The following is a 113,447-nucleotide window of genomic DNA, read 5'->3' on the forward strand; positions in this document are numbered from 1 at the left end:
CGATCAGCCTCGTCTCGGCCAAGCCCCGCGCGGGCTTCTCGGGCGAGATCCGCGGCGGCTACGGCAATTTCAACCAGACGCTGCTTGGCGGCCACATCAATGCGGGCTCGGACGTGCTCGCGGGCCGCATCGCCTTCGAATGGCGCACGCGTGACGGCTACGTCACCAATCTCAGCGCGAACCAGGAAGAAGACCTCTACGCGCAGGACCAGCTCGGCGTGCGCGGCTCGCTGCGCTACACGCCGAATGCCGACGTGACGGTGGACCTCATCGCCACCTACGACCAGCAGCGTAACGGCGGCACGCCCTTCATCTCGGGCACCTTCCCCGCCTTCCTCGGCGCGCCGGGCGGCGCGGCCAATGCCTTCGAGGACGCCAATCTCGGCGGCAACCCGGCAGGCGCGGCGGCGCTGGGCGACGACCAGCTCGGCCTCAACCGCGAAGTCTACGACGTCAACCTCACCGCCGAATACGCCTTTTCGGACGACTGGACCTTCACCACGGTCAACGGCTACCGCGAATTCGACAGCCGCGAAGTGTTCGACGCCGACGGCTCGGCCGCGCCCTTCCTCGAATTCACCGAGAACGCCGAGGGCTGGCAGGTCAGCCACGAAGGCCGCTTCACCTATTCGGGCAGCGAGCTCAGGGCGAGCATGGGCTGGAACCTGTTCATCGAGGACGGCCTCCAGAACGTGCCTTTCGCGACCGAGGAAGGCACCTATCTCCAGTGCCTCACCACGCTGTTCGGTGCGCCGCTGATCCCCGGCATCCCCTGCGTCGCGCCCGACGGCACCGTGCCCGCTGCGGCGGTGACGGGCCTCGCCACCGGCGGCGCGTTCCAGGCGATCCCTTACAGCTCCGTGTTCGAGAACCAGGGCCGCAACGAAGCCTATTCGATCTTCGCCGACGCGACCTGGATCGCGACCGACAGGCTCGAACTGACCGCGGGCGTGCGCTTCCTGCAGGAATACCGCCGCTCGGGCTTCCGCGCGGACATCCCGAACTCGGTGCTCTCCGGCGCGCCGCTGATCCCCGGGCAGGTCGACACCAACGGCCAGACCATCACCGCCGAGGAGAAATTCCAGGCCGTCCTGCCGCGCTTCAACGCGCTCTACCGCATCAGCGACGACGTCAACGTCTTCGCCACCGTGTCGAAGGGCCGCCGCTCGCCGGTGGTGCAGGTCAACGCCGCGGGCGCGACGACCATCCCCGAGGAAGTCGTGTGGAACTACGAAGGCGGGGTGAAGCTCGCCGCCGGGCCGGTCTCGGGCTCGCTCGGGGTCTATTACCAGGTCTATGACGACTTCCAGGTCTCGATCGCGGAGCTCGACGCGCAGGGCAATCCGACCGGCGCCTTCGTCACCGCGAGCGCGGGGAGCGCGAAGAATCTCGGGGTCGAGGCGGAAGTCGCGATCGACGTCGCCGACTGGCTGCAGGTGTTCGGCAATGTCGGCTTCATCGACGGCGGCATCGACGAGGACGGGGCGTTCTCTCCGGCGTTCTCGGGCGCGCGCTTCCGCCTGCAGCCGGAATGGCAGGCTTCGGGCGGTCTGACGATCGATTACCCGATCAGCGACGGGGTGCGCTTCTTCGCGACGCCCAGCGTGACGCATCGCAGCCGGATCTTCTTCGAAGTGCCGAACAACCCGCTGATCTCGCAGGGGCCGGTGACGCTGGTCAACGCGCGCGCCGGGGTCAGCTTCGCCGACGAGCGGTTCGAGGTCGCGGGCTTCATCCGCAACGCCTTCGATGAAGACTACCTGCTCGACGCGGGCAACACCGGCGGGGCGTTCACCATCCCGACCTTCATCCCGGCCGAGCCGCGCTTCTACGGCATCCAGCTGACCGCACGCTTCGGCAACTGAACTGGCACGAGCGGATACGAAGGGGCGGGGGCCGCGAGGCTCCCGCCCCTATTCGTCTGGGGCGGGCTCTTCCATGATCGGCGGGGCGGTGGGTTCGATGCCCTCGCGATCTGCGCCGCCTTCGCGCTCGGCGCGCTCTTCGGGCGTGAGCGGGCGGAAGCGGATGTCCTGCAAGGTAAAGGTCCCGTCCTCGCGCTGGCGGAAGCGGACGACCCCGCGCATATCGCGCTGCGCCAGCTGCTCCTCGATTTCCCGTGCGCGCTCCTGCCCGACATAGAGGCGTCCGCGCACGAGGCTGTCGTTGCCGTAGACCCCGCCGCTGTCGGCGAGCAACGGGTGCGCGCAGGCCGCGAGCGCCGCCTCGTCATAAGGGTCGAACGGCACGGCCTCGGCGATGGTCGGCGGATGACCGGACAGGCACAGGCCCCACGGCGACGGGGCGAAGTCCCAGTTGGCAGCAGCTTCGTCCTCGCGAATCGGCCAGTCATAGGTGAATTCGACATAGTGCCCGCGCAGCAGGTCGCGCGGGTCGTAGCCCTCGACCGGGACCTCCCAGTCGGTTCCCTGACGCGAGGCATAGTCGCTCCACGCCCACAGCGCCGCAAGCCCGGCGAGCGGCAAGGCGAGCGCGGCGAGCCGGGCGAGCCTCATCCCTCCGCCTCCGCCTCGGGGGCGAAGCTGCGGCTGACTCGCCACGCCGCCCACGCAATGCCGAGCACCAGCACACCCGACAGGATCAGCCCGAAACCGCTCAGGAGGAGGTCGCTCGCCAGCTCGAAACTGAGCACGATCAGCCGCAGCACGATCACTCCGACCGCGAGCTGGAACACCCCGCGCCACCCCGCGACCAGCGCGGCGGCGGCGATGCCCACCCACAGCGCCATGAACAGCGCGGCGGCGAGCACGGTGACATCATTCGCCCCGAAGACGACCGCCGTGACCAGCCCGGCGAGCGCGATGATCCCGCCCGCCATCCGGCCCGAGAGGGTCGGGCGCGCCGCCGCCACCAGCGCCCCGGCCACGAGGGCCACGGCGGCGCGCACCAGCTGGCTCGCGGGGTCGAGCGCGCCGGGCTCGCTCTCGAACGCGCCGACGCTGGCGAGCGCGGCGAAGATGGATGCCCCCGCGATCGTGTAGGCAAGCCCGCATTGCTCCACCCGCCGCCAGAAATCGGCGCGGGCGCTGCGCGAACGCAGGGCGGCCCCCAGCGGAGCGAACAGGACCGGCAGCGCCGTCATCAGCGCGAGCCACGGCCAGGCCGGCTCCTCGGTGCGCCGGACTAGAAAGCCTCCGAGCGCGGAATGGTATTCCCACGCGCACCAGATCGCCCCGCCGACCAGCGCCGCCGCGACCGGCCAGCCGCGCCCCGTCGCCAGCATCAGCGGGCCGAACAGCGCCAGCCACACCGCCAGCGGCTCCCACAGCGGCGCGCTCGTCTGGTAGACCTGCCCGAGATGCCCGAAGAAGGTGAGGCCCAATGCGGCGGTGACGAAGACCAGCGCCTCCACCGCCCAGGGCGAGGCCGCCGCCAGCCGCTCCTCGCGCAGCAGCAGCGCGGCGAACGCCCCCGCGATCAGCGCCAGATGCACCGCGAGGCGGACCTGCCCCGGCACCTCCTCCCAGTTCGCCGCGACCAGCGAGACGAGGCCGAGCCCGATCGCCAGCGCCCCGATGCCGAACACCGCCCACAGCGCGAAAGGGCGCGAATGCTCTTCCTCATAGGCGACAAGCCGGTCGCGCGTCTCCGCGTCGATCAGCCCGGCCTCGTGCCAGCGCGCGATCCTTCCCGTCACCATCCCCACAGGATTAGGACGGGGAAGGGGGACCGCCAAGCCTGTTCTATTCGAGATCCTCGCCCGTCATCGCCGGAAGCGCTTCGACCGCCGCCGCGCTCTCGGCGCGCGCCTCCTCGGTCGCGGGAACGAGGCCGATATTGGCGAGCGGCCCGCCTTCGCCCCAGCTTGCGGCCCATTGCGCAAGGTAGTCCTCTAGCCCCGGCGTGACGCCGACATGGGCTTTCTTGACGTAGATGTAGAGCGGGCGCGCGGCGGGATAGGAGCCGTCCGCGATCGTCTCCGACGTCGGCACGACCCCCTTCAGCGGCAGCGCCTTCACCAGATCCTCGTTCTCTTCGAGATAGGAATAGCCGAAAATGCCGACCGCGCGCGGATTGCCCGCGACCTTGCGCACGATGAGGTCGTCCTTTTCGCCTTGTTCGCTATAGGCGCCGTCGCCGCGCAGCGCGTCGCAATTGCGCAGGAAGGCGGCTGCGTCGCTCTCCTCGAGCGCGGCCATGTCGGCGTTCGACGTGCAGGCCGGCTCCATCACCAGCTTCTGCATCGCCTCGCGCGTGCCCGAGCTTGCGGGCGGGCCGTAAACGATGACCGGCGCATCGGGCAGCGAGGCATCGACATCCGACCAGTTTTCGCTTGCCTGCTCCTCGCCGAACGGGTTGTCGGCGAGCGCGCGGTAGACGATTTCCGGGGTCAGTTCGAGTTCGACCCCCTCGTCGACCGCCGAGACGAAGGCGATGCCGTCGCGCCCGACCTTGATCTCGACGATTTCCTCGACGCCGTTGGTGAGGCAGCGGTTGAATTCAGCCGCGTGCATCCGGCGCGAGGCGTTGACGATGTCGGGCGTGTCGGGGCCGGTCCCGGAGCAGAACGCCTCGATCCCCTCGCCGGTCCCGGTCGATTCGATCACCGGCATGGCCGCCCCTTCATTGGCAGCGGTATAGTCCTCGGCGACCTTCTGGGCGAAGGGATAGACTGTCGAGGAGCCGACGATGGCAATCGCCTCTGGCCCGGTGTCCTCTTCCCCGCCTCCGCAGGCGGCGAGCAGGGCGAGCGAAGCGCCCGCGAGGAGGGCGCGGCTGCGAAGGAGCGTGGCGGTCATGGGGAACTCCGAGAGCGGTTTGGGGGGTGGAAAGGCGTTATTCGTCCCCGGCGGGCGCGGGGGTTTCCTCAGCCACTGCTTCACCCGTCAGGTCGGCGCGGGTCAGGGTGATGAGCTGGTCGATCTTGCGCTCGTTCTCGGCGCGCACCTCTGGCGAAGAGGCGACCAGCCCGGTGCGGGCGAGCGGGCCGTCCTCGTCCCACATCTTGACCCATTCCTGCAGGAATTCCTTGAGCCCCGGGATCGCGCGAGTGTGCGCCTTCTTGACGTAAACGTAGAGTGGGCGCGCGCCGGGATAGTCGAAGCTCGCGATGTTCTCGTAGGTCGGCTCGACCCCGTTCATCGTCAGGCCGTCGACCTTGTCGAGGTTCTCCTCGAGATAGGAATAGCCGAAAATGCCGACCGAGCGCGGGTTGGCCTCGATCTTCTGGACGATCAGGTTGTCCTGTTCGCCCTGGTCCGAATAGGCCCCGTCGGAGCGGACCTCGGTGCAGATCTGCTGGTGGCGGTCGGGATCGCTCTTCTTGAGCGCTTCCATCTCGGGATTGGTGTCGCAACCGGCCTCGAGCACGAGCTCCTTGAGCGCGTCGCGCGTGCCGCTGGTGCTGGGCGGGCCGTAGACGAGGATCGGCGTGTCGGGCAGCGTGGGATCGACATCGGCCCATGTCTCGGCGGTCTGCTCGCGCCCATAGGGATTCGCGGCGAGCGCCTCGTAGACGATGCGCGGGGAGAGATCGAGGTCGATGCCGCCTTTCGCCGCGGCGAAGGCGATCCCGTCGAGCCCGACCTGGATTTCGATGATGTCCTCGACCCCGTTGGCCTGGCACTTGTCGAATTCGGCCGGCTTCATCCGGCGCGAGGCGTTCGCCATGTCGGGCGTGTCCGCGCCGACGCCCGAACAGAACAGCTGGATGCCGCCGCCCGTGCCGGTCGATTCGACCAGCGGCGACTTGTATTCGGGGTAGGAGCGGCTGAAGCTTTCGGCGACCTGCTTGGCAAAGGGCAGGACGGTCGAGGAGCCGACCGCGCGGATCGAATCGCGCGAGCCGCCGCCCGCGCCGCCGTCGCATCCGGCAAGGACGAGGAGGCCGCCGAAAAGGGCGGGAGCGATGAGGCCACGCAAGGGACGGCGCACGGAATCGGGCAGGGTCATCATGTTCACGATTTTCGTTTCCTGAAAGGGCAAGGCAGGCGCTAGGAGCGACTTGTGACAGACCCGTGACGGGCGGCCCGGCGGGCGGGCACGGCGCGCCCTAACCGCTCGCCGGACGGTTTTCCACCCGCTGCGGCGAGCCGCTCCGGGGAAATGCGCAGGGCATTCTTCACCTGCGATAAACCCCTGTCATGCCTGATGAAACATCTCCCCATTGGCGGGCCGGGTTTAAGGGCATCGTAAGAGCTTGCGGGTTATGTTTCGCCCATGGGACGTCCGTTCATCCTGCACGACTTGGCCGCGAAGGCGGTTGGGCTGGCGACGCGGCTTGCGCTGGCGCTCGCCGCGTGCCTGATCGTCCCGCTCGCCCCGGCCGAGGCGGACCCGGGCCTCTCCGCCCACCCCGCCTTTGTCGCGCGCTGCCACGCCGCGAGCGATGCCGACACGACCATCCGCGCGATGGCCCGGCGCGAAGCATGGGCCTGCGGCGAGGCCGCGCCGCGCGCCGATCGCCCCGTGGCATGGCTGCGCTTCGAAGCGGACAGCTGGGCCGGGGAGGAACGCCCGCGCCAATTCGTCACCCGCATCGCGCGCCACCGCACGATCAGCCTCGCCGCGCTCGACGCCGACGGGACGCTGCGCATCCGCTCCTATGGCGAAGACGAGGCGCGCCCGCTCGCCGCGGGGCCGGTGTTCACGCTGCCCCTGCCCGAAATCCGCGAGGAAACCCGCGCGCTGATCGTACGGGTCGAACGGCCCCATTCGGTCCCGCTGCTGGCCGAGGCGCGGCTGGTCTACGATGCCGGGGACGCGGGCTGGTCGGGCCACGAGATGATGCTGCTCGCCATGGTCATAGGGATGCTCGTCCTGCCGCTGTTCTTCGATGTCAGCTTCTTCGTGGTGCTGCGCGAACGCTTCGTCGCGCTGCACGCGGCCATGGTCGTGGCGATGATGACCTATGTCCTGTTCGCGGGCGGGCTCGTCAGTGTGTTCTGGACCGTGCCTGTCGCGCTCTCGGCAGTGATCGCGCCGCTGTCCTGGGCGGTGGGATGCGGACTGTCGGCGCTGTTCCTTGCCGAATTTCTCGAACGCGGCGCACAGACGCCTGCCATGCGCCGCCTGATGATCGCGGTGGGGGCCTGGACCATCCTCGTGCCCGGGTTCTTCTCCTTGCAGTTCCACTGGACCCAGCCGGTCGACGACCGGGGCTATTTCCTCGCCATGCTGCCGACGGCGGTCTTCACGACCGTCGCGATCGTGCGCGCGGCGATGCGCGGCAGCCGGTCGGCGCGCTATCTCGCGCTCGCCTGGGCGCCGGCGATTTTCGCCTCGATCGAGCGGGCGCTGCGCGGCCTGGGGCTCTATGTCGGCCCCTCGAGCCTCGACCAGATGCTCTATGTCGCGACCGCCGTGGAGGTGATCGTGATGAGCCTCGCCATCGCCGACCGCTTCCTCGCGATACGGCGCGAGCGCGACGCCGCGCTGACCGAGGCGCGGATGCTCGAACAGCTCTCCTCGCGCGATCCGCTGACGGGGCTGATGAACCGCCGCGCGCTCGAGAGCCGCTTTGCCGACCTGCTCGAACAGGGCTTCGACACCTTCGCGCTGGTCGATCTCGACCGCTTCAAGCACGTCAACGACCGCCACGGCCACCAGGTCGGCGACGGGGCGCTGATCGCCTGCGCGGCGGCCCTGTCGGGGCCGGGCGACCGGGATTCGGTCGCGGCGCGGCTGGGGGGCGAGGAATTCGTCGTGCTGCTGCGCGGCAAGCGCACGCTCGAACGGGCGGAGAACCTGCGCCGCGCGATCCCGCTGCGCATCGCCTCGGAAGTGCCGGGGCTTAGCGAGCCCGTCACCGCGAGCATGGGCGTGATCGAACTGCCGCGCGCTTCGGCCCACGCGCTGACCTTCGAGGATTTCTACGCCCGCGCCGACACTCTGATGTACGAGGCCAAGGCTTCGGGCCGCAACCGGATGAGCTATGAAAAGCTCACCATGTTCGATGCGCCCCCGCCGAGCCGCGCCGAGGCACTGGCGAAACGGTCTATCGGGACCGAGGCGGCCTAGGCCCCGTCGGCCTGAAAGGGCGCGATCACCTCGGGCCGAACCCGCGCGAGGCGGCCCGTCTCGCGGTCGAGCATGGCCCAGGTCGTCGCTGCGCTGACCAGCCGCTTGCCCGCCTCATCGGTGAATTCGACGCGGCGGACCGATTTCGCGCCCTGCGGTTCGCCCTCGATCCAGGTTTCGCCATGCGCGACCTCGCCCTCGGCGATGTTGCCGCGGTAGTCGATCTCGTGCCGGATCACGACCCAGAAGAAGGCGGCGACGTGTTCCGGGTCCGCCGCCGCTTCCCAATGTGCGGTGGCGAGGTCCTGGATCCACTGCACCCAGACCGAATTGTTGACGTGGCCGAGCTCGTCGATGTGTTCGGGGCGGGCGGTGAAGCTGCGGGTGAAGCGGGCGGGCTCGCTCATCCGCCCTTCCCGTCTCCCGCCATCCCCATCTGCCACAGGATGAAGGCGTATTCCTCCGCCGTTTCGTAGAGCGAGTTCCAGCGCCCCGACTTGCCGCCGTGGCCTGCGCCCATGTTGGTCTTCAAAAGCAGGATGTTGTCGTCGGTCTTGGTGTCGCGCAGCTTGGCGACCCACTTGGCCGGCTCCCAGTAGGTCACGCGCGGGTCGTTCAGCCCGGCCCTCACCAGCATCGGCGGGTATTCCTGCGCGCTCACCTGGTCATAGGGCGAATAGGACAGGATATAGGCGAAAGCCTGCTTGCTCTCGATCGGGTTGCCCCATTCGGGCCATTCGCCCGGCGTGAGCGGCAGGTCCTTGTTGAGCATGGTGTTGAGCACGTCGACAAAGGGCACGTGCGCGACGACCGCGCCGTATTGCTTGGGGTCCATGTTGACGACCGCGCCCATCAGCTCGCCGCCCGCCGAACCGCCACTGGCCGTGACCATGCCCTCGGCAGTGTAGCCTTTCTCGATCAGGCCGCGCCCGGCGTCGACGAAATCGTTGAAGGTGTTGGTCCGCTCGAACATCTTGCCGGCGAGATACCAGCGCCGCCCGAGATCGTCGCCGCCGCGGATATGGGCGATGGCATAGGCGAAGCCGCGATCGACGAGGCTGAGCCGCGTGGTCGAAAAGCCCGGCGGGATGGCGAACCCGTAGGCACCATAGGCGTAGAGGTGGAGCGGCCCCGGCCCTTCGATGCCCTGTTCCTTGAGGATTTCCGCGCGGTCCTTCCTCATCACCACGCTGACCGGAACCATGGTCCCGTCGCGCGCCTCGATCGTCAGGCGCTCGGTGGTGTAGAGCGAGGCGTCGTAGCCGCTCGGGATTTCCTGCTGCTTGAGCTGCTGAAGGCTCGCGCTCGCCTCGTCGTAGTCATAGACCGTCGCGGGCGTGACCATGCTTTCATAGGACAGGCGCAGCTTTGCCATGTCGTATTCGGGATTGTTGGTGAGCCCGGCGACATAACTCGCCTCGCCGAAAGCGATCGGGCGCGCCTCGGTCGGTGCATCGTAGGAGCGCAGCTGGATCTGGTCGAGCCCGGCAAGGCGGCCTTCGGTCACGAAGAAGTCCTTGAACAGCTCGAAATCGGTCAGGTAGAATTCGTCCGACCCCGCCAGCACGGTTTCCCACTCGCCGGGCTTCTCCAGCGTCGCTTTCGCCAGCCGGAAATTGACGTGGGTGTCGTTGGTGAGGACGAAGAGTTCCCCGTCGCGCACGTCGACTTCGTATTCGACGCCCTTCTCGCGCGGGCGCACGAGGATCGGCTCGGCGGTGGGATCGTCGGCGGGGACGAGGCGCACCTCGCTCGTCTCGTTGTCGCCGGTGGCGATGATCAGCCAGTCCTCCTGCGCGGTCAGCCCGGTGCCGACGCGGAAGCTCTGGTCCTCCTCCTCGTAAAGGATCACGTCGTCCTCGACCGGGGTTCCGATCACGTGCATCCGCGCATCGAGCACGCGCCATTCCGGCGTCGCCACGCCATAGACGAGCGCGCTGTCGCCCTTGACCCAGGTGAGGCCCGACAGCGTGCCGGGAATGACATCGGGGAGGAGCTCGCCGGTCGACAAGTCCTTGATCCGCACCTCGAAACGTTCCGACCCGTTGGTGTCGGTCGAATAAGCGAGAAAGCGTCCGTCCTTGCTCACCGAGAACGCGCCGAGACGGAAATATTCGAGCCCCTCGGCAAGCGCGTTCTCGTCGAGGATGAGCTGCGGTTCGCCGCCCGCGACGGGCTTCCTGTAATGCTTGCGATACTGCGCGCCTTCCTCGAATTCGGACCAGTAGAGCCAGTCGCCGTCCTTCTGCGGAACCGTGCTGTCGTCCTCCTTGATCCGCGCGCGCATCTCGGTGAACAGCGCCTCGGTAAAGTCCTTCTGCCCGGCCATGTTGGCCTCGAACCAGGCGTTCTCCGCCTCGAGATATTCGAGCACGTCGGTGTCGTCGACCTCTGGATAGCTCTTGTCGTAGAGCCAGTCGTAGGGGTCCGAAATCGTGATCCCGTGGCGGGTGTAGCTGTGCTCGCGCTTTTCGGCGATGGGAGGGGAAGTCGGCGCGGGCTTGTCTGCTTTCACTTGGGTCGTGTCCTTGCTGTCCTGGGCGGCCTCGCGGGCGCTTGCGGGCGAAAATGGGGAGGGCGCGGCGAGCATCGCGGCGCCGGCCGTGAACATCGCGGCAATCAGGGCGAGGCGGGAAATCGTCATGGGTTGCGTATCCCTCTTTCGGGCCTCCCGGTCGGGGGCACGGGTGGAAAGCCGCGGTTACGCGGTCTATGTTGCTAGATAGCCGAACTCAACCGCGCGGCAAGGGAGTGCGCGCGCTCACACGAACAGGAATTCGCCCATGCTGATGCAGACACACGAAGCGCGCCTCAAGGCGCTGCGCGAGGAATTGAAGCGCCGCGATCTCGCGGGCTTCATCGTGCCCATTTCCGACGAACACATGAGCGAATATGTCGGCGACTACGCGCAGCGTCTCGCCTGGCTGACCGGCTTCGGCGGCTCGGCGGGATTTGCCGCAGTGACGCTGACCAATGCCGCGATCTTCGTCGACGGGCGCTACACCGTGCAGGTCAAGGGGCAGGTCGACGGCTCGCTGTTCGAATATCGCAACATCCCGAAGGACAGCCTTGCCGAATGGCTGAAAGGCGCGGCCGAAAAGGGCCAGCGCATCGCCTACGACCCGTGGCTCCATACGCAAGGCTGGGTCGACCGGTTGGAGCGCGAACTCGATGGCAGCGAGGTCGCACTGGTCCCGGCGGACGGCAACCCGATCGACGCGGTGTGGGCCGACCAGCCCGAACCCTCGCCCGCCGAGGCGATCGTCCACGAGGAAAGCCTCGCGGGCCGCTCCTCCGCCGACAAGCGGGGCGAGGTCGCCGACTGGCTGGCTCGCCAAGACCTCGACGCGGTCGTCGTCCCGGCGCTCGATTCGGTCGCGTGGCTGCTCAACATCCGGGGTTCCGACGTGTCGCACACGCCGGTCGCCCACGCCTATGTGATTGCGCACAGGGATGGGCACGCCGAGCTCTTCATCGCACCGGGCAAGGTCACGAGCGAACTCGCCAAGCATCTCGGCAACGCCGTGACGGTTCGGGGCCGCGACGAATTCGAGGGCGCTCTCTCGCAGATGAAGGGCAAGCGCGTGAGCGTCGATCCCGATTTCGGCGTTGCCGGCATCGCGCAGGCGCTGCGCGCGGGCGGGGCAACGGTCGCCTTCCGGCAGGATCCCACGATCCTCGCCAAGGCGATCAAGAACCCTGCCGAACAGCAGGGCCACCGCGACGCGCAGGCCGCGGACGGCGCGGCGGTGTCGCGCTTCCTGCGCTGGATCGAGGAGAACGCGCCGAAGGGCGAGGTCGACGAACTTTCCGCCGCCGCCAAGCTCGAAGCCTTCCGCCGCGAACACGGCGACCTGCGCGATACCAGCTTCGACACGATCTCGGCGGCCGCGGGCCATGCCGCGCTGCCGCATTACCGCGTGGACGAGGACAGCAACATCACGATCCCGCCCGGCTCGATCTTCCTGTGCGATTCGGGCGGACAGTATCCGGCGGGCACGACCGACATCACCCGCACCGTCTGGGTCGGACCGGGCGAGCCGACGGCGGAAATGAAGGACCGCTTCACCCGCGTGCTGAAAGGCCACATCCAGATCGACCGCGCGATCTTCCCGCAGGGCACCAGCGGCGGCCAGCTCGACAGTTTCGCCCGGCAATACCTGTGGGAAGCCGGCGTCGATTACGCCCACGGCACCGGCCACGGGGTCGGCAGCTTCCTCGGCGTCCACGAAGGCCCGCAGCGCATCGCCAAGCATTCGGGCGGTCAGGCGGGCACGGGGCAGGAACTCTTCGCCGGCATGATCTGCTCGAACGAGCCGGGCTATTACAAGGCGGACGCGTTCGGCATCCGGATCGAGAACCTCGTCCTCGTCGTGCCCAAGCATATCGACGGCGCGGAAGGCGAATGGCTCGGCTTCGAGACACTCACCTTCGTCCCCATCGACCGCCGCCTGATCGAGCCCGCGCTGCTGACCGACACCGAGATCGACTGGCTCGACGCCTATCACGCCAAGGTGCGCGAAATCGTCGCCCCGCGCCTGTCGGGCGAAGACCTGGCCTGGCTCGAGAAGGAGACAGCGCCGCTTCGCGGGTGATTGCCGCAAGCCCGATGTTCTAGTAATGTTCCGCGTGAAACACGAGTCGCGGGGCGTCCCGCTCCGCGGCGTTTCACGGGAGGATACGGACAATGATCGGCTACGTGACACTCGGCACCAACGACCTCGAACGCGCGGCGCAGTTCTACGACGCGCTCGCCAAGCACTGGGGCTTCGGGCGGATGATGGAATTCGACCAGTTCATCGCCTGGGGCGATATGGATTCGCCCATGCCCGGCCTCGCCGCGACCAAGCCGTTCGACGGCAAGGCCGCCACCGTCGGCAACGGCACGATGGTCGCGCTGATGGTCGACAGCCCGGAAAAGGTGCACGCGGTCTACGACACCGCGATTGCCCATGGCGGCAGCGACGAGGGCGCGCCCGGCCCGCGCGGGGACGACGGCTTCTACGCGGGCTATTTCCGCGACCCGGACGGGAACAAGCTCAACGTCTTCTGCATGACCGAACCGACCGGCTGAGGCTTTCGCCCGGGTGAACGCGGGGCCGCGCGCGATACAAGCCGCGACATTTTCGCGCGGGCCCGGCAAACTCCTGCGACACGGGCGCTCTATAAGGGGAGGCATCGAAGCCCCCTTTCGGAGAAGCATGATGAAACGCATCACCCTTGCCCTTTCGACCGCCGCCCTCGCGCTTGGCGCGGGCGGCATCGCTTTCGCTGCGCAGGACGGTCCGCCTCGCGGCGGCGGCGGCGACAGCGACGGCGACGGCCTCGTAACGCTTGCCGAGGCCAAGGCCCATGCGGCGCAGCGCTTCGAGCGGATGGACGCGAACGGCGACGGCGTGATCGACGCCGAAGACCGCGCCGCGCGGCAGGCCCGGATGGTCGAACGCTTCGACGCGGACGGCTCGGGCGCGCTCTCGCAGGACGAACTCACCGCCATGCGCGAAGCGCGCGAGCAGATGCGCGGCGAACGCCGGGGCCGCGGGATGCAGCACGGCCGCCGCGGGGGCGGGCGCGGCATGAAAATGCTAGCCCGCGCCGATGCAAACGGTGACGGCGCGGTCAGCCGGGCGGAATTCGATGCGATGGTCGAAGCCCGCTTCGCCGCGCACGACACCGACGGCTCGGGCACGATCAACGCCGCCGAACGCGCCGCCGCCCATGCCGAGCGCAAGGCGCGGATGATGCAGCGCCGTGCCGCCCCGCCTGCCGAATAATCCCGCCTGCCGAATAAGGCGCCTTCCCGGCCCGGCGCGCTTGCGCGCCGGGCCTCCTCCCCGCATGAACGAGAGCCGATGAACGCTCCGTCCGAAAGTCCGCACATCCTGCTCGTCGATGACGAGCAGAGCCTGCGCGAACCGCTCGCCGAATACCTCGCGGGCCAGGGCTTCGCCGTGACCGAGGCCGAAAGCGCCGCCGCCGCGCGCGCCCGGATCGCCGAAAGCGCGCCCGACCTTGTCCTCCTCGACATCATGATGCCGGGCGAGGACGGGCTTTCCCTGTGCCGCCACCTCGTCGAGGCGCGCCGCATCCCCGTCATATTCCTCACCGCCCGGACCGAGGCGACCGACCGCATCGTCGGGCTCGAACTGGGCGCGGACGACTATGTCGTCAAACCCTTCGAGCCGCGCGAGCTTGTCGCGCGCATCCGCACCGTGCTGCGGCGCGTGGCGCGCGGGGCCTCCCCGCAGGAACAGGCCGAGGACTGGCACTACCTGTTCGAAGGCTGGCGGCTCGACCCGCTCAAGCGCAAGCTGACCGATCCCGAAGGCATCTCCGTCCCCCTCTCCACCGCCGAATTCCGCCTGTTGCGCGCCCTGCTCGATCACCCGCGCGCCGTGCTCGACCGCGACCGCCTGCTCGACATGGTACAGGGCCGCACCGCCCACCTGTTCGACCGCGCGGTCGACAACCAGGTGAGCCGCCTGCGCCGCAAGATCGAGGCCGACAGCCGCAATCCCACGCTCATCCTGACCGTGCGCGGCGGCGGCTACCGCCTCGCCGCCGAGGTCCGCCGCGCGCCGCCGGACGGGACGCCGTGAAGCGCCTCCTCCCGCGGAGCCTGTTGGGACAGGTCATGGCAGTGCTCGCGCTCGGCCTGCTGGTCGCGCAGGCGATCTCCGCGACGCTGCTCTACCGCGCCTCCGAGGAGCGGCGCGAGGCGGCGATCGTCAGTTCGCTCGCCTACCGCCTGATCGCCGAGGCGGGGCGTTCCGAGGGAGAGCTTGCCGAGCGCGCCGAGCGCCGGACCGCGCGCGCTGCCCGCCGCGCCGAATTGCGCGGCGAACGGCGCGGCCCGCCCGGCCTTGGCCCCGGCGCGGGCAGGCGCGAAAGCCGGCGGATGCGGATCGGGGCGGAGCGCAGCAGTTCCCCGCCGCTCGGCCCCGGCGAAGCGCGCGAGGCGTCCTACGAAGCTTCGCTGCGCGACGTGCTCGCCATGCAGGACATCGCCGCCGGGCGCATTCTCGTCGCCGAACGGCGCGCGGGCGAGGACCCCTTCATCCGCACCCTCGTCGAACGGCGCCCGCGCCTGCGCTCGCCGGGATGGGAGGACCGCACCATCGTCCTCGCCTCGGTGGAACGACCGGGCGGCGAATGGATCACCGTGCGCCTGCCCGTGCCCGAGCGTCCGCGCGGCGGCCTTGCGACGATCCTGTTCCAGACCGCGGTCATCTTCGCCGTGCTCGTGCTGCTGCTCTACCTCGTGCTGCGGCGGCTCACCCGCCCGCTCGCCGCGCTGACCGCGCGCCTTGCGGATTTCTCGCGCGCACCGGGCCGGGCCGAGCCGCTCCCCGAAAGCGGCCCCGCCGACACGCGCCGGCTGATCGCGGCCTACAACGCGATGGAAGCGCGCATCGCGGCGCTGATCGATGAAAAGGACGTGATGCTCGGCGCGATCGGGCACGACCTCAAGACCCCGCTCGCCGCGCTGCGCGTGCGGATCGAGAGCGTGGCCGACGAGGTGCAGCGCGAACGCATGGCGGCGAGCATCGAGGACATCACGGCAACGCTCGACGACATCCTCGCGCTCGCCCGGATCGGCCATGCGGACGGGGCGGCGGAGCCGGTCGACCTCGCTGCGCTGGCGGGCGCGGTGGTCGAGGAATTCGAGGATCTCGGCGCACCGGTCGAACTCGCGGAGCCCGAGGGCGCGCCCCGGATCGTCGCGCGCCTGCGCGAGACTTGGGCGAAGCGCGCGCTCAGGAACCTCGTCTCCAACGCCGTGCGCTACGGCGGCGGGGCGAAAGTGACGCTGCGGCGCGAAGGCGGCGCGGCGGTCATCGCGGTCGAGGACGAGGGGCCGGGCATCCCGGCCGACAGGATCGAGGCGATGATGGAGCCCTTCGCCCGCGGCGAAGCCTCGCGCAATCGCGCGACCGGCGGGGCGGGGCTCGGCCTGACGCTTGCCCGCTCTATTGCCGAAGCGGAGGGCGGCTCGCTCTCGCTCGCCAACCGCGCCGAAGGCGGCCTCGTCGCCGAACTGCGCTTCCCGCTCGCCTGAGCTTGCGGGGCGTGAGCTTGCGGGGCGTGAGCTTGCGGGGTTGGGCGGGCTTGCTAAGTCACCTTTCATGAAGGCGGCCCTGTCCTGGCTGGCGCGCACCGCCGTGCTCTATGTCCTGCTCGCGCTGGCGATCGGGCTTGCGCTGCTGGTCCCGTCCGACCTTGCGGGCGATCTCGCGCGCGAGACGGCGAGCGGGGAGGAAGTGGCCGCCGAAATCGCGCAGGCCCGCGAGGACGCGCAGGCCCGGCTCGAAGCCAGCGCGGATGCCATCGCCGCGCTGCCGCTCGACGCGCTGGACGCCCGCGCGGGCGCACTGGTCGCGCGGCGCGAGGAACTGCGCCGGGAAATCGACCGGCTCGATGGCGGCTTCCTGTCCACCTACCGCCCCTCGCGCGTGGTCGCGCGCAAGCGCGCGGAACTCGAACTCGCGCTGGTGGTGGGCGAACTCGATCTGATCGAAGCCGCGCGCGAGCCACGGGCGGCCTTCGAGGAGGCGCGTCGCTATCTCGAGGCCAACCCGCGAATGCCGACCGAGGCGGCGATCGCCGCCGCGCGGACCCGCTGTGCGCGAAACCGCCGGGCGCTCGCCGAATTCGAGGCCCGCTGGGAAATCGAGCAGCGCGCACGCGAAGCCCTGCGCTCGGAAGAGAGCACCTTGAGGGACGCGGTGCGCGATGCCTGCAAGACCGCGGACCGCCTCGCCGCGCGGCGCGCCCGCGCGCTGGACGCGGCGCAAAAGGCGCGCGCGGCGCGCGATGCGCTGGCCGGGCTGGCCGCCCCCGTGCTGCCCGAAGAGGAGCCGGGCGCGATGACGCGGACCCTGCTGCGAGACATCCTCTTCAAAGCCTTTTACGCGCTGCTCGCGATCCTGCTCGTGCCGCCCGCGATCCGGGTCGTGCTCTACCACGTCCTCGCCCCGTGGGCCGCGCGCCGCCCCCCGATGCGCTTCCGCAAGCCGGAGGGCGCGCCCGCCTTCCCGCCTGCCGAGCCGAGCCGCGTGAGCCTCGCGCTGACGCTCGGCGAAGGCGAGGAGGCGCTGGTTCGGCAGGACTACCTGCAGTCCTCCTCGCTGAGGGGCGAAAAGCGCACCCGCTGGCTGCTCGACACCGGCCATCCCATCGCCAGTTTCGTCAGCGGGATGCGCTTCCTCACCGCCGTCAGCGGGGCGGGCGAGGAGGTGCTCGTGTCGGCGGTGAAGGATCCGCTTGCCGAACTCGCCCTGCTAGAGATTCCGTCGGGCGGCGCGGCGGTCGTGCGCCCCAGCGCGCTCGCTGGCCTCGTCCAGCGGCAGGGCGAACCGGTCCGCATCACGACCCGCTGGCGATTGTTCTCGCTTCCCGCATGGCTGACCTTCCAGCTGCGCTATCTCGTCTTCCACGGCCCGGCGAAGCTGGTGCTGAAAGGCGGGCGCGGCGTGCGCATCGAACCGGCGGCGCGCGGGCGGATCGTCGGGCAGGGCCAGCTCATCGGCTTCTCGACCGACTGCGCCTATTCGGTCATCCGCACCGAGACGTTCTGGCCCTATTTCTTCGGGATCGAGCCGCTGCTCAAGGACCGGGTCGAGGAGGGCCACGGCGTGCTGCTGGTCGAGGAAGCCCCGCTCGCCGGGCGCAGCGGCATCAGGCGCTCCTTCGAGGGCGCTTTCGACGCGGCGCTCAAGCTGTTCGGGATCTAGCGCCCTAGCGCATCAGCCCGCCGATGAGGTTACGCACGAAGCGCCCGGCGATGGGTCCGGCAAGATCGGTCGCGATCGAGCCCGCCGCCGAGGTAATGCCCGAGGCGACCGGGTTCGCGCGGCTCTTCTTGCCCAGCACTTTCGAGGCCGCCATGCCCGCAAGCCCGCCTGCGGCGACCTTGGTCCCGCGCGAAATCGCCTTTTCCCAGATCGAAGGGCTCTTGCGCGCGCGCTTCCTCACTTCCTCCTCGCCCTGTTCGGCGACTTCCTCGGCAGTGGCGGCGGCATCCTCTGCCTTCGCGAGCAGGACTTCCTCGGCGCTTTCCCGGTCCACCGCCTCGTCGTATTTCCCGGCAAGCGGGCTGACCGACTGGATGATCGCGCGCTCCTTGTCGCTTACGGGGCCGAGGCGCGAGCGCGGCGGCTTGATGAGAGTGCGCTGGACCACGCTGGGCGCGCCGTCCTCGTCGAGCGTCGAGACGAGCGCTTCGCCCACCTTCAGCTCGGTGATGACCTGTTCGGTGTCGAGTTCCTCGTTGATGCGGAACGTCTCCGCCGCCGCGCGAATCGCGCGCTGGTCGCGCTTGGTAAAGGCGCGCAGAGCGTGCTGGACGCGGTTGCCCAATTGCCCTGCGACCTCCTCGGGAATGTCGATCGGGTTCTGCGTCACGAAGAACACGCCCACGCCCTTGGACCGGATCAGGCGCACGACCTGCTCGATCTTGTCCTGCAGCGCGTCGGGTGCGTCGTCGAACAGCAGGTGCGCCTCGTCGAAGAAGAACACGAGGCTGGGCTTTTCGGGATCGCCGACTTCGGGCAGGCTCTCGAACAGTTCGGCGAGCAGCCAGAGCAGGAAGGTCGCGTAGAGTTTCGGGCTGCGCATCAGCCGGTCGGCGGCAAGCACGTTGACGAAGCCGCGCCCGTTCTCGTCGAGCTTCAGGAAATCGTCGATTTCGAGCGCCGGCTCGCCGAAGAAATGGTCCGCCCCCTGCGCCTCGAAACTCAGCAATTGCCGCTGGATCGCCCCGACCGACTGGCGCGAGACATTGCCGTACTTGCCCGACAGTTCGGAGGCGTTCTCGTTCGCCCATTGCAGCAGCGCGGTGAGGTCGCCGAAATCGAGCAGCAGCAGCCCGTTCTCGTCGGCATGGCGAAAGACGATCTGCAGGACGCCTTCCTGCGTGTCGTTGAGGTCCAGCAGCCGCGCGAGCAACAGCGGGCCCATCTCGGAAATCGTCGTGCGGATGGGGTGGCCCTGTTCGCCGTAAAGATCCCAGAAGATCACCGGGTTGTCGGAATAGGCATAGTCGTCCATGCCCAGCTCCTTCGCCCGGCCCTCCAGCTTGTCGGCGTGCTTGAAGGTGGGCGAGCCCGGCATGGCGATGCCCGACAAATCGCCCTTCACGTCGGCGACGAAGACCGGGACGCCTTCCTTGGAAAAGCTTTCGGCAAGCCCCTGCAGCGTCACCGTCTTGCCCGTGCCGGTCGCCCCGGCGATCAGGCCGTGCCGGTTGGCCCGCGACAGCGCGAGGTGCTGGTCCTCGCCATTGCCGCCCAGTCCCAGGAAAATCTCGCCCATCGCGCGCCCGTGCCCCCTTGCCGCCATTCGCCTCGTCGCTTCCGGTTTGGAAGCCCGGCGCGCGCCGGTCAAGCATTGGGGGGCAGGCTTCCCGCCGCAAGCACTCGACTTGGGCCGCGTATCGGTTAAGGCAGGAGGCAATGGGAGAGCCCACGCCATATGTCCTGCTCGACGACGCGCGCGATCCCGCCGGGGACGGCGCGCGCGCCCCGGCCGACGCGCTGCTCTACGAGGCTCCGCGCGCGGTCTTTCGCGCGATGCGGCCCGAGGACGTCGGGGCGACGCTCGAGGCCGCCGATGCCGCGCGGCGTGAGGAGGGCGGGACGCTCGCCGGATACATTGCTTACGAGGCGGGCCTCGCGCTCGAGCCGAAGCTGGCGGAGCTCGCCGCCGCGCGCAGCGGGGCCGCCGGGCCGCTCGTCTGGCTCGGCCTGTTCGATGCGCCGCAGCGGATCGCCGCCGCCGACGTGCCCGGCTGGCTCGAAGCGCGGCGCGAGGGGGGCGAGGCGCGGATCGGCCCGCTCGACCCGCAAGTGTCCCCCGGCGGTTACGCAGCCGCCTTCGCCGCGCTGCAGGAAAAAATCGCCGCGGGCGACATCTACCAGGCGAACCTCACCTACCCGCTCGCGGGCTCCTTTCGCGGCGACCCGGTCGCGCTCTACGCCGCGCTCCGCCCGGCGGCGGCGGCGGGCTATGGCGGGCTGGTGTTCGACGGCTCGCACTGGCTTTTGAGCTTCTCGCCCGAACTCTTCGTCGCGCTCGACGGGCGGAGCGCGAAGGTCAAGCCGATGAAAGGCACGCGCCCGCGCTCCGCCGACCCCGCCGAAGACGCGGCGCTGGCGGGCGAACTCGCGCAATCGGTCAAGGACCGCGCGGAAAACCTGATGATCGTCGACCTGATGCGAAACGACTTGTCGCGCGTTGCCGTGCCGGGAAGCGTGCGGGTCGATGCGCCCTTCACGGTCGAAAGCTATCCGACGGTGCACCAGATGGTCTCCGGCGTGCGTGCGGAGCTTGCCGAGGGCAAGGGCGCGATGGACCTCGTGCGGGCGCTGTTCCCCTGCGGCTCGATCACCGGCGCGCCCAAGATCCGGGCGATGGAACTGCTGGGTGAAGTCGAGCGCGACGCGCGCGGACCCTATTGCGGGGCCGTCGGGCGGATCGATGCGGACGGCAGCGCCGCCTTCAACGTCGCGATCCGCACGCTGCGTCTGACCCCGGTCGAGAACGGGCAGGGCGACGCGGTGCTTGGCGTCGGCTCTGCCATCGTCGCCGACAGCGAGGCGCTTGCCGAACGCCGCGAATGCGAGATCAAGGCGGGCTTCGCGCGCCGCGCTGCGCCGGGCCTGACGGGGCCTTCCTGCGACCTCATAGAGACGATGCGATTCGAGCCCGAAAGCGGCATCGCCCTCCTCGAAAAGCACCTCGCCCGGATGAAACGGAGCGCGGGAGAACTGGGCTTTTCCTTCGACCGCCACGCAGCGCGCAACCAGATCCAGGCGCTGTGCTTCGAACTGGAGGAGCCGGCCAAACTGCGCCTGCTCGCCTCGCGCTCCGGGGCGATCGCGCTCGAAACCGCACCCCTGCCCGAAGAGCGCACCGAGCCGCTGGACGCTGTCGCCCTGCCGCTGCCGGTCGATCCATCGGACTGGCGGCTGCGGCACAAGACCTCGGACCGCGGCTTCTACGAGGAAGGGCTGGAGGCGGCGCGCGCAATGGGCGCGGGCGAATGCCTCTTCGTGCGCGAGGACGGCCTTGTGACCGAGGGCTGCTTCACCAATGTCTTTCTCGAACGCGGCGGAGTGCTCCTCACTCCGCCCGCCTCGCTGGGCCTGCTGCCGGGCGTGCTGCGCGAACAATTGATCGAGGAAAGCCGCGCGCGCGAGGCGGAGGTGACGCTGGACGATCTTGCCGACGGTTTCTTCCTCGGCAACGCGGTGCGCGGGCTTTTCCCGGCGAAGTTCACGTGAATATCCCGATCCTCTACGAAGACGCCGAGGCGCTGGTGATCGACAAGCCCGCTGGGCTGCCGGTCGACCGGCCCAAGCGCGGCGGGCCGTGCCTCGAGGATCGGCTGGACGAATTGAAACTCGGCTTCCAGCGCCCGCCCGTGCCGGTTCACCGGCTCGATACCGACACTTCGGGCTGCCTGCTGCTCGCGCGCAATCCCAAGGCATTGAAACGCTTCAACCGCGCCTTCGAGGAGCGGCTGGTCGAAAAGACCTATCTCGCCGTGCTCGCCGGGCACCCGCCGGGCGAAGCGGGAACGGTGGAGCTGGCGCTTTCCAAGATCAGCTCGGCCGAAAAGGGCTGGCGGATGATCGCCGCGAAGAAGGGCAAGAGCGCGATCTCGCACTGGGAGCTGGTCATGGCGCTGGGCGATAACAGCCTCATCCGCTTCCGCCCCGAAACCGGGCGCACCCATCAGCTGCGGGTCCATGCGCTGAAGGGCCTCGGCGCAGCCCTGCTGGGCGATCCTGTCTATGGCGGCGGGCCTGTGCCGGGCGCGGGCCGGACGATGCTCCACGCGGCCAGCATCACCGTCCCGCGCGAGGGCAAGCCGCCGATCGAGGCGAGAGCACCGCTCCCGGCCGATTTCGCCGCACTGGGCGCGCGCGATGGATGAGGGCTTGCTGGACCGCGCCCATGCGCTTGCCGAGGAGACGTTCCTCGCGGGCTCCGGGCCGGGCGGGCAGAACGTCAACAAGGTCGCGACCACCGTCCAGCTGCGCGTCAACGTCTACGCCCTGCGCCTGCCCCCGCCGGTCTTCGCGCGGCTGCGCGAGCTTGCGGGGTCGAAGCTCACGGCCTCGGGCGACCTCCTCATCACCGCGCGCGAGCACCGCACGCAGGAAGCGAACCGGGCCGAGGCGCGCGACAAGCTCGGCGCCCTGCTCGCAGCGGCGCATCGCCGGCCCAAACGCCGCGCGAAGACCCGGGTAAACCGTGTCGGCAAGGTCCAGAGGCTCAAGCAGAAGAAGGCGCGCGGGGCGGTCAAGGCGAAGCGCGGCAGGGTCGACCGCTCGGACTGGTGAGGCGGCGGGTGCTCGCTTGACTTTTCCCCGGGAATCGCCCAATGGCGCGCGTCTGTGAGGCGGCGATCCCCGGTTCGGGCACGCGTCGCCCTTTGTTTTTGGGCCGGTCCGGCGATTCGGGCAGGTCCCCACCCATCGACAGGATACCGCCATGGCGAAGCCCGCAACCGTCAAGATCAAGCTCGTCTCGACCGAGGGCACGGGCTTCTACTACGTGACGAAGAAGAACCCGCGCAACATCACCGAGAAGATGACCTTCCGCAAATACGACCCCGTCGTGCGCAAGCACGTCGAGTTCAAGGAAGCGAAGATCAAGTAAGCGCGGGCCGGCGATCATCGCCCGCCTCTTGCGTCCTTGCGCAGTTCACGCCCGGTTCAATGCCCCGGCCCTAGTCCGCGAGGCATGATGGACTTCTCTCCGACCCGTTTTCCCATGCGCGCCCGGCTGATGGCCGGCGCGTTCGCGCTCGGCCTGGCCGGGACGCTGCCCCTTGCCGCACCGCTCACGCCGCCGGCGCAGGCACAGGAAGCCACCGGGAGCATCGACGCGGCGGTGCGCGCGCTGCGCGGCATTTCGACCATGCGCGCCGACTTCACCCAGATCGACCGCGAAGGCCGCCGGGTGGCGGGCACGATGACCCTGAAGCGCCCCGGCAAGATCCGGTTCGATTACGGCGAGGATTCCGATTTCCTCGTCGTGTCGAACGGCAAGTCGCTCTACGTCGTCGATTACGAGGTCAACCAGGTCGAACGCTACCCGATCAAGCGTTCGCCATTGGGCGCCCTGCTCGATCCCTCGCGCGACGTTGCGAAATACGGCAAGCTCGTCCCCACGATGCGCGACGACGTGCTGAGCATCGAGGTGCGCGATCCCTCGCGCCCAGAATTCGGCGTCATCACCATGATCTTCGTGAAGAACGGCCGCGCGCCGGCCGGGTGGGAACTGAACAGCTGGGTCGCGCTCGACGCGCAGAACCATCGCACGACGGTGCGCCTGTCGAATCATCGCTATGGCCTGTCGGTCGCGGAAAGCACCTTCGATTTCGACGATCCGCGCCGGACAAGTCGTCGCCCACGCTGAACGGGTGGTCGGCGCGCGGTTGTAGAAATGCGACAAACCTAGGCGCTCGTTCATTTACCCGAAAGCCATCCTGGCGTATTCGGGTTCTCGACAAGACGGCTGAAGGCGGGTTTCCCCCCTGTTGCCCTCCCTTCGCGAAGGCCGGCTTGCACAAGCGTGACGAACGCTCACAAGGAACCCTCGACCCATCGCCCCCGGGTCGGGGGTTTTTGTGTTTTGTTTGCGCAGCGCATCCGCGCTGCGATTTCCTCGGCCCTTACGGGCCTGCGGGCGGGCGGTCGCCCTTGCGGCCCTTCGGGCCGGATCAGCGCAACTCGCTAACGGCGAGCGAGTGGTCCGTGCGCCTTAATCCCACCCCAGCGCCTTGCGGATGATCTCGTAGATCACGTTCTGCTCGATCACGCCGCGCGCGCGGGTCGCGCCGGGGCCGGTGGCGTAGAGCGCGACGTCCTCGCCCGCGTGGGTCTCGCTGCCGAGCGGGATAGTCGCCTGCTGCTGCGCCTCCAGCCCCGTTTCGGGCATCGGGCGTTCGGCCATGCCCGCAATCGCACCCGGGCCGTTGCCATATCCGAGCGTCGTGTAGGGCTTGCCGTCCGAGGCGATGATCGGCTCCTCCTCGCTGCCCGTCTCGCCTGCGGGCGGGACGACGAGGCCGAGGATGTCGTTCCCGCGCCGGGGATAGCCCGCGATGGTGAAGACGTGGCTGTGATCGGCGGTGACGAGGATCAGGGTTTCTTCCGGGTCGGTGTGCTCGACGGCATAGCGGATCGCGCGGGCGAACTCGACCGCTTCCTCGAGCGCATAGCCCGCCTTGCCCGCGTGGTGGGCGTGGTCGATCCGGCCGCTTTCGACCATCAGGTAGAACCCGTCGGGATCGCGCTCCAGCCGCTCGATCGCCTGCGCGGTCATGCCGGTGAGCGTCGGTTCGGTGGAGCCTTCGCGGCGCTCGGCCTCGTAGGTCATGTGGCTCGGCGAGAAGAGGCCCAGCACCGGCCTGCCCGCGGGCGCGGCGGTCAGTTCGGCGGCGGTGCGGGCGATGGTCCCGCCGGTCCGCGCGGCCCATGCGGCGGGCAGGTCCGCTCCCGCATCGGCCCGCGCCCCGCCCTTGTCGCGCCCGAAGAACACGGCCGAGCCGCCGCCCAGCGCCACGTCCCAGTCAGCCTCGACGAGCTGGGTCGCGATGTCCTTGCAGCCGTATTGCGCTTCGGCCTCGGGCACGGCGGCTTCCCAGTCGCGGTCGGCGCTCCTCGCATAGACGCTGGCAGGCGTCGCATGGGTGATCCGCGCGGTCGAGACGATGCCCAATGCAAGCCCCTTCTCCTTCGCCTCCTCGCCCAGCAGCGGGAGCGGGTGGGCGAGCGCATCGCGGCACGATCCGCGCACCGCGTCCGGCCCGATGCCGAGCACGCCCATGCGGGTCTTCTTGCCCGAATGCATCGCCGTCGCGGTCCCGGCGCTGTCGGGAACCTGCGCATTGGTGTTGTAGGTCTTAACCAGCGCGACATTGGGGAAGGTCTCGAACACGAGCGCATTGTCCTCGCCCGGCTCCCCGCGCTTCTGGCCTTCGTAGATGCGCGCGGCGGTGACGGTCGAGATGCCCATCCCGTCGCCGATGAAGAGGATGACGTTCTTCGCGCGCGCCTCGGCGATGCCGCCCTCGGTCGTCACGGTTCCGGGATCGCCCTCGGCGTAGTTGTAGTTGTTCGTCGTCGTGCACGCAGCCAGCGGCAGGGCGGCGGCGGCAAGAGCGATCAGCGGGCGAAGCTTTCTCATGGGGTCGTCTCCTTGTCGCCCCGCGCTATCGGCAAGCAATGTGACCGTAAAGGGACGCTTGCCGGGAGAGCGGCGCCGCGCGCGCTGGATTTTGCCCGCGCCCCCGCCTAAGTCCGCCCCATGCTGTCTGTCGCCACCTGGAACATCAACTCGGTCCGCCTGCGCCTGCCGCTCGTGCAGCGCTATCTCGAGGAACACTCGCCCGACATCCTGTGCCTGCAGGAGATCAAGTGCCAGGAGGACCAGTTCCCTGCCGCCGCATTGGCCGAAATGGGCTATGAGCACCAGGCGATCTGCGGACAGAAGGGCTATCACGGCGTCGCCACCGTCTCCCGCGTGCCGATCCGCGAGGTCACGCGCCACGACTGGCAGGACAATGGCGAAGCGCGCCATGTCGGGGTCGAGGTGTTGGGGCGCGACGTCTTTCTCGAGAACGTCTACGTCCCCGCCGGCGGCGACGTGCCCGACCGCGAAGTGAACGCCAAATTCGGGCAGAAGCTCGATTTTCTCGAACGCATGGCGCGCTGGGCGGACGCTCTCGACAAGCCCACGCTGATCGTCGGCGATTTCAACATCGCCCCGCTCGAATCCGACGTGTGGAGCCACAAGCAATTGCTCAAGGTCGTGAGCCACACGCCCATCGAGGTCGAGGCATTGGACCGTTTCCGCGAGGCCCACGGCTGGGTCGATATCGGGCGCGAGCACGTGCCGCACCCCGAACGCTATTACAGCTGGTGGTCCTACCGGAATCCCAACTGGAAGACCAACGACAAGGGGCGACGGCTCGACCACGTATGGGCCTCGCCCGCCCTTGCCGCGCAGGCCCGGCGCCACGCGGTGCTGGAGGAGGCGCGCGACTGGGAAAAGCCGTCGGACCACGTGCCGATCCTCACCGGGTTCGACGTGTGAGCCAGCCGGGCGCACCGTCCCCGGAACGCCGCGCGGCGCAGGCGGTCGATGCGCTGCGCCACGGCTGGCCGCTCGTATTCGGGGAAGGGCCGGACGCGGTGACGCTGCTGCCGATCGAAACCGCCATCGCGAGCGGGGCGACTTCGGGGCGGCTGCTCATCTCCGCCGCGCGCGCTGCGACCCTGAAACTCGCCAACCAGCGCGAGGCCGCCGTGCCCCATGCACCCGTCCTCATCCACGGGGGCGAGCCCTTCACGCTGGCCGACGCGACCCCCATCGCCGACCCCGCGCTCGACCTCGCCAATCCGCTCAAGGGCCCGTTCCGCGCCGAGCCGCTGGCGTGGGAGGAAACCGCGCGCACCGCGATGGAACTCGCCCGGATCGCAGGCATCCTGCCGGCCTTCATGGTCGATCCGGAGGACGCGGGCGAGCCGCATCCGCTGCTCGCCGAAGACCTCGCCGCCTACAGCGAAGCGGCGCGGCTGCGCATCGTCACCCGCGCGCGGCTTCCCATCGCGGCGAGCGAGACCTGCGAGATCGTCGCCTTCCGCTCCCCCGCCGACACGCGCGAACACGTCGCGCTCATCGTGGGCAAGCAATCGGGCGAGACGGCGCCGTTGGTTAGGCTCCATTCGGAATGCCTCACCGGCGACATCCTCGGCAGCCTGAAATGCGATTGCGGGCCGCAGCTCGACGCGGCGCTCCACGCGATGGCCAAGGAAGCGCGCGAGAAGGACGGGTGGGGCATCCTGCTCTATCTCAGGCAGGAGGGGCGCGGGATCGGGCTGGTCAACAAGCTGCGCGCCTACCGGCTGCAGGACCAGGGCTTCGACACGGTCGAGGCCAACCAGCGGCTCGGCCTGCCCGACGAGGCGCGCGACTTCCCCACCGCCGCGCGGATGCTCGACCTGCTCGGCGCGGGCGCGATCCGGCTGCTCACCAACAACCCGGCCAAGGTCGAGGCGCTGGAGGCGGCGGGAATCGCGGTCGCGGAAAGGGTCGCGCACCAGCTGCCCGAAAACCCCCACAACGCGCGCTATCTTGCGACCAAGCGCGACCGGTCGGGGCACCTCCTCACATGAGCGACATCACGATCCGCCCCGAACGCGCGGGCGAGGAAGCCGCGATCCGCGCGATGGTGAGGCGCGCCTTCGTCGGCCACGCCTATTCCGACGGCGACGAGCAGGACGTGATCGATCGCCTGCGCGCCGACGGCGACCTCTTGCTCTCGCTCGTCGCGGTGGAGGACGGCGCGATCATCGGGCAGGCGACCTATTCCCCCGCGCTGCTGGAGAACGGCGAGGAAGGCTGGGTCGTGCTCGGCCCGGTCGCGGTCGATCCGGCCCACCAGGGCAAGGGGCTGGGCCGCCGCCTGATCGAGGCTGGCGAGGCGATCATGCGCGAGCGAGGCGCGAGGGGCATCACCGTGCTCGGCGATCCCGAACTCTACACGCATTTCGGCTTCAGGCAGGACACGCCGATGTGGCTCGCGGGCGAACTCGGCTGGGCGTTCCAGGTGAAAAGCCTCGGCCCGCCGATCCCCGCGACCGAGCAGCGCTACGTGCGCGCCTTCGACCCGCCCGAAAGCGAGAGCGCGTCCTAGCGCTCGCTCTGCCTCCGCAAGCCCACGGCGGTCTTTCGCGCGCCGCCGCCTTCGGCTAGCGTCGCGACGGAAGAACGGGGGGAAATCAATGCGACACATCATCCTTGCGCTCGCGCTCGTGTTCGGGCTCGGCAACGCGCAGGCTTCGATCGAGGATCTGTATCAGGCCGAGGACTACGACGCGGCACTGGCGCAGGCCCGGCAAGAGGCGGCTGCAGGCGATCCAAAGGCGCATGACTGGCTCGGCTGGATGATCGAGCAGGGCCGCGGCACCGAGCCCGACCCGCAGGCCGCTGCCGAACATTACCGCGTCGCCGCCGCCGCCGGGCGCAACCATGCGCGCTGGCGGCTGGGCGTGCTGATGGACGAAGGCAGGATCGCCGGCGGCTCCGGGCAGGCGGTGGCGCTGTTCAGGCTGGCCGCGGCGGAGAATTACGCCAACGCGCTCGTCAGCCTCGGCGTGATGCACGCGACCGGGCGCGGGACGCCGAAGGATTTCGATGCGGCCTATGCCAGCTACGAACGCGCCGCGCGGCTCGGCGATGCGGGCGGGATGCGCGGGGTCGCGGTGATGCATTACCTCGGCGAGGGCCGTCCGGTCGACAAGGCGGAGGCCGCCGCGTGGTTCCTGCTTTCCGCCGCGCTCGGCAACGAGGAAGCGCGGAGCAATGCCGAACAGGTGGCGGGCGAACTGGGCGCAGCCGATCTCGAAGGGGTCGAGGACCGCGCCTTCGCCATCGCGGCCGAGCTCGGCCTCGACATGGGAGAGTGAGTCCGGCCTGTGCGGTTCAGCGCGCTTCGTAGTCCCTGATCCCCTCGGCAAGGCGGTTGCCCGACAGCGCCACCCGCTCGCCCGTCCAGTCGGCGAGGAAGGCGCTCGACCGCCTCAGACCGGGCACGAAGCGCGCCTCGTTGCCGGTGATCGAAAGCCCGTCGGAAGGATGCAGCCGGTCCTCCGCGCCCAGCGCGATGAAGGCCGAATAATTCTCCTTGTCGCGCCCCTGCACGAACCAGTTGCCCGCGATCCGCCCGCGCGTGCCGGCGGGAAGGTCGATCATGTAATTCGTGGCGCTCCCGGCCGAATCGTCGAAGGAATTGCCCTCGATCACGTTCACCGCCGCGCGCGATTTGAGGTAGTGCCCGCCCGTGCCCTTTTCGAAACGGCTTTCGCGCACCGTGAGCTCGGGCACGTCCCCGACATAGATCGAATGCGCGCAGCCGGCGGAATTCTCGCACGTGCCGAGCCGGGTGAAGGTCGAACGCGTGATGTAGATCCGCGCATTGGGAACCACGCCCGTGAGCAGCCCCTGCTGGCTGTCGTCGAAGGTCGTGAAGGCGACGTTGAGCGCGCCATTCTCAAGCCGAATGCCCGCCCCGTTGCCGTCGCCCACGTATATGCCGCGCAGCACCAGTCCCTTCACCTCGGCGCCGTCTCCGCGCAGGACCAGCGCCGCCTTGCCCTCGCACGCACGCCCTTCGAGCACGGCGCTGCCGTATTCCCGCGCCTCGTAGGTGACGATCCCCGCCCTTTGCACCGCGCACTGGCGATAGCGCCCCGGCGCGATGACGACCGTGCCGCGCGCGCGCCCGATCGCGTCCACCGCCTGCTGCAGGCTCGCAAAAGAGCGCCCCGTCTCCTTCACCGTAAAGGGCCGGTCCGCCTCCTGCGCGAACAGCGCGGCGAAGGGGATCGCAAGCACCGCCAGCGCCGCGGTGGCGGCAATGGCGAGGGCGGAGGGCCGGCGGGGCGGCGACAAGGCGTGGGTGCGGGTCATGCGCGCGATTCTACGAGCGACAGGTTAATCGCCGTCTAACCAAGCGCGCGCCCCTCACATTCGCACTTGGCCTTTGCGCCCCGCCTTGGCTACACCCGCTCGCGCAATTCACCCGGAGGAGGATGACCAGATGAAAAAGACCATGGCCGCCGCCGCGCTCGGCGGTTTCGCGCTGACGCTCGCGGCCTGCGGCGGGACCGACAACGCGGCCGAGGACGCAGGGGCCGAAACCGTCGAAGCCCCGGCCGAGGAAGCCCTGTCGGACGTGACCGAGGAACCGGTCGCGGACCCGGACCTCGCCGAGCCGGTCGAGGCCGAAACGCCCGCTCCGGTGAGCGAGGAGACCGCGAACGAAGCCGCCGACAACGCCGCCGCCGACGCGGCCGAGATCGAAGCGATGCTCGGCGATGTCGAAGCGACCGCCGAGGCCGCGCGCAGCGAGCTCGAAGGCGAGTAAGCCCGCCATCACCCGCCCCGCCTGCCTCGCCCTTCTCGCCTCCCTCGCGCTCGCCGCCTGCGACGAGGCGCAAGGGCCGCCGACCGGCGTGAGCGAGGGCGAGGCCAAGGCGCTCGAGGACGCCGCCGAAATGCTCGAGGCCGAGCGCCTGCCCGAAGGCGTCGTCCCCGGGACCGAGGCGGCGCCCCCTGCACCCGAAATGCCCGAAGCCTCGCCCGAAGACTGACCCGAATACCAGCAACCGAGACCCATTTATGAACGCCCCCATCGCAAACCCCGCCCGCACCAATCCCGGAATGGACGAGGAAACCTTCGAGCAGTTCGCCGAGCAGCTCCAGCGCTATGTCCGCGAACGGCTGATCCCCGCGGAAAAGGACGTGATCGAAAACGACCGCGTGCCCGAGGATATCCTCAATGAAATGCGCGAGATGGGCCTGTTCGGCATTTCCGTGCCCGAGGAATACGGCGGCGCGGGGCTCAACACCCGGCAATATGCGCGCGTCGTCAACATCATGAGCTATGCCGCGCCCGCGTTTCGCTCGATCTTCTCGATCAATATCGGGATGTTCGCGAGCGCGCTGAAGAACGGCGGGACCGAGGCGCAGCGGCAGGAATGGTATCCCAAGCTGATCGAGGGCAAGATCGCCTGCTTCGGCCTGACCGAGCCGGGTTCGGGCAGCGACAGCGCGGCGATGCAGACCACCGCCGTGCCGGATCCGGACGGCAATGGCTGGATTTTGAACGGCTCGAAACGCTACATCACCAACGCCCCTCATGCCGACGTCGCGCTGATCATGGCGCGCACCGAAAAGGAGGCGCTGCCCAAGAACGCGCACGTCTCGGCCTTCATCGTGCCGATGTCGACGCCGGGCATTTCGACCGGCTCGCCCGACAAGAAGATGGGGCAGGCCGGCTCGCACATTTCCGACATCATGCTCGACGACGTGAAGGTGCCGGGCGATGCGCTGCTCGGCGGGGAGACGGGACAGGGCTTCCGCTTCGCCATGCAGAGCCTCGACAACGGTCGCATTTCGGTCGGCGCGGCGGCGACCGCCTATGCCCGCCGCGCGCTCGATTCGGCGCTGCGCTATGCCAATGAGCGCAAGGCTTTCGGCGAGCCGATCGCGCGCTTCCAGCTGATCCAGGCGATGCTCGCCGACAGCGAGACCGAGATCTACGCCGCCGAATGCATGATGAAGGATGTGACCGAGCGCGTCGACCGGGGTGAGAACACCATCGCCAAGGCCGCCGCCTTCAAGGTCTTCGCCTCCGAGATGTGCGGCCGCGTGGTCGACCGCGTGGTGCAGATCTACGGCGGGGCGGGGTATCTGGCCGAATACGACGCCGAGCGTTTCTATCGCGATGCGCGCATCTACCGCATTTACGAGGGCACGACGCAGATCCTCCAGCTCCAGATCGCCAAGCATATGCTGCGCGAATGGGAGGCGGTGCATGGCTGACACGCCGACGACATCCGTCGTCGGCTAGTGCCGCGCCGCCCTCTCCCCACCCTTGCGCCCTTGAGGATACCATTCCGGGTGAAAGGGCGAGGGAGAGGGCGGCCCGGCATCGAGGATCGGCCGGATGCCCGATCCGCTCGCAACAGGGACTCCAATGTATAATCTGCTAAGCGACCTTTCGATCATCGAAGTCTCGAGCTTCGTCGCCAGCCCCACCGCGGGGCTCTACTGCGCACAGCTCGGCGCGGAGGTGATCCGTGTCGATCACAAGGCGGGCGGGCTCGATTACGACCGCTATATGCTGACGAAGGAAGGCCGCTCGCTCAGCTGGGAGAATCTCAACCGGGCGAAGAAATCGGTCGCGCTGGACCTGCGTTCGCCTGAGGGGCGCGAGCTGTGCGCCGAACTCGCCGCGCGGACCGGGCAGATGATCACCAACCTGCCGGAGAAGAGCTTTCTCGAGCACGATGCCGTCAAGGCGAAGCAGCCTGAGGGCGCGCCCGATCTCGTCTCGGTCCGCATCATGGGCTGGCACGACGGGCGGCAGGCGATGGATTTCACCGTCAACGCCGCGAGCGGCTATCCGCTGATGTGCGGACCCGAAGAGTGGGAGATGGAAACCGCCCCGCCGGTGAACCAGGTGCTTCCGGCATGGGACTTCATCACCGGCGCCTATTCCGCCTTCGCGCTGATGGCCGCGCTGCGCCACCGCGACGCCACCGGCGAAGGGAGCGAGGTGCGCATCCCGCTGGGCGACGTCGCCATCGGGACGCTCGCCAATTCGGGGACGATGGCGGAAATGCTCTATCGCGGGGCCGACCGCGAACGGCTCGGCAATGCGATCTGGGGCGCGTTCGGGCGCGATTTCCGCTCCAAGGACGGCAAGCGCTTCATGGTCGCCGCGCTGACGCCGAAACAGTGGAACGGCCTCGTCGAAGCATTCGGCCTCGAAACCCCCATCGCCCAGCTCGAAGCCGAAGTCGGGGTGAAATTCGCCGACGGCGACCGCCCCCGTTTCGAGCATCGCCACCGGTTGTTCGAGCTGTTCCAGAACGTCGCCGGCAGCCATGATTACGCCGCGCTGGAGGCGCGCATGGCCGCGCACGGCTGCACATTCGAGCGCTACCGCACCGCGCACGAGGCGGCGAACGACCCGGTGCTGGTGGCGGACAACCCGCTGTTCGGCCCCTCGCCCGCCAACCCGTCGGGCTTCGAATATCCCGCCACCCGCAGCTTCGCCAACCTTCCGGCGAAGGAGCCGGGCAGCCCCGCCCCCGCGCCTTACCTCGGCCAGCATTCCGAAGAGGTGCTCGCCGAAAGGCTCGGGCTGTCCTCGGGCGCAATCGGCAAGCTCGTCGATGCCGGGACCGTAGCCCTTTCCGACAAGGACCGCTGAAATGACCAGACGCGCCGCCATTGTTTCGCCCCTCCGCACCCCCGTCGGCAAGTTCCTCGGCGGGCTTTCCAGCCTCGACGCCGGACAACTGGGCGCGGTCATCCTCAAGGCGCTGGTCGAACGCTCGGGCATCGACCCGGCGCGGGTCGACGACGTGGTGTTCAGCCAAGGCTACGGCAATGGCGAGGCGCCGGCGATCGGGCACTGGTCGTGGCTCGCCGCCGACCTTCCGCTGGAGGTGCCGGGCTTCCAGCTCGACCGGCGCTGCGGATCGGGCGTGCAGGCGGTCGCAACGGCGGCGATGATGGTCGAGACAGGCATGGCCGACATGGTCGTGGCGGGCGGCGTCGAGTCCATGTCGAATGTCGAGCATTATACCCTGCAGGGCCGCGGCGGCGCGCGGATGGGCGACATCACGCTGCACGACCGCCTCAGTCGGGGCCGGGTGCGCAGCCAGCCGATCGAGCGGTTCGGCGTCATCACCGGCATGATCGAAACGGCGGAGAACCTCGCCAAGGATTATGCGATCACCCGCGAGGAGGCGGACGAATACGCCGTGCGCTCGCATCTCAACGCGGCGAGCGCGTGGGACGAAGGGAAATTCGACGCGCAGCTCGTGCCCGTAGAGGTTCCGCAGCGCAAGGGCGATCCCGTGCTCTTCGCGAAGGACGAGGGTTTCCGCCCCGACGCCTCGATGGAGACACTGGGCGCGCTTCGCCCGATCGACGGGAAGCGCGACCCCGATGCCATCGTGACGGCGGGCAATGCCAGCCAGCAGAACGACGCGGCCGCCGCGTGTCTCGTCGTGGCGGAAGACAAGCTCGCCGAATTCGGCCTCGAGCCGATGCTGTGGTTCGGCGGCTGGGCGGCGGCGGGCTGCGACCCGTCGCGCATGGGTATCGGCCCGGTCCCGGCGACCCAGCGCCTGTTCGAGCGGCGCAGGCTTTCCTGGGACGACATCGGCCTCGTCGAACTCAACGAAGCCTTCGCCCCGCAGGTGCTCGCCGTGCTCAAGGGCTGGGGCTGGAGCGAGGACGACAGCCGCCGCGAGATCCTCAACGTCAACGGATCGGGCATCAGCCTCGGCCATCCGATCGGCGCGACGGGCGGGCGCATTCTCGCCGACATGGCGCACGAGATGAAGCGCCGCGACGTGCGCTACGGGCTTGAAACAATGTGCATCGGCGGCGGACAGGGCATCGCGGCGGTGTTCGAGCTGGCCCGATGAATTACGACGACTGGATCGGGCGCGAGGCGCGGGCGCGCGACACGCTGACCCCGGCGTTGGCGGCGCGTTTCTTCGCGACCTTCGATCTCGATGCGCCCGAAAAGCCGATCATGCCGCAGGGCATCCACTTCTGCCTGTGCACTCCCGAAGCGCCGACAGCGCAGCTGGGTAAGGACGGCCACCCGGCGCGCGACGACAGCCCGGCAAGCTTCCTCCCGCCTTTCCCGATGGAGCGGCGGATGTGGGCCTCGAGTGCAATCGAATTCCGCGCCCCGCTCGCGGTCGGCGCCGTGATCGAACGCATCAGCCGGGTCGTCTCGATCAAGCAGAAGGAGGGTTCGTCCGGCCCGCTCGCCTTCGTCGACGTCGCGCACGAGACGCACGCCAACGGGACGCTCTCGGTGCTGGAGACGCAGACGCTGGTCTATCGCGAGGCCGCCGCGCCGGACGCGCCGCTTGCGCCGCCGGAAGCCGGAGACGCGCGCTTCGACAAGTCGGCGTGGGATGCGCACACCGCGCTCACGCCCGATCCGCGTCTGCTGTTCCGCTATTCCGCGCTGACCTTCAACACGCACCGCATCCATTACGACGCGCCCTATGCGCGCGGGGTCGAGCGCTATCGCGGGCTGGTGGTGCATGGCCCGCTGACGGCGAGCCTGCTGCTGCAGTTGGCCGCGCGCGAGCTGGGCGAGAACCGGGTGCGCACCTTCACCTTCCGGGGAATGTCGCCGGCCATTGCGGGCGATCTCCTGCATCTCGCCATGCGCGGCGGCGAAGACGGATACGAGCTCGGCGCCTTTGCGGCGGACGGACGGCAGGTCATGGGCGCTACGGCGGCGCTCTGACGTCAATCCTGCTTGGGTGGGCGCCCCCGGCGCGGCGGCGGGGTGCGCTTGACCTCGATCCCGCGCGCGGCAAGCGCCTCGCGCAGCAGGATCTCGATCTCGGCATTGGCCGATCTGAGTTCCGCCGCGGCGAGGCGCTCGATCGCCTTATGCACCTCCGGGTCGAGCCGGAGGGCGAAGGCTTTTTTCGCTGAGGGTGCAGCCATGGCTGCCTCCTGATAGTCGCCTTACTGGTAAAGCGTGCCCGAATTGACCACCGGCTGCGCTTCGCGCTCGCCGCACAGGACGACGAGCAGGTTCGACACCATCGCTGCGCGCCGTTCGTCATCGAGTTCGACGATGCCGTCGTGAGAGAGTTTCTGGAGCGCATCCTCGACCATGCCGACCGCGCCGATCACGACCTTGCGCCGGGCGGAGATGACCGCATCGGCCTGCTGGCGGCGCAGCATGGCCCCGGCGATCTCGGGCGCATAGGCCAGGTGAGTCAGGCCCGCTTCGTCCACCGTGATCCCGGCGACCGCCAGCCTTTCATTGAGTTCGACGATCAGTTCGTGGTTCACCACGTCGCCGCTGCCGCGCAGGGTCGTCTCGTCCTCGTCGGACATATCGTCATAGGGATGGCGCGATCCGACCGTGCGAAGCCCCGCCTCGATCTGGATGTTCACGAATTCCTTGTAGTCGTCGACATCGAACACCGCCTGCGCCGTGTCGGCAACGCGCCAGACCACGTTGCAGGCGATCTCGATCGGGTTGCCGCGCAGGTCGTTTATCTTGACCCTTTCGGAATGCATATTGTGGGCGCGCACGGAAACCTTCTCCTTGCCGAACCACGGCCACACCCAGTGCAGGCCGTCCTTGCGGACCGTCCCGCGGTATTCGCCGAACAGGGTGAGCACGACCGCCTGGTTGGGCTGGATCATGAAGAAGCCGGTCGCGATGAAGAGGATCGCCACCGCGCCCACGATCGCCGAGACGACGACCGCGCCCGGCGCGCTCTGCAGGACAAGCTGCGAGAGCGGCAGAAGCAGGAAGACGAGGATGAGGGCGAGCATCGCATAGCCGTTATAGGCGCTGCCCTTGCGTTCGCTGCTGGCCGCCATCGAATTCACACGTTCCACCATGTCGCTTCCCCTGTTTGATATAAATGCAATATCATATTTATATCAAACGGTCCGCCTTGTCAATCGCCCGGCTCGTCGTCCAGCGGATAGGGCGCGATGGGTTCGAGCATCGCGTAGCTTTCCGCCTTGGGTTCGCGTCCGAGCTCGGGAAAATCGATCGCGGGCGGCTCGACATGGGTGTCGGGCAGGCGGTCGAGCAGGTCGCGGATCAGCGTCAGCCGCCCGCGCTTCTGGTCGTTGAAATCGACCAGCGTCCACGGCGCGTGGCGCGTATGCGTGGCGCGCAGCATGGCCTCGCGCGCTTCGGTGTAGGCGTCGTATTTCTCCCGCGCGGCGAGGTCGACCGGCGACAGCTTCCAGCGTTTCAAGGGATCCTCGAGCCGTTCGCGCAGGCGCTCTTCCTGGCGCTCCTGGTCGGTCGCGAGCCAGTATTTGAACAGCAGGATGCCGTCATCGACCAGAAGCTGCTCGAACACGGGAACCTGCTTCAGGAAATGGACGACCTGCTCCTCGCTCGCATAGCCCATCACCCGCTCGACCCCGGCGCGGTTGTACCAGCTCCGGTCGAACAGCACGATCTCGCCCGCGCTCGGCAGGTGCGGGACGTAGCGCTGGAAATACCACTGGGTAAGCTCGTCCTCGCTCGGTTTCGAAAGCGCCACGGTGCGGCACTGGCGCGGGTCGAGCCGGTCGCGGAACGCACGGATCGCGCCCCCCTTGCCCGCCGTGTCGCGCCCTTCGAACAGGACCACGATCCGCGCCCCCGTCGCCCGCGCCCAGCGCGCCATGCCGACCAGTTCGCGCGTCAGCGGTTCCAGCGCCTTCCTGTATTCCTTGCCCTTCAACCTCGCCGCCATAAGCGCCCCTTTCGTCCGATTACCCTTGCGTGAGGGGCGATTTGGTATCAGATGCAACCACATGGCCACGCTCTCCGAAACCGCCCCGGATTTCACCAAGCTGCCCGAAATGTCGCGCGATGTCTTCACCGCGCCGCTCGCCCGGCCCGCCCATGTCGGCGAGGACTGGCTGGAAAAGGAGCAGACCGCCTACGACAGCGAGGACAACGCGGTCTGGAACGACCTGTTCGCGCGGCAGATGGAAATCCTCCCCGGACGCGCCTGCACGGCCTTCATGCAAGGGCTCGACAAGCTCGACCTCGGCCGTGGCGGCGTGCCCGAATTCGCCCGGCTGTCGGAGGAACTGGGCCAGCTCACCGGGTGGAGCGTCGTGCCCGTGCCGATGCTCATTCCCGACCACGTGTTCTTCTGGCATCTCGCCAATCGCCGCTTTCCGGCGGGCAATTTCATCCGCACGCGCGAGACCTTCGACTATATCCAGGAGCCCGACGTCTTCCACGACGTCTTCGGCCACGTGCCGATGCTGACCGATCCGGTCTATGCCGATTACATGCAGGAATATGGCCGCGCCGGGTGGAAGGCGATGCGCTACAACCGGTTGAAGGCGCTGGGCGCGCTCTACTGGTACACGGTCGAATTCGGGCTGATCGAGGAAGAGGCGGGCATCCGCGCCTATGGCGCGGGCATCCTGTCCGGGCCGACCGAGGCGCGCTTCGCGGTGGAGGCGGAAAGCCCCAACCGCATCATGCTCAACGTCGATAGGGTGATGCGCACCGATTACGTCATCAGCGACCTGCAGCCGACCTACTTCGTGATCGAAAGTTTCGAGGATCTCTACCGCCAGACGGTCGAGCGCGATTTCGACCGGCTCTATCGCAGCCTTGCGCCGGGCTTCACCTACGCCAACAGCGCGGTGATCGATGTCGACAACGTGGTGAACCGCGGCACGCTCGAATATCACCTGCGCGGCGGGCGCGGGAGCGGGGCGAAGCCGGTCTGAAGCGCTAGATCTCGATCTGCTTGCGGATCACGGCATGGTAAAGCACCAGCGCGCCCACCGTCGCGGCGAGCGCCACGCCGAGCGCGACCAGCGACAGCCCGCCCAGCACGACCCCGCCATTGACCAGCACACCCGCGACCAGCGCGACCAGCAGTCCGGCGGCGACCTGGCGCAGGATCTCGCCCGGTTCCTCGGTGCGGGCGATGATCGACGAAAGCCAGCCGAGCGTCGTTCCCAACACGATCAGAACCAGTAATGCCATTGCGCTATTGTGCCTCTTGGTGGGTTGTTCCGTGCGACCCTTTGCGGGCGGTGTTGGTTGCAAAACACGCATAAAGCGCGCTTGGTTCCGGGGAAAGCCGCCGCGTCAGAAGAAATAGAGCAGGGCTGTGCCCATCAGGACACGGTAGACGACGAAGACCATCATCGAGGCGCGCTTCAGGAAATTCATCAGGAAGGCCATCGTCGCGAAGGCCGCGAGGAAGGTCAGCACGCCGGTGATGATCGCATCGGTGAGCAGCGCGCCGTCGGCCTCGAGCAGGTCGGGCACGATCAGCACCCCCGCCCCCGCGACTGCCGGGATCGACAGCAGGAAGGAAAACCGCGCCGCCTCGAACCGGCCATAGCCGAGCAGCCGCGCCGCCGTCATGGTGACGCCCGAACGGCTCGTCCCCGGGATCAGCGCGAGCGCCTGCGCGCAGCCGACGATCAGCCCGTCGCGCCAGGTCATCTGCTCGAAGGTCTTGTCCTGCCGCCCGAAGCGATCCGCGAGGCCGAGGAGGATGCCGTAACCGATCAGGTTGACCGCGATGAGGTCGGTGAAGCGGATCGAGGCGAGCAGGTCGTCCTCGATGATGGGAATCCCAAAGGTCGCGCTCACCACGCCGTTCAGGAACCCGAGCTTGATCGCGAGCCCGAAGACCACGGCGGGAATGGTGCCGAGCACGATCCACCAGAACAGACGGCGCTGCTCGGGCGCGTGCCCGATCCCGATGCTCGCGAACCCGCCCCGCGCAAGGCCCGCCACGTCGCGAAAGAAATAGACGATGATCGCAAGCAGCGAGCCGACATGGACCGCGATGTCGATCATCGGCCCCTGGTCGGGAAAATCCGTCAGGAACGGGATCAGGATGAGGTGCCCCGACGAGGAGATCGGCAGGAACTCGGTGATCCCCTGCACCACCGCGATCAGAAGCATCTGGAAAAACGTCATGGCCCGCGCCTTGGCACCTGGCGGTGCCAAGTCAATTCTTTTTGCGCGCGCCCATCCGGGCGCGCGATATCCTCGCCCCTTCGGGGCTGCGGGCGCGCGGTCGCGCTTGCGACGCCTGCGGCGTCGGACCAGCGCGGTAAGGCCGGGGTCGTCGCGATGTCCGGTCGCGCCAGCGACCGCAAGGCCGACTGGCCGCCCGCAGCGACGCGACCTTCAGGTCGCGTGAGCGAGGATATGGCAGCCCGGATGGGCTGCCGCATCAAGGACTCCTTACCAGATTCTCACGCGCTCTTCGGGCGGGATGTACATGGCATGGTCCTCGGTCACGCCGAAGGCTTCGTACCATTCATCGAGATTCCGCACGACGCCGTTGACCCGGTATTCCTCGGGGCTGTGCGGGTCGGTGCGAAGGCGCTGGCGGTAGTTCTCCTCGCGCTGCATCGAACGCCACACTTGCGCCCAGGCGAGGAAGAAGCGCTGGTCGCCGGTCAGCCCGTCGATCACCGGCACCTCCTTGCCCTCGGTCGCGATCTTGTAGGCGCGGTAGGCGAGGCTGAGCCCGCCGAGGTCGCCGATGTTCTCGCCCAGCGTGAAGCGCCCGTTGACGCAGGTCTCGCCCTCGTCGAACGGGCAGAAGGCGTCGTATTGCGCGACCAGCGCGTCGGTCTTGGCGTCGAAGGCGGCGCGGTCCTCGTCGGTCCACCAGTTGCGAAGCTTTCCGGTGGCATCGTATTTCGAGCCCTGGTCGTCGAAGCCGTGGCCGATCTCGTGGCCGATCACCCCGCCGATCGCGCCGTAGTTCACCGCCGGGTCCGCGCTCATCCCGAAGAAGGGCTGCTGCAGGATGGCGGCGGGGAAGACGATCTCGTTCTTGGTCGGGTTGTAATAGGCATTGACCGTCTGGGGCAGCATGAACCACTCGGTCCGGTCGATCGGCTGGCCGAGCTTCGCGACATTGTCCGCCCGCGCCCATTCGGCCGCGGCCATCGCGTTGGCGATCGCATTGCCGCGGGTGATTTCGAGACCCTCATAGGTTTCGAGATTGTCGCGGTAACCGATCTTGGGATCGAAGCTGGCGAGCTTTTCAAGCGCTTGGCCCTTCGTCTCCTCACCCATCCAGTCGATCTCGGCGATGCTTTCGGCGACCGCCTTACGCAGGTTGGCGACCAGTTCCTCCATCGCCGCCTTGTTTTCGGGCGGGAAGTAGCGCTCGACATAGGACGCGCCGATCAGTTCGCCGAGCATCCCCTCGGCCGCCGCGATCGAGCGCTTCCAGCGCGGGCGCTGTTCGGGCGTGCCGCGCAGGGTCTTGCCGTAGAATTCGAACGCCGCCTCGTCGAAGCGGGTCGGCAGGATCGAGGCGTTGTCGGACAGCATTTCCTTGACCGTCCACGCCTGCAGCGTTGCGACGGGGGTCTGGCCAAGAACGTCGAACATCCCCGGCAGGCCCGTCCCGATCTTCGCCAGCGCCTCTGCATCGAGGCCGAGTTCCTCGACCTCTTCCTCGCTCGGCGGCATCATGCTGACGACATAGGTGGGCGAAGCCGACAGGCCCATCGCCTCCATCATCGCGGTCACGGGGAGCGGGCCGGACATCGCCGCCATCTCGTCCGCCGACACGCGGTTATAGGTGAGGTCGCGGTTGCGCCGCATGGTGCGGTCCCACATCACCTCGCGCGCCAGCCGGTCCTCGAAGGCGTAGATCGCGGCCGCGGCGGTTTCAGGGTCTTCATAGCCCGCCTCGCCCAGCAGGAAGGCGATGTATTCGCGGTATTTCGCCTGGACCTCGCGCCCTTCCTCGCTATCGTCGAGGTAGTAGTCGCGGTCGGGCAGGCCGAGCCCGCCGATGCCGACCTGCGCGACATAGCGGTCGGGCTGCTTGGCATCCACGCCGACATAGCCGCCGAGGGGACTCGCGAAACCGGGCTTTGCCCAGAGCATCGCCAGCCTCTCGAGCGAGGTCGCGGCAAAGATTTCATTGAGATAGGGCTGCGCAGGCGCAAGGCCCGCAGCGTCGATCGCGGCGGTGTCGAGATGGGTTTCGTAGGCATCGACGATGCGCCGCTCGTCGGCTGAAAGCGCCTCGCGCGGCTTGGCGGTCAGCTCGTCCATCAGCGCCTTGACGTCGGTCGTCGACTTCTCGCGCAGCAGGTTGAACGCGCCGAAACGGCTGTATTCCGCCGGCAGCGGGTTCGCGTCGAGCCATTCCTGGTTGACGTATGCGAAGAAGTCATCACCCGGCTCGATCTCGTCCGAAAGCAGTTCGGGGTCGACGCCCCATTCGCCGAAGCTCATCGTCGGCGTGGCGCTCTCGGCGCTCTCTTCCGCCGCGTCGTCGGCGAGCGTTTCGATGGCCTCGCCGCCTTCATGCGCCGCAGCGGGCAGGACGATGGTCAGGGCAAGGGCGATGGCGCTGGCGCCGGACAGCGCGGTGCGAGTGATCATGGTGCGAATTCCCGATTTGGTGTTTGACCGCGCCTTAGGCTCCCCCGCCTTGCGGTGCGGCGTATGCGGCGGGAGATACGCGCCCGCCGGGCGAAAGGGTGCGCGCTCGTCCGAGCGGAACCGCGTTTCATCGAAAAGAGAGGGCTCAGGCCGCTTCGGTGTCGGCGAATTGCAGCCGCGCGAGCCGGGCGTAGAGCCCGCCTGCGGCGGCGAGCTGTTCGTGCGTGCCCTGTTCGACGACCTCGCCGTGCTCCAGCACAACGATCCGGTCCGCCGCGCGCACGGTCGCCAGCCTGTGAGCGATCACAAGGGTAGTGCGCTCGGCCATGAGCTTTTCCAGCGCCTCCTGCACCAGCCGCTCGCTTTCGGCATCGAGCGCGCTCGTCGCCTCGTCGAGCAGCAGGATCGGCGCGTCGCGCAGCAGGGCGCGGGCGATCGCGACGCGCTGCTGCTGGCCGCCCGAAAGCTGTGTCCCGCCCTCGCCGAGATAGGTGTCGAGCCCGTCCGGCAATTCGCGCAGGAAGCCCTCGGCATTGGCCGCGCGCGCCGCTTCCCAGATTTCCTCGTCGCTCGCGTCCCACTTGCCGTAGCGCAGGTTGTCGCGCGCGTCGGCGCTGAACAGCACCCCGTCCTGCGGGACCAGCGCGAGGCGGTCGCGGATCGCCGCCGGGTCGGCCTTGGTCAGCGGCACGCCGTCCAGCCGGATCGTGCCCGCCTGCGGATCGTAAAAACGCTCGACCAGCTGGAAGATCGTCGACTTGCCCGCGCCAGACGGCCCGACGATGGCGACGGTCTCGCCCGGCTCGATTTCAAGCGTGAAGTCCTTCAGCGCCGCCGTTTCGGGCCGCGCGGGATAGCGGAAAGTGACATTGCGGAACGACAGGCTGCCGCGCGGCGGCTCAGGCAGGCGCTCGGGCCGCTCGGGCGCGGCGATGGCGGGCTTCGCCTCGAGCAGTTCGGCGAGCCGGCTCGCCGCCCCCGCCCCGCGCAGCAATTCGCCGTATACTTCCGTCAGCGCGGCGAAGGAGCCCGCGACGATCCCCGCGCCGAAGACGAAGGAGAGGATCGTGCCGCCCGTGATCTCTCCGGCGGCGACGCCTTCCGCCCCGCGCCACAGCAGCAGCACGATCGAGCCGAAGATCGCAAGGATGATGAGCGCGGTCATAGCCGAGCGCAGCACGATACGGCGTTTCGCGGTGTCGAAAGTCCGCTCGACCGCGCCGCCGAAACGGTCCGCCTCGCGGGTCTGCTGGTTGAAGCTCTGCACGATCTTCATCGCGCCCAGCACTTCCGTCACCATCGCGCCGACATCGGCCACGCGGTCCTGGCTGTCGCGCGAGATCGTGCGGATGCGGCGGGCGAAGAAGACGATAGGCAGGATCACCGCCGGGATGCCGAGCGCGAGCCAGATGGTAAGCTCGGGCAGGAGCCAGAACAGGTAGACGGTCCCGCCGATGCCGAGAAAGGCGTTGCGCAAGGCGACCGAGACGGTCGTGCCGACCACGGTCTCGATGATCGCGGTGTCGGCGGTCATCCGGCTGGAGATTTCCTTGGGACTGTTGGCTTCGTAGAAACTGGGCGACAGGCGCATCAGGTTGCCGTGGACCTTGCGGCGGATGTCGGCGACCACCCGTTCGCCGAGCCAGCTGACATAGTAGAACCGCACCGCCGTGCCGATCGCGATGACGACGACGATCACCAGCAGGTAGCGGAACCAGCGCCCGATGTCCCCGGCGCCCTCTGCGCCGCCGCCGGCGAAACCGCGGTCGACGATCAGCTGCAGCGCCGCCGGGATCGCCAGAGTGCCTGCCGCGGTGACGGTCAGCGCAACCAGCGCGAGCAGGACTTCGCGGGGGTATTTCGCCGCCTCGCGGTAGACCATGCGCAGCGGAGCGAGCGAACGCGGCTTCTTGGCTTCGCCTTCGGACAGGGTGTCGAGCTCGGCCTCCTCGGCGATCTCGCGGGCCTCATCGACCTCGCTCTCGATCTCGTCCCCGGGCGCGATGCGTGCTGTGGTATCCCCGTCCATGATGGAGCGACTTAATGGCAGGCCGGGCGGATTTCACGTGTAAAAAGTGCACTGCAAGCGCGCAAAGCCCGGTTTCTCCCCATATTGTGCATTGCACAACGCCCGGCGAGGGGCCATCTAGCGCCCGCAGGGCGCGCATCCGCGCCGCACGATTCATCGCCCGCGCGCCGGGGATCCGCGCGGCAAGGAAAGACGGGAGCGCAATGCTTTACCAAGCCTATGAACTCCAGCGCAGCTGGCTCAACGGTGCGAGCCTGTGGGCCACCATGAGCATGGAAGCCCTCACCAACCCGGCCAACCCGCTGGGCTACACCCCCTTCGCCGGCGTAGCCGCGAACGCCCTCGATGTCTTCGCCCACGCGACCGCGACCTATGGCAAACCGGCTTTCGGCATCACCGAGGTCGAATCCGGCGGCAAGACCTGGCCCGTGATCGAGGCGACCGTGGTGAACAAGCCCTTCGGCGACCTCAAGCGCTTCCGCCTCGACGGGATCGAGGAGCATGAAGGCAAGCCGCGCCAGAAACTGCTGATCGTCGCGCCGATGAGCGGGCATTTCGCCACCCTGCTGCGCGGCACGGTGCGGCGGATGCTGGAAGCTTACGAGGTCTACATCACCGACTGGGCCGATGCGAAGCTGGTACCGCTGCACGAAGGGAGCTTCGACCTCGACGACTACATCGATTACCTGATCGAATTCCTCGAATATATCGAGAGCGTCGAGCCCGGCCAGCGTCCGCACATGATGGCGGTGTGCCAGCCCTCGGTCCCCGCCTTCGCCGCGACCGCGCTGATGAACCTCCACAAGTCGCCCGCGACGCCTGCGACCCTGACCATGATGGGCGGGCCCATCGACACGCGCGAAAGCCCGACCAGCGTCAACGATCACGCGATGAAGCGCCCGATCGAATGGTTTCGCCAGTCGGTCATCGCCACGGTCCCGATGAACTATCGCGGGGCGGGCCGGCGCGTCTATCCCGGCTTCATGCAGCTTTCCGCGTTCATGAGCATGAACCTGCAGAGCCACATGATGAGCCATTACGAGATGTTCAAACACCTCACCGAAGGCGACGAGGAAAGCGCGCAGGCGACCAAGGACTTCTACGACGAATACCGCAGCGTGTGCGACATGACGGCGGAATTCTATCTCCAGACGGTCGAGGAGGTGTTCCAGAAGCACTCGATCCCCAACCGCACCTTCGAGCACAAGGGCGAGATCGTCGACATCACCGAGATCACCGACACCGCGCTCCTGGCAATCGAGGGCGAGCGCGACGACATTTCAGGGGTCGGCCAGACCAAGGCGGCGCTCAAGCTGACGCCGAAACTCGCGGACGAGATGAAGCGCTATTACCTCGCCGAGGGCGCGGGGCACTACGGCATCTTCAACGGCAGCAAGTGGCGCAAGAAAATCGCGCCGGTGGTCGAGGAATTCATCGCCGCGCACTCTTGAGCAGGGGCGTCCATCCGGGCGCACATCCTCGCTAGACGCGCAATGTCCTTATCGGCCTACCGCTTCGCTACTTGAGGCCGGATAGAACCTTTTCGGCCTACCGCTTCGCTACTTGAGGCCGGATAGAACCTTTTCGGCCTACCGCTTCGCTACTTGAGGCCGGATGCTGTGCCCGCTGCGCAGGCGGCTCCGGTCACGCCCGGCTCGGCGGCGGGCGCAGGAGTTGGCGGGCGAAGAGGAACAGCCCGCGATAGAACAGGTAGGTCAGCGCGCCCGCGAGGACCGGCAGGCCGGGCGGGTCGAAGGGCACTGCCCCGCTCCACAGCGCCCGCGACCACAGCGGCCCCGTCAGCATGAGGTGCGCCGCGATGGCGAGCGCGACGCCCGCCGTGTCGGCGGCGAGCTGCGGGACGGGCAACTTGCCCAAGAGCCACGCCAGCCCCCGCGCGAGCGCGCACAAGGTTACCGTGCTCGCCAGCGTGAAGCCGAACCATGCGAGCGGCGCGGCGGCGAAGGGCGAGCCCTCGCGGCTTACATGGTCCCAGTAATCGAAGGCGGTCGAGACACCGACCAGCGCGAAAAGCCAGAACCAGTGGGAGGCGAGAAGCGAACCCCTTGCCTGCGCCTCACCGGTTCCGGCCTCGCTCGTCATCGCGTCCTCAGAAGACCTCGAACAGCCCCGCCGCGCCCATGCCGCCGCCGACGCACATGGTCACGACGACATATTTCGCACCGCGGCGCTTGCCTTCGATCAGCGCGTGGCCGGTGCAGCGCGCGCCGGTCATGCCGTAGGGGTGGCCGATCGAGATCGAGCCGCCGTTGACGTTGAGGATGTCGTTGTCGATGCCGAGCTTGTCGCGGCAGTAGAGCACCTGCACGGCGAAGGCTTCGTTCAGCTCCCATAGCCCGATGTCGTCCATCTTGAGCCCGGTGGCCTTGAGCAGCTTCGGAATCGCGAAGACCGGGCCGATGCCCATTTCGTCGGGCTCGGTCCCGGCGACCGCCATGCCGACATAGCGGCCGAGCGGCTCGAGGCCCTTCTTCTCGGCGAGCTTGGCTTCCATCAGCACGCTCGCCGCCGAACCGTCCGAAAGCTGCGAGGCGTTGCCCGCGGTGATGACCTTGTCCGGGCCCATGACGGGGTTGAGCGACTGGAGCCCTTCCAATGTGGTCGAGGGGCGGTTGCCCTCGTCCTTGGTGATGGTGACTTCCTGTTGGGAGACCTCGCCGGTTTCCTTGTCCTTGACCATCATCGTGGTCGTCACCGGCACGATCTCGTCGTCGAACTTGCCCGCTTCCTGCGCGGCCGCCGTGCGCATCTGCGACTGCAGCGCGTATTCGTCCTGGGCCTCGCGGCTGATGCCGTAGCGCGCGGCGACGGTTTCCGCCGTGCCGAGCATGGGCATATAGATATCCTTGTGCATCGCGATCAGCGAGGGATCGGGCGCGACGCGCATTTCAGGCGTCTGGACCATCGAAATCGAATCCTGACCGCCGCCGACGACGATATCCATGTTGTCGACCGTGATCTGCTTCGCCGCCGTGGCGATCGCCATCAGGCCGGAGGAGCACTGGCGGTCGATGGTCTGGGCCGCGACCGTGACGGGCGCGCCGCCGCGCAAGCTCACCTGGCGACCGATATTGCCCGACTGCGTGCCCTGGGTGAGGACGCAGCCCCACACGACGTCGTCGATCTCGGCGGCGTCGATCCCGGCACGCTCGACCGCGGGTTTGAACGAATAGGCTCCCAGCGTCGCGCCGGGCGTGGCGTTGAAGCCGCCCTTGTAGGCGCGGCCGATGGGAGTGCGGGCGGTGGAAACGATGACGGCGTCACGGGTCATGGGAGGGGGTATCCTTGTTATGTGAGGGCGCGCCCCCGCGCGGGGGCGGGGGCGCGGTCAATCAGAAGCGCGCGCCGCAACGGGCGCGGGATGCCTCAGACGAAATACTGGGTGATCCACTCGCAGATCAGGGCGGGCTTGTCCTCGCCCTCGATCTCGATCGTGATCTCGGCGGTCTGCTGCCACTGGCCGGGGCGCTTCTCGATCATCTCGACGAGCTTCCAGTGCCCGCGAATCCGCTTGCCGACGCGCACCGGCGCGATGAAGCGCGTCTTGTTGCCGCCGTAGTTCACGCCCATCTTGACGTTGTCGATCTTCGGCATATCGCTGTTCGCGCCGAGATAGGGGATCATCGACAAGGTCATGAAGCCGTGGACGATGGTCCCGCCGAAGGGCGTCAGCTTGGCCTTTTCCTCGTCGACATGGATGAACTGGTGGTCGCCGGTCGCATCGGCGAACATATTGACCTTTTCCTGCGTCATCTCGACCCATTCACTGGTGCCGATGTGCTCGCCGACCTTCGCGGCCAGTTCTGCGGGATTCATGGGGCTCTCCTCGTCCAGTTGAAACGTCCCGATGGGAATTCGCGGCGCTTCATGGCGCATGGAAGCGCGCGTTGCAATCGCTGGCGCAGCCCCGTCAGCCTGCCGCTACGGCTCCGGGCGCAGGCGCCTTGTGCGCGGAACGCTTCGTCACGGCGCGCGCGCTCCGCTCGAGCCCCGCGCGCGCCGAATCGAGCCGCTTGCAATAGGTCGCAAGGCCGATCTGAAGCCCGATGATCATCAGCATGACCGGCTGGTAGCCGATCCCCTGGAACAGCGCGCCGACGAGATAGACGAGGCTCGCAAGCTGCAGCGCCACCGCCATCGGCGCTATCCACGCCTCCCTTTCGTCCGTCTCGCCCTTCCAGCGCCGGATGATCCGTTCCATCTGCACCACGCCCAGCCCCTGCAGCGCGAGCCAGATGGCGAGGCCCGGCCAGCCCTGCTCGCCCAGCAGCTCGAAAATCGCGGAGTGATAGGCGCGTCCCTCGTCGGTCACTTTCTTGTAGCGCACGCTCGAGGTGTTCCCCTCGCCCTCGCGCACGGGCATGACGTAGGTGAAGCTGTTGCCGCGATAGGCATCGAATCCGCCGCCGAAGGGATGCTCCTTGGCGTAGTCGAGCGTCCATTCCCACACCGCCACCCGGGTAGAGGCGCTTTCGTCGCCCGAAGGCTGGGTGATCGTCGCCATGCGCTCGTAATAGCTCTGCGGCAGGAACGGCAGCGCCATCAGCCCGGCCAGCCCGGCGGCCACGACATAGAGCACCCGCCGCTTGACATAGCGCAGCAGCAGCACGCCGAGCACCGCGATGCAGACGAGCCCGGTGCGCGCCTCGGTCCCGATCGGGACCAGCAGGCAGGCGAAGATCAGCGCCGCGGCGAAACACGTCACCGTCCAGTGCGAGCGGAACACGGTCCCGAACCGGGTGAACCACCAGATCAGCGGGGTCAGCGCGATGGCAACCGTCGCCAGCGTCGAACTTTCGTAGATCCCGGAATTGTCGTTGACGAGGAAATTGAGGCTGCCGTAGCCCCCGCCGCCCAGCACGGTCTTCATCCCCGTCCCGATGACGATGGTCGCGACCGACAGCACCAGGGTGAGCGCCAGACCCTCGATCCGCGCGCGGGTCGTCAGAGTGAAGGGCAGGAAGATCGCGAACAGCAGCGCCTTCCACACCCAGTCCCACTTGGTCGCGGCTTCCTCGGGGAAATCGGCGTTCCCTGTGGTCCACCAGCAATAGCCGAGCAGCATGACGAGCAGCGCCTGGCGCAGCGTGAAGCGCGCGCCTTCCTTGCGGTCGAGCACGATCCACCCGCCGAAAGCCGCGGCAAAGGCGATCAGCGAGACGGGCAGCGAAGTGATGAGCGAATAGCCGATCCGCTGCGGCGCGATGATGTCGATATAGACGTAGAGCAGCACCCACACGAAGGGCCGCTTGATGCCGAGCACCAGCACATAGGCGATGAAGGCGAGGAAGACGAGGTCGAGCATCCCTGTTGCCCTACCGCTTTGCTGCTTGAGGGCGGGACCGCCTTGCTGCTTGAGGGCGGTTGGCCGCCCCACGCTTCGTTGCTCGATGGCCGGGCCGCTGCGTTGCCCCGGCGCGGGGCGCGGCGTCGTCGCCGGTCTGGTCTGACGCGATGTTCCCCGCCTGCGCCGCGCGGCGCGCGGCCTTGCGTCCGGCGGGGCTCTGCGCGCGGCGCTTCGCCTCGGCCTCCCCGGCCAGTTCGCCCACCAGCGGGTCGGCATCGACATCGCCTCTCAGCGCCAGGCGCAGGAGCGCGATGGCGAGCAGGCCGTGGCCTATGGCAAGGGCGAGTTGGTCGATCATCGAAACGCGTTTCCGTCGCGCCCGCGGGCATGAGGCCCGTGCGCTTTCGGCAGGCATACAGGCGCGCAGTTGACGCGCCGTTAAGCACGCGCGCGCTAGGGAAGCGGGCATGACCCGCGTGCTCCACGTCCTCGACCACTCGCTGCCGCTCCACAGCGGCTACACCTTCCGCACGCGCGCGATCCTGAAGGCGCAGCAGGCGCTCGGGCTCGAGGTGCGGGGGATCACCGGGCAGCGGCACAATATCGAGCCGGGCTCGGGCGGGGGCGAGAAAAGCCCGGAAGCGGCCGACGGCCTGACCTTCCACCGCACGCCGGGCGAGCCGTCCGGCCCGCTCCTGCTCGCCGAAGCGCGCGAGGTGCGCGCGCTCTCGGGCGCGATCCGGACGCTCGCGCGCGAATGGCGGCCCGACGTGCTTCACGCTCATTCGCCCGCATTGGGCGGCGCGGCGGCGCTGATGGCGGGGCGGGCGCTCGGCCTGCCGGTGGTCTACGAGATCCGCGCCTTCTGGGAGGATGCCGCGGTCGGCAACCGGACGGGGCGGGAAGGATCAGCCAAATACCGCCTCACCCGCGCGCTCGAAACCGAAGTGGCGAAGCGCGCCGATGCGCTGTTCACGATCTGCGAGGGGCTGCGCTCCGACCTCATCGCGCGCGGCATTCCCGAGGGGCGCATCGGGGTCATGCCGAACGGGGTGGACCTGTCGCTTTTCGGAGAACCCGTGGCCCGGGACGAGGCTCTGGCCGGGGAACTGGGCCTTGCGAGCAATGCCCCGGTGATCGGGTATATCGGCAGCTTCTACGCCTACGAAGGCGTGGACGACCTCATCGCCGCCATGCCGGCCCTGCGCGAGCGCCACCCCGGCGCGCGGCTGCTGCTGGTCGGCGGGGGCGAGATGGACGGCGAATGGCGCGCCGCCGCCGCCCGCCTGCCCGAACCCGGCGCGGTGATCTTCACCGGGCGCGTGCCGCACGGCGAGGTGGAACGGTATTATTCGCTCATCGACGTGCTCGCCTATCCGCGCAAGAAGCAGCGCCTGACCGATCTCGTCACGCCCCTGAAGCCGCTGGAGGCGATGGCGCAGCGCCGCCTCGTCGCCGCGAGCGATGTCGGCGGGCACCGCGAGCTCATCACCGACGGCGTCACCGGCACGCTTTTCGCCCCCGACGATCCCGCCGCCTGCGCCGCGGCGCTCGCTGAGCTCATCGACCGGCGCGCGGACTGGGACGCCCAGCGCGAGCGCGCCGCGCGCCATGTCCGCGCGCGCCACGACTGGCTGGCGAATGCCCGGCATTATCTCGGCGTTTACCAAGCCCTGCTAGCGGACGGGAACCGCGCGGGCAGCGCGGCTCTTTCACTCGAAGGAAACGGGGCGCGATGAAACCGGGGCACATCATGGCACGGCTGAAGACGCCGCTGATGGCGGGGCGCGATGCGACGGGTCGGCATGAGGCCGAAGCGTCTCCCCCGCGCCGACGGTCGGAGAGACGCGCGCGGCGCGCTTCGCTCGCCGCGCATCCGGCCTTCGTGCCGCTGGTCGCGCTGTGGGGCGCGGCGCTTTTCGGGCTGGCCGTGCTCGTCCTGCCGCCCGCCGCGACCGCGAGGGCCGCGTTGCTCACCGGGCTCGACGCGCTCGGCGCGATGGCCCATTTCCTGTTCGCCGCGCTTGCCGCCATGGCAGGGGGCGCGCTCGCCTTCGGCATCGCGCGGGCGCTGTCGCACAAGGCGAAGGCGCGCTCGGGCGGGCCCGCGATCGTCCTGAGCGCGCGCCGCAAGATGAGCCCGGACACAGCGACACAGGCCACCGACCCGATCAATCCGCGCGAGGAACTCGGCAGCGAGAGCCTCGACGCGCCGCTCGAGGATATGCCGCTGGGGATGGAGGCCGGCGATTGGCTCGATGAAGCCGACACGCTGGATACCGCGGAGAATCGCGCGGAGGAGGCCGGGCAAGCGGGACCGCAACCGGCAGCCGAACCGGACAGCGCCCCAAACGAGGCGCCCGACAGCGCAGGCACCGACGCCGGGGCCGCCGCCGAAACCGCCCGGCGCGAATCCGCGTCTGCCGCGACGGGCGAGCTCCAAACCACCCCACCCTCGCTCGACCTCGCCGGGTTCGCCGCCTTGCCGGGGCGCAACGCGGTATGGGTCGAAGGGCCGCTTCCCGACGGCCTCGCCGGCCCCGAGGCCGCGCAGGCGGCAACGCCGCGCGCGCCCTCTCCCGAAACTCCGACCCGGTGCGCAGCCCCGTCCGCGCACGGGTCCGCCGCGCTCGCGCGGCTGCGCTCGACCCCGGCGGAGGATCTCAGCCTCGTCGAGATGGTCGAGCGACTCGCCGCAGCGCTGCACGAGCGCCAGGCCGCCGATGCCACTCGACCGCGTGCGGCGGGAACCGGTTCTCACGCAGGCCGTGACGCCGCCCTCGCCGAGGCGCTGAAGGCGCTCGGCGAGCTTGCCGGGGACCGCGCCCAGACGCCTGCCGGAGCGGGCGAGGCGGGTGAACTCGCCGCCGCCCTCGCGCGGTTGCATGATATGCGCGGCGCCGCCTGAATAGGCGCATGGCGCGCAACAGGGCGCGCTTTCCAACAGCGCGGAGCAATGAAACAATCGCCGCCACGCGGACAGGCGAAATATTCATTCGCCTTTCGCGGTTGCAAAATCGCTTTTCCATCTCCATTAGGATTGTGAACCTGCATGGGGCGGGCGACGGCGCTTGTCTCCCATGTTGAAATGCAAGCCGGCACACCCCCTCGCGCCCGGCCCCGACCGAGACGGAAAAGGGCAAGCAGCGAGCCGGCATCTGACAGAGTGGAACCGAGCCATGGGATACCCAGCTTCCCAGGGTCTTTACGACCCCAGAAACGAACACGACGCCTGCGGTGTGGGGATGCTTGCCCATATCAAGGGCGAGAAGACCCATGGCATCATCGAGCAGGCGCTCGAGATCCTCGAAAAGCTCGACCATCGCGGCGCGGTGGGGGCCGACCCGCTGCTGGGCGACGGGGCGGGCATCCTGATCCAGATTCCCGACCCGCTTTTCCGCCGCTGGGCCGACGAGCACGGCCACGACCTGCCGCAGCCGGGCGATTATGCGGTGGCGATGTGCTTCATGCCGCAGGACCGGGCGGCGCGCGATTACGTCGCCGAAAAGTTCGAGGCTTTCACCGAGAAGGAAGGCCAGCGCTTCATCGGCTGGCGCGACGTGCCGGTCACGCTCGACGGGCTGGGCGATGCGGTGATCGAATCGATGCCGGTGATCCGTCAGGCGGTGATCGCGCGCGGGGATAGCTGCGCCGACCAGGACGCGTTCGAGCGCAAGCTGATCGTCATCCGCAAGCAGGTGCTCAACCCGCTCGCCGAGCTCGAGGTGAAGAAGGGCCTGCCGGGCCTCACCCAGACCTACCTGCCGAGCTTTTCCAGCCGCACCATCGTCTACAAGGGCCTGCTGCTGGCGACGCAGGTCGGCAGTTTCTACGACGACCTGCGCGATCCCGATTGCGTTTCCGCGCTCGGCCTCGTTCACCAGCGGTTCTCGACCAACACCTTCCCAAGCTGGCGGCTCGCCCACCCCTATCGCTTCATGGCGCATAATGGCGAGATCAACACGGTGCGCGGCAACGTGAACTGGATGAACGCGCGCCGCCGGACGATGGAAAGCGAGCTGCTCGGCCCCGATCTCGACAAGATGTGGCCGATCATCCCGCACGGCCAGTCGGACACGGCCTGTCTCGACAATGCCTTGGAACTGCTGCTGGCGGGCGGATATTCGCTGCCCCATGCGATGATGATGCTCATCCCCGAGGCGTGGGCGGGCAACGACCTGATGGATCCCGACCGCCGCGCCTTTTACGAATACCACGCCGCGCTGATGGAGCCTTGGGACGGACCTGCCGCTGTGTGCTTCACCGACGGGCGCCAGATCGGCGCGACGCTCGATCGCAACGGCCTGCGCCCCGCGCGCTATTGCGTGACCAAGGACGACCTCGTCTGCCTCGCGTCCGAAAGCGGCGTGTTGCCGTTCGCCGAAGAGGAAATCGTGCGCAAGTGGCGGCTCCAGCCCGGCAAGATGCTGCTGATCGACCTCGAACAGGGCCGCATCATCGAGGACGAGGAATTGAAGGCCGACCTCGCCAAGGCGGAGCCTTTCGCCAAGTGGCTCGAACAGGCGCAGTTCAAGCTTCAGGACATCGACCATATCGAACCCGATCTCGCCGCCGTACCCGAAGGGCCGACGACGCTGCTCGAGCGCCAGCAGGCGTTCGGCTACACGCAGGAGGACCTCGCCCGCTTCCTCGAACCGATGGGCGTGAAGGGCGACGATCCGGTCGGCTCGATGGGGACCGACACGCCGCTCGCCGTGCTGTCGGACCGCTCGCGCCTTCTCTACGATTATTTCAAGCAGAACTTCGCGCAGGTCACCAACCCGCCGATCGACCCGATCCGCGAGGAACTGGTGATGAGCCTGACCTCGATGATCGGGCCGCGCCCCAACCTGCTCGGCCATGATGCAGGGACGCACAAGCGGCTCGAAGTCGACCAGCCGATCCTGACGAACGAGGACCTCGCCAAGATCCGCTCGGTCGAAGAGGCGTTGGACGGGGCGTTCCGCTGCGCCACCATCGACATCACCTGGGACGCGGCAAGCGGGGCCGAGGGCCTCGAAATGGCGCTGAAGGAAATGTGCTGGGCCGCGACCGAGGCGGTGCTGCAGGATCACAACATCCTCATCCTGTCCGACCGCACGCAGGACGAGAACCGCGTGCCCATGCCCGCCCTGCTGGCGACCGCGGCCGTGCATCACCACCTCGTGCGGCAGGGCCTCAGGATGCAGACCGGGCTCGTCGTCGAAACCGGCGAAGCGCGCGAGGTGCACCATTTCTGCGTGCTCGCGGGCTACGGCGCGGAAGCGATCAACCCCTATGTGGCCTTCGAGACGCTGGAAGACCTGCGCGCCAAGAAGCACCCCGAGCTTTCCGCCGAAGACGTGCGCGCCAACTATATCAAGGGCGTGGGCAAGGGCATCCGCAAGGTCATGTCCAAGATGGGCATTTCGACCTACCAGAGTTACTGCGGCGCGCAGATCTTCGACGCGGTCGGCCTGTCATCCGAATTCGTCGAGAAGTATTTCACCGGCACGGCCAGCATGATCGAAGGCATCGGCCTTGCCGAAGTCGCCGAGGAAGCGCTGCGCCGCCACGCGCAGGCATACGGCGACAACCCGCTCTACAAATCGATGCTCGACGTCGGCGGCATCTACCAGTTCCGCCTGCGCGGCGAACAGCACGCCTGGACGCCGGAAAACATCGCCAAGCTGCAACACGCCGTGCGCGGCAACAAGCCCAAGGACTATGAGGAATTCGCGGCATCGATCAACGAGCAGTCCGAACGCCTGCTGACGATCCGCGGCCTGCTCGAATTCCGCAAGGCCGACGAACCGCTGCCTCTGGAAGAGGTCGAACCGGCGAGCGAGATCGTGAAGCGCTTTTCCACCGGCGCGATGAGCTTCGGCTCGATCAGCCATGAGGCGCATTCGACCCTCGCCATCGCGATGAACCGCATCGGCGGGCGCTCGAACACCGGCGAGGGCGGCGAGGAGCCGTTCCGGTTCAAGCCGATGGATTCGGGCGATTCGATGCGCAGCCGGATCAAGCAGGTCGCTTCCGGCCGCTTCGGCGTGACGACCGAATATCTCGTCAATTCGGACGACATCCAGATCAAGATGGCGCAGGGCGCGAAGCCCGGCGAGGGCGGGCAGCTGCCCGGGCACAAGGTCGACAAGCGGATCGGCGCGGTGCGCTATTCGACCCCGGGCGTGGGGCTCATCTCCCCGCCGCCGCACCACGACATCTATTCGATCGAGGATCTCGCCCAGCTGATCCACGATCTCAAGAACGTGAACCCCGAAGCGCGCATTTCGGTCAAGCTCGTCTCCGAAGTCGGCGTCGGCACGGTCGCGGCGGGCGTGTCCAAGGCACGCGCGGACCACGTCACCATTTCCGGCTACGACGGGGGCACGGGCGCCTCGCCGCTGACCAGCCTGACGCACGCGGGCAGCCCGTGGGAAATCGGCCTCGCCGAGACGCAGCAGACGCTGCTTTTGAACGACCTGCGCTCGCGCATCGCGGTGCAGGTCGACGGCGGGCTTCGCACCGGGCGCGACGTCGCCATCGGCGCGCTATTGGGCGCGGACGAATTCGGCTTCGCCACCGCCCCGCTGATCGCGGCGGGCTGCATCATGATGCGCAAGTGCCACCTCAACACCTGCCCGGTCGGCGTCGCGACGCAGGACCCGGTGCTGCGCGCGCGCTTCATGGGCCAGCCCGAGCACGTGGTGAACTATATGTTCTACGTCGCCGAGGAACTGCGCGGCATCATGGCCGAAATGGGCTTTCGCACGGTGGACGAGATGGTGGGCCGGGTCGACCGGCTCGATTTCACGCGGATGGATCGCCACTGGAAGGCGCGCGGGATCGATCTCACCCGCATCCTCCACCGTGTGCCGCTGGCCGACAACGCGAGCCTGCGCAACACCGAAGGGCAGGACCACGGGCTCGATGCGGCGATGGACAATATCCTCATCGAGGAATGCCGCGAGGCGATCGAGAACGGCACGCCGGTCGAGCTGCGCCACGAAGTGCGCAACGTCAACCGGACGGTCGGCACGATGCTTTCGGGCGAAATCGCGCGGGTCCACGGCCACGAAGGGCTCGCGCCCGACACGGTGTGCATCCACCTCACCGGGGTCGCCGGGCAGAGCTTCGGCGCATGGCTCGCGCACGGGGTGACGCTGGACCTCGTCGGCGATGCCAACGACTATGTCGGCAAGGGGCTTTCGGGTGGCCGCATCGTCGTGCGCCAGCCCGAAGGCGTGCCGCGCATCGCATCGTCGAACATCATCGTCGGCAACACCGTGCTCTACGGCGCGATCGCGGGCGAGGCTTTCTTCGGCGGCGTCGCGGGCGAACGCTTCGCGGTGCGCAATTCAGGCGCCATCGCGGTGGTCGAGGGCACGGGCGACCATGCCTGCGAATACATGACCGGCGGGGTCGTCGTGGTGCTCGGGCAAACCGGGCGCAACTTCGCCGCGGGCATGAGCGGCGGGCTCGCCTATGTCTATGACCCCGAAGGCCAATTCTCGAAACTGGTGAACCACGCGCAGGTCGATCTCGTGCCGATCAGCGCCGAACCCGACCGCGAGGAAGGGACGGGCCGCCCCTCGCAGCGGGCGCGCTCGGTGCACGATTTCGGCATGGGCGATATGCTGCGCCACGATGCCGAGCGGCTGCGCATCCTCGTCGAGCGCCACCAGCTCCACACCGGCAGCGCGGTGGCGAGCGAACTGCTGGCCGACTGGGACAATGCGCTCACCAAGTTCGTCAAGGTCATGCCGCGCGACTACAAGCGCGCGCTCGAAGCGCTCGAGGCAGAGCGGCTCGAAGCGGCCAGCGTCGCGGCGGAATAAGGCTCAAAAGGGCAAGGACATGGGCAAGGAAACCGGATTTCTCGAAATCGAGCGGCGCGACCGCGACTATCTCGACCCCGCCGAGCGGCTGAAGAACTACCGCGAATTCGTCGTCCAGCCGGATGACGAAACGCTGGCCAACCAGGCCGCGCGCTGCATGGATTGCGGCATTCCCTATTGTCACAACGGCTGTCCGGTGAACAACCTGATCCCGGACTGGAACCACCTCGTCTACGAGGACGACTGGAGGAACGCGCTCGACCTGCTGCACTCCACCAACAACTTCCCCGAATTCACCGGCCGCATCTGCCCCGCCCCGTGCGAAGCCTCGTGCACGCTCAACATCGTCGACCAGCCGGTCACCATCAAGTCGATCGAATGCGCCATCGTCGATCGCGGGTGGAAGGAAGGCTGGATCGAGCCGCAGGTGCCCGCGCACAAGACCGGCAAGTCGGTCGCGGTCGTCGGCTCCGGCCCCGCCGGGCTCGCCTGCGCGCAGCAGCTGGCGCGGGCCGGACATAGCGTCACCGTGTTCGAGAAGTCGGACCGCGTCGGCGGGCTGCTTCGCTACGGTATCCCCGACTTCAAGATGGAAAAGCACCTCATCAACCGCCGCTGCGTGCAGATGGAGGCCGAAGGCGTGACTTTCCGCACCAGCAAGGAAGTCGGCGTCGACATCTCCTTCAAGACGCTGGACGAGAATTTCGACGCGGTCGTGCTCGCGGGCGGGGCCGAGGATGCCCGCCAGCTCGCCATTCCCGGCGCGGAAATGCCGGGCGTGCGGCTCGCGATGGAATTCCTCACCCAGCAGAACAAGCGCGTCGCGGGCGACGACGAGGTTCGCGCCGCCCCGCGCGGCTCGCTGCTCGCCACCGGCAAGGACGTGGTCGTGATCGGCGGCGGCGACACCGGCTCGGACTGCGTCGGCACCTCGAACCGGCAGGGCGCGAAAAGCGTCACCCAGCTCGAAATCATGCCCAAGCCGCCCGAAAAGGAAGACAAGGCGCTGACCTGGCCCGACTGGCCGCTGAAGCTGCGCACCTCCTCCAGCCACGAGGAAGGCGCGAACCGCGACTGGGCCGTGCTGACCAAGCGCGTGATCGGCGACGGCGAAAAGGTCACCGGCCTCGAATGCGCGCGGGTCGAATGGGTGGACGGCCAGATGCGCGAGATCGTCGGCAGCGAGTTCACCATCCCCGCCGACCTCATCCTGCTCGCGATGGGCTTCACGGGGCCGAAGAAGGCCGGCCTGCTCGAACAGGCGGCGGTCGAACTGACCGACCGCGGCAACGTCAAGGCCGACACCGACAATTACGCCACCAGCGTGCCGGGCGTGTGGGCCTGCGGCGACATGCGGCGCGGGCAGAGCCTCGTCGTGTGGGCGATCCGCGAAGGCCGCCAGGCCGCGCGCGCGGTGGACGAGGCGCTGATGGGAGCCTCACAGCTCCCGCGCTGAGAGCGCGCGGGCCGCAAGGCTCCGATAAACCGGCGGTTCAGCTTCCTTGGGACAGCCTCTCTCCGGAGAAGGGCAGAAAGGGAGAGCGGAATGGCCGGATTGCGGATCGCAGGCACCCTGATCGGCGCGGGCCTGCTGGCGGCGGCCCCGGCGTTGGCGGAGGAGGCGGACGTGCCCGCCTACGCCCGGACCGCCTCGACCATCGCCACCGCCATATACGAGGGCGACGACCTTGCGGCGCGCGAAGACATCTTTCCGCTCCACCCGGCCGAATACGCCGAACTCGCCCGGCTCGCAGGATGCGACGGCGCTGCCCGGCCCACGGCAATGAAGCGCGTCGTGCAGATCGACTGGACCTGCGGCGAGGACAGCGCCCATGCGGGCCTTTCGCGCAGCACCGTGATGATGTTCGCCGAAGACGGCCGCCTCGTGCGCTTCGGGATCAACGCCCCGCTCGATGCGCTCGCGCCCACCCCCGCCGCGCTCGAGGAAGGCGGGCGCACCTACCCGCGGCGCATCGCCAACAGGCTCGGCGAAGCAATCGCGGCCGGGGAAGACCCGAGCCTCGGCGGCCTCCTGCCCATGACCGGCCTCGACCGGGAACGCCTGTCGGGCTTCGCGGGCGGGGATTACTATGTCTACAAACGCTCGAGGGGCACGGCGCTGGAGGGCGTCGACAGGGTGCATCGCATCCGCCTGCTCGACGCGGATCGCGCCTCGGCACGCATCGTCCATGTCTTCTTCGACGAGGAGGACCGACCGCTCGGCCTCGCCTTCGAGCCGGCGCGCGACCCGGCGTGGACACCCGACCCCCGCCGCGGCAATGCGGGCAGCGACGTGCCGGGCATCCGCTTGTGGGACGTCAGGAACAGCCAGGCCGCCGCGAGGGCCGCCCGGACGCTCCAGACCCCCGACGACTAGCGCACCGCCGCTCCGCGCGGCTGCCCACAGGGTTTATCGAGCGTAAATATCCCCAGCGATTCCAGCCACTTTGTCGCGTGCATACAATCCGCCCCGCATGGAGAGGCGCATCGTAGCGCGGCGCGATTGACCGGACGGCGATGCCCGGCCACTCCGCGCGTCGGAGAGGACAGGGCCGGCTGGCGCAGCGGTGTGACGGGCCGCCGCGCCGCGAAAGCCGGGCTCGAAGACGGGGGAAGAGGTCGCAATGTCGAGGAGGACCGGGCGTTCGCGCCCCGGACTGGCCGCGCTGCTGGCGGGCGCAGCGCTTGTCGCGGGCGTTCCTGCCCATGCCGAGGAACCGGCCCCTGCCGGAAGCACCGACGCCGAAGAACCCGCCCGAACCGACACGCCGAGGCCGCAGGCCGAGGCGCCCCCTCCGCCTCCCGCCCCTCCCGCAAAACCCGATTCCGGGCCGATCGACGTAAAGCTGGTCGTCTCGCAATTCGTCGATGCGCCGGTGGCGGGCGATGCGCCTTCGACCCTGCGCTATGCGGGCAGAGCCGATGCCTATGTCGACGTGAAGGGCCGCGCCTTCGGACTCGACGACAGCTGGACGCTCACCCTGCGGCCCGAGTTTACCTGGGGGAAGACGTCGAACGGCGAAATCGGCCTCATCCCCAACAACACCGCCCTGTTCCGGGGCGAGGGCGCGGGCGATTTCGACCTTTCGGCGAGCGTCTCGAAACGCTGGAACTCCGGCACCAAGCTGACGGTCGGCAAGGTCAACATCCTCGACCTAGCGGGCCAGCTGCCGGTCGTGGGGAGCAACGGGCATTATGGCTTCCAGAACCTCTCCCTCGCTCTGCCGCCTTCCGCGATCATCCCCAACACGATCACCGGCGCGCTGCTCGAAGTGCCGACCGAGGGCGCGCTCTACCGGCTGTGGGTGTTCGACCCCGCCTCGCAATACGAGCGCACCGGGTTCGAGACCGCTTTCGAGGACGGGGTCGCCTTCCTGGGCTCGGTCACCTTCCCGGTGAAGCTGGGCGGCAAGCCCGGTTTCTACGCGCTGAAACTGTCCGGCTCGACCCGCTCGGAAATCGCCGCCGACAACCTGCCCGCCGCACTCATCCCGCCGCCGGGGACCAGCTTCGGCAACACGCGCGGCGAATTCGGCGCGGTGCTCGCGGCCTACCAGTATCTCGGCGTCTGGCCCGAGGCTCCGGGCAAGGGATGGGGCATCTTCGGCCAGATCCACGGCACGCTGGGCGATCCGACCTTCCTCGATGCGAGCGGCTTCATCGGCGTCTCGGGCAATCCGCGAAAGCGCCCGCAGGACCGCTTCGGCGCGGCCTATTTCCGATATTCGCTGACCGACGAACTGGTCGAAGTGCTCGCGAACAGGGTCGGACTGGAGGACGAGGAAGGGGTCGAGGTCTTCTACACTTTCGGCCTTGCGAAAGGCGTCGAGCTCACGGCCAACGCGCAGTGGATCGACGGCGCGATCACCGCCCGCGACGACGGCGTGGTGACGGGGCTGCGGCTGACGACGGCGTTCTGAAGCGGGCCTCTCAGTCGGCGTAGCGCTCGACGATCCAGGCCATTTCGAGCAGGATGAAGCCGATCACCAGCGCGAGGTGGAAGCGGCGGTTGTCCCACCGGATCGCCGCGGCGCAAGCGATCGCGTAGCCGACCTGGCGCACCGGGTAGAGCGCACCGAGCGAGGCGAAATAGTCCGCGCCCTTCAATGCGGTGTCGACCATGTCGAACAGGAACAGCGCTCCCAGAAAGCCGAAGAACCAGCCGCGATGCTCGAAGAAATAGTCCTCGTAAGGCGCGCCCTCCTCCAGCTGGTCCGGGAACAGCAGCGCGGCGGTGAAGAAATGCAGCGAGGCGAAGAAGATGAGGAAGGCATAGGCTTCGAACGGCCACGCGCCGACCTGCGCGAGCGCGAATTCGAACCACCAGAAATGCGCGATCAGCAGGAGCAGGAAGATCGCCCACAGCGTGTGGACAAGATAGGGCGTGTTCTTGCGCCGGTTCTGCGCGAAGCCGGCAAGCCCGTTGAGAATCCGCGCGATGGCGAGCGAGGTGACCACGCCGAGGATGACCCGGACATGGGAAAAGGTCGCTTCGTCGAGCTGTCCCGGTTCGATTTCAGCGACCATCCGCGTGCCCCCTTCCCGCCGGCCGGGTGCCACAAGGGCAACCCGCAATGCAGCTTAGGCTGGCGCAGGCGGGGCGACCAGTTGCGCCCGCGAGTCTTCGACAGTCGTGTCGCTTTCAGTGCGACTGAAGCCGAGAGCGGACTGTCCGCTAACGACCCCATTGCAGACGAGAGCATTGCCGATACACTGCCCATGTGAAGACGGCTCCCATCGCGATTATTGTAGCGTCGGTCGGCATGGTTGCGGCAGGTTTCGGCCCGTCCACGGATCGCGCTTCCTTATGTGGCATCGCACGGGAGCAGTTGCAGCGCGGACTGAATATCGCGTCGGATGAGACATTTGTTTTCAAAACGCGGGACGAGGAAATGCTCATCAACTATGATGGCGATGTCGCTTCTCAGGTATCCCGTTTGAGAGATTTTCTAGAGAACTCCGATCTGCCGGGCCTCGGTTGGTGGCGGGTGAGAAACTCTGATCCTTGGGGTTCTGCTGGCTTTCCGATGGATGATTTTTCCAAGCGTGATCTTCAAGCGCTCGAAGCGATGCTGCTTGACGGTCCGATGAAGAACGCGGTCACAGAGTGCAGTAACGTGTCAGACCTGCTGGTTTCCAGAGGAATTGCCTTTGGTGACGATGCCGTTGATGCGGCGACTGATATGGACAACCGAACCTACGAGCACACAGTATCCGCGATCTATCTGCCCTATATATACGAGAACGGAACCTCCGCTCTCATGTTCGAAAGCAGATCTTGGGGCTGGTTGGCTGGTGCAGGCCAGCTTCTGAAGTTGAAGAAACAGCCGGATGGCGAATGGCTAGTAACGAACTCAACCTCGCTTTGGGTTTCTTGATGTCCGTTTCCCACCCACTTTCGGCCATTCGCCCCAAATCGACGACAGCCCGAAAGCAGCCCTAGCCCTGCCCGCGCCCGCGCGCCTGTACGGCGGCGCGGCGGGCCTCGACCTCTTCCGGAGACACCGCGCTGTTCGCCGCGCCCGATCTTTCGGCCTCCAGCGCCATGCCTTCGGCAAAGCTTTGCGCATAGCCGTCGTCGATCAGCCGCTTGTAGGCGGCGAGGAAAGCGGGGTCGATCTCGGCCATCGCCGCCGCGAGACGCCGTGCGAGTGGCATCAGTTCGCCCGGCTCGACCACGTGGTTGACGAGGCCCCATTCGAGCGCCTTGTCGGCGGGGAGGAAATTGCCGGTGAAGGCGAGTTCCTTGGCCCGCGAAATGCCGATCATGCGCGAGAGTTTCTGCGACAGGCCCCAGCCCGGCACGATGCCGACGCGCGCATGGGTGTCGGCGAAGCGGGCATTGCTGCTCGCCACCAGCACGTCGCAGGCGAGCGCGACCTCGAACCCGCCGGTGATCGCCACGCCGTTGATCGCGCCGATCACGGGCTTGGAACAGACCTCGATCGCGCGCACCGGGTTGTCGGCGGGGTCGGTCGCGTTGGCGCTGCCCAATGCGCCTTCCTCGCGCCCCAGTTCCTTGAGGTCGAGCCCGGCGGTGAAGGCCCGCTCACCCGCGCCGGTGAGGACGACGGCGCGCACGTCCTCGCGCCCGTCGACCTCCACCATCACCTCGTAGAGCCGCCGCCTCAACGAGCGGTTCAGCGCGTTCATCGCCTCCGGGCGGTTGAGCGTGACGGTGGCGATGCCGCCTTCGACATCGAGCAGCACGGTATCGGTCATGTCCTTCCCCCTAGTCCTGTCCCGCAGCGCAGCGCACGCAGGTCGCCACGCTCGGGTCGTGTTCGAGCCGTTTCGCCGCGATTTCCTCGCCGCAGGTCAGGCAATATCCCCATTCGCCTTCGTCCAGCCGTTCGAGCGCGGCGGCGATGCGTTTGCGCTCGGCGGCACGGCGGCGTTCCTGCGCCTGCGCCATCGCCTGCTGCTGCATCGCGTCCATGCGCGAAAGCCTGCCGACGCTGTCCTGTTGCAGCGTGACCGGCGCGCGGCCCTCGGCCCCGGCGCGGTCCTCCTCGTCCAGTTCGGCGGCGCGGCGGGTGAGCCGCTGCCTCGCTTCGTCCTCTCTCATGGCGCGCACCCTCCTACAGCCCCGGCGCGGGCGCAAGCCGCCTAAAGCGACCAGTCGATCGCCCCGCGCCCGTTTGCCTCGAGAAAGGCGTTGGCCTGGCTGAAAGGGCGCGAGCCGAAGAAGCCCGCATGGGCCGACAGCGGGCTCGGGTGGGGAGAGGCGAGAACGAGGTGGTGCGGTCCCTTGCCGAGGCCGGGCACGCGCCCTGCCTTCTTCCGCGCATGGCTGCCCCACAGGATGAAGACGGTGGGCAGTCCGCTCGCCGCCACCGCCGCGACGCAGGCATCGGTGACGGCATCCCAGCCGCGCCCGGCATGGCTGCCCGCCTTGCCCGCCTCGACCGTCAGCGTGTTGTTGAGCAGCAGGACGCCCTGCCGCGTCCATTTGGTGAGGTCGCCGGTATCGGGACGCGGCAGGCCGAGGTCGCTTTCCAGCTCCTTGAAGATGTTGACCAGCGAGGGCGGCGGCCGGACGCCGTGGCGCACCGAGAAAGCGAGGCCGTGCGCCTGCCCCTCCCCGTGATAGGGGTCCTGCCCGAGGATGACGACGCGCACCTTCTCCAATGGTGTCATGGCCAGCGCGGCGAGCCTTTCCCCGCGCGGGGGAAAGACCTGCTTGCCCGCCGCTTCCTCCGCCTTGAGCCAGCCGCCCAGCCGCCGCGCCTCGGGCGAGGCGAGGACGGGTTCGAGCGCCGGGCGCCAGCTTTCGGGGACGGGATCGGACATTCTCTCCTCCGGGCCAGCGGTGTATCCGAACGCCGCCACGCCGCGCCACTACGCCCTTTCCCTCTATCCCCAATCGGCGTAGGGCGCTTGCCCATGACAGTGCATTTCCACGAAGAAGACCTGCCCGAAGGCGTGCTCGCGGGCGACGGCGCGCTCGCGGTCGATACCGAGACGATGGGCCTCGTCACCCACCGCGACCGGCTGTGCCTCGTGCAGATTTCCGACGGGTCGGGCGATGAACACCTCGTGCGCTTCGGCCCCGGCAGCGATTACGCCGCGCCCAACCTGAAAGCGGTGCTGGCGGACCCGGCGCGGGTGAAGCTCTACCACTACGCCCGCTTCGATCTCGCCGCGCTGCATTACTATCTCGGCGTGATGGCCGCGCCCGTGTTCTGCACCAAGATCGCGAGCAAGCTGACCCGCACTTATACCGACCGCCACGGGCTCAAGAACCTGACCGACGAATTGCTGGGCGAGAGCATTTCGAAGCAGCAGCAAAGCTCCGACTGGGGCGGGCCCGAACTGAACGAGGCGCAGCGCGACTATGCCGCGTCCGACGTGCGCTATCTCCACCGGCTGCGCGAGGAGCTGACCGTGCGGCTCGCGCGCGAGGGGCGGACGGAGATCGCGCAGGCGTGCTTCGACTTCCTCCCCACCCGCGCGCTGCTCGACATCGCCGGTTGGGCCGAACACGACATCTTCAGCCACTCCTGACGGCCCCCTGACGCCATGGCGAAAGCGAAGCAGAAGCGCATCGAGACCGACGAGGCGAAGGCGCTGCGTTCGCGCCGCCAGCATTTCGCCGCGCCCGGCGGGTCGCATGATCGCCTGGTGGGATTTCTCGCTCGCGCGCTGCCGATCGGCGTCGGAATCGTCGCCGGGCTGATGGTCATTACGCCGCTCTCCCCGCGCGGCGAGGTGAGCTTCCTGCTCGACCGCAACCAGGTGGCGATGATCGACGAGCGCCTGTCGGTCGACAATGCGATGTATCGCGGGCGCGACGACAAGGGGCGGCCCTTCTCGCTGATGGCGGGCGAGGCGGTGCAGCGGTCGAGCGCGGAGGGGCTGGTGCGGATGAACGATCTCGTCGCGCAGATCCTTCTTCCCGAAGGCCCCGCGCGGCTCGCCGCAGAGGGCGGCATCTACGACATCGACAAGGAGATCGTGAATGTCACCGGCCCGGTCCGTCTGACCGCCGCCGACGGCTATTCGATGACCGCGCGCGGGGTTTCTGTGGACCTCAAGCAGCGGCTGATGACCGGCGATGCCGGGGTCGAGGGCGCGGTTCCGGCGGGAACCTTTTCGGCCCGGTCGATCCGCGCCGACATCGCCGCGCGCACGCTCGCATTGGAAGGCGACGCGCGGCTCACCATGATACCAGGCAAGCTGAGGATGCCGCAATGACCCGCAAGCCCACACAGCTCTCCCGTATCGCGCTCGCCTGGGGCGCGGCGGGCTTTCTCGGCACGATCGCGCTGATGGGCGGCATCTCGTCGCACGCGCAATCGATCGCCAGCCACGATTCGCGCGCGCCGGTGAACTACGCCGCCGACCGGATCGAACTGCAGGACCGCGCCAACCGGGTGGTGCTGTCGGGCGGAGTGGTGATCGAACAGGCCGACCTCACCATGCGCGCGGCGCGCACCATCGTCAGCTACGACGACAGCGGCGACCTGCGCATCGATCGCATCACCGCCACGGGGGGCGTCGTCGTCACCCGCGGCAACGAACGCGCGAGCGGGTCGAGCGCGATCTACGATTTCAATCGCCGGGTCATCACCATGGCGGGCGATGTGCGGCTGCGGCGCGGGACGGACACATTGAACGGCGGGCGGCTGGTGATCGACCTTGCGAGCGGGCTCTCGAGCGTCGACGGGCGCGCATCCGGCTCGGGCGCGAGCGGATCGTCCGACGGGCGCGTGACGGGCAGTTTCCAGGTGCCGCAGGAGGAATGAACTCCCGCCCTATCCGGCGCCTCAATAGGCGTTGGCGTGGCGCAGCACGAAGACGGTCTTGAAAAGGATCGCGATGTCGCGCAGCAGCGACCAGCCGGTGATGTATTCGAGATCGGCCTGCAAGCGGTCGGTCAGGTCCTTCTCCTGCTCGGTCGCACCGCGATAGCCGCGCACCTGCGCCAGCCCCGTCAGGCCGGGCTTCAGACAATGGCGCTGCCAATAATTCGCATCCACTTCCCAGAACAGCTTGTTGTTCGCCTTGCTCCCCAGCGCGTGCGGGCGCGGGCCGACGATCGACATCTCGCCCTTCAGCACGTTGAGGATCTGCGGCAGCTCGTCGATGCTGGTGCGGCGGATGAAGGCGCCGATCCGCGTGATGCGCTCGTCGTCGCGCCCGGTCGATCGGTCGCCGTTGGCATCGAGTTTTTCCTCCCGCATCGAGCGGAACTTGTACATCTCGAAGAACTGGTTGCCGCGCCCCATGCGGCGCTGGACGAAGAACACCGGCCCGCCGTCCTCGAGCTTGATCAGGATCGCCACCACGATCAGCAGCGGCGACAGCACGACAAGCGCGCCGAGCGCCACCACCGTATCGAAAGCGCGTTTCACGATGCGCGAACGCAGCGAGAGCGGGCCGTGCGAGACGACCAGTGAAGTGCGGTCCTGGTCCTCGTAGCGATGCACCCCGACCGCGCCGAGGCGATGCGCGGGCTCGCTCACGATCTCGCCATAGACGCCCGCCGATTTCAGCAGCACGGCCCAGCCCTCGCGCGCATCATAGGGGCAGGACACCACCACCTTGTCGCGGTTCTTCAGCAGCTTGCCGAGCCGGTCGCGCATATAGGGGTCGTGGCTCATCGGATCGAGATCGTATTTCGCCGCCGACACCGATGTCGCCCCGGCCAGCGCGAAGCTCGGCCCGCCGTCCTCGATCACCAGCAGGTTGCGCACCTGCCCGTTCCAGAACCGCTCGACCGCAAGCGGGACCAGCCGCCGCATGGAAGCCATCAGCAGCGCGGTGAGCAGCAGGCCGAGCGTCACCGAGACGCGGCTGAATTCGGCATTGGACTTGGTGTAGAAGGCGACGAAATTGAGCAGCGCCGCCGACAGCGCGAGCGCGGTCAGACCCTTGACCACGGCGTGATGCCAGTTCGTCAGCGCCTTGACGCCATAGGTCCCGTTGTAGAGCGCGATGGTGAAGAACAACGGGGTAAGGGTCTGTGCGGCGAGCATGGTGCGCTGGTCCCACAGGTCGCCGTCATACAGCAGGCCGCCGAGGAAGAATCCCGCCTGGATCAGCAGCCCGTCGAGCAGCAGCAGCGCGGCGTAGGCGCGCAGCCGACGACGCTCGAGCGAGGGAGCGATCTTGCGCTCCACTCCGTCCGGCGCAGCCACCCGCTTCAGGTTGGCGGAAAATTCATTCATTGCGCTATCGCACTCCCCGCATAGTGCGACCCCCCGTCTACGCGATCACCATTATCCCCGCAGCAACCATAATCAAGGTGTTTTTGCAGGTGCGAAGAACGCGCCGCCCCGTTTCATTACCGCTTCGCGGCGAAGCGTGCGATCTGCGCAAGGTCCTGCGCCAGCAGCAGGTCGGCGGCCTGGCTGTTCGTCATCAGGGCGCGGTGCAGCGCCGCCAGCCGGGGCACCAGCCGGTCGAGCTTGCGCACTTGCGACCCGCGCCCCGCGGGCGCGCTCCAGCAGGCGTATTGGCGGGCGATCTCGTTCTCTTCCTTCCAGAAGATGCCGAGCCGCGCCCGCGCGCCCCTGTCGAGACTGCCGAACGACCCGCGCGGGCCGACCGCCGCCATGATCCGCGCCAGCAGCGCCGCGCGGCGCTCGATCGCCAGCAGCAGCCCGACCGCGTTGAGCCCGTGCTCGCGCATCCGCCGCAGCTCTCCGGGCAGCGCGGCGATGTCCCCGCCGAGCACCGCGTTGACGACCGGCTGGAACCCGTCTTCCTCGGTCGCCGCGCCGATCGCGGCGTGGTCCTCTGCGCTCGCGGGCCGGGGCGATTGCGGGTCCGCCCCGACATAGAGCGCGAGCTTTTCGACCTCCGACCGGGCGAGCCGCAGGTCGAGCCCCGATCCGCGCGCGATCCGTTCGGCAAGGTCGCCGCCGAGACGCAGCCCCGCAGCATCGGCCATCGCCCGCACCGCGGCCGCCAGCGTCGCGACATCGGGCGGGTAGAACATCGCGACGAGCGCGTCCTTGCGCTTTTCCAGCAGCTTGGCGGTGCGCGACTTGTCGGTGGCGCTGGTCGCGACGACAATCACCGGGGCCGCCGCCCCCGCGCCCGTCTCGCCCGTCTCGATCAGCGCGGCGAGCGCATCATGCGCCTCGTCGCCCGAACAGCGCACGACGATGTGCCGCGCGCCCCCGAACAGCGAGACCGAGCGCGCCTCGTCGCCGAGCCTTGCCGCGTCGTTCTTCAGCTCCGCGCCCGACAGCTCGACCCGCTCGCCCGCTTGCGGAAGCGAAGCGATCACGCGGTTCGCCGCTTCCCACGCACCCGCCTCGTCCGGGCCGCAGAAGAAGAAGATCGAGGCTCCCGCCGCCGCGCGCGGCAGGCCGCGAGCGAATTCGTGGCTCTTCGCCTTCACCGCGCGCTCATTGCGCCGCCGCGCCGCGCGCCTGTCCCCGCGCCTGCTCCCTGAGCGCAAGCGCGATCTGCGTCGCCATGCGGTCGGCGATCTCCTCGGCGAGGTTTTCGAGCGCTTTCTGTTCGGCGGCGATGGTGGCGTATTCGGACGACACCACGTCGATCCCCGCGTCCGAGCCGGCGGTCGCATCGAGCACGATCTCGCCCGTGCCGGTGTCGACCAGCTGATAACGCGCGCGCAGGATCCGCCGCTCGCGGCTGATCGTGTCGTCGTTGAGCACGCCCAGCGCTTCGAGCGAATCGTCCAATCGCACGTCGAGCCGGTAGCGCGTCGGCGCCTCGCCGCCCGCACCCAGCCGGTCCTGCAGCGCATTGCGCACCAGCCACCCGCCGCGCCCCGGAATCGCGGGCACGTCGACCGCGGCGAGCCCCTGCGCGACCGCGGCATCGGAGCCGCCCGCATACATCGGCTCGAGCCCGCAGGCGGACAGCGCGAAGGACGCGAAAAGGACTGCTCCGCCGCGCATCAGGTGACGATGTTGACCAGCCGGTCGGGCACGACGATCACCTTCCTGATTTCCGCTCCATCGAGCGAACGCTGGACCTTCTCGGAAGCGAGCGCAAGCGCTTCGAGGTCTTGCCTCGAAGCGCCCTTGGGCGCGGTCAGCGTGTCGCGCAGCTTGCCCTTGTGCTGGACCGCGATGGTGACTTCGTCCTCGACCAGCAGGGCCGGATCGTGCTCGGGCCAAGGCGCATCGGCGATGAGGCCGCTTGCGCCCATGTTCGACCACGCCTCTTCGGCAAGGTGCGGCATCATGGGGCTGGCGAGGTGGAGGATCGTGCGGATCGCGAAATTGCGGGATTCGCTTGGGCTCGCCTTCTCGGTCGCGGCGGTCAGTTCGTAGATCCGCGCAACCGCCTTGTTGAAGGAGAGCGCCTCGATGTCCTCGGCCACGGCGACGATGGCCTGGTGGGCCTTTCGCAGAAGCGCCTTGTCCTCGCCTTGTGCGGCAGGGTCGTAGGAAGAGAACAGCCGCCAGAGCCGCTGGACGAAGCGTCCGCAGCCCTCGATGCCGCTGTCGGACCACGGCAGGTCGCGCTCGGGCGGGGAGTCCGAGAGCATGAACCAGCGCACCGCGTCGGCGCCGTATTGTTCGATGATCCGGTCGGGGTCGACGACGTTCTTCTTCGACTTCGACATCTTGACGACGCGGCCCGCGGTGACGGGCTGGCCGCTTTCGATGTGGACATAGTCCTCGCCGCTCTTCTTCACCTCGTCGGGCGAAAGCCAGCTGCCGTCGCCGAGGCTGTAGGTCTCGTGCGTCACCATGCCCTGCGTGAACAGCGCGGCGAAGGGCTCGGTCACCGACAGCTTGCCGATGCGTTCGAGCGCGCGGGTCCAGAACCGGGCGTAGAGCAGGTGCAGGATCGCGTGCTCGATCCCGCCGATATAGTGCTGCACCGGGAGCCACTTGGCGATTTCCTCCGGGTCGAAGGGCTTGTCGTCGGGCTGCGAGGCGAAGCGCAGGAAATACCACGAGGAATCGACGAAGGTGTCGAGCGTGTCGGTCTCGCGCCGGGCGGGTCTGCCGCATTTCGGGCAGTCCACGTGCTTCCACGTCGGATGGCGTTCGAGCGGGTTGCCCGGCGTTTCGAAATCGACGTCCTCGGGCAGTTTCACGGGAAGCTGGTCCTTGGGAACGGGGACGATGCCGCAGCTCTCGCAATGGACGAAGGGGATCGGCGTGCCCCAGTAGCGCTGGCGCGAAACGCCCCAGTCGCGCAGGCGCCAGACGGTCGTGCCCTTGCCCCAGCCGCCCTGTTCGGCGCGGGCGATGACTTCGGCCTTGGCCTGCTCGACGCTCATGCCGTCGAGGAAGTCCGAGTTCACGATCACCCCGTCGCCGGCTTCCGCCTCGCCCTCGAACGGAGCGTCGGCATTGGCCGGGTCGGAGGCGACCACGCGCGCGATGGGAAGCTCGTATTTGGTGGCGAATTCGAAGTCGCGCTGGTCGTGTCCCGGCACGCCCATGACCGCGCCCGTGCCGTAATCCATCAGCACGAAGTTCGCGATGAACAGCGGCAGCGCCTCGCCGGTGAAGGGATGCTTCGCCGTGATCGAGGTGCGATAGCCCAGCTTCTCCGCCGTCTCGAGCGCGGCTGCCGTGGTCGCCCCGCGCTTGCACTCCGCGATGAAGGCGGCGACGTCGGGGTCATCGCTGAGCCCCTGCGCGACCGGGTGATCGGCCGCGACCGCGACGAAGCTCGCGCCGAAGATCGTGTCGGGCCGGGTCGAATAGACCGGGAGTTTCTCGCCCGAGGAAAGGTCGAAGCTGAATTCGAGCCCCTGCGACTTGCCGATCCAGTTCTCCTGCATCAGCTTCACCTTGTCGGGCCAGTCGGCAAGGTCGTCGAGCCCCGCGAGCAGGTCCTCGGCGAAATCGGTGATCTTCAAGAACCACTGGTCGAGCTGGCGCTTCTCGACTTCCGCGCCCGAACGCCAGCCCTTGCCGTCGATCACCTGCTCGTTCGCCAGCACGGTCATGTCGACCGGATCCCAGTTGACCGTGGAGGAGCGGCGATAGACCAGCCCCGCCTCGTAAAGGTCGAGGAACAGCGCCTGTTCGTGGCCGTAATAGTCGGGCTCGCAGGTCGCGATCTCGCGCGTCCAGTCAAGCGCGAAGCCGATGCGCTTCAGCTGCGCCTTCATCTGTTCGATATTGGCTCTGGTCCACTCGCCGGGATGGACCTTCTTTTCCATGGCGGCATTCTCGGCCGGCATCCCGAAGGCGTCCCAGCCCATCGGGTGAAGCACCTCGTCCCCGCGCATCCGGCGATAGCGCGCCAGCACGTCGCCCATCGTGTAATTGCGCACGTGGCCCATGTGAATGCGCCCGCTGGGATAGGGGAACATCTCGAGGATGTAGCTTTTCGGCCTGGGGCTCGCGGAATCGGCGGTGAAGGTGCCCTGCTCCTCCCACGCCTGCTGCCAGCGCAGGTCCGCGCTCGCCGGATCGAAACGGGCAGTGTCCTTGGTGTCGTCGCTCATGCGCGCACGCTTTATGGATTTCGGCGGCAAATGGAAGCGCCGCGCGCAGCGAATGCGATGCTTAGGAGCTCATCGCCTTCCGGCGCAGGTCGCGCGCCTTGGTGAGGATGATGTCCTCGAGCTTCTGCACGGTGGCCGCCTGCACCGGGGCTTCGACCCAGGCGCCGTCCTGGCGCACCTGCCGCGTCGCCGCGACTCGCAGCGCATCGGCGCGCAGCTGCTGGTCGAGGATGGTGATGGCGAGCTTCACCCGCTCGTCCGGGTTCGACGGGTTGGCATACCAGTCGGTCACCACCACGCCGCCGGCGCTGTCCGCGCTCGCCAGCGGGGCGAAGCTCAAGGTCTCGAGCGCGGCGCGCCAGAGATAGGCGTTGACCCCGATCGCGTTGATCTGCGCGCTCGGCAGTTCGCTCGTGGGGCGCTCGTTCCCGCCGCAGGCCGCGAGCAGGCCGAGGGCCGCGCTGGCCGCAAGCAGCCGTGCGGGGATGGATCGTGCGATTTTGGCCGGGGTCACGGTTGCTGATACCTCTTCGTTCCGTCTGTGCCCCGCGCTCTATACCCGCAAGGGTCCGCGCGGCAAGCTTTCGCGGGCGAATCGCCCACCCGCCCTTTCGCCCGCCTTAACCGTCCCGCGCCGGCACGGGCGAACGCGAACCTCGGCGCGAACCTGTGTGCCCGGCGCAACAGGTCGCGGGGGAAGCGCGCCGGGAAGCAGGGGAAAGATTGCGCCTTTCGCCACAGCGCGCATATTCTCACCGTGCGATAACATGGGTGGGCGATCATCTCTCGTTCATCGCTATGATGCATGGTATCGTCCGAGCTGGAAATCCGGCTCGGATCGAACCGGACAGAGAAAGCCAGAGGGCAACAGGACGATGACACGCGGGGCGGACAAGGCAGCGACGAAGCGGGCGAAACGCCTGCGTCTCGCCGTTTTGGGCGCGCTCGCCGTGGCCCTGCCGAGCGCGGGCCTCGCGCTCGTCACCTCTTCCGCAGCACCCGGCGAATCGGGCGCGGGCTTCGACCTGTTCACCCCCGCCTCGGTCGATCCGCAGCTCGCCGCGAGAGTCGCGGAAAGCGCTGCGGCGCGCGGCATCCGCTTCACGCCCGCCGGCTCGGCCTCGCCGCTCGCCGAACGCACCGTCACCGTGGCGGTGCGGATCGACGACGACAACCGCGCCCAGGCGATCTCGGTGCGCGACGCGATCAAGCAGGCGCCCGGCGTCGGCACGAACCTCGCCGGCCTCACGCAGAGCAAGTTCAACCTCGGCACGGCGCGCGGCTACCAGAGCTTCGCCCGGACGGTCGAACTGCCTTCGACCGTGCGCGATATGTCGATGCCCGACCTTTCCGAGTTCGAGCCTGCCAAGCGCAAGGAAGAGCCCTCGCGCCTGAAACCCCGGATCGAACTCGAACCCGAAGCGATCGCGGGCCGTTCGCCCAACACGCTCGATTCGCTCTCGGCCCAGACGGTCGGGGTCGGCGGCAGCTTCAGCCTGTCGCCCAATCTCGATGTCACCGCGGGCGTGCGCTATTCGCAGGAACGCGAACGGCTCGGCCCCCTGACCAACGCGGTCAAGGACAGTCAGGCGGTTTACGTGGGCACGCAGATCCGGTTCTGACGCCCCCCGGCAAACCCGAAAAGGCGCAAAACCCCGCCCCGGCGGGGTTTTTCTTTGCGGATGGTCCCGCGCAGTCTAGTCTCGCACCGGGTGCTGCAAGGGGAGAAGGACATGAGCCGGGTTGCGATCGTCACAGGGGGAACGCGCGGGATCGGCCGCGCGATCTGCGAACAGCTCAAGGCGGACGGCTTCACCGTCGTCGCCAATTACGCCGGAAACGACGAGGCCGCACGCGCCTGCGCCGATGCGCTCGGCATCCATTGCTACAAGTGGGACGTGGGCGACCACGAGGCGACGCTTGCCGGGTGCGCGAAAGTCGCGAGCGAGGTCGGACCCGTCGATGTCGTCGTCAACAATGCCGGGATCACCCGCGACGCGACCTTGCACAAGATGAGCTTCGAGGACTGGAACGAGGTGATGCGGATCAACCTCGGCGGGTGCTTCAACATGGCCAAGGCGTGCTTTCCCGGAATGCGCGAGCGCGGCTGGGGCCGGATCGTCAATATCGGCTCGATCAACGGGCAGGCCGGGCAATACGGGCAGGTCAACTACGCCGCGGCGAAATCGGGGATCCACGGCTTCACCAAGGCGCTGGCGCAGGAAGGCGCGAAATCGGGCGTGACGGTGAACGCGATCGCGCCCGGCTATATCGACACCGACATGGTCGCCGCCGTGCCCGATGCCGTGCTCGAAAAGATCGTCGCGCGCATCCCCGTCGGCCGGCTCGGCCAGGCGAGCGAGATCGCGCGCGGCGTCGCCTTCCTCGTCAGCGAGGACGCGGGCTTCGTCACCGGATCGACCCTGTCGATCAATGGCGGCCAGCATATGTACTGATCCCGCGTTAACCCCCGCCCTGCCCGCTTACGCAGGGAAAACGGGTCTGTCTTCGCACTTCGTTAAGCATGGGCGCTTACCTTCCCTGCCATTGCATCGAAGGGGCATGACGCCATGACGGGAACCAGCCGGACATTGCCGCAGGACGAGCGCCGCAGCGCACCGCGCGGGCGGCTTGTGCTGCGCATCGCCAAGCTCGTCTGCCAGAGCGGCGAATATCCATGCGTGGTGCGCGACGTGTCGCTGAGCGGCGCGGGGCTGGCCTTCTTCCACGACGTCCCGCCCGAAGAGCGGGTGATCCTGCAGCTGTCGAACGGGGCGACCTTCCCGGTCGAGCGCGTCTGGAGCGGCGCGGGGCGCGCGGGCTATCGTTTCGCCGTGCCGGTCGCCGAAGAGGACTTCATCGCGTCGGATGCCGAATTCGGCCATCGCCCGCTGCGCCTCGCGATCCGCGCTGCGGCCACGGTGATCGACGGGCGCGAGCGGGCCGAAGCGCGCCTGCTCGACCTCTCCGCCGAGGGCGCGAAGATCGCAGTCGCCGGGCCTTATGCGTCGGGCCGGGTGGTGAGCCTCGCCCTGCCGGGGCACGATCCGCGCCTTGCCGAAGTGCGCTGGGCCGGGGAGGGCGAGGCGGGCGTAAGGTTCTTCGAGCCGCTTTCGACGGCGCAGCTCGCCGCGCTCGCGCTGGCGCTGCAGCCCTTCGCCGCGCCTGCCGGGACGGACGGGCAAGAAAAGGCGACCCAGGCCGCCTGAATGTAGGAAAGGGGGTCCGCGGCGGACCCTTCGATCCGGTAGGAAAGAAAAATCGGCGTAGGAATCGCCGAGGCGGGTTCCTACGCGGCGAAACCCGGTTTGCTCACCCCCGTATGCACTTTATCAACTTCGCCGTGAGCCCGATTCCCTACCATCCGCCGGTCAAACGCTCGGTCGCGATTGCCGGGCACAAGACCTCGATCAGCCTCGAACCGGTGTTCTGGGAGATGCTCCGCGCGGCGGCGGAGGAAGAGGGGCTGGCGGTGAGCGCGCTGGTCGCCCGGATCGACGCCGAACGCATCCGCGCCGAAACCCCGCCCGGCCTCGCCAGCGCGATCAGGGTGTGGCTGGTGGCGCGCTAGTATTTGGCGGTCGCGTCGCTTGCCGGATAGGTCTCGTCGAGCGCCTCGTCCTGCTTCGACATGGTGTCCTTCGACCGCGTCGCATCGGCTCCGGCATTGCGGAACGGCCCGTCGGGCTCGCCTTCGGCATAGGCGGCGTTGCGCTTCCTGCGGCGGCGGCGTTCGAACAGCGAATATCCGGCGAAACCGAGCCCGGCGAGGGCGGCGAGCCTGATGATCATGGGGTCCTCCTGCGTGTGTTCCCGTGTTTACCGGAACAGCGCCGGAGCACAGGCGAAGGTTCCCGCCTAGTCGTCGACCCGCTCGATATCCGCGCCCGCCAGCTGCAGCTTCTCCTCCAGCCGTTCATAGCCCCGGTCGAGGTGGTAGATGCGCCGCACCTGCGTCTCGCCTTCCGCCGCGAGCGCGGCGATGACGAGGCTCATCGAGGCGCGCAGGTCGGTCGCCATGACTTCCGCGCCCGTCAGCCGTTCGACGCCCTTGACGATCGCGGTGCGCCCCTCGGTCGTGACATCGGCGCCCATCCGGGCGAGTTCGGGGACGTGCATGAAGCGGTTCTCGAAGATCGTCTCCTTGAGCACGCTGGTCCCCTGCGCCTTGCACAGCAGCGCCATGAGCTGCGCCTGCATATCGGTGGCAAGGCCGGGATAGGGTGCGGTGGTGAGGTTGACCGGCTTCAGCGGACCGACCGTTTCAATGTCGATCCCGCGCGCGTCCTCGCGCACCTCGACCCCGATATTGCGCAGGGCATGAATGGTCGCGTGCATATCCTCGGCCTTCGCCCCTTCGAGCCTGACCGAGCCGCCGGTGATCGCCGCCGCGCAGGCGTAGGAGCCCGCCTCGATCCGGTCGGGCATGGTCCGGTAGGTCGCCCCGTGGAGCCTTTTCACCGGATGGATGACGAGGTCGGACGTGCCCACGCCTTCGATCTCCGCCCCCATCGCGATGAGCAGGTTGCACAGGTCGACGATCTCCGGCTCGCGCGCGGCGTTGAACAGGCGGCAGGTCCCCTCGGCCAGCACCGCGGCCATCAGCGCGTTCTCGGTCGCGCCGACGCTGACGACGGGAAAGTCGAAATCGCCGCCCTTCATCCCGCCGTCGGGCTGCATCGCCTTCACATAGCCCTGCGCCAGCTCGATTTCGGCGCCGAACGCCTCGAGCGCTTTCAGATGCAGGTCGATCGGCCGGTTCCCGATCGCGCAGCCGCCGGGCAGCGACACGGTCGCCTCGCCGGCGCGCGCCAGCATCGGGCCGAGCACGAGGATCGAGGCGCGCATCTTGCGCACGAGGTCGTAGGGCGCGACCGTGGAGGTGAGGCGCGAAGCCTCGAAGGTGACGACCCGTCCGAAATCCTCGGGCCGCTTGTTGCCGTGGATCTCCACCGACGCGCCGAACTGCGTCATCAGGTGCTGGAAACCGTCGATGTCAGCGAGCCGCGGCAGGTTGCGCAAGGTGAGCGGCTCGTCGGTCAAAAGCGCGCAGGGAATGAGAGTGAGCGCGGCGTTCTTGGCGCCCGAAATCGGGATCGTGCCCGACAGGCGGTTGCCGCCTCTGATGATCAGCTTGTCCATGGGCGATCATTTAGCCGATCAAGCCTATCGCGCAATGGGCGCGGCGTTACGACGGGGGGCCGGCGGGTTCGGCATTGCGGCGTTGACCTTGACCAATGTGAAGGCCAACACACCTTCGGTCGCCCATCGCCCTTCGCACAGCAAACAGCGAGAGCCCTTTTCATGACCACGAACAAGCCGATTCTGAAAGCCGTCTTTCCCGTTGCCGGGCTCGGCACCCGCTTTCTGCCCGCGACCAAGGCCGTGCCCAAGGAACTGCTCCCCATCGTCGACCGCCCGCTGATCCAGTATGCGGTGGACGAGGCGCGCGAGGCGGGGATCGAGCAGATGATCTTCGTCACCGGGCGCGGCAAGACCGCGATCGTCGAGCATTTCGACATGGCCTACGAGCTCGAAACGACGATGAGCGAGCGCGGCAAGGATCTGGACGTGCTCGACCCTACCCGCGCGACGCCGGGCGACATCATCACCGTGCGCCAGCAGGTTCCGATGGGGCTGGGCCATGCGATCTGGTGCGCCCGCGCGATCGTCGGCGACGAACCCTTCGCGATATTCCTGCCGGACGAATTGATGATCGGGCACAGGGACGGCACCGGCTGCATGAAGCAGATGGTCGATGCTTACGAAAAGGTCGGCGGCAATCTCATCAGCGTCCTCGAAGTGCCCCATGAGAGCGTTTCAAGCTACGGCGTGATCGATCCGGGCGAAGTCAAGGGTGCGCTGACCGAAGTGAAGGGGCTGGTCGAAAAGCCGCCGGTGGACAAGGCGCCCTCGAACAAGATCGTCTCGGGCCGCTACATCCTCCAGCCCGAAGTGATGCGCGTGCTGGAAAACCAGGGCAAGGGCGCGGGCGGCGAGATCCAGCTGACCGACGCGATGGCGAAGATGATCGGCACGCAGCCCTTTCACGCCGTGACCTTCGACGGCAACCGCTACGACTGCGGCAGCAAGCTCGGCTTCGTCGAGGCGACGCTGGCGCTCGCGATGGAGCGCGAGGACATGGGCGAAGACGTGCGCGCCATCGCCCGGCGCCTGCTCGGTTGAGCGGCGGCCGGGGCAAGGCTACTCCGGCGTCACCCGCAGCGGCAGGGTCTTGAGCCCGCCGACGAAGGTGCTGCTGGCCCGCTTCGCCTCGCCCGCCGGTTCGACCAGCGCGACCTTGTCGAGCAGCGCCTCGAACAGCAGCCGCATTTCGAGCCGGGCAAGGTGCAGGCCAAGGCACTGGTGCGCCCCTGCGCCGAAGGCGAGGTGGCGATTGGGCGAGCGGGCGGCGTCGAACTTGCGCGGATTGTCGAACTGCGCGGGGTCGTGGTTGGCGGCGACGTAGTTGATCATCAGCCAGTCGCCCTTCTTCACCTGCTGTCCGCCGACCTCGCAATCCTCGGCCGCCGTACGCATGAAATGCTGCACCGGGGTGGTCCAGCGGATCGCCTCCTCGACGATGCCGGGCAGCAGCGAGCGGTCGGCCTTGACCCGCGCCCATTGCTCGGGATCGTTCGCCAGCGCCTGCATCGCGCCTGCGGTCGAGGCGCTGGTGGTGTCGTGCCCGGCGGTCGCGACGATGATGTAATAGCCCGCCATGTCGCGCGGCGGCAGCGGCTCGCCGTCGACGGTCGCATTGGCGATGACGCTGGCGACGTCGTCGGTCGGGTTCGCCCGGCGATCCTCGGCGATCTGCGCGAAATAGTCCTCGAAGCTCTTCACCGCGCCTGCGACGAGCTGCACCACCTGTTCGGGCGTCATGTTCTCCATGCCGGTCCCTGAAAGGTCCGCGTCCTGCCCGCCGAAAAGCTGCTGGGTGAGCATCTGCATCCGCGGCTCGTCCTCCTCGGGCACGCCGAGGATCTGCATGACGACGCGCAGGGGATAGGGGCCGGAGACTTCCTTGACGAAGTCCACCTCGCCGCCCTTTTCGAGCATCGCATCGACCGTGCGGTGGGCGAGCGCGCGGATTTCGTCCTCAAGCGTCTTGAGGTTGCGCGGCATGAACCATTCCTGCGTCAGCCGACGGTATTTGGGATGCACCGGCGCGTCGAACACCACCAGCGAATCGACCAGCATATCCGAGCCCGTCGCCGCGCGGCTGAATTCGATGGCCTGGTTGAAGCTGAACACGACGGGCCGCGGGTTGTTGAGGAAACCGGCATTGTCCTTCGAGATCCGCATGACCTCGTCGTAGCTCGTCACCAGCCAGAAGGGCTCGAACAGGCCCTCGGTATCGGGCATGACCTTCGCAACGGGGGTATCGGCCCGCAGCCGGTCGAACGTGTCGAGCAGGCCGTTCCATTCGGCATAAGCCTTGGGATCGATCACCTCGCGCGCGGTTTCGGGCGGGAGGACGGCGGGCTTCGTCTCGCTGGCGCTCGCCATTATGCGTCCACCCCCTCTTTGGCCTTTGCGGCATATTCGTCGCGCAATTCGCGCTTGTAGAGCTTGCCGTTCTGCTCGCGCGGCAGGTCGGGGCGGAAATCGAACAGCTTGGGCATCTTGATGCGGGCCAGCTGGGGCGCGAGGAAGTCGCGCAGTTCCTGCTCCAGCCCCTCGCCCGCTTCGGCCATATCGATCGGCTGCACCACCGCGACCACCTTTTCGCCGAGGTCGGGATCGGGCGCGCCGATCACGGCGGCGTCCATCACCTTGTCATGGGTGACGAGGAGGTTCTCGATCTCCTGCGGGTAGATGTTGACCCCGCCGGAGATGATCATGTGGCTCTTACGGTCGGTGAGGTAGAGGAAGCCGTCCTCATCGACGTGGCCGATGTCGCCCAACGTCATCCAGCCCTTGGGATGCATCGCCTCCTTCGTCTTGGCGGGATCGTTGTGATAGGTCGGCAGGAGGTCGTTCTCGAAATAGATGAGGCCGTCCTCGCCCGCGGGCAGTTCCTCGCCGTCGGGCCCGCAGATGTGGAGCGTGCCGTAGATCGCCTTGCCCACGCTGCCGGGGTGCGTGAGCCATTCGGGCGAGCGCACCATGGTCATGCCGATGCTTTCGCTGCCCGCGTAGTATTCGTTCACGATCGGCCCCCACCACTCGATCATCTCCTGCTTGATCGGGACCGGGCAGGGCGCGGCGGCGTGGAGCGCGCGCTGGTGGCTGGAGAGGTCGTATTTCGTGCGGACCTCGGGGTCGAGCTTGAGGAAACGGACGAAGTGGGTCGGGACCCACTGGCTGTCGGTGACCTTGTATTTCTCGATCGCGGCGAGCGCTGCCTCGGGCTCGAACTTCTCCATCATCACGACGGTCCCGCCGAGCCGGTGCGCGGTCGAGCACCAGCCGATGGGGGCGGCGTGATAGAGCGGAGCGGGGGAGAGATAGACCATCGACCCGTCGGTCGGCATCCCGGCCCCCATGACGGCGAGCCCCATCAGCGGGACGGCGGCCTGCGGGTCGGGATCGGCGGGCGGGGCGGGGCGGATGCCCTTGGGCCGCCCGGTCGTGCCCGAGGAATAGAGCATTACGGATCCGGCGCTCTCGTCCTCGATCCGCTCCGCCGGCTGGGCGGCGAGCGCGGCGGCGAAGTCCTCCTCGCCGCCTGCGTCCATCACCAGCACCGGCAGGTCGGGACATTCGGCGCGCACCCCTTCGAGCACATCCGAAAAGGCGCTGGAAGTGATAAGCAGCTTCGCCTCGCTGTCGCGCAGGATATAGGCGATTTCAGGCGCGGTCAGGCGAGTCGAGATCGGAACGAGCATCGTGCCCGAGCGCTGCGAACCCCAGATGAGGGTGAAATACTCGATCCGGTTTTCGAGCAGCACCGCGAAGGCATCGCCGCCGCCCTCGTTCGGGCCGAGCCCGCGCGCGCGCAGCAGGTGGGCGAAGCGATTGGCCTCGTCCTCCATCTCGCGGAAAGTGATCGTCTTCCCGCTCCCGGCCATGATGACGGCAGGGTGATCGGGGCGGCTCGCGGCGTGCGCGGTCGGATGCAGGCTCATGATGTGTCTCCCAAAGGGGCGCCCTCGCTCGACCGGCGAACGGGGCGCGCTCTCTCGGGATGCGAGACTAACCGCGCGCGCGGCGCGGGCAAGGGGGAATCGGTTGCTTGGAACAACTTGCCTGCGGATCGGGGAAAGCGAACGACAATCCCGCCGGCGCAACAAAAAAGGCGGCGGGATAACCCGCCGCCCATGTTCGGACACCCTCTCCAATGTCCGGCCCGCTCTTCACGGGCAAACTGTCGAATGGGCCGCGCCTACTCGCCGCCCTGGCCGGTCAGCTCGGGGCGATCCGCCGCGGCGACCTGCGTTTCGGTTTCCACCATATAGGGAATCGGGTTGACTGCAACCCCATCGACGCGAACTTCGTAATGAAGGTGCGGACCCGTGGAACGACCGGTCGACCCGACATAGCCGATCAGGTCGCCCTTCTTCACCCGCTCACCCTCGGCGACGGCGAGCTTCGACAGGTGCGCATAGCGGGTTTCGAGACCCGCTCCGTGGTCGGCGTAGATGACGAGGCCATAGGAGCGCGAGAACTCGGCGCGCTCGATCATGCCGTCGGCGGTGGCGTAGACCGGCGTGCCCGTCGGCGCGGCGAGGTCGACGCCCTTGTGATGCCTGCGCCGCCCGAGCACCGGATGGGTGCGCATCCCGTAATCGCTCGTCATGCGAAAGCCCGACAGCGGCATCCGCGAAGGCACGGAGATAACCGGCTGTTCGACCGGTGCGCCCGGGCCCTTCGTGTCGAGCGAGCGCCAGCTCGCGAAAAGCTGACGGAAGCGCGGGTCGCCGTTGGTCAGGCTCTCGCCCTTTTCCTCGCGCACCGGCTTCACCACGTCGGCGGCGGCGCCGGTCGAAGTCGAAGCAGCGGTGTTGGCGTTCGCGCTCGCCGCGTTGGCGGCATTGGCGTTCGCGGCGTTCGCAGCATTGGCGGCGGTGTTCGCCATCGCCGGGCTCGCCGCGGCAAGGCCGAAAGCGGCCGCCAGCACGCCGGTGATTTTCGTGAATCTCGCAAGCACGGTCGCGCTCATATCTGACCCGGTCCTTCGTTGCGGCGCTGTTCGCGCCTTTCGCTCTCCCGGCGCGTCTTTCGCACGCCTTGCTTTCGGTCCGGGCCCGCAGGCTGGACGAGCATGGGTTATCGGCAAGAGATTTCAGGAGGCAACATTTGCATAGAATTCCCGGGACAAACCGGCTGCAAGACGCGCCGAGTCGTTGAAAGGCGGCTTCAGGCTCCCCCGAAAATGCGTTTCGACCAGGTGTTTCCACAGGGTTTCGGGCGGGTTTCCAAGGCTCTCGGCAATTTCCACAAAGTGCTTGGTCCCGAAGCGCACATGGCGAATTTCGTCGTCAAGTATGCGCGCAAGGATTTTAGCACCGCCCGAATCGCCCGCCGCCTCGACTCGTTCGAGCGTCGCCGGGGTCACGTCGAGCCCGCGCGCCTCGAGCACCATCGGAACCACGGCCAGCCGCGCCGCGACGTCGTGGCGCGTCTCATGCGCCGCTTCCCACAACCCGGCATGGGCGGGGAGCGCGCCATAGTGGCTGCCGAGCGATTCGAGCTTCCTTGCGAGCAGCGCGAAATGCATCGCCTCGTCGGCGGCGACCGAGAGGAAGTCGCTCACGAATTCCTCGCCCATCTCGCCCCCGAACCGCCCCGCCATGTCGAGCGCGAGGTCGATCGCGACGAATTCGATATGGGCAAGGCTGTGCCACAGGGCGATGCGCGCACGCTCGGAGCCGAACTTGCCGCGTTTCGGCATCCGGTTCGGCGGGAGCAGCTCGGGCCGGTCGGGCCATGCGGGCCGGTCCGGCATCGCCACGTCGAAGGCGAAGGCAAGCTCGCCCCGCCGCCAGCGCCGCGCCACGTCGCGCGCGGCGAAGCACTTGGCGCGCGGCTCGCCCGTCAGAAGGGCGGCGCGAATCGCGCCCGAAACGCTCTTTGGGGCAACACTTTGGCGAAGAGCAGCGCCGCCGCTCAAAGCGCTTTCGCCGCCGCCAGCACTTCCTCGGCGTGGCCCTTGACCTTCACCTTGGGCCAGACCTGCGCGATCTTGCCGTCCGCGCCGACCAGATAGGTCGAGCGCACCATGCCCATGTAGGTCTTCCCATACATCTGCTTTTCCGCCCACACGCCGAGCGCGTCGGACAGCCCGCCTTCTTCCGCGTCGGTCGCGAGCGGGGTGGTGAGGTCATGCTTGGCGATGAAGTTCTGGTGCTTTTTCGGAGAATCCTTCGACACGCCGAGCAGCGCCACGCCCGCCGCGTCGAATTCGCCCTTCAGCGCGGAGAAATCCTTCGCTTCGGTGGTGCAGCCGGGCGTGTTGTCCTTGGGGTAGAAGAACACGACCAGTTTCCTGCCCTTGAAGTCGGACGGCTTCACGCTGCCCCCGTCGGGCGTTTCCATCGCGATGTCGGGCATGGCGTCGCCCACTTGCGGAAAGTCGCTCATGTGTCAGGTCCCCTGCTGGTTGGTGATGTCCTGGCCGAGAATCGCGTGCCAGGTCCGCGCCACCCTTTGCCGCGCCTGCCCGAGCGCGCGCAAGAGGCTGGCGTAATCCTGCGTGCGGCAGGCCCGCGCCAGCGCACGCGCGGCGAGCGGGGGCGGCTCGATCCCGCCGGGCGCGAGCAGGCGCCCGGCGACCAGCAGGCGGGTCATCAGGTCGTAGTCCTCGCGGAAGCCTTCGGGCAGCAGGCCCGCTTCGACCAGCGCCGGGATCGCCGTGCCAAGATCGGCGGAGAAGGCTTGCGGCGAAGCATCGGCCAGCGCGCGCCCGCCCTTCAGCTGGAGGTAGTGGACGAGGAATTCGAAATCGACCAGCCCGCCGCGCAGCAGCTTGACGTCGAGCACGCCCCCGGCGGGCTTGTGCCGCGCCATGGTGTCGCGCATCTCGAGCACGGATTCCCTGAGGTCGCCGGGATCGCGCGGGCGGAACAGGACATCGGCGATCAGCGCCTCGACCTCGGCGCGCGCCTCGTCCGACGCGACCAGCACCCGCGCCCGGGCGAGCGCCATGTGCTCCCACGTCCACGCCGCCTCGCGCTGGTACTTGGCGAAAGCCTCGCAGCTCACCGCGAGCGGCCCCTGCGCCCCCTGCGGACGCAGGCGCGTGTCGATCTCGTAGAGCGCGCCCTCGGCGGTGGGGACCGAGAGCGCCGCGCTCACCCGGCTGGCGAGGCGGTTGAAGTAATGCGTCGCGCCCAGGGGCCGCTTGCCGTCCGACTGCGCGGCGAAATCGCCGGTGAAGAGATAGACGATGTCCAGGTCCGAGGCGTGGGTCAGCGCCCCGCCGCCGAACCGCCCGAGCCCCAGCACGAGCAGTTCGCTTCCCGCGATCCGGCCATGCGCGCGCTCGAATTCCGCCGCCGTCGCCGCGTGGGCGAGTCGCAGCGCGGCCTCTGCGGTGCGCGAAAGCGATGCGGCGACGTCGAGCGGATCGGCCTCGCCCTCGACCAGCTGCACGCCGAGCGCGAAGCGGATTTCGCCCGTCACCACCCGGATCGCGTCCAATAGCGCCTCGTAATCCTCGCGCGCGGCGGCGGCGGCGATGCGGCCCATGATCGCCTCCACCGCGCGCGGCACGGCGGGGGCCTCGCGATCGAGCAATATGTCGAGCAGTTCGGGCCGCCGTGCCAGTTCGTCGGCCAGCACCGGGGCGAGCGTGAGCGCCGAGATCAGCCGTTCGAGCAGGTCCGGCCGCGCCTTGAGCAGGTGGAACAGGTTGATCGCCGAACTCGCGCGGTCGAGCACGCTTTCCCAGCGCACCAGCGCGCGTTCGGGATCGTCGGCGGCGAGGAAGGCTTCGGCCAGGGTCGGCGCGATCGCGTCGAAGGCGGCGAGCGCCTGGGGCGAGCGGAGCGATTGGTAACGCCCGTCGCGCCAGCCCTCCATCCGCTCGCCCAGAGCGGCAGCGCGTTCGGCGCGTTCGTCAGGGTCGGCGGCCTCCTCGGCGGCGGGAGGGGCTGGGGGCGGCGACGGGGCGGGGGGCGTGTCCTCACGGATCAGCGCCTCGTAGATCGCACCCGTGCGCGCGGTCAGCTCGGTCAGTTCCTCCACCAGCGCCGCGCCGTCCGCCAGCCCGTCGAGCCGCGCGACCGCACCCAGTGCTTCGCCGCTTTCGGGCAGCGTGTGGGTCTGGCGGTCGTGGACCATCTGCAGGCGGTGCTCGACCACGCGCAGGCGGTCATAGCCCTCGCCCAGCACCCGCGCTTCGTCCACGCCCACGTGCCCCGCGGCGGCCAGCGCATCGAGCGCCTCGCGCGTGCCCAGCACTCGCAGCGACGGATCGCGCCCGCCGTGGATGAGCTGGAGCGTCTGGGCGTAGAATTCGATCTCGCGGATGCCGCCGCGCCCGCGCTTCACGTCGAAGCCGGGGCCGGGCCGGGGCGGGCCTTCGTGCTCCTCGCGGATACGCTTGGTCAGGCGCCGGATTTCCGCGACCGCGCCGAAATCGAGATGCCGCCGCCAGACGAAGGGGCGGGTCGCGGCGAGGAAGTCCTCGCCCATTGCGATGTCCCCCGCCGCCGGGCGCGCGCGGACGAAGGCGGCGCGCTCCCACGCCAGCGCCTGTCCCTGGTAGTGGGCGAGCGCGGAGGCGATCGGCACGGCGGGCGGGCTGATCTCGCTCGCCGGGCGCAGGCGCAGATCGACCCGCATGACATAGCCCTCGGCGGTCGTCTCGGAGAGCAGCCGCACGATCCTGCGGGCATAGCGCTGCGCCGCCTCGCCCGGATCGTCGCGCTCGCGGCGGGGCAGGCGGTCGGGGTCGAACAGCAAAATAGGGTCGATGTCGGAGGAATAGTTGAGCTCGCCCGCGCCCTGCTTGCCGAGCGCCAAAGCTACGAAACCATCCGCGCTGTCCTCGCCCGTGCGCTCGCGGATCGCGGCGCGGATCGCGCGGTCGAGCGCGCGGTCGGCGAAGGCGGTGAGTTCGCCCGTCACGCGTGCGAGCGGAAAGGCGCCGGCAAGATCCCCGATCGCCAAGGCGGTCGCCAGCGCGAGCCTTTCGCGGCGCAGCGCCGGTTCGACATCTTCGCTTTCGCCAAGCGCCCTTGCCCGTTCCAGCGCCGCCTCGCCCTCGCCCGCGGCAAGCATCGCGGCGAGTTCCTCCTGCCGATCGAGCGCGCGCGCAAGGAAGGGCGCATGGGCGCGCGCCCGCTCGAGCGCGCCGGTCCAGTCGGGCGTCGGTGCCATGCGCCTCCTTTGGCCGGGCGGGCCTCGCGGGGCAAGCATCCTCGGCTTGCCCCGCGAGGCCCGCTCTGCGAGAGAGGCGCCTTTCACGGGGAACAGAGGATTTTACAGAGCAATGAAACGATCATTCGCGATCCGCGCCGCCGCTCTTGCAGGGGCATTTGCGCTGGCGGCCTGCGATGCCGCCTTCCCGGGCATGGATTCGGCCGAAACCGCGCTCGACATTCCCGAGGTCGAACCGGGCGAAATCTCCGAAGAGACGATGAAGACGGTCACCGAAACGCTCTCGCAGGACAGTTTCGAGGGCCGGATGCCGGGAACCGAGGGCGAGGAAAAGACCGTCGCCTACCTGATCGAGCGGTTCGAGGCCGCAGGGCTGGAGCCGGGCAACCAAGGCAGCTGGGTGCAGGAAGTGCCGCTGGTCGAGATCACGGGCAAGGACTTCGCCCCGCTCACCATCGCGGGCGGCGACACGCGGCTCTCCTATGACTACGGCGAGGAATGGGTCGGCGTGACCTACCGGGAGGACGCGGCCACCAGCCTCGATGACAGCGAACTGGTCTTCGTCGGCTACGGCATCAACGCGCCCGAGCGCGGCTGGAACGACTACGAAGGCATCGATGTCACCGGCAAGACCGTGGTCATCCTCGTCAACGATCCCGACTGGGAAACGCCGGGCCTGACCGGGACTTTCGGCGGCAAGGCCATGACCTATTACGGGCGCTGGACCTACAAATACGAAGAAGCCGCAAGGCAGGGCGCGGCCGCCGCGCTGATCGTCCACCAGACCGAGCCCGCAAGCTATGGCTGGAACGTCGTCGAAAGCTCGTGGTCCGGCCCGCAAGCCTATGCCCAGCGCGGGGAGAACGCCCCGCCGCTGACCAAGGTCAATGGCTGGGTCCAGAGGCAAGTCGCGCGCGAAATCCTCGCCGCGGCCGGGCAGGACCTCGACGAACTGACGAAGGCGGCGAAGGAGAAGGGCTTCAAGGCGGTCCCGCTGGGCCTGTCGGCCTCGACCAGCTTTTCGAACGACTTCCGCAGCTTCACCTCGCGCAACGTCATCGGCGTGCTGCCGGGTTCGGAAGCGCCCGACGAATACGTCATCCACACCGCGCACTGGGACCATCTCGGCCGCTGCAAGCCCGCCCCTGACGGCGACGACATCTGCAACGGCGCGGTCGACAACGCGACCGGGACCGCGGCGCTCGTCGCGCTTGCCGAGGCGCACGCCAACGCGGGCGCTGCGCGGCGCAGCCTCGTCTTCCTCGCGGTCACGGCGGAGGAATCGGGCCTGCTGGGCGCGGATTACTACGCCGCCAACCCGGTCTTCCCGCTCGCGCAGACGGTCGGCGGCATCAACATGGACGCCTTCCAGATGGCGGGCCCGGCGAAGGACGTGACCGTGGTCGGGCCGGGCAAGTCGCAGCTCGACCTGTTCCTCGAACGCGCGCTGGCGGCAAGCGACCGGGTGGCGACGCCCAATCCCAAGCCGGAGGCGGGCTATTACTACCGCTCCGACCACTTCGCCTTCGCCAAGCGCGGCGTGCCGATGCTCTATGTCGACGGGGGCGAAGACCTCGTCGAAGGCGGGCGCGAAGCGGGCGCGGCGATCGCGCGGGACTACACCGAGAACCGCTATCACGGCCCCAAGGACGAATATGATCCGAACTGGGACTGGTCGGGCGTGATGGCCGACCTGCAGCTGTTCTACCGCATCGGCCGCGCGCTCGCGGCGAGCACCAACTGGCCGAACTGGAACGAGGGCGACGAATTCCGCGGCGTGCGCGACGAAAGCTGCGCCGCGTCGGATTCGGGCTGCTGATCGGGACCGGGGAGCCGCGCCGTGGCCGTGAGAATGCCGCCCGAATGGGCGAAGCAGGACTGGCTGTGGATCGGCTTCCCCCACCTTGCCGACGAATGGCCCGGCTTCCTCGAAGCCGCGCAGGAACAGGTCGCCGCTTTCGCCAGCGCGGTCGCCGACAGCGGGCAGGAGGTCCGCCTGCTGGTCCGCGACGACGCGAACGAGGCGCGCGCACGGTCGCTCGTGAGCGGCAGGGTCACGCTCGAGCGGCGGGTCTACGGCGACATCTGGCTGCGCGACACCGGGCCGCTGGTGGTGCTGGACGACGGCGGCGGGAAAAGTGGGCGTCGCGCGGTGCGCTTCGCCTTCAACGGCTGGGGCGGCAAGTATGAAATGCCGGGCGACGAGAGCATCGGCGAGGAAATAGCACGCGATGCGGGGCTCGCCGTGACGCGCTCTGCGATGATCCTCGAAGGCGGCGCGGTGGACACGGACGGGACCGGGCTGTGCGTCACGACCGAGCAGTGCCTTTTGAATTCCAATCGCAACCTCGCGATGAGCCGCGAGGCCATCGAGGCGCAACTCGCCGAACATCTCGGCTTCACCCGCATCGTGTGGCTCGGCGAGGGGCTGGTGAACGACCACACCGACGGCCATGTCGACAACCTTGCCCGCTTCGTGGGCGAAAACCGCCTCGTCGTCCCGCAAACGAGCGGGCGCGACGATCCCAATGCGGCGATCTACGCGGACGCGGCGCGCCGCGCGGGCGCGGCGGGGCTGGAGGTCGTGCGCATCCCCTCGCCCGGCCTGATCCTGCGCGACGGGCAAGTGGAGCCTGCAAGCTACGTCAATTTCGCGATCACCTCGAACCTCGTCGTGGTCCCGACCTTCGGCTCGCCCCATGATGCGGATGGGGTGGCCGCCATCGCCGCGCTTTTCACCGACCGGGAGACGGTGGGCCTTCCCGCCGATGCCGTGCTGGCCGGGGGCGGCGGATTCCACTGCGCCAGCCAGCAGATGCCGAGCGCGGCTTAACGCTTCGTTAGGGTCTTGCACCGAGATTGCAGCGCATGGCTCAAGCAATCGCCCTTGCCCGCACGACTCGCGCGCAGATCGCGCTGCGCCAGGAAGCGATCCTGCGCACGGCGATCATCACCGCCACCGCGCTCGCGCTGATCCTCGCTGGCCAGCCGCTCCCCTTCTGACCTAGACCAGCCGCACCAGCGCCGCGATCGCCGCCGCGCCCAGCACCGCGCCGACGCAGGTCCGCCAGACCGCATCCTCGACCTTGCCGAAAGCGAGGCTCCCGACCCAGTTGCCCAGCAGGACCAGCGGGAAGAGCGCGAGGCTCAGCACCACGATTCGCCATTCGAGCACGCCGAGCGCCGTGCCCGAACCGATCCCGGCCATGGCGGCAAGCCCGAAGATCCCGATCATCGAGGCCTTCGCCGTCATGCGCGGGATGGCGCGCCCGACATAATAGGGCACGACCGGCGGGCCGGGCATGGCGGCAAAGCCCGTCAGCAGCCCCGCCGACACGCCGACCGCGGCGGTCGTGACGACGCCCGGCTGCTCCGGCCCACGCTTGGGCGCGAGCACCGCGGCGAAGGCCGACAGCGCGATCAGCGCGATCAGCAGGCGCGCAAGGTCCGGCGGGGTCGCGTCGAGCAGCATCAGCCCCGGCGCCGTCGCCAGCACCACCAGCGCGCCGATGGTGAGCGCGCTCCTTTCGGCCTCGCGCAGGATCAGGCGGATCTCGGTCAACGCGAGGAGCCCGGCCATGATGTTGATCGCCAGCACCGCCTCGACCGGGGTCAGCGCCAGCGCCAGGACGGGCACGAGCAATATGCCGAAGCCGAAGCCGGTCAGCCCCCGGATGAAGGCCGCGCCGAGCGTCGCCGCCACGGCAAGCGCGACCTGCGCCGCGCTGAAACCGGCAAGGTCTTCCAAGGGCCTATTCGGCAAGATCGGGCGGGGTCGCCGCCTCGCGGATCAGCGCGATCGCCTCGTCCAGCGGGAGCACGCGCTGCTCCTTCTCGCCGAGGATCCGCATCGCGACCGTGCCTTCCTCCGCCTCGCGCTTGCCGACAACCAGCAGGTAGGGAACCTTGGCGAGCGAGTGTTCGCGCACCTTGTAGTTGATCTTCTCGTTGCGAAGATCGCTCTCTACCCGCAGGCCCGCCGCCTCGAGCTTCGCGGTCGCGTCGTTCGCATAGTCGTCCGCGTCCGAAACGATGGTCGCGACCACCGCCTGCACCGGGGCGAGCCAGGCGGGCAGGCGCCCGGCGAAGTGTTCGATCAGGATGCCGATGAAGCGTTCGTAGGAGCCGAAGATCGCGCGGTGGAGCATCACCGGGCGGTGCTTCTCCCCGTCCTCGCCCACGTAGGTCGCATCGAGCCTTTCGGGCAGGACGCGGTCGGACTGGATCGTGCCGACCTGCCACGTGCGCCCGATCGCGTCGGTGAGGTGCCATTCGAGCTTGGGCGCGTAGAACGCCCCCTCGCCCGGCAGCTCCTCCCATTCGAGGCCGTTGGCGCTGAGCGCATCGCGCAGTTCCTGCTCGGCCTTGTCCCAGTCGGCATCGCTTCCGAAGCGCTGCTCGGGCCTGAGCGCGAGCTTGATGTCGTAGCTGAAGCCGAAGTCGCGGTAGACGCTGTCGGCCAGCGTGAGGAAGCGCTGGACCTCGCTCACCACTTGGCTTTCGGTGCAGAAGATATGCGCGTCGTCCTGCGTGAACTGGCGCACGCGCATAAGGCCGTGCAGCGCCCCGTGCGGTTCGTTGCGGTGGCAGCAGCCCATCTCGCCCAGCCGGATCGGCAGGTCGCGGTAGCTGGTGATGCCCTGCTTGAAGACGAGCACGTGCGCCGGGCAGTTCATCGGCTTCAATGCCATCCAGTCGGCGTCCTTGGAGATCAGCTCCGCGCCTTCCTCCGTATTGGGCACTTCGTCGGGGATGACGAACATATTTTCGCGATACTTGCCCCAGTGGCCGGACTGCTCCCACTGGCGAGCGTCCATCACCTGCGGGGTCTTGATCTCGCGGTAGCCGCCCGCGTCCATCTTGCGGCGCATATAGCTTTCGAGCTCGCGCCAGATGCGATAGCCCTTGGGATGCCAGAAGACGCTGCCATGCGCCTCTTCCTGCAGGTGGAAGAGGTCCATTTCGCGTCCCAGCTTGCGGTGGTCGCGCTTGGCCGCTTCCTCCAGCCGGGTGAGGTGGGCGTTCAATTGCTTCTTGTTGAGCCAGCCCGTGCCGTAGATGCGGGTGAGCTGCGCGTTCCTCTGGTCGCCGCGCCAATAGGCCCCGGCGACGCGCATCAGCTTGAACGCCTGCGGATCGAGCTTGCCCGTGGATTCGAGGTGCGGCCCGCGGCACATATCGAGCCAGTCGTCACCCGACCAGTAGACCGTCAGTTCCTCGCCCTCGGGCAGTTCCTTCGCCCATTCGGCCTTGAAGACCTCGCCCTCGCTCTCCCACTTTTCGATCAGCTTCTCGCGGCTCCACACCTCGCGGCGCAGCGGCTTGTCGGCCTTGATGATCTCGCGCATCTTCTCCTCGATGGCGGGCAGGTCGTCCATCGAGAAAGGCTCGCGGTTTTCCGGAGCCTTCACGTCATAATAGAAGCCGTCGTCGGTGGCGGGTCCGAAGGTGATCTGCGTGCCCGGCCACAGCGCCTGCACCGCTTCGGCGAGGACGTGGGCGTAGTCGTGCCGCACCAGTTCGAGCGCCTCTTCCTCGTCCCGCGCGGTGATGAGCGCCAGCTCGGCGTCGCTGTCGAAGGGGCGGCAAAGGTCGCGCACCTCGCCGTTGACCTTCGCGGCGAGCGCGGCCTTGGCGAGCCCGGGTCCGATCGCGGCGGCGACGTCGGCGGGGGTGCTGCCGGGAGCCATCTCGCGCACCGATCCGTCGGGCAGGCTGATCTTGAGCAGTTCGGTCATTTCTCTCGCAGTCCGTCGTTGCTGCGGTGCGCCCTGCCACAAAGGGCCATGCACCGGAAGAGCGGTGTTGCGTTCGGAACGGCCGTTTTCGGGAGGACACCGCACCGCCCGTCGGCCGGGCGGCGGAGCCTGTCGCTAGCCCGCGAGACCCCGCCCCGGAAACCGGAGGTGGTAGTGGTCGTCGTGGTTAGCGTCTTCGCCATGCGCGCGAGATAGGCTCCCAACAGGCGAATGTCACGCGCAAGTTCGCGCCGTTCATACGGGGGGAGGCAAGGTTGCGCTCCATTTTGGAAAGCACGCTGGTCATTATATACTTGAGAAAGCAAGATGGATTCGTTAGATAAATCAGCGCGTGACAGGCCGGTGCAGAACTTAATCAACCCAGTAGGTTCTCGATGCGGAAATGAATCGCTCAAGGAAGTTCGAGATAAAGTGGATACTTTGGTCGTTAAGCCTGGGGCGATTGGGGAAGTGGAAAGTTCCGGGTGGGTCGGGCCAGATGCAGCATCGGTCATGGAACCCAGTCACCATTGCCCGGTCTTCAAGACTGAAGGCGTTGAGCCGGCTGCTGACGACTTGGAAGACCGCTTTTCCTGCGACAAAAGTGACAACCTGCACATTGCGCGAGGCTCCGTTGAGGGGTGGGTCTGGCCCGTCGCGTGAGAGGGCTATTGTGTGGGAGTGGCGCATCAAAAACATTTGCTCGCGCCCGATGTTATGGGCGCAATAGAAGCGGAAGTATTCGGGGATTTCTCTCTGCTGAAAGAACGCGCTCCGGTCAGATTCGGGCGTCAGCGATGCATCTGGGTTGGCGTGCTCCAATACGAGCACCTTCAAAGTGAGCCATTTGGTAAGCGCAGCGATTTGGCTGGCGTTTAATTGGGTTGTGTCGCCTTTCACGAGCGGCGTGAGGATTGGTCGCACATCTCGCTCCAAGCGGTTCATCCATCCGTTATTGCAACGGGTGCAAACGGTTCTGATGCGGATATTGCGTGTGTCGCCTTGCCGCCCTTTGGGGCCCGTTACGCGAAGGCCTTGGCTCGGTGAGTAGCTATGCAATTCTTGGCTATGCCGAGCACTCGGTGGAGCGGGGCGCAAGTGCTTGTGGAGCCACGTTGGCCAGATGTGCTCCTTGCTGTTAGCGTTACACCCGCAAAAGATGCACTTCCGGGGAGCGCGCGACATGACCAACACCGATCAAAAGAAAGAAGACGAGGTGCTCAAGCGTATGCTGAACACCCCGCACAAGAAACACGAACCGACAACCCCGCTGGGGAGGCGGCGGCGGGAGGACAAAGAAAACGGGGCCGACCCGAAGGCCGACCCCTAACGCATTCACTGACGGTTGCACGGAGTGTTATAGTTTTGACGAATGTCAGTTTCGATCCGAAGACGCTCTCGGTCGCCGGAGACGGCCATGGCGGCGATGTGGGTGGCCCCGTTTCTTGCGATGCAGGGCCAAGCTTGGTGACTCTTGAGTCTGGTGTTCAGGCGCTCGTCCAGATCGCCAGCTTCACCTATGTAGATGGGCTTCCACTGGCTATTGGCTGCGGGCTTGACGAAGATGTAAACGCCACCAAGGCGCTTGTAAGCAGTTCCGATGGGGTCAAGCTGGAGCGTGTAGTTAGCACCTGACGCGCCCGTTGCAGTTATCGTATTTGACATTGGCTTCACCTCGTATGGTGCTGCGAGGGATTGACCAGCGCGCCCCACTTGGGCACATCGAGTTTCCACACACGAGGTCGCTCCTACACAGCGATTTCGATACGGGCTGGGTCCGCACGACCCGGCCCGTTTTCATTCCATACAGGAACAAAAGCGGACCCGGGAGTCACGCGGCGGTGATTCCATGGGGATAAACCGTGCATTTCGTGAGTCGAATTAAGGCTTTAGCGCACCCAACGCTTACGCCTCTCCCCAACCGGGCGGGGCAACTCCGGCCTAAGCGGCGAGGGCTTCGCCAGTCCGCCGATAGGTGAGACGCTTGCCCACGATGCCCTTGAGGGCAATGTCGGCGCGCTCGTGGTCCTCGATGCCGAGGGCCGAACGATTGGAGTAACGGAAGTCGAACTCGGCAAGGTAGCGGTGCAGGTGGTTCTGCCCGCAATGCTGGTAGATGCCGCGCATCCCGCGCTTGAAGATGCCGAAGAAGCCTTCGACCGTGTTGGTGTGGGCGGTGGTATCGCTGGCGCTCACATATTCGTCCTGCGTGTGGTTAACCCACACGTGCTTGGCGAACTCCTGGCCGGGGCGGCGATAGGCTTTGTTGTCGTCCGTCAGGAGGCGCGAGCGGCGGTCAACGTTGGTGAACAGGTAAGCGCCAATGTCGTCCGCGCTAAACGAGCCGTTGAAGACAATGGAGGTGGAGCGGCCCGTCTTGCGGTCAATGAGCGAGACGATGCGGTTCATGTTGCGGATCGCCATGCGCGACTGCGGCTTGGTCTTGTCCTTGCCGTAGTAGGTTTCGTCGGCCTCCACATCGGAGCCGGGGCCGCCCATGGGGCCACCATCGGCCTTCATGGCTTCGCGGATGCGGTGGGCCATGAACCAAGCGGTCTTGTAGGTGACGCCGAGCATACGATGAAGCTGGTGGGCGCTCATGCCCTTCTTGCTGGCGCACATGAGGTGCGTGGCGAGCAGCCACTTGTTGAGCGGAACCTTGGAGCGTTCGAACACGGTCCCGACCGTGACGGTGTATTGCTTGCGGCAGGAATTGCACTGGACGAGGCCGGGGCGGTGCTTGGAGCCTTTGAGGCGCTTCTGGTCGTCTGCGCTGCCACAGTGAGGGCAGACGGGACCATGGGGCCAATGCAGGGCTTCGAGATATTCGCGGGCCTTGTCGGCGTTCTGGAAGCGGGGCTCAAAGAGGTTTGTTTGCGTCATGGCTTCACACTAGTTGTGGGACCTGCTTTGTCAAGTATATAATGACCAGCACGCTTGACAAAGCGCGACTCGTATGACAAGTGTGCTTTCCATAGTTGAAAGGGAGCTTGCCATCATGTCCAACATCACCCGATCCCTCGCATGGGCCGGCGTCATCATCGGCGCCGCGCTCGTCATGCAGTCGCAGGGGATGAGCGACCCGGCCAGTGCGGGCGTCGTCCTCGGCCTTGCGGGAGCGGCCTGGGGCAACCTCCAGGCCGACACGCCCTGCGGCCGAGGGTGCCTGCAGTGAGCGCCGCCGCCGCGCGCGACCCACGCAGCGGCTTCCTCGGGCGCGGGCCGTATTTCTGGGTCGGGCTGTTCGTCGCGAGTTCGCTCGCGCTCGGGCTGCTCACGTGGACCGGCGCGGTCGAGGGGCTGGAGACCGTGCTGGTCCTCGCGCTCGTCCCGCTTGCGCTGCTTGCCGCGGTGCTGCGCGCCGCCCAGCTTTCCGCGCGGGCCAAGGCCGAGGCCGGATCGCGCGGGCTCGCGCAGGCGCGCTATGTCAAGCGGACCGCGCTGTTCACCTCGCTCTACCTCGTCGCGGTCGCCTCGCTCTCTTTCTTTGATAAGGGGGCCTTCTTCGGCGAGGACGCCGGGCCGCTCGCGCTGCGCGTCCTGCTCGCGGTCCTGCCGGGCCTTGCGATCATCGGCGTGTTCTGGGCGATCGGGCGGCTGATGATCGAGGAGGAGGACGAGTTCCTGCGGATGCTGACCGTGCGCCAGTCGCTCGTCGCGACCGCCGTCGCGCTGTCCGCCGCATCGGTCTGGGGCTTCCTCGAAAGCGCCGATCTCGTGGTGCATCTCGACTCTTACTGGGTCGCGGTGGCGTGGTTTGTCGGCCTGTTCGTCGGCGCCGCGGTCAACCGCGTGCAGCACGGCACGTGGGGGAGCGTGTGAGGGGCCGCCGGGCCATCTCGCCCCTCGCTGCCGCCCGTTTCCCTTCCCACGAAAGACACCCATCATGAGAATGCCGCTTCGCCGCCTCGACTGGTTCCTTGTCCTGCCGCTGATTGCCGGACTTGCCTTGGTCGCCGAAATCGACCCGCCGGACGATCCCGCGATCACGCTCGGCCCGTTCATCAAGGGAGCGGTGATCGCGCTGGTCGCCCTGCTCGTCAGCCTCGCGGTCGCCGCCGCTTCGGCGATCGATCGGCGCTGCACCGAGGAATACGCGTTCCAGATCATGGCCAATGCCGCTCTCGTCGCGGTCGCGGCGACCATGCTCACCCATGCCGGCTGGATCATCGCCGGCAAGTTCGTCGGCCTGCCCGCGCTCGAAAGCGACAATGTCGTGGGCGTGATGGTGATCGGCTGGATCGCGAGCTATTACTGGTTCCGCCTGCGGGGCATCGCGGCATGAGGGCGGTGCGATGAAGAACCGCCTGAAAGTGCTGCGCGCCGAGCGCGACTGGTCGCAGCAGGACCTCGCCGACCGGCTCGAAGTCAGCCGCCAGAGCGTCAACGCGATCGAGAAAGGCCGCTACGACCCCTCGCTCCCGCTCGCCTTCCGCATCGCCGAGGTGTTCGGCCTGCCGATCGAGGAGATCTTCAGCCGCGACTGAAGCCTAGACCTCGAGCACCCGCGCACCCGCCTCGCTCGTCACCCGCTTCGTGCCCGCGAGGCGGGTCGAGCGGGTCTTGATGGTGTCGACGAAGCGGAATTCCGTGGTCGCGCGCGCCGGGGTCAGCTCGACCGCCATATACCCGCGCTGCGCGGTGTCGGCCCATTGCAATTGCGCGTTCTCCGCGACCAGCGCGCTCGCCAAATCGCCCGGCTTCACGAAGGAAAGGTAGCTTTCGAACCCCGGCGAGGTCGTCCCCTGCACGCCGACTTCGACGCCGACCTTCGCGCCTTCGTGGTCGAGGTCGAAGGCCCACGCGTTGTGCGTGTCCCCGGCGAGCACCACGAGGTTCGCGTCCGCTTCGAGCGCGGCCTTGAAGACCCGCTCGCGCGCGGCGGGGTATCCGTCCCAGGCGTCCATGTTGAGCGGCAGGCCCGCCTTCGCCGCCATGGCGGCGGCGGTGAGGCGCTGGCGGATGAAATCGGGCAGGCTTCCCTCGATCTGCGCGGTGAGCGCGGCGGGGCTGTTGAGATTGCCCATCAGCACCTGCTGGGCGAGCACCTGCCACGTCGCCCCGCGCTTGGTGGAGGCGGCGAGCCCTTCGGCAAGCCATTGCTCCTGTGCGGCGCCGAGCAGGTGGCGCGAAGGGTCGGACCAATCGGTTTCGCGGAAATTCTCGAGCGCGGCCATCGCGCCTTCCGGGTCGCTCGCGCCCTTGAGCACCGTTCCGTAATCGAGCTGCTCGTCGCGCCCTTCAAGCCGGGTGTCGAGCCGGAAGATCGTGGCGAGGTCGCCGATTTCATAGGCGGCGTATGGCTCGTCGGACACCGGCATCCATTCGCGGTAGGCCCGCTTGGCAGTCGCCTTGCGCGCCTCCCACGTGCCCTCGGTTTCCGGCTGGTGGTTCTCCGCCCCGTCCTTCCAGCTGTCGTTCGCGCTTTCATGGTCGTCCCACACCGCGATCATGGGGAGCGACTGGTGCAGGCGCCTGAGGTCCGGGTCGGCGCGATAGGTCGCGTAGCGCGTGCGGTAATCGGTCAGCGCCACGATCTCGCTTTCCGGGGCCAGCACGCGGTCCGGATGAGCCTGCCCGCCGGAAGGATAGATCCCGCGCCCGTATTCGTAGATGTAATCGCCGAGATGCACCGCGAGATCGCAATCGTTCGCTTCGAGAGCGTGGGCATAGGAATTGAACCAGCCGAAGCCGAAATTGGAGCAGGAGAACACCGCGAGGCGGAATTTCTGCGTCGGGCCGACGGGCAGCGTGCGGGTGCGGCCGATGTCGCTCACCGTGCCGCCCGGCGCGAGGAAGCGGTAGTAATACCAGCTGTCGGGCTCGAGCCCGTTCGCGATCCCCTTGGCGCACCAGTCGCGATTGGGGCTGGCGGTCGCCTTGCCCGCCGAGACGATGCGGGTGAAATCTGGGCTGGCGCTCACTTCCCAGTCGAGCACGGTGTCGGCCTCGCCGACGAAGCGGGTCCACAACAGCACCCGGTCCGCGCGCGGCTCGCCGCTGGCGACGCCGTGAGTGAAGCCGCTCCCCCATGAGCGCGCGCCCGCAGGCGTCGCGGCGAGCGCCGAGGCCGCGCCGGCGAGCGCGAACAGGCCGCGGCGCGAAACGCCGCTGGTGGAGGTCGGAACGGGCGAGGGGGCCGGGGCGGCGGGGTCGTGCGTGGTCATGGGCCTTGCGGTTAATCGCGGATGGTGTCGGAGATGTGACAGCGCTGCGGGGCTTGCGCACGAAGCCTCCGGACAGGCATGGACGCCTCCATGAGCGACATCCGATATCACGCCATGGCCGACGGCCGCCACATCGCCTTCCGCCTTGCCGAAGGGCGCGGACCCAATCGAAACGGACCCTGCCTCGTCTTCCTGCCGGGCTATATGTCCGACATGGCCGGGAGCAAGGCGACCGCGCTGTTCGAGGACGCCCGCGCCGAGGGGCGGCCTGCGCTGCTGCTCGACTATTCGGGCTGCGGGGAAAGTTCGGGCGACTTCGCCGAGGGCACGCTGTCGCGCTGGCGCGAGGAGGTTCTGGCGCTGGTGGATGCTTATGTGAACGCTCCCATCGTCCTCGTCGGCTCGTCCATGGGCGGCTGGCTGATGCTGCTGGTGGGCGAGGCGCTGGGAAGCCGGCTGGTCGGCATGGTCGGCATCGCCGCCGCGCCCGATTTCACCCGCTGGGGCTACACCGACGACCAGCGCGCGCGGCTCGCAGCGGGCGAGATCGTCTACGAGGACAATCCCTACGGCCCCGAGCCGACGCCGACCCACCCCGGCTTCTTCGCCGATGCCGAGGGGCATATGCGGCTTTCCGGCGACATCGCGATCACCTGCCCGGTGCGCCTGCTCCACGGCCAGCGCGATGCCGACGTGCCGTGGGATACGAGCCTGCGCCTCGCCGAAGCGCTGCGTTCGGACGACATACAGGTGACCCTCGTCAAACACGGCGACCACCGCCTGTCGCGCGATTCGGATATCGCGCTGCTCAAGCGGACCCTTTCCTCGCTGCTGTGAGCCTTTCGATGTCCCTCCTCCTCGCGCTTCTCCTCCAGGTCGGCCCCAATCCGCAGGCGGGCGGGATCGCGGGCGAGCCCGACGAACTCGTCAACCGCCCGCCCCGCCCCGATGCTTCGGTCGAAGCCCCGCTCGACCCGGTCAGCGAATGGCTCAGGGGATGCCTCGAACAGGTGGTGGATGACCCGGCGCGCGCGCACTCACAGGCGCAGATCCGGCGCAGCGAGACCTTCGGGGAGCAGCGCGTGATCGCCAACCACTGCCTCGGCGTCGCGGCGACCGAGCTCGGCCTGTGGGAGGATGCGCGCGCCGCCTTCCTCGCCGCGCGCGACGAGACGCCTGCCGAGGAGGCGCGGACCCGCGCGCGCTTCGGGGCGATGGCGGGCAATGCGGCGCTTGGCGGAGGCGATGCGGCGGGCGCGCTCGCGTTGCTCACCACCGCCGAGGCCGACGCGCGCGCCGCCGCCTCGGCCAGCCTCGAGGCGGTCGCGGCGATGGACCGGGGCCGCGCGCTGGTCGCGCTGGAGCGGGCCGAAGAGGCGCTCGCCGCGCTGCGCCGCGCGACCGCGCTCGCGCCTGACAGCGGCGAGGCATGGCTGCTCGAGGCGACCCTGCTGCGGCGCATGGACCGGCTGGAAGAGGCGCAGGCGGCGATCGAACGCGCCGTCGCGCTCGCCCCGATGGAAGGCGCGGTCGGGCTCGAAGCGGGCGTGATCGCAGTGCTTTCGGGGCGCGAGAAGGCCGCGCGCGAAAGCTGGCAATCGGTGATCGAGGTCCAGCCCGACAGCCTCGCCGCGCAGACCGCGCGCGAATACCTTGCGCAGCTCCCGCCGGAAGTGGACAATGGCGCGCAGGAGGAGCCGCCCCAATGACCGAGTTTTCCGTCCTCGACCTCGTTCCCGTGCGCGAAGGGGGGAGCCTTGCCGAAGCCTTCGCCGCGAGCACCGACCTCGCCCGCGCCGCGGAATCTGCGGGGTGCAAGCGGTTCTGGGTGGCCGAGCATCACGCGATGGACGGGATCGCGGGCGGGGCGACCTCGGTCGTGCTCGCGCATATCGGGAACGCCACCAGCACCATCCGCATCGGCTCGGGCGGGATCATGCTCCCCAACCACACGCCCTTCCAGATCGCGGAGCAGTTCGGCACGCTCGATGCGCTCTTCCCGGGCCGCGTGGATCTCGGCCTCGGCCGCGCGCCGGGGGCGGGGCCGGAACTGCAGCGCGCCTTGCGCAAAAACCTCCACCAGGCCGCCGAGCATTTCCCGCAGGATGTGCTCGAACTGCGGGCGCTGCTGACGGGCGATGTCGAACTGCCCATCGCGGCGACGCCCGGCCTCGGCGCGAAGGTCGAACTGTGGATGCTCGGCTCCTCGCTGTTCGGCGCAAGCCTCGCCGCGAAGCTCGGCCTGCCCTACGCCTTCGCCGCCCATTTCGCGCCCGACCACCTCGACGCCGCGCTCGAACTCTACCGCCGGGACTTCCAGCCTTCGGACGCGCTCGACCGCCCGCACGTCATGGTCGCGATGAACGTCTTTACCGCGCCGAGCGCCAGCGAGGCGCGCCTCCTCGCCTCGTCCCAGCAGCAGAGCTTCGTGCGGCTTCGCACCGGCAATCCCGGCAGGCTCCCTCCGCCCATCGAGGACTACACCGACACCCTCCCCGCCCCGGCGCGCGCCATGCTGGAGCACATCGGGCAGGCCGCCGCGGTCGGCACTCCGCGCGAGGTGCGCGAGAGCATCAACGCCTTCATCGCCCGCACCGGCGCGGACGAGATCATGCTGTGCGGCGCGACATACGATGCGGACGCGCGGATCCGCTCGCTCGAAATGACGATGGAGGCGATGGAGGTCGAGCCCGCCGCCTGAAGATTAACGGCAGACCTTGCCCGGTGCGGGACGAAAGCCCCGCAACGCCCCGCAATCGTGCTTGCACCCGCCCCCGCAAAGCCTGTATCGGCGCGGCACGATAAAAACAGTCCGGCATAATAATATTGCGCCGCAACATGAGCCCCGCGGGCGCGCCCGGACCACGCGTGCAGGAGCAGCTGACAGTGGCCAATTCCCCCGCCGGAGCCGACCCCCAGATTTCATCGGACCTCGCAAACCTGCTGGCCGAGCGGCTCGGCGCGGCGATCCTGCCGGGCGACACGCCGCTGGAAGGCGAGGAACTGGCCGAGGCCGCCGCCTTCCTGCTCGAAACCGCCGCCCACCGCGAGCCCGAGCGCGCGGCGATGGCGATCGAATCCGCCACCAATGGCCGCCGCCGGCTGCGCATCGCGCTGGTCAACGACGATATGCCTTTCCTCGTCGATTCGATCGCCGCCACCCTGACCGCGCAGGGCGTGAGCATCGACCGGCTGGTGCATCCGGTCATCCCGGTCACGCGCGATGCCTCGGGCGATCTCACCGGGCTGGGCGGCGCGGAGACGGGGCGGAAGGAAAGTTTCGTCTATATCGAGACACCGCGGGTCGATGCGCGCCACCGCCGCGACCTCCTCGCCGAACTGCGCCGCACGCTCGGCGACGTGCGCGCCGCGGTGACGGACTGGGGCGCGATGCAGGACGCGATGCGCGCCGATGCGGAAAGGATCGCGAGCGGCGAAAGCGGCAGCGGCCCCGCGCACGAGGAAGCGATCGACCTGCTCCACTGGCTCAACCAGGGGATGCTGACCCAGCTCGGCCACCTCCGCAGGAACCGCGACGGGAGCGAGGCCGACGCGCTCGGCATCTGCCGGGCGAGTGCGCGCGAGATCCTCGCCGATGCCTCCTACGAACGCGCCTTCGACTGGTTCGATGAGGGCGACCGCGAGGGCGAGCCGCGCTCGCTGCTCGTCATCAAGGCCAACCGCCTGTCCACCGTCCACCGCCGCGTCCCGCTCGACCTGTTCATCGTCCCGCACCGGGTCGATGGAAGGACCGAGGCGCTCTCGATCCACGCGGGCGTGTGGACCAGCGCCGCGCTCGCCTCGCCGCCGCAGGAGGTGCCGATCCTGCGCGCCGCGCTCACGCGATTGACCGGCGAGCTCGGCTTCGATGCGAAGGGCCATGCCGGAAAGTCGCTGGTCCACGCCTTCACCACCCTGCCGCACGACCTGCTGGTCGCCTTCCGCCACGAGGAGATCGCCCGGCTCGCGACCGCGATGATGAGCCTGATGGACCGCCCGCGTCCGCGGCTGGTGCTGGTTCCCTCGCCGCTCGCCCGCCACGTCTTCGCCTTCGTCTGGCTGCCGCGCGACACGATCTCGACCGATGTGCGGATGCGCATCCAGGCGCTGCTGACGCAGGAGCCGGGGACCGCGCTGCTCGACTGGAGCCTCGAGATCGAAGGCAGCGACCTGGCCCTTTTGCAATTCCTGCTCGACACCCGCGCGAGCCGGGCCGCGCCCGATGCCGCCGCGATCGAGGCCAATCTCGAAGACCTCCTGCGCGGCTGGGGCGAGGCGGTCGAGACGCATCTCGCCGACGAGGAACCGGGCCGCGCGACCGCCATCGCGGCGCGCTATGCCCCCGCCTTCCCGCCCGGCTATCGCAGCGACTACGGCCCGGCCGAAGCCGCGCGCGACATCGCCCGCCTGCGCGCGCTCGCCGCCGCCGACCGCGAGGACGCCCCGCCACAGCGCGACGTGCGCCTCTACCGGCTGGAGACGGACCTGCCCGGCTCGCTGCGCCTCAAGATCTACTACACGCGCGGCCTGCTTGCCCTGTCGGACGCGGTTCCGGCGCTGGAGAATTTCGGCTTTCGCGTGGTGACCGAGATCCCGACCATGCTGGCGGGCGGCGCATTGGGCACGATCCACGATTTCACGCTCGACCTGCCCGAAGGCACGGACGCGGCGGACCTGCTCGCGCGGTGCGAGGCGATCGAGACGGCGATTGCCGAGGTCCTGAACGGCGGCGCGGAGGACGATGCGTTCAACCGGCTCGTGATGGGCACGGCGCTGTCCGCGCGCGAGGCGAACTGGCTGCGCGCGATCTATCGCTACCTGCGCCAGACCGGGATGGGCTTCACCATCTACACCGTGGTCGATGCGCTCGAAGCCGCGCCGGACGTGACGCGCGCGATGATCGACCTCTTCCTCGCCCGGCACGATCCCGATTTCGAAGGGGACCGCGAGGCGGCCTGCAAGGCCGCCGAGCGCGCCTTCACCGCCGGCCTCGTCAAGGTCGCCGCGATCAACGACGACCGACTGCTCAGGCTCTACCGCGCGGTGGTGGATGCGTGCCTCAGGACCAACGCCTTCGCTCCGGCGGCCGAAGAGGCGCTCGCCTTCAAGATCGATTCGGCGCGTGTTCCGAACCTGCCCAAGCCACTGCCGTGGCGCGAGGTGTTCGTCTATTCGCGCCGGGTCGAAGGCATCCACCTGCGCTCCGGCCCCGTCGCGCGCGGGGGGCTGCGCTGGTCCGACCGGCGCGACGACTTCCGCACCGAGATCCTCGGGCTGATGAAGGCGCAGAAGGTCAAGAACGCCGTGATCGTTCCCACGGGGGCGAAGGGCGGGTTCTATCCCAAGCAATTGCCCTCGCCCGCGACCGACCGCGAAGGCTGGGCGGCCGAGGGGCAGGCGAGCTACGAAATCTTCATCCGCACGCTGCTGTCGATCACCGACAATATCGAGGACGGCGACGTGGTCCATCCGGCCGAGGTCGTCATCACCGACGGGGACGATCCCTATTTCGTCGTCGCCGCGGACAAGGGCACGGCGCGCTTTTCCGACGTCGCCAACTCCATCGCGCAGGGGCGCGATTTCTGGCTCGACGACGCCTTCGCGAGCGGAGGGTCGAACGGCTACGACCACAAGGCGATGGGCATCACCGCGCGCGGGGGCTGGGTTTCGGTCCAGCGGCACTTCCTCGAAATGGGGATCGACGTTCAGACCGAAAGCGTGCGCGTCGCGGGCTGCGGCGATATGTCGGGCGACGTGTTCGGCAACGGGATGCTGCTGTCGAAGGCGATTCTGCTGGTCGCCGCCTTCGACCACCGCCACATCTTCCTCGATCCCGATCCCGACCCGGCGGCAAGCTGGGCCGAGCGCAAGCGTTTGTTCGACCTGCCGCGCTCGAGCTGGGACGATTATGACAAGGCGCTGATTTCCAGGGGCGGCGGGGTGTTCTCGCGCGACACCAAGCGGATCGAACTCTCGGACGAGGTGCGCGAAATGCTCGGGCTGGACGAAGCCGAGATCGAGCCCGACGCGCTCATTTCCGCGATCCTCAAGGCCGAGGTCGATCTCATCTGGTTCGGCGGGATCGGAACCTACATCAAGGCCGAACACGAAAACCACATCACCGTCGGCGACCCGGCCAACGACGCGCTGCGGGTCGACGGGCGCGAGGTGCGCGCCAAGGTCATCGGCGAGGGCGCCAATCTCGGCGTGACGCAGGCCGGGCGGATCGAATACGCGCTCGACGGAGCGGGCGGGGCGGGCGGCCGCATCAACACCGACTTCATCGACAATTCCGCCGGGGTCGACTGCTCGGACAACGAGGTCAACATCAAGATCGCGCTCGCCGCGGCGATGAAATCGGGCCGCCTCACGCGCGAGGAGCGCAACGGCCTGCTGGTCGAAATGACCGAGGATGTCGCCGCCATCGTGCTCGAGGACAACCGGCTGCAGGCGCTCGCCCTGTCGGTCGCCGAGGCGGCGGGGCCGGGCCAGACCGCCTCCTACGTCCGCCTGATCGAACGATTGGAGGAGATCGGCGATTTCGACCGCCGCACCCAGGGCCTCGCCGACAGCGAGACGCTGGTGCGCCGCGCCAGCGACGGGCAGGGCCTCACCCGCCCCGAACTCGCCGTGCTCCTGTCCTCGACCAAGCTCGCGCTGCAGGACGCGATCGAGGCGAGCGACCTGCCCGACGATCCCGCGCTCGAAGACACGCTCATCGCCATGTTCCCGCGCGCGATGCAGGAGCGTTTCGCCGACGAAATCCGCAGCCATCGCCTGCGCCGCGAGTTGATCGCGACCGAGATCGCCAACCGCATGGTCAACCGGCTCGGCCTGCTCGTCGCCTTCGAACTGGCCGAGGAAGAGGGCGCATCGCTCGCCGCGATCGCCAAGGCTTTCGTCGCGGTCGATGCGCTGTTCGATTGCAGCGCGCTGTGGGACCGTCTCGACACCGCCGACGTGACCGAAGCGACGCGGCTCAAGCTGTTCGACCGCACCGCCCATGCCCTGCGCGCGCAGATGGCGGACCTGCTGCGCGCGGGCGCGGCGCGCCAGGCGGCGAGCGCGCTGGCGGCGGAGCTCGAACCCGGCATCCGCGAATTGACCGGGGCGACCGGCACGGTGCTCGTGGGGGAAGCGCGCCAGCGCGCCGACCGAATGCGCGGCGAGCTCGAAGCGGCGGGCGTGCCCGAAGACCTCGCCACCGCGGTCGTCCACCTGTTCGCGATGGACGGCGCGGTCGGCCTTGCCCGCCTTGCGCGTGCGACCGAGATGCCGGTGCTGGGTCTGACCGAGGCGTTCACATCGCTCGGGATGCGTCTCGGGCTCGACTGGGCGCAGGGCAGCGCCGCGCTGATGGAGCCGTCCGACGTGTGGGAGCGGCTGCTGGTGGCGGGCCTCGCGCGCGACTTCCAGCAGATGCGGCTCGATTTCCTGCGCCGCCTCGTGCGCCGCAAGGGCGGGGACATCGCCGCCGCGGTCGATGCCTGGGCGCAGGAGAACCAGGCCGCGATCCGCCGCTTCCGCTCGGTGGTCGAACGCGCGCAGGCGCATCCGCCCGTCTCCCCCGCCATCCTCGCCCAGATCGCGAGCCAGGCGCGCAACCTGCTCGGCCCCTAGGCGCGCCGCGCAAGGCTTGACGCGGAGGCCCATTTCGGGAACGCATCGCGCCATGGACGGAGAGGAAAAGACGCCGACGAGCGTCCCCAAGAGCGCCGACGTGGTGATCGTCGGCACCGGGCATGGCGGCGCGCAGGCCGCGATCGCGCTGCGCCAGCAGGGCCACGAAGGCTCGATCCTGATGATCGGGCGCGACAGCTCGCCCCCTTACGAACGCCCCCCGCTGTCGAAGGAATACCTCGCCGGGGACAAGCCGTTCGAGCGGATCATGATCCGCCCGGAGAAGTTCTGGGCCGACAAGGGCATCGACCTCGCGCTCGGGCGCGGGGTGTCGGCGATCGACCCGATGCGGCACGAGGTGACGCTCTCGGACGGGACGAAAATCGGCTATCGCAAGCTGATCTGGTCGGGCGGCGGCGATCCGCGCCGCCTGCCGTGCCCCGGCGCCGGGCTGAGAGGCGTGTTCTACATCCGCGACAAGCGCGATGCCGACGCGATGATGGACGCGCTTGCTGACGGACCCAGGAAGGCTGTCGTGATCGGCGGCGGCTATATCGGGCTCGAAGCGGCCGCCGTGCTGCGCAAGCTCGGCTGCGAGGTCACGCTGGTCGAGATGCAGAAGCGCCTGCTCGCGCGGGTGGCGGGCGAGGAGCTGTCGCGCTTCTATGCCGAGGAACACCGGCGGCAGGGCGTCGACGTGCGGCTCGAGGCCGGGGTCGAGGAAATCCTCGGCGAGGACGAGGGCCGCGTCACCGGCGTGCGGCTTGCGGGCGGCGAGGAAATATCCTGCGACATGGTGGTGGTCGGCGTCGGCATCGTGCCCGCGGTCGCCCCGCTGATCGCGGCAGGCGCGGCGGGCTCCAACGGAGTGGACGTTGATTTCTGCTGCCGCACGACGCTCGATGACATCTATGCCATCGGCGACTGCGCCGCTCACGCCAACCCCTTCGCGGACAGCGCGGTGATCCGATTGGAATCGGTCCAGAACGCGCACGACATGGCGAACACGGTCGCGCGCGCGATCATGGGGGAGAAAGAGCCCTACAACGCGCTGCCGTGGTTCTGGTCGAACCAGTACGATCTCAAACTGCAGACCGCCGGCCTCAGCCTCGGCTATGACGAGACCGTGCTGCGCGGCGACCCGGCGACGCGCAAGTTCACCGTGGTCTATCTGAAGGAGGGCAAGCCCATCGCCTTCGACTGCGTCAACACGATGAAGGACTATGTGCAGGGGCGCAAACTGCTCGAACGCGGGGTCGAGAAGGTCGACCGCGACCTGCTGGCGGACCCCGAGGTGCCGCTCAAGGAGCTGATGTAAGCCTCTCGAGCGCCCAGCGCGCGGCGTCCGCCACGACCGGGTCGGGATCGTCGGCCAGCGCCTCGCACGGCCCGACCAGCGCCGCATCGCCGCTGTTCCCTGCGGCGTAAAGGCAGTTCCGCACGAAGCGGTCGCGCCCGATCCGCTTGATCGGCGAACCCGAAAACAGCGCCCGGAATCCCGCATCGTCCAATGCCAGCAATTCGGCAAGGCGCGGGGCGACGAGTTCGGGGCGGGGGAGGAAGTCCTGCATCGCGGCGGCCCGCGAAGCGAACTTGTTCCACGGACACACCGCAAGGCAATCGTCGCAGCCGTAGATGCGGTTGCCGAGCCCTGCGCGCAGGTCTTCGGGAACCGGCCCCTTGTGCTCGATCGTGAGGTAGGAAATGCAGCGCCGCGCATCGAGGCGGTAGGGCGCGGGGAAGGCGTCGGTCGGGCACACGTCGAGACAGGCACGGCACGAGCCGCAGGAATCGCGATGCGGCTCGGCCGGGGCGAGGTCCAAAGTCGTGTAGATCGCGCCGAGGAACAGCCAACTGCCGTGTTCGCGGCTGACGAGGTTCGTATGCTTGCCCTGCCAGCCGATCCCCGCCGCTTCGCCCAGCGGCTTTTCCATCACCGGCGCTGTGTCGACGAAGACCTTGACCTGCGCCCCCGGCTGCTCGGCCACCAGCCAGCGGGCGAGCGCCTTCAGCCGCTTCTTGACGACGTCGTGATAGTCCTTGCCCTGTGCATAGACCGAGATGCGCGCGTGGTCGCCCACCTCCTCCAGCGCGAAGGGATCGTGCGCGGGCGCGTAGCTCATGCCCAATGCGATGACGCTGCGCGCTGCGGCCCACAGCCCCTGCGGCGAGCGGCGGTGGGCAAGGCGCGTCTCCATCCATTCCATCGAGCCATGGTGGCCCTCGCCCAGCCATTGCTCGAGCCGCTCGGCCCTCACCGGGTCCTCCGCCGCGCTGGCGATACCACAGGCGACGAAGCCGAGTTCGCGCGCCTTTCGGGCGATGCGGTCCTCCAGCGAAGCCTCCCCGGATATGCCTGACGGCGCATTAACCATGTTTGGGGTCACTCCCGTTTAGTCTCGCGCGTTAACCGTCTCCCCCATGGATATGGCGGTAGGCGAACTGAAGGCGGCGGGCAAATACGCCGCGCAGGGCAAGGAGCGCCCGCTCGCGATCGAGGCGCGCGGGTTGGTCAAGAGCTTCGACGGAACGCGCGCGGTCGACGGGGTGGACCTCGCCGTGCCCGAAGGCGCGATCTACGGCGTGCTCGGCCCCAATGGCGCGGGCAAGACGACGACGCTCAGGATGCTGCTCGGCATCATCGACCCCGACGAAGGCGTGCGCCGCGTGTTCGGGCACGACCGCCCGCACGACATCGGCCGGCTGATCGGCTACCTTCCCGAAGAGCGCGGGCTTTATCCGGCGATGAAAGCGGTCGAGGCGATCGCCTTCATGGGCGCGCTGCGCGGGCTCCCGCTCGCCGAGGGGCGCAGGCGGGCGGTGGAGCTGCTCGAACGCCACGACCTCACCCACGCCGCGGGCCGCACGATCCGCCAGCTGTCGAAAGGCATGGCGCAGACGGTGCAATTGCTCGGCACCTTGGTGCACCGCCCGCGTCTCGTCGTGCTGGACGAGCCGTTTTCGGGCCTCGACGCGATCAACCAGGGCAAGCTCGAAGTGCTGATCCGCAGCCTTGCCGACGACGGGGTGACGGTGATCTTCTCCACCCACGTCATCCACCACGCAGAGCGCCTGTGCGAAGGCGTCGCGATCATCGCCGGGGGCAAGGTCCCCTATGCCGGCAGCGTCGAGGCCGCGCGCGATCGCATCCCGGCGCAGGTCCGGCTCGAAACCCGCGCCCGCGAAGGGCGCTGGATGGAGGCGCTCCCGCCCGAGACGCGGCGGGTGGGCGATTTCTTCCACTTCCCGCTGCCCGAAAGCGGCATCGAGCCCCTGCTGCGCCGCCTGATCGAAGGCGAGGCGGGCATTCTCTCGCTCTCGATCGAGCGCGCCGGGCTGCACGATGCCTTCGTGAGCATCGCGGGCGAGGCCGCCGCGCGGCAATTGGAAGCCGACAATGATATGGCCGGGGAGGGAGCCGCGCGATGAACCCCGACATGAACGCGAAATCGCGCCTTTCCAGCCTCGAAGCCGCCTGGGTCATCGCCCGGCGCGATTTTCTGGCGGTGCTGTTCAGCCGCGCCTTCCTGTTCTTCCTTCTCGGCCCGCTCTTCCCGGTGATCGTCGGCGGGCTTGCGGGCAGCATCGGCAGCACGGTCCAGCGCGAGGCGGTGAGCACCGAGATCGGGCTTGCCATGAGCGAGGCCGACAACGCCGCGATGATCGCCGCGCGCGATACGCTGCGCCCGCAATTGGGGCGCGCGCTGCCCGCTTTCGCCGAGGTTCCCGAAGCGCGCGAGGCGGGGTTCGACCCGCAGGCTTTCCTCGAAGCGCGGCGCGCGAACTACGCCGCGATCCTTGCCGGGACGCCGGACGCGCCGCGCCTCGTCGGGACCGAGGCGCAGGTGGCGCGCTGGCAGGGGCCGGTCGGCCTCATCGCCGCTAGCGCCACCGGGGCCGCGCCCGCCGCCTTCCCCGAGGTGCGGACCGAATTCGTCGCCACCAGCGGCGCGTCCGAGCGGTCCAACCGGATTCGCACCGCGCAGGCCGCGCAGATGCTCCTCTTCCTCCTCACCATGCTGCTCGCAGGCATGGTGCTGTCGAATCTCGTCGAGGAAAAGGCGAACAAGATCATCGAGATCCTCGCCGCCGCGATCCCGATGGACGCGGTCTTCATGGGCAAGCTCTTCGCCATGCTCGGCGTGTCCTTCGTCGGGATTTCGGTGTGGGGCATGGTCGGCTGGGGCCTGTGGAGCCTCGGCGGCGATGCCGTCACCGCCGCGATGGGGAGCGACCCCTCGGACCTGCCCGCCCCAGCGGTCGGCTGGACGCTGTTCGTCGTGCTGGGCGTCGCCTATTTCGCGATGGCCTACCTCCTTCTGGGCGCGCTTTTCCTGACCATCGGCGCGATGGCGAACACGGTGCGCGAGGTGCAGACGCTGTCCATGCCGGTCACCATGATGCAGCTGATGGTGTTCTTCCTCGCCGCCTACACGATCACCCAGCCCGGCTCCGCGCTCGAACGCGCCGCGATTCTCTTCCCGCTCTCCTCGCCCTTCGCCATGCTGGCGCGCGCCGCGCTCGACGAGACGCTGTGGACTCACGCCGCCGCGCTCGCGTGGCAGGGGCTTGCCGTGCTGGCGCTGGTCAGGGGCGGGTCGATCCTGTTTCGCAAGCGGGTGATGAAATCGGGCGGAGCGGGCCGCGAAAAGCGCCGCCGCCTGTTCGCGCGGCGCGCCCCGGAACCCGCCGCCGAGCCCGCCGAATAGGTAGCGGATCGAAACTCACTATTGACACCGCTGTAAGTTAAGGCAGGATGTCACGCGGACGGGAGCGGATTCCCTCAAGATGCGATAACGCACGGCCGCTCCCACGAGGAGAGAGAGCCATGGCCACCATCGCCCCCCAACGCCCGCAAGTGCGCCGCTCGCCGACCGCCTACGAGGCGCTGAAAGAGCACTACGCCCAGCATCCCGACGAGCGCCTGTCCCACCCGCACAAGTGGGACGTGTCGCGCTCCGACATCTATTTCGAGGACCGCTGGCAGCCGATCTTCAAGGAAATGCAGGACGCAGGGCCGCTGCACTACATCCCCGAAAGCCCCTATGGCCCCTATTGGGCCGTGGTCGATCACAAGGCGATCCAGCACATCGAAGCCCTGCCCGAAACCTTCTCCTCGAGCTGGGAATACGGCGGCATCACCATCCTCGAGAGGCCGAGCGACGAGGAACTGGCCGAACGGGGGCAGGAGCGGCGCGAGCTGCCGATGTTCATCGCGATGGACCGCCCGCAGCACACCGGCCAGCGCCGCACGGTCGCGCCGAAATTCACCCCCACCGCCATGTCCGACATGGAAGGCGAGATTCGCCGCCGGACGGGCGAACTGCTCGACACCCTGCCGCGCGGCGAGGTGTTCGACTGGGTCGATAAAGTCTCGATCGAGCTGACCACCGGAATGCTCGCGATCCTGTTCGGCTTCCCCTGGGAGGACCGCCGCCTGCTCACCTTCTGGTCCGACTGGTCGGGCGACACCGAGCTTGCGACCGTGCGCGACCTCGACGAATTCCGCTGGGGCATCCTGCAGGAGATGGCGGCCTATTTCCAGTCGCTCTGGATCGAGCGCACGCAGGACCCTTCGGGCGACGATCTCATCTCGATGATGATCCGGTCGGAATCGATGAACCAGATGCGGCCCGAGGAATTCATGGGCAATCTCGTGCTGCTGATCGTCGGCGGGAACGACACCACCCGCAACACGATGAGCGGCATCGTCCATGCGTTCGACCAGTTCCCCGACCAGCGCAAGCTGTTCGAGGAGCAGCCCGAACTCATTCCCAACGCGGTGCAGGAATGCCTGCGCTACATCACCCCGCTCGCGCATATGCGCCGCACCTGCACCGAGGACACCGAGGTCTTCGGCCAGATGGTGAAGAAGGGCGACAAGGTCGTGCTGTGGTATCTCGGCGCGAACCGCGACGAAAAGGTGTTCGAGAATCCGCACAAGCTCGACATCCAGCGCGAGAACGCGCGGCGGCACATCGCTTTCGGCTACGGCATCCACCGCTGCGTGGGCGCGCGGCTGGCCGAACTGCAGCTGCGCGTGCTGCTCGAAGAGATGCACAAGCGCCGGATGCGGGTCCATGTCGCGGGCGATGTGGAACGCGTCCGGGCGAATTTCGTCCACGGCTTCCGCAAGCTCGAGGTCGAGATCACCGAGTTCTGAGCGCGGCCCTTTACGGGAGGGTCACGGGTCCGGTCATGCAACCTTAAGGCGCGCTGCGGCGTAATTGCGAGCGAACGCCGCAGTCACCATATGGATGCCATGACCAAAGCCCCCTCCCGCCGCTCCTTCGTCCTCGCCGCCTCCGCCGGTGTCGCAGCGCTGCCCTTGCTGGGCGCCTGCGGCTCCGGCCCGGCGAGCGCACGCGAGAACTTCCCCGTCTCGAAGACCGAGGCCCAGTGGCGCAAGCAATTGACGAAAAGCGAATACGCGGTCCTGCGCGAAGCGGCGACCGAGCGGCCCTACACCTCGCCCCTGAACGAGGAGAAGCGCAAGGGAACCTTCGTGTGCGCGGGCTGCGGCAACGCGCTCTATTCCTCGGCGCACAAATACGACAGCGGCACGGGCTGGCCGAGCTTCTGGAAGGCGATCGACAAAGGCGCGGTGGGGACCAGCACCGATTACAAGATCGGCTATCCGAGGACCGAGGTGCACTGCGCCGACTGCGGCGGGCATCTCGGGCACATCTTCGGCGACGGGCCGCCCCCGACGGGCAAGCGGCATTGCATCAACGGGGTTGCGCTGGACTTCCGGCCGGCCTGACGCGCCACAGCCTGAGCGATGTCCCCTCGGGCAGCGCGACCGGTTCGAGCCAGTCGGGCACGTCGCCCGAAAGCAGCTTCGCCATGAAACCGCCGGGCGCGTCATGCGCGTAATTGCGCGGCTCGTTGAGGCCGGGGCACAGCGCGACATAGGCCGTCCCGCGCGCGGCGAAGCTCGCGCGCGCCTCCTCCTCGCTGCCGAGCGCGGCGGCGATCACCACGCGGATCGCTTCGTGGCCGCGGTGGTGCGGGGTGGCGACGACGGTGTGGCGGCTTTCGAGCAGGAGCGCGGGCGCGATGTCGAGCGGGGCGTAGATCTCGCCATTGGGCAGCGCGGCGAGCGCCTCGCGCGCGGCGGCGATGTCGCAATCGGACTGGCGCAGCGATCCGGCCAGCGGGGCCGCGCCGCCGCGCGCCGCCTGTGCGGGCATGACGGGGCCGAGCAGGGTCAGCGGAAAGGTCGGGACCAGCGCCAGCGCGATGCCGGCCATCGCCGCCATGCGCCTCGGCGCGCTTTGCATCCGCCGCGCGGCGCGCAACCACTGGCCGACCTGCCAGGCGAGCGGCGGCGCGGCGAGCGCGCAGGCGACCGCCCCGGCGCGCGCGACGAACACCGCGACCAGCAGCGCAGCGGCGAGGATAAGCGCGTAATCGCTCCAGAACCGCCGCAGCCAGTCGGCCGACTGCCGCGACAGGCGCATCGCCGCCATCAGGCCGAGCAGCGGCGCGACGACGAAGGGCAGCGCGTCGACGAGGCTCTGGTGCCACACCGGGCGGCCCTCGTTCACATGATCGAGCCAGTGGCGCGCCACCAGCGGGTCGATTGCGGCGAAACCCCCGCCGCTCGCGCATTGCGGGGCGACGGTGAGGACGAGAGCGAGCGCGCCGCCCGCGGCGAGCGCGAATCCGGCGAGCACCAGCGCGAGAGGCGCGGGCTCGGTCCGGGCGAGCAGGGTGAGGACCAGCGCGCCCCAGCCGAAGATCGCGAGATGGAGCGGGCCGATCGCGTCGCAATACACGGCAAGGTCGCCCAGCCCCCGCGTCGCGGCGAACAGCGCGGCGCTGACCAGCGCGAGCGACTGGATCGCACCCACCAGCCATTGCCGCTGCGACCGGTCCCTCAGCCAGCGCAGCGCGAGCACGGCGAAGATCGCGGCGGCGAGCGGGAGCCCCTCGACCGATATGGAAAGCCATGTCGCCAGCGCCGCGCCGAGGCCGAACGCGCCGAGCCGGTCGGACCGCGCCATCAGCGCACCCGCCGCCCACAGCGCGCAGACGACCTGCCAGCCGTGGTGGTCGATGCGCAGCGGCGAAAGCTGGAACAGGAGCGGCACCGACA

Annotated in this window: 103 protein-coding genes (2 of these 103 running past the window's edge); 58 read left to right on the forward strand and 45 right to left on the reverse strand. The window is 68.3% G+C overall.

The features are described 5' to 3' along the window. On the forward strand, positions 1–1,865 hold the 3' portion of the coding sequence (locus G9473_RS11855) for a TonB-dependent receptor (protein ID WP_291133538.1). Its footprint begins 496 nt before the window's first position; 1,865 of the gene's 2,361 nt are visible here — the last part of the coding sequence; its start codon lies off the left edge, out of view; it ends in the stop codon at positions 1,863–1,865. Positions 1,866–1,913: 48 nt separating this feature from the next. Here G9473_RS11855 and G9473_RS11860 read toward each other — a convergent pair whose 3' ends face one another. From G9473_RS11860 to G9473_RS11875, 4 genes are read right to left on the reverse strand one after another with little or no spacing between them, the layout of a single operon-like run. Beyond that, on the reverse strand, positions 1,914–2,516 hold the full coding sequence (locus G9473_RS11860; protein ID WP_291133539.1) for a GDYXXLXY domain-containing protein: 603 nt from the start codon (positions 2,514–2,516) through the stop codon (positions 1,914–1,916). Continuing rightward, on the reverse strand, positions 2,513–3,661 hold the full coding sequence (locus tag G9473_RS11865; protein WP_291133540.1) for a DUF2157 domain-containing protein: 1,149 nt from the start codon (positions 3,659–3,661) through the stop codon (positions 2,513–2,515). The genes G9473_RS11860 and G9473_RS11865 overlap by 4 nt, the downstream gene beginning before the upstream one ends. A gap of 43 nt (positions 3,662–3,704) precedes the next feature. Continuing rightward, a complete protein-coding gene (locus tag G9473_RS11870; protein WP_291133541.1) occupies positions 3,705–4,760 on the reverse strand; it encodes a substrate-binding domain-containing protein in 1,056 nt (351 codons plus the stop codon). Positions 4,761–4,797: 37 nt separating this feature from the next. Continuing rightward, the gene (locus G9473_RS11875) at positions 4,798–5,916 is read right to left on the reverse strand and encodes a substrate-binding domain-containing protein (protein WP_291138431.1); all 1,119 of its coding nucleotides are present in this window, start codon (positions 5,914–5,916) and stop codon (positions 4,798–4,800) included. Positions 5,917–6,180: 264 nt separating this feature from the next. Here G9473_RS11875 and G9473_RS11880 point away from each other — a divergent pair, with 264 nt between their 5' ends. Continuing rightward, positions 6,181–7,980 (forward strand): diguanylate cyclase, encoded by a 1,800-nt coding sequence (locus G9473_RS11880; protein WP_291133542.1) that lies wholly within the window; start codon positions 6,181–6,183, stop codon positions 7,978–7,980. On the opposite strand, the gene G9473_RS11885 is transcribed toward G9473_RS11880, so the two are convergent. Together G9473_RS11885 and G9473_RS11890 are read right to left on the reverse strand one after the other, a co-directional pair. Beyond that, on the reverse strand, positions 7,977–8,387 hold the full coding sequence (locus G9473_RS11885) for a thioesterase family protein (protein WP_291133543.1): 411 nt from the start codon (positions 8,385–8,387) through the stop codon (positions 7,977–7,979). The two genes, G9473_RS11880 and G9473_RS11885, sit on opposite strands and share 4 nt — an antisense overlap. Further along, entirely contained in the window at positions 8,384–10,624 is a 2,241-nt protein-coding gene (locus G9473_RS11890; protein ID WP_291133544.1) for a S9 family peptidase, read from the reverse strand. The genes G9473_RS11885 and G9473_RS11890 overlap by 4 nt, the downstream gene beginning before the upstream one ends. A 139-nt stretch (positions 10,625–10,763) precedes the next feature. Here G9473_RS11890 and G9473_RS11895 point away from each other — a divergent pair, with 139 nt between their 5' ends. From G9473_RS11895 to G9473_RS11920, 6 genes are all read left to right on the forward strand, one after another. Then, complete coding sequence (locus G9473_RS11895; RefSeq protein WP_291133545.1) at positions 10,764–12,575, forward strand: aminopeptidase P family protein; 1,812 nt, start codon at positions 10,764–10,766, stop codon at positions 12,573–12,575. A gap of 92 nt (positions 12,576–12,667) precedes the next feature. Then, positions 12,668–13,054, forward strand: coding sequence for a VOC family protein (locus G9473_RS11900; RefSeq protein WP_291133546.1), 387 nt, complete (start codon positions 12,668–12,670; stop codon positions 13,052–13,054). 130 nt (positions 13,055–13,184) lie between these two features. Then, positions 13,185–13,754, forward strand: coding sequence for a hypothetical protein (locus G9473_RS11905; RefSeq protein WP_291133547.1), 570 nt, complete (start codon positions 13,185–13,187; stop codon positions 13,752–13,754). 78 nt (positions 13,755–13,832) lie between these two features. Then, positions 13,833–14,579: a response regulator transcription factor gene (locus G9473_RS11910; protein WP_291133548.1), complete on the forward strand. Its 747-nt coding sequence runs from the start codon at positions 13,833–13,835 to the stop codon at positions 14,577–14,579. A gap of 35 nt (positions 14,580–14,614) precedes the next feature. Next, on the forward strand, positions 14,615–16,039 hold the full coding sequence (locus G9473_RS11915; protein ID WP_291133549.1) for an ATP-binding protein: 1,425 nt from the start codon (positions 14,615–14,617) through the stop codon (positions 16,037–16,039). A gap of 67 nt (positions 16,040–16,106) precedes the next feature. After that, the gene (locus G9473_RS11920; protein ID WP_291133550.1) at positions 16,107–17,714 is read left to right on the forward strand and encodes a hypothetical protein; all 1,608 of its coding nucleotides are present in this window, start codon (positions 16,107–16,109) and stop codon (positions 17,712–17,714) included. A gap of 4 nt (positions 17,715–17,718) precedes the next feature. Here G9473_RS11920 and G9473_RS11925 read toward each other — a convergent pair whose 3' ends face one another. Beyond that, positions 17,719–19,293, reverse strand: a complete 1,575-nt coding sequence (locus G9473_RS11925; RefSeq protein WP_291133551.1) for a helicase HerA-like domain-containing protein — start codon at positions 19,291–19,293, stop codon at positions 17,719–17,721. A gap of 140 nt (positions 19,294–19,433) precedes the next feature. On the opposite strand from G9473_RS11925, the gene pabB reads away from it, so the two are divergent. The 5 genes from pabB to G9473_RS11950 all read left to right on the forward strand — a co-directional run bounded on the left by pabB (position 19,434) and on the right by G9473_RS11950 (position 23,409). Continuing rightward, the gene (gene pabB, locus G9473_RS11930) at positions 19,434–21,263 is read left to right on the forward strand and encodes an aminodeoxychorismate synthase component I (RefSeq protein ID WP_291133552.1); all 1,830 of its coding nucleotides are present in this window, start codon (positions 19,434–19,436) and stop codon (positions 21,261–21,263) included. Beyond that, positions 21,260–21,919 carry an RluA family pseudouridine synthase gene (locus tag G9473_RS11935; protein WP_291133553.1) on the forward strand — a complete coding sequence of 220 codons (660 nt, stop codon included), beginning with the start codon at positions 21,260–21,262 and terminating at the stop codon, positions 21,917–21,919. Before pabB ends, G9473_RS11935 begins: the two co-directional genes overlap by 4 nt. Continuing rightward, positions 21,912–22,328, forward strand: a complete 417-nt coding sequence (arfB, locus tag G9473_RS11940) for an alternative ribosome rescue aminoacyl-tRNA hydrolase ArfB (protein WP_291133554.1) — start codon at positions 21,912–21,914, stop codon at positions 22,326–22,328. The genes G9473_RS11935 and arfB overlap by 8 nt, the downstream gene beginning before the upstream one ends. Positions 22,329–22,479: 151 nt before the next feature. Further along, the gene (rpmG, locus tag G9473_RS11945; RefSeq protein ID WP_034902319.1) at positions 22,480–22,647 is read left to right on the forward strand and encodes a 50S ribosomal protein L33; all 168 of its coding nucleotides are present in this window, start codon (positions 22,480–22,482) and stop codon (positions 22,645–22,647) included. An 84-nt stretch (positions 22,648–22,731) separates the two neighbouring features. After that, the gene (locus G9473_RS11950) at positions 22,732–23,409 is read left to right on the forward strand and encodes an outer membrane lipoprotein carrier protein LolA (protein ID WP_291133555.1); all 678 of its coding nucleotides are present in this window, start codon (positions 22,732–22,734) and stop codon (positions 23,407–23,409) included. 345 nt (positions 23,410–23,754) lie between these two features. On the opposite strand, the gene G9473_RS11955 is transcribed toward G9473_RS11950, so the two are convergent. Then, positions 23,755–25,182 carry an alkaline phosphatase gene (locus tag G9473_RS11955; RefSeq protein ID WP_291133556.1) on the reverse strand — a complete coding sequence of 476 codons (1,428 nt, stop codon included), beginning with the start codon at positions 25,180–25,182 and terminating at the stop codon, positions 23,755–23,757. Positions 25,183–25,302: 120 nt separating this feature from the next. On the opposite strand from G9473_RS11955, the gene xth reads away from it, so the two are divergent. The 4 genes from xth to G9473_RS11975 all read left to right on the forward strand — a co-directional run bounded on the left by xth (position 25,303) and on the right by G9473_RS11975 (position 28,466). Next, positions 25,303–26,091: an exodeoxyribonuclease III gene (gene xth, locus G9473_RS11960; protein ID WP_291133557.1), complete on the forward strand. Its 789-nt coding sequence runs from the start codon at positions 25,303–25,305 to the stop codon at positions 26,089–26,091. Further along, on the forward strand, positions 26,088–27,173 hold the full coding sequence (gene ribA / locus G9473_RS11965) for a GTP cyclohydrolase II (protein WP_291133558.1): 1,086 nt from the start codon (positions 26,088–26,090) through the stop codon (positions 27,171–27,173). The genes xth and ribA overlap by 4 nt, the downstream gene beginning before the upstream one ends. Continuing rightward, positions 27,170–27,694 (forward strand): GNAT family N-acetyltransferase, encoded by a 525-nt coding sequence (locus tag G9473_RS11970; RefSeq protein ID WP_291133559.1) that lies wholly within the window; start codon positions 27,170–27,172, stop codon positions 27,692–27,694. Before ribA ends, G9473_RS11970 begins: the two co-directional genes overlap by 4 nt. Positions 27,695–27,782: 88 nt before the next feature. Next, a complete protein-coding gene (locus tag G9473_RS11975) occupies positions 27,783–28,466 on the forward strand; it encodes a tetratricopeptide repeat protein (RefSeq protein WP_291133560.1) in 684 nt (227 codons plus the stop codon). 16 nt (positions 28,467–28,482) lie between these two features. Here G9473_RS11975 and G9473_RS11980 read toward each other — a convergent pair whose 3' ends face one another. After that, on the reverse strand, positions 28,483–29,469 hold the full coding sequence (locus tag G9473_RS11980; protein WP_291133561.1) for a right-handed parallel beta-helix repeat-containing protein: 987 nt from the start codon (positions 29,467–29,469) through the stop codon (positions 28,483–28,485). Positions 29,470–29,599: 130 nt separating this feature from the next. Between G9473_RS11980 and G9473_RS11985 the strand changes: the two genes are divergently transcribed. The 6 genes from G9473_RS11985 to G9473_RS12010 all read left to right on the forward strand — a co-directional run bounded on the left by G9473_RS11985 (position 29,600) and on the right by G9473_RS12010 (position 34,855). After that, positions 29,600–29,926, forward strand: a complete 327-nt coding sequence (locus tag G9473_RS11985) for a hypothetical protein (protein ID WP_291133562.1) — start codon at positions 29,600–29,602, stop codon at positions 29,924–29,926. A gap of 88 nt (positions 29,927–30,014) precedes the next feature. Next, positions 30,015–30,152: a hypothetical protein gene (locus tag G9473_RS11990; protein ID WP_291133563.1), complete on the forward strand. Its 138-nt coding sequence runs from the start codon at positions 30,015–30,017 to the stop codon at positions 30,150–30,152. 28 nt (positions 30,153–30,180) lie between these two features. Then, complete coding sequence (locus tag G9473_RS11995; protein ID WP_291133564.1) at positions 30,181–31,386, forward strand: acyl-CoA dehydrogenase family protein; 1,206 nt, start codon at positions 30,181–30,183, stop codon at positions 31,384–31,386. Between the two features lie 154 nt (positions 31,387–31,540). Continuing rightward, positions 31,541–32,782, forward strand: coding sequence for a CoA transferase (locus G9473_RS12000; RefSeq protein WP_291133565.1), 1,242 nt, complete (start codon positions 31,541–31,543; stop codon positions 32,780–32,782). Position 32,783: 1 nt separating this feature from the next. Further along, on the forward strand, positions 32,784–34,010 hold the full coding sequence (locus G9473_RS12005) for an acetyl-CoA C-acetyltransferase (RefSeq protein WP_291133566.1): 1,227 nt from the start codon (positions 32,784–32,786) through the stop codon (positions 34,008–34,010). Continuing rightward, positions 34,007–34,855: a MaoC family dehydratase N-terminal domain-containing protein gene (locus G9473_RS12010; protein ID WP_291133567.1), complete on the forward strand. Its 849-nt coding sequence runs from the start codon at positions 34,007–34,009 to the stop codon at positions 34,853–34,855. The genes G9473_RS12005 and G9473_RS12010 overlap by 4 nt, the downstream gene beginning before the upstream one ends. A gap of 2 nt (positions 34,856–34,857) precedes the next feature. Here G9473_RS12010 and G9473_RS12015 read toward each other — a convergent pair whose 3' ends face one another. From G9473_RS12015 to ppk2, 3 genes are read right to left on the reverse strand one after another with little or no spacing between them, the layout of a single operon-like run. Beyond that, entirely contained in the window at positions 34,858–35,061 is a 204-nt protein-coding gene (locus tag G9473_RS12015) for a toxin-antitoxin system HicB family antitoxin (protein WP_291133568.1), read from the reverse strand. Positions 35,062–35,082: 21 nt separating this feature from the next. Further along, complete coding sequence (locus G9473_RS12020) at positions 35,083–35,976, reverse strand: SPFH domain-containing protein (protein WP_291133569.1); 894 nt, start codon at positions 35,974–35,976, stop codon at positions 35,083–35,085. A 59-nt stretch (positions 35,977–36,035) separates the two neighbouring features. Next, positions 36,036–36,833, reverse strand: coding sequence for a polyphosphate kinase 2 (gene ppk2, locus G9473_RS12025; protein ID WP_291133570.1), 798 nt, complete (start codon positions 36,831–36,833; stop codon positions 36,036–36,038). A 61-nt stretch (positions 36,834–36,894) separates the two neighbouring features. On the opposite strand from ppk2, the gene phhA reads away from it, so the two are divergent. Continuing rightward, a complete protein-coding gene (gene phhA, locus G9473_RS12030; RefSeq protein WP_291133571.1) occupies positions 36,895–37,833 on the forward strand; it encodes a phenylalanine 4-monooxygenase in 939 nt (312 codons plus the stop codon). Between the two features lie 4 nt (positions 37,834–37,837). On the opposite strand, the gene G9473_RS12035 is transcribed toward phhA, so the two are convergent. The 4 genes from G9473_RS12035 to G9473_RS12050 form a co-directional block, all read right to left on the reverse strand. Beyond that, the gene (locus G9473_RS12035) at positions 37,838–38,095 is read right to left on the reverse strand and encodes a hypothetical protein (RefSeq protein WP_291133572.1); all 258 of its coding nucleotides are present in this window, start codon (positions 38,093–38,095) and stop codon (positions 37,838–37,840) included. Between the two features lie 105 nt (positions 38,096–38,200). Next, positions 38,201–39,046, reverse strand: a complete 846-nt coding sequence (locus G9473_RS12040) for an undecaprenyl-diphosphate phosphatase (protein ID WP_291133573.1) — start codon at positions 39,044–39,046, stop codon at positions 38,201–38,203. Between the two features lie 270 nt (positions 39,047–39,316). Continuing rightward, positions 39,317–41,491, reverse strand: coding sequence for a M13 family metallopeptidase (locus G9473_RS12045; protein ID WP_291133574.1), 2,175 nt, complete (start codon positions 41,489–41,491; stop codon positions 39,317–39,319). 145 nt (positions 41,492–41,636) lie between these two features. Then, complete coding sequence (locus tag G9473_RS12050) at positions 41,637–43,373, reverse strand: ABC transporter transmembrane domain-containing protein (RefSeq protein ID WP_291138434.1); 1,737 nt, start codon at positions 43,371–43,373, stop codon at positions 41,637–41,639. A 350-nt stretch (positions 43,374–43,723) separates the two neighbouring features. On the opposite strand from G9473_RS12050, the gene G9473_RS12055 reads away from it, so the two are divergent. Beyond that, positions 43,724–44,971 (forward strand): polyhydroxyalkanoate depolymerase, encoded by a 1,248-nt coding sequence (locus tag G9473_RS12055; RefSeq protein WP_291133575.1) that lies wholly within the window; start codon positions 43,724–43,726, stop codon positions 44,969–44,971. Between the two features lie 193 nt (positions 44,972–45,164). Here the strand turns inward: G9473_RS12055 and G9473_RS12060 are convergent, their stop codons facing one another. The 5 genes from G9473_RS12060 to G9473_RS12080 form a co-directional block, all read right to left on the reverse strand. After that, positions 45,165–45,623, reverse strand: a complete 459-nt coding sequence (locus G9473_RS12060) for a hypothetical protein (protein ID WP_291133576.1) — start codon at positions 45,621–45,623, stop codon at positions 45,165–45,167. A gap of 7 nt (positions 45,624–45,630) precedes the next feature. Then, the gene (locus G9473_RS12065) at positions 45,631–46,812 is read right to left on the reverse strand and encodes an acetyl-CoA C-acyltransferase (RefSeq protein ID WP_291133577.1); all 1,182 of its coding nucleotides are present in this window, start codon (positions 46,810–46,812) and stop codon (positions 45,631–45,633) included. 95 nt (positions 46,813–46,907) lie between these two features. After that, the gene (locus G9473_RS12070) at positions 46,908–47,357 is read right to left on the reverse strand and encodes a MaoC family dehydratase (RefSeq protein ID WP_291133578.1); all 450 of its coding nucleotides are present in this window, start codon (positions 47,355–47,357) and stop codon (positions 46,908–46,910) included. A gap of 94 nt (positions 47,358–47,451) precedes the next feature. Continuing rightward, complete coding sequence (locus tag G9473_RS12075) at positions 47,452–48,846, reverse strand: DUF5935 domain-containing protein (RefSeq protein ID WP_291133579.1); 1,395 nt, start codon at positions 48,844–48,846, stop codon at positions 47,452–47,454. Between the two features lie 10 nt (positions 48,847–48,856). Next, positions 48,857–49,186, reverse strand: coding sequence for a hypothetical protein (locus tag G9473_RS12080; protein WP_291133580.1), 330 nt, complete (start codon positions 49,184–49,186; stop codon positions 48,857–48,859). A gap of 109 nt (positions 49,187–49,295) precedes the next feature. On the opposite strand from G9473_RS12080, the gene G9473_RS12085 reads away from it, so the two are divergent. The 6 genes from G9473_RS12085 (at position 49,296) to G9473_RS12110 (ending at position 60,568) form a co-directional block, all read left to right on the forward strand. Then, entirely contained in the window at positions 49,296–50,567 is a 1,272-nt protein-coding gene (locus G9473_RS12085) for a TIGR04063 family PEP-CTERM/XrtA system glycosyltransferase (RefSeq protein ID WP_291133581.1), read from the forward strand. Then, positions 50,564–51,736, forward strand: coding sequence for a hypothetical protein (locus tag G9473_RS12090; RefSeq protein ID WP_291133582.1), 1,173 nt, complete (start codon positions 50,564–50,566; stop codon positions 51,734–51,736). The genes G9473_RS12085 and G9473_RS12090 overlap by 4 nt, the downstream gene beginning before the upstream one ends. Before the next feature lie 271 nt (positions 51,737–52,007). Beyond that, complete coding sequence (gltB, locus tag G9473_RS12095; protein ID WP_291133583.1) at positions 52,008–56,648, forward strand: glutamate synthase large subunit; 4,641 nt, start codon at positions 52,008–52,010, stop codon at positions 56,646–56,648. Positions 56,649–56,667: 19 nt separating this feature from the next. Then, complete coding sequence (locus G9473_RS12100) at positions 56,668–58,104, forward strand: glutamate synthase subunit beta (RefSeq protein ID WP_291133584.1); 1,437 nt, start codon at positions 56,668–56,670, stop codon at positions 58,102–58,104. Positions 58,105–58,194: 90 nt separating this feature from the next. Further along, complete coding sequence (locus G9473_RS12105; protein ID WP_291133585.1) at positions 58,195–59,025, forward strand: hypothetical protein; 831 nt, start codon at positions 58,195–58,197, stop codon at positions 59,023–59,025. A gap of 247 nt (positions 59,026–59,272) precedes the next feature. Then, positions 59,273–60,568, forward strand: coding sequence for a carbohydrate porin (locus G9473_RS12110; protein ID WP_291133586.1), 1,296 nt, complete (start codon positions 59,273–59,275; stop codon positions 60,566–60,568). Positions 60,569–60,578: 10 nt separating this feature from the next. Here the strand turns inward: G9473_RS12110 and G9473_RS12115 are convergent, their stop codons facing one another. Further along, the gene (locus tag G9473_RS12115) at positions 60,579–61,175 is read right to left on the reverse strand and encodes a hypothetical protein (RefSeq protein WP_291133587.1); all 597 of its coding nucleotides are present in this window, start codon (positions 61,173–61,175) and stop codon (positions 60,579–60,581) included. Between the two features lie 194 nt (positions 61,176–61,369). Here G9473_RS12115 and G9473_RS12120 point away from each other — a divergent pair, with 194 nt between their 5' ends. Further along, a complete protein-coding gene (locus G9473_RS12120) occupies positions 61,370–62,026 on the forward strand; it encodes a hypothetical protein (RefSeq protein ID WP_291133588.1) in 657 nt (218 codons plus the stop codon). Positions 62,027–62,087: 61 nt separating this feature from the next. Here G9473_RS12120 and G9473_RS12125 read toward each other — a convergent pair whose 3' ends face one another. From G9473_RS12125 to ung, 3 genes are read right to left on the reverse strand one after another with little or no spacing between them, the layout of a single operon-like run. Beyond that, a complete protein-coding gene (locus G9473_RS12125; protein WP_291133589.1) occupies positions 62,088–62,870 on the reverse strand; it encodes an enoyl-CoA hydratase in 783 nt (260 codons plus the stop codon). A 10-nt stretch (positions 62,871–62,880) separates the two neighbouring features. Further along, positions 62,881–63,216, reverse strand: coding sequence for a TraR/DksA C4-type zinc finger protein (locus G9473_RS12130; RefSeq protein ID WP_291133590.1), 336 nt, complete (start codon positions 63,214–63,216; stop codon positions 62,881–62,883). Positions 63,217–63,257: 41 nt separating this feature from the next. After that, a complete protein-coding gene (gene ung / locus G9473_RS12135) occupies positions 63,258–63,941 on the reverse strand; it encodes a uracil-DNA glycosylase (RefSeq protein ID WP_291133591.1) in 684 nt (227 codons plus the stop codon). Positions 63,942–64,034: 93 nt separating this feature from the next. On the opposite strand from ung, the gene G9473_RS12140 reads away from it, so the two are divergent. From G9473_RS12140 to G9473_RS12150, 3 genes are read left to right on the forward strand one after another with little or no spacing between them, the layout of a single operon-like run. Beyond that, on the forward strand, positions 64,035–64,655 hold the full coding sequence (locus tag G9473_RS12140; RefSeq protein WP_291133592.1) for a ribonuclease D: 621 nt from the start codon (positions 64,035–64,037) through the stop codon (positions 64,653–64,655). 15 nt (positions 64,656–64,670) lie between these two features. Continuing rightward, a complete protein-coding gene (gene lptC, locus G9473_RS12145; RefSeq protein WP_291133593.1) occupies positions 64,671–65,345 on the forward strand; it encodes an LPS export ABC transporter periplasmic protein LptC in 675 nt (224 codons plus the stop codon). Further along, on the forward strand, positions 65,342–65,896 hold the full coding sequence (locus G9473_RS12150) for an LptA/OstA family protein (RefSeq protein WP_291133594.1): 555 nt from the start codon (positions 65,342–65,344) through the stop codon (positions 65,894–65,896). The genes lptC and G9473_RS12150 overlap by 4 nt, the downstream gene beginning before the upstream one ends. Positions 65,897–65,917: 21 nt before the next feature. On the opposite strand, the gene G9473_RS12155 is transcribed toward G9473_RS12150, so the two are convergent. The 5 genes from G9473_RS12155 to G9473_RS12175 all read right to left on the reverse strand — a co-directional run bounded on the left by G9473_RS12155 (position 65,918) and on the right by G9473_RS12175 (position 72,064). Next, complete coding sequence (locus G9473_RS12155; protein ID WP_291133595.1) at positions 65,918–67,321, reverse strand: exopolysaccharide biosynthesis polyprenyl glycosylphosphotransferase; 1,404 nt, start codon at positions 67,319–67,321, stop codon at positions 65,918–65,920. Between the two features lie 116 nt (positions 67,322–67,437). Then, positions 67,438–68,502 (reverse strand): DNA polymerase III subunit delta, encoded by a 1,065-nt coding sequence (gene holA, locus G9473_RS12160; RefSeq protein ID WP_291133596.1) that lies wholly within the window; start codon positions 68,500–68,502, stop codon positions 67,438–67,440. A 7-nt stretch (positions 68,503–68,509) separates the two neighbouring features. Continuing rightward, complete coding sequence (lptE, locus tag G9473_RS12165) at positions 68,510–69,028, reverse strand: LPS assembly lipoprotein LptE (protein WP_291133597.1); 519 nt, start codon at positions 69,026–69,028, stop codon at positions 68,510–68,512. Beyond that, complete coding sequence (leuS, locus tag G9473_RS12170; RefSeq protein WP_291133598.1) at positions 69,028–71,550, reverse strand: leucine--tRNA ligase; 2,523 nt, start codon at positions 71,548–71,550, stop codon at positions 69,028–69,030. Before leuS ends, lptE begins: the two co-directional genes overlap by 1 nt. A 61-nt stretch (positions 71,551–71,611) precedes the next feature. Continuing rightward, positions 71,612–72,064, reverse strand: coding sequence for a DUF3576 domain-containing protein (locus G9473_RS12175; RefSeq protein WP_291133599.1), 453 nt, complete (start codon positions 72,062–72,064; stop codon positions 71,612–71,614). 361 nt (positions 72,065–72,425) lie between these two features. Between G9473_RS12175 and G9473_RS12180 the strand changes: the two genes are divergently transcribed. From G9473_RS12180 to G9473_RS12195, 4 genes are all read left to right on the forward strand, one after another. After that, the gene (locus tag G9473_RS12180) at positions 72,426–73,172 is read left to right on the forward strand and encodes a hypothetical protein (RefSeq protein ID WP_291133600.1); all 747 of its coding nucleotides are present in this window, start codon (positions 72,426–72,428) and stop codon (positions 73,170–73,172) included. A 111-nt stretch (positions 73,173–73,283) separates the two neighbouring features. Beyond that, on the forward strand, positions 73,284–74,006 hold the full coding sequence (phbB, locus tag G9473_RS12185) for an acetoacetyl-CoA reductase (RefSeq protein ID WP_291133601.1): 723 nt from the start codon (positions 73,284–73,286) through the stop codon (positions 74,004–74,006). A gap of 114 nt (positions 74,007–74,120) precedes the next feature. Continuing rightward, positions 74,121–74,759: a PilZ domain-containing protein gene (locus G9473_RS12190; RefSeq protein WP_291133602.1), complete on the forward strand. Its 639-nt coding sequence runs from the start codon at positions 74,121–74,123 to the stop codon at positions 74,757–74,759. 113 nt (positions 74,760–74,872) lie between these two features. Further along, entirely contained in the window at positions 74,873–75,121 is a 249-nt protein-coding gene (locus G9473_RS12195) for a ribbon-helix-helix domain-containing protein (protein ID WP_291133603.1), read from the forward strand. Here G9473_RS12195 and G9473_RS12200 read toward each other — a convergent pair. After that, the gene (locus G9473_RS12200) at positions 75,118–75,342 is read right to left on the reverse strand and encodes a hypothetical protein (protein WP_291133604.1); all 225 of its coding nucleotides are present in this window, start codon (positions 75,340–75,342) and stop codon (positions 75,118–75,120) included. The two genes, G9473_RS12195 and G9473_RS12200, sit on opposite strands and share 4 nt — an antisense overlap. Before the next feature lie 66 nt (positions 75,343–75,408). Then, complete coding sequence (murA, locus tag G9473_RS12205) at positions 75,409–76,692, reverse strand: UDP-N-acetylglucosamine 1-carboxyvinyltransferase (RefSeq protein WP_291133605.1); 1,284 nt, start codon at positions 76,690–76,692, stop codon at positions 75,409–75,411. Positions 76,693–76,854: 162 nt separating this feature from the next. Between murA and galU the strand changes: the two genes are divergently transcribed. Next, complete coding sequence (gene galU, locus G9473_RS12210; RefSeq protein WP_291133606.1) at positions 76,855–77,736, forward strand: UTP--glucose-1-phosphate uridylyltransferase GalU; 882 nt, start codon at positions 76,855–76,857, stop codon at positions 77,734–77,736. A gap of 18 nt (positions 77,737–77,754) precedes the next feature. Here galU and G9473_RS12215 read toward each other — a convergent pair whose 3' ends face one another. The 6 genes from G9473_RS12215 to glnE form a co-directional block, all read right to left on the reverse strand. Beyond that, positions 77,755–79,062 (reverse strand): cytochrome P450, encoded by a 1,308-nt coding sequence (locus G9473_RS12215; protein WP_291133607.1) that lies wholly within the window; start codon positions 79,060–79,062, stop codon positions 77,755–77,757. Beyond that, positions 79,062–80,624, reverse strand: coding sequence for an acyl-CoA synthetase (locus G9473_RS12220; RefSeq protein ID WP_291133608.1), 1,563 nt, complete (start codon positions 80,622–80,624; stop codon positions 79,062–79,064). The genes G9473_RS12215 and G9473_RS12220 overlap by 1 nt, the downstream gene beginning before the upstream one ends. A gap of 257 nt (positions 80,625–80,881) precedes the next feature. Beyond that, positions 80,882–81,658: a M23 family metallopeptidase gene (locus tag G9473_RS12225; RefSeq protein WP_291133609.1), complete on the reverse strand. Its 777-nt coding sequence runs from the start codon at positions 81,656–81,658 to the stop codon at positions 80,882–80,884. 123 nt (positions 81,659–81,781) lie between these two features. Further along, positions 81,782–82,537 carry a ferritin-like domain-containing protein gene (locus G9473_RS12230; RefSeq protein ID WP_291138437.1) on the reverse strand — a complete coding sequence of 252 codons (756 nt, stop codon included), beginning with the start codon at positions 82,535–82,537 and terminating at the stop codon, positions 81,782–81,784. Between the two features lie 68 nt (positions 82,538–82,605). After that, positions 82,606–83,079 (reverse strand): peroxiredoxin, encoded by a 474-nt coding sequence (locus tag G9473_RS12235; RefSeq protein ID WP_291133610.1) that lies wholly within the window; start codon positions 83,077–83,079, stop codon positions 82,606–82,608. A 3-nt stretch (positions 83,080–83,082) separates the two neighbouring features. Further along, complete coding sequence (gene glnE, locus G9473_RS12240; protein WP_291133611.1) at positions 83,083–85,821, reverse strand: bifunctional [glutamate--ammonia ligase]-adenylyl-L-tyrosine phosphorylase/[glutamate--ammonia-ligase] adenylyltransferase; 2,739 nt, start codon at positions 85,819–85,821, stop codon at positions 83,083–83,085. A 112-nt stretch (positions 85,822–85,933) separates the two neighbouring features. Here glnE and G9473_RS12245 point away from each other — a divergent pair, with 112 nt between their 5' ends. Genes G9473_RS12245 through G9473_RS12255 form a run of 3 tightly spaced genes read left to right on the forward strand, consistent with a single transcriptional unit; the run spans position 85,934 to position 88,824 of the window. Beyond that, entirely contained in the window at positions 85,934–87,640 is a 1,707-nt protein-coding gene (locus G9473_RS12245; protein ID WP_291133612.1) for a M28 family metallopeptidase, read from the forward strand. Between the two features lie 21 nt (positions 87,641–87,661). Then, positions 87,662–88,654 (forward strand): agmatine deiminase family protein, encoded by a 993-nt coding sequence (locus tag G9473_RS12250; protein WP_291133613.1) that lies wholly within the window; start codon positions 87,662–87,664, stop codon positions 88,652–88,654. A 35-nt stretch (positions 88,655–88,689) separates the two neighbouring features. Continuing rightward, complete coding sequence (locus G9473_RS12255) at positions 88,690–88,824, forward strand: hypothetical protein (RefSeq protein ID WP_291133614.1); 135 nt, start codon at positions 88,690–88,692, stop codon at positions 88,822–88,824. Between the two features lies 1 nt (position 88,825). Here the strand turns inward: G9473_RS12255 and G9473_RS12260 are convergent, their stop codons facing one another. The 3 genes from G9473_RS12260 to G9473_RS12270 all read right to left on the reverse strand — a co-directional run bounded on the left by G9473_RS12260 (position 88,826) and on the right by G9473_RS12270 (position 92,504). Continuing rightward, positions 88,826–89,584, reverse strand: a complete 759-nt coding sequence (locus G9473_RS12260) for a TSUP family transporter (protein WP_291133615.1) — start codon at positions 89,582–89,584, stop codon at positions 88,826–88,828. Further along, entirely contained in the window at positions 89,574–91,559 is a 1,986-nt protein-coding gene (gene thrS, locus G9473_RS12265; RefSeq protein WP_291133616.1) for a threonine--tRNA ligase, read from the reverse strand. Before thrS ends, G9473_RS12260 begins: the two co-directional genes overlap by 11 nt. 372 nt (positions 91,560–91,931) lie before the next feature. Then, positions 91,932–92,504: a hypothetical protein gene (locus G9473_RS12270; protein ID WP_291133617.1), complete on the reverse strand. Its 573-nt coding sequence runs from the start codon at positions 92,502–92,504 to the stop codon at positions 91,932–91,934. Positions 92,505–92,742: 238 nt separating this feature from the next. On the opposite strand from G9473_RS12270, the gene G9473_RS12275 reads away from it, so the two are divergent. Together G9473_RS12275 and G9473_RS12280 are read left to right on the forward strand one after the other, a co-directional pair. Beyond that, a complete protein-coding gene (locus G9473_RS12275; RefSeq protein WP_291133618.1) occupies positions 92,743–92,889 on the forward strand; it encodes a hypothetical protein in 147 nt (48 codons plus the stop codon). Between the two features lie 35 nt (positions 92,890–92,924). Further along, positions 92,925–93,194, forward strand: coding sequence for a hypothetical protein (locus G9473_RS12280; RefSeq protein ID WP_291133619.1), 270 nt, complete (start codon positions 92,925–92,927; stop codon positions 93,192–93,194). A gap of 306 nt (positions 93,195–93,500) precedes the next feature. On the opposite strand, the gene G9473_RS12285 is transcribed toward G9473_RS12280, so the two are convergent. Further along, positions 93,501–94,442 carry an IS1595 family transposase gene (locus G9473_RS12285; RefSeq protein WP_291133620.1) on the reverse strand — a complete coding sequence of 314 codons (942 nt, stop codon included), beginning with the start codon at positions 94,440–94,442 and terminating at the stop codon, positions 93,501–93,503. A 115-nt stretch (positions 94,443–94,557) separates the two neighbouring features. Between G9473_RS12285 and G9473_RS12290 the strand changes: the two genes are divergently transcribed. The 4 genes from G9473_RS12290 to G9473_RS12305 all read left to right on the forward strand — a co-directional run bounded on the left by G9473_RS12290 (position 94,558) and on the right by G9473_RS12305 (position 96,046). Then, on the forward strand, positions 94,558–94,734 hold the full coding sequence (locus tag G9473_RS12290) for a hypothetical protein (RefSeq protein ID WP_291133621.1): 177 nt from the start codon (positions 94,558–94,560) through the stop codon (positions 94,732–94,734). Then, a complete protein-coding gene (locus G9473_RS12295; RefSeq protein WP_291133622.1) occupies positions 94,731–95,381 on the forward strand; it encodes a hypothetical protein in 651 nt (216 codons plus the stop codon). The genes G9473_RS12290 and G9473_RS12295 overlap by 4 nt, the downstream gene beginning before the upstream one ends. 64 nt (positions 95,382–95,445) lie before the next feature. Continuing rightward, positions 95,446–95,844 carry a hypothetical protein gene (locus tag G9473_RS12300; RefSeq protein WP_291133623.1) on the forward strand — a complete coding sequence of 133 codons (399 nt, stop codon included), beginning with the start codon at positions 95,446–95,448 and terminating at the stop codon, positions 95,842–95,844. Positions 95,845–95,854: 10 nt separating this feature from the next. After that, the gene (locus tag G9473_RS12305) at positions 95,855–96,046 is read left to right on the forward strand and encodes a helix-turn-helix transcriptional regulator (RefSeq protein WP_291133624.1); all 192 of its coding nucleotides are present in this window, start codon (positions 95,855–95,857) and stop codon (positions 96,044–96,046) included. Positions 96,047–96,049: 3 nt separating this feature from the next. On the opposite strand, the gene G9473_RS12310 is transcribed toward G9473_RS12305, so the two are convergent. Then, positions 96,050–97,726 (reverse strand): alkaline phosphatase D family protein, encoded by a 1,677-nt coding sequence (locus G9473_RS12310; RefSeq protein ID WP_291133625.1) that lies wholly within the window; start codon positions 97,724–97,726, stop codon positions 96,050–96,052. A gap of 90 nt (positions 97,727–97,816) precedes the next feature. Here G9473_RS12310 and G9473_RS12315 point away from each other — a divergent pair, with 90 nt between their 5' ends. The 5 genes from G9473_RS12315 to G9473_RS12335 all read left to right on the forward strand — a co-directional run bounded on the left by G9473_RS12315 (position 97,817) and on the right by G9473_RS12335 (position 106,664). Further along, complete coding sequence (locus tag G9473_RS12315; RefSeq protein ID WP_291133626.1) at positions 97,817–98,563, forward strand: alpha/beta hydrolase; 747 nt, start codon at positions 97,817–97,819, stop codon at positions 98,561–98,563. 8 nt (positions 98,564–98,571) lie between these two features. Beyond that, positions 98,572–99,435: a tetratricopeptide repeat protein gene (locus tag G9473_RS12320; protein WP_291133627.1), complete on the forward strand. Its 864-nt coding sequence runs from the start codon at positions 98,572–98,574 to the stop codon at positions 99,433–99,435. Then, entirely contained in the window at positions 99,432–100,427 is a 996-nt protein-coding gene (locus G9473_RS12325; protein WP_291133628.1) for an LLM class flavin-dependent oxidoreductase, read from the forward strand. The genes G9473_RS12320 and G9473_RS12325 overlap by 4 nt, the downstream gene beginning before the upstream one ends. Positions 100,428–100,612: 185 nt before the next feature. Beyond that, the gene (locus tag G9473_RS12330; RefSeq protein ID WP_291133629.1) at positions 100,613–105,346 is read left to right on the forward strand and encodes an NAD-glutamate dehydrogenase domain-containing protein; all 4,734 of its coding nucleotides are present in this window, start codon (positions 100,613–100,615) and stop codon (positions 105,344–105,346) included. A 52-nt stretch (positions 105,347–105,398) separates the two neighbouring features. After that, complete coding sequence (locus G9473_RS12335) at positions 105,399–106,664, forward strand: FAD-dependent oxidoreductase (RefSeq protein ID WP_291133630.1); 1,266 nt, start codon at positions 105,399–105,401, stop codon at positions 106,662–106,664. Here the strand turns inward: G9473_RS12335 and queG are convergent. After that, entirely contained in the window at positions 106,648–107,721 is a 1,074-nt protein-coding gene (gene queG, locus G9473_RS12340) for a tRNA epoxyqueuosine(34) reductase QueG (protein WP_291133631.1), read from the reverse strand. The two genes, G9473_RS12335 and queG, sit on opposite strands and share 17 nt — an antisense overlap. A 52-nt stretch (positions 107,722–107,773) precedes the next feature. Between queG and G9473_RS12345 the strand changes: the two genes are divergently transcribed. The 4 genes from G9473_RS12345 (at position 107,774) to msrB (ending at position 112,109) form a co-directional block, all read left to right on the forward strand. After that, positions 107,774–108,775: an ABC transporter ATP-binding protein gene (locus G9473_RS12345; RefSeq protein ID WP_291138440.1), complete on the forward strand. Its 1,002-nt coding sequence runs from the start codon at positions 107,774–107,776 to the stop codon at positions 108,773–108,775. Continuing rightward, positions 108,772–110,055, forward strand: coding sequence for an ABC transporter permease (locus G9473_RS12350; RefSeq protein ID WP_291133632.1), 1,284 nt, complete (start codon positions 108,772–108,774; stop codon positions 110,053–110,055). The genes G9473_RS12345 and G9473_RS12350 overlap by 4 nt, the downstream gene beginning before the upstream one ends. Positions 110,056–110,174: 119 nt before the next feature. Then, the gene (locus tag G9473_RS12355; protein ID WP_291133633.1) at positions 110,175–111,509 is read left to right on the forward strand and encodes a cytochrome P450; all 1,335 of its coding nucleotides are present in this window, start codon (positions 110,175–110,177) and stop codon (positions 111,507–111,509) included. A 99-nt stretch (positions 111,510–111,608) separates the two neighbouring features. Beyond that, positions 111,609–112,109, forward strand: coding sequence for a peptide-methionine (R)-S-oxide reductase MsrB (gene msrB, locus G9473_RS12360; RefSeq protein WP_291133634.1), 501 nt, complete (start codon positions 111,609–111,611; stop codon positions 112,107–112,109). Here the strand turns inward: msrB and G9473_RS12365 are convergent. Next, a protein-coding gene (locus tag G9473_RS12365) for a hypothetical protein (protein WP_291133635.1) crosses the window boundary here: on the reverse strand, positions 112,075–113,447 show its 3' portion. The gene runs 442 nt beyond the window's last position; the window shows 1,373 of its 1,815 coding nt (coding positions 443–1,815); its start codon lies off the right edge, out of view — the gene reads right to left on this strand; it ends in the stop codon at positions 112,075–112,077. The two genes, msrB and G9473_RS12365, sit on opposite strands and share 35 nt — an antisense overlap.

This window comes from Erythrobacter sp., from assembly GCF_011765465.1.
In the GTDB taxonomy this organism is placed as follows: Bacteria; Pseudomonadota; Alphaproteobacteria; order Sphingomonadales; family Sphingomonadaceae; genus Erythrobacter.

Coding starts and splice junctions, on each gene's coding strand:
- G9473_RS11915 (WP_291133549.1), top strand. CDS start 14,615: ATGGCAGTGCTCGCGCTCGGCCTGCTGGTCGCGCAGGCGATCTCCGCG.
- G9473_RS11920 (WP_291133550.1), top strand. CDS start 16,107: ATGAAGGCGGCCCTGTCCTGGCTGGCGCGCACCGCCGTGCTCTATGTC.
- G9473_RS12150 (WP_291133594.1), top strand. CDS start 65,342: ATGACCCGCAAGCCCACACAGCTCTCCCGTATCGCGCTCGCCTGGGGC.
- G9473_RS11870 (WP_291133541.1), bottom strand. CDS start 4,760: ATGACCGCCACGCTCCTTCGCAGCCGCGCCCTCCTCGCGGGCGCTTCG.
- G9473_RS12015 (WP_291133568.1), bottom strand. CDS start 35,061: ATGGCTGCACCCTCAGCGAAAAAAGCCTTCGCCCTCCGGCTCGACCCG.
- ppk2 (WP_291133570.1), bottom strand. CDS start 36,833: ATGGCGGCGAGGTTGAAGGGCAAGGAATACAGGAAGGCGCTGGAACCG.
- G9473_RS12215 (WP_291133607.1), bottom strand. CDS start 79,062: ATGGCGAGCGCCAGCGAGACGAAGCCCGCCGTCCTCCCGCCCGAAACC.
- G9473_RS12130 (WP_291133590.1), bottom strand. CDS start 63,216: ATGAGAGAGGACGAAGCGAGGCAGCGGCTCACCCGCCGCGCCGCCGAA.
- G9473_RS11910 (WP_291133548.1), top strand. CDS start 13,833: ATGAACGCTCCGTCCGAAAGTCCGCACATCCTGCTCGTCGATGACGAG.
- G9473_RS12010 (WP_291133567.1), top strand. CDS start 34,007: ATGAATTACGACGACTGGATCGGGCGCGAGGCGCGGGCGCGCGACACG.
- G9473_RS11955 (WP_291133556.1), bottom strand. CDS start 25,182: ATGAGAAAGCTTCGCCCGCTGATCGCTCTTGCCGCCGCCGCCCTGCCG.
- G9473_RS11890 (WP_291133544.1), bottom strand. CDS start 10,624: ATGACGATTTCCCGCCTCGCCCTGATTGCCGCGATGTTCACGGCCGGC.
- rpmG (WP_034902319.1), top strand. CDS start 22,480: ATGGCGAAGCCCGCAACCGTCAAGATCAAGCTCGTCTCGACCGAGGGC.
- leuS (WP_291133598.1), bottom strand. CDS start 71,550: ATGAGCGACGACACCAAGGACACTGCCCGTTTCGATCCGGCGAGCGCG.
- G9473_RS12080 (WP_291133580.1), bottom strand. CDS start 49,186: ATGATCGACCAACTCGCCCTTGCCATAGGCCACGGCCTGCTCGCCATC.
- G9473_RS12225 (WP_291133609.1), bottom strand. CDS start 81,658: ATGAGCGCGACCGTGCTTGCGAGATTCACGAAAATCACCGGCGTGCTG.
- G9473_RS12090 (WP_291133582.1), top strand. CDS start 50,564: ATGAAACCGGGGCACATCATGGCACGGCTGAAGACGCCGCTGATGGCG.
- G9473_RS12005 (WP_291133566.1), top strand. CDS start 32,784: ATGACCAGACGCGCCGCCATTGTTTCGCCCCTCCGCACCCCCGTCGGC.
- G9473_RS12140 (WP_291133592.1), top strand. CDS start 64,035: ATGACAGTGCATTTCCACGAAGAAGACCTGCCCGAAGGCGTGCTCGCG.
- G9473_RS12245 (WP_291133612.1), top strand. CDS start 85,934: ATGAAACGATCATTCGCGATCCGCGCCGCCGCTCTTGCAGGGGCATTT.
- G9473_RS12115 (WP_291133587.1), bottom strand. CDS start 61,175: ATGGTCGCTGAAATCGAACCGGGACAGCTCGACGAAGCGACCTTTTCC.
- G9473_RS12070 (WP_291133578.1), bottom strand. CDS start 47,357: ATGAATCCCGCAGAACTGGCCGCGAAGGTCGGCGAGCACATCGGCACC.
- G9473_RS12125 (WP_291133589.1), bottom strand. CDS start 62,870: ATGACCGATACCGTGCTGCTCGATGTCGAAGGCGGCATCGCCACCGTC.
- G9473_RS12105 (WP_291133585.1), top strand. CDS start 58,195: ATGGCCGGATTGCGGATCGCAGGCACCCTGATCGGCGCGGGCCTGCTG.
- galU (WP_291133606.1), top strand. CDS start 76,855: ATGACCACGAACAAGCCGATTCTGAAAGCCGTCTTTCCCGTTGCCGGG.
- G9473_RS12255 (WP_291133614.1), top strand. CDS start 88,690: ATGGCTCAAGCAATCGCCCTTGCCCGCACGACTCGCGCGCAGATCGCG.
- queG (WP_291133631.1), bottom strand. CDS start 107,721: ATGGTTAATGCGCCGTCAGGCATATCCGGGGAGGCTTCGCTGGAGGAC.
- G9473_RS11980 (WP_291133561.1), bottom strand. CDS start 29,469: ATGACCCGCACCCACGCCTTGTCGCCGCCCCGCCGGCCCTCCGCCCTC.
- G9473_RS11950 (WP_291133555.1), top strand. CDS start 22,732: ATGATGGACTTCTCTCCGACCCGTTTTCCCATGCGCGCCCGGCTGATG.
- G9473_RS12020 (WP_291133569.1), bottom strand. CDS start 35,976: ATGGTGGAACGTGTGAATTCGATGGCGGCCAGCAGCGAACGCAAGGGC.
- G9473_RS12035 (WP_291133572.1), bottom strand. CDS start 38,095: ATGGCATTACTGGTTCTGATCGTGTTGGGAACGACGCTCGGCTGGCTT.
- G9473_RS12055 (WP_291133575.1), top strand. CDS start 43,724: ATGCTTTACCAAGCCTATGAACTCCAGCGCAGCTGGCTCAACGGTGCG.
- G9473_RS11880 (WP_291133542.1), top strand. CDS start 6,181: ATGGGACGTCCGTTCATCCTGCACGACTTGGCCGCGAAGGCGGTTGGG.
- thrS (WP_291133616.1), bottom strand. CDS start 91,559: ATGACCGAACTGCTCAAGATCAGCCTGCCCGACGGATCGGTGCGCGAG.
- G9473_RS11905 (WP_291133547.1), top strand. CDS start 13,185: ATGAAACGCATCACCCTTGCCCTTTCGACCGCCGCCCTCGCGCTTGGC.
- G9473_RS11885 (WP_291133543.1), bottom strand. CDS start 8,387: ATGAGCGAGCCCGCCCGCTTCACCCGCAGCTTCACCGCCCGCCCCGAA.
- G9473_RS12195 (WP_291133603.1), top strand. CDS start 74,873: ATGCACTTTATCAACTTCGCCGTGAGCCCGATTCCCTACCATCCGCCG.
- murA (WP_291133605.1), bottom strand. CDS start 76,692: ATGGACAAGCTGATCATCAGAGGCGGCAACCGCCTGTCGGGCACGATC.
- G9473_RS11995 (WP_291133564.1), top strand. CDS start 30,181: ATGAACGCCCCCATCGCAAACCCCGCCCGCACCAATCCCGGAATGGAC.
- phhA (WP_291133571.1), top strand. CDS start 36,895: ATGGCCACGCTCTCCGAAACCGCCCCGGATTTCACCAAGCTGCCCGAA.
- G9473_RS12100 (WP_291133584.1), top strand. CDS start 56,668: ATGGGCAAGGAAACCGGATTTCTCGAAATCGAGCGGCGCGACCGCGAC.
- G9473_RS12300 (WP_291133623.1), top strand. CDS start 95,446: ATGAGAATGCCGCTTCGCCGCCTCGACTGGTTCCTTGTCCTGCCGCTG.
- G9473_RS12190 (WP_291133602.1), top strand. CDS start 74,121: ATGACGGGAACCAGCCGGACATTGCCGCAGGACGAGCGCCGCAGCGCA.
- G9473_RS12200 (WP_291133604.1), bottom strand. CDS start 75,342: ATGATCATCAGGCTCGCCGCCCTCGCCGGGCTCGGTTTCGCCGGATAT.
- pabB (WP_291133552.1), top strand. CDS start 19,434: ATGGGAGAGCCCACGCCATATGTCCTGCTCGACGACGCGCGCGATCCC.
- G9473_RS12110 (WP_291133586.1), top strand. CDS start 59,273: ATGTCGAGGAGGACCGGGCGTTCGCGCCCCGGACTGGCCGCGCTGCTG.
- G9473_RS11875 (WP_291138431.1), bottom strand. CDS start 5,916: ATGATGACCCTGCCCGATTCCGTGCGCCGTCCCTTGCGTGGCCTCATC.
- G9473_RS12235 (WP_291133610.1), bottom strand. CDS start 83,079: ATGAGCGACTTTCCGCAAGTGGGCGACGCCATGCCCGACATCGCGATG.
- arfB (WP_291133554.1), top strand. CDS start 21,912: ATGGATGAGGGCTTGCTGGACCGCGCCCATGCGCTTGCCGAGGAGACG.
- G9473_RS12085 (WP_291133581.1), top strand. CDS start 49,296: ATGACCCGCGTGCTCCACGTCCTCGACCACTCGCTGCCGCTCCACAGC.
- G9473_RS12285 (WP_291133620.1), bottom strand. CDS start 94,442: ATGACGCAAACAAACCTCTTTGAGCCCCGCTTCCAGAACGCCGACAAG.
- G9473_RS11860 (WP_291133539.1), bottom strand. CDS start 2,516: ATGAGGCTCGCCCGGCTCGCCGCGCTCGCCTTGCCGCTCGCCGGGCTT.
- G9473_RS11985 (WP_291133562.1), top strand. CDS start 29,600: ATGAAAAAGACCATGGCCGCCGCCGCGCTCGGCGGTTTCGCGCTGACG.
- G9473_RS12045 (WP_291133574.1), bottom strand. CDS start 41,491: ATGATCACTCGCACCGCGCTGTCCGGCGCCAGCGCCATCGCCCTTGCC.
- G9473_RS12040 (WP_291133573.1), bottom strand. CDS start 39,046: ATGACGTTTTTCCAGATGCTTCTGATCGCGGTGGTGCAGGGGATCACC.
- G9473_RS12350 (WP_291133632.1), top strand. CDS start 108,772: ATGAACCCCGACATGAACGCGAAATCGCGCCTTTCCAGCCTCGAAGCC.
- G9473_RS12335 (WP_291133630.1), top strand. CDS start 105,399: ATGGACGGAGAGGAAAAGACGCCGACGAGCGTCCCCAAGAGCGCCGAC.
- G9473_RS12065 (WP_291133577.1), bottom strand. CDS start 46,812: ATGACCCGTGACGCCGTCATCGTTTCCACCGCCCGCACTCCCATCGGC.
- G9473_RS12305 (WP_291133624.1), top strand. CDS start 95,855: ATGAAGAACCGCCTGAAAGTGCTGCGCGCCGAGCGCGACTGGTCGCAG.
- G9473_RS11925 (WP_291133551.1), bottom strand. CDS start 19,293: ATGGGCGAGATTTTCCTGGGACTGGGCGGCAATGGCGAGGACCAGCAC.
- G9473_RS12000 (WP_291133565.1), top strand. CDS start 31,541: ATGTATAATCTGCTAAGCGACCTTTCGATCATCGAAGTCTCGAGCTTC.
- G9473_RS12355 (WP_291133633.1), top strand. CDS start 110,175: ATGGCCACCATCGCCCCCCAACGCCCGCAAGTGCGCCGCTCGCCGACC.
- G9473_RS12290 (WP_291133621.1), top strand. CDS start 94,558: ATGTCCAACATCACCCGATCCCTCGCATGGGCCGGCGTCATCATCGGC.
- G9473_RS12325 (WP_291133628.1), top strand. CDS start 99,432: ATGACCGAGTTTTCCGTCCTCGACCTCGTTCCCGTGCGCGAAGGGGGG.
- gltB (WP_291133583.1), top strand. CDS start 52,008: ATGGGATACCCAGCTTCCCAGGGTCTTTACGACCCCAGAAACGAACAC.
- G9473_RS11865 (WP_291133540.1), bottom strand. CDS start 3,661: ATGGTGACGGGAAGGATCGCGCGCTGGCACGAGGCCGGGCTGATCGAC.
- G9473_RS11975 (WP_291133560.1), top strand. CDS start 27,783: ATGCGACACATCATCCTTGCGCTCGCGCTCGTGTTCGGGCTCGGCAAC.
- G9473_RS12050 (WP_291138434.1), bottom strand. CDS start 43,373: ATGGTCTACCGCGAGGCGGCGAAATACCCCCGCGAAGTCCTGCTCGCG.
- lptE (WP_291133597.1), bottom strand. CDS start 69,028: ATGCGCGGCGGAGCAGTCCTTTTCGCGTCCTTCGCGCTGTCCGCCTGC.
- G9473_RS12075 (WP_291133579.1), bottom strand. CDS start 48,846: ATGCTCGACCTCGTCTTCCTCGCCTTCATCGCCTATGTGCTGGTGCTC.
- phbB (WP_291133601.1), top strand. CDS start 73,284: ATGAGCCGGGTTGCGATCGTCACAGGGGGAACGCGCGGGATCGGCCGC.
- G9473_RS12315 (WP_291133626.1), top strand. CDS start 97,817: ATGAGCGACATCCGATATCACGCCATGGCCGACGGCCGCCACATCGCC.
- xth (WP_291133557.1), top strand. CDS start 25,303: ATGCTGTCTGTCGCCACCTGGAACATCAACTCGGTCCGCCTGCGCCTG.
- glnE (WP_291133611.1), bottom strand. CDS start 85,821: ATGGCACCGACGCCCGACTGGACCGGCGCGCTCGAGCGGGCGCGCGCC.
- G9473_RS12270 (WP_291133617.1), bottom strand. CDS start 92,504: ATGAACCGCTTGGAGCGAGATGTGCGACCAATCCTCACGCCGCTCGTG.
- G9473_RS12275 (WP_291133618.1), top strand. CDS start 92,743: ATGACCAACACCGATCAAAAGAAAGAAGACGAGGTGCTCAAGCGTATG.
- G9473_RS12320 (WP_291133627.1), top strand. CDS start 98,572: ATGTCCCTCCTCCTCGCGCTTCTCCTCCAGGTCGGCCCCAATCCGCAG.
- lptC (WP_291133593.1), top strand. CDS start 64,671: ATGGCGAAAGCGAAGCAGAAGCGCATCGAGACCGACGAGGCGAAGGCG.
- G9473_RS12060 (WP_291133576.1), bottom strand. CDS start 45,623: ATGACGAGCGAGGCCGGAACCGGTGAGGCGCAGGCAAGGGGTTCGCTT.
- G9473_RS12310 (WP_291133625.1), bottom strand. CDS start 97,726: ATGACCACGCACGACCCCGCCGCCCCGGCCCCCTCGCCCGTTCCGACC.
- G9473_RS12220 (WP_291133608.1), bottom strand. CDS start 80,624: ATGAGCCTGCATCCGACCGCGCACGCCGCGAGCCGCCCCGATCACCCT.
- G9473_RS12180 (WP_291133600.1), top strand. CDS start 72,426: ATGACACGCGGGGCGGACAAGGCAGCGACGAAGCGGGCGAAACGCCTG.
- G9473_RS12345 (WP_291138440.1), top strand. CDS start 107,774: ATGGCGGTAGGCGAACTGAAGGCGGCGGGCAAATACGCCGCGCAGGGC.
- G9473_RS11900 (WP_291133546.1), top strand. CDS start 12,668: ATGATCGGCTACGTGACACTCGGCACCAACGACCTCGAACGCGCGGCG.
- ung (WP_291133591.1), bottom strand. CDS start 63,941: ATGTCCGATCCCGTCCCCGAAAGCTGGCGCCCGGCGCTCGAACCCGTC.
- G9473_RS11895 (WP_291133545.1), top strand. CDS start 10,764: ATGCTGATGCAGACACACGAAGCGCGCCTCAAGGCGCTGCGCGAGGAA.
- G9473_RS12155 (WP_291133595.1), bottom strand. CDS start 67,321: ATGAATGAATTTTCCGCCAACCTGAAGCGGGTGGCTGCGCCGGACGGA.
- G9473_RS11970 (WP_291133559.1), top strand. CDS start 27,170: ATGAGCGACATCACGATCCGCCCCGAACGCGCGGGCGAGGAAGCCGCG.
- msrB (WP_291133634.1), top strand. CDS start 111,609: ATGACCAAAGCCCCCTCCCGCCGCTCCTTCGTCCTCGCCGCCTCCGCC.